Genomic DNA, 112,943 nt, shown 5'->3' on the forward strand with positions numbered 1-112,943 from the left:
ATCCTGGGTATACATCTGAAGGAATACGGGCATAACAGCGATGCTGATCACAGTCATCAGGATTCCATGGATCACAGACAGAAAAAATCCGTGGGTTGCGGCGGTGCCTGCCATTTTTTTGTCCCCTGCGCCAAGGTGATAGGAAACTCTGGCGTTGATTCCGATCCCGAAGCCGATGGCAACGGCGTTGATCATGTTCTGGACCGGATAGACAAGGGACAGGGCGGTCATGGCCTGTTCGCTGATCTGTGCCACGAAGAAGCTGTCCACAATGTTGTATAGTGAGTTTACAAGCATGGAAAAGACCATAGGCAGCGCCATGGACGCCAGCAGCGGGCCGACAGGCTTCTCCTTCATAAATGTGTCGTTCATGAAAAATCCTCCTTTATATCAGAATTCACAATGTAGATCATGGGAAAAAAGGTGTGCTTTTTGTGCATAATAAAAGCCACACAATCTGTCTTACTGGTGAAGGCAGATTGTGTGGCGAAAAAAGTCGGAACTGAAAAATCCACACGTTGTTTTAGCGTTTTCACCTTAACAAAAAACAGTGCTGATGTCAAGACTGCACGCAGGAGAAACACCATAAAAAGCTGCAAAAAGAAAGGCTTGATATAAACATCGGAGAGGATTGGCAACGTTAGGCAGGTGCGTGCGGATACGGGCAATATCAGCCTTGAAAAGGTCGTTCTGGCAATATGCACAAAACCTGTCGAACTATGGTGGATAAGTGAAAAACTTTCCAAAAAGTTTTCCACATGACAAAAATCCGCAAATCCGCTAATAATCAAGTTATGCACAAATTTATCCACATTATCCACAAGGATAACCATGTGGATGAGCTGATTTACATAAATAAATTTAAACATATGTTTTGTGTAAAATGATAAAATTGTAAAAAGTGGGAAAAAAGTTCTTAAAACTATTGACATTTTTAAATTCTAAATATCATAAAATTTATTGCAAAAAAGACATAATATAAAAGAATAAAAATAAATAATCAGATAATAGTGAGTAAATTCTTGAAAAACTAATCTATTTAAAAGGGGGATTATCGGATGTATGGAAATGAGGATAAAAAAGAACAGTGCCCAGTTAAAACGGTCACTGCAAGGTGTTGAAAAGTTATTTTCAGATGTGGATAAGTGTGGATAACCCAAAAATCCTCCGCAGAACCGGAAAGATCTGCGGAGGATTTTTTTAACTGTTTTGTTTCATACGCTTGATCACCTTCAGACGTGTAAACTCTTCGCGCTCTTTTTCCTCCAGAGCATTAGTGATATCTCTGGTGAGGGTTTCATATCTGGGGATGGTGATGTTTTTCAGCGCATTGGCACGCTTCTGGGTTTTCTTGATGTTGGTAGCAAGACGGATGGCGGCGTTTTCGATCATGGAGAGCTGGATGGACAGCTCCTTTACACGCTCGAAGGCTGCCTTGGCCTCGTCCAGGGACAGCTTGGTGCTGTAGTAGGCGTAGGTCGGCGTGTTGCTTGCTTTTTTGTCATATTCCACAAGAGGGATCTCGGTTCCCATAACGCTTCTGGTTTTGATTCGGATGGAATCTTCCACAGGAACGGTATGAGAGATCTGGTCTACGAAAGCGATTCCAATTTCCATATTTGCCTTCTGAAGCGCCGCGTAAGCGGTACGGAAGGTCTCATCGATCTGGGACTGAATGTCCTTTGCCTGATCAATCAGCTCCATCATTTCACGGATCAGGATATTACGCTTTTTGTCCATAAGCTCATAGCCCTGTTTGGAAAGAGCCAGAGAGTTTTTTGCAAGTATAAGATTTCCCTTGGTAGGAAAGGTATTCGGATCCATAAAATCACCTCACTAACGGACGGTTTCTCTGTAATACTGATCCAGAACTTTGGTATCGATACGGTCGAGCTCTTCTCTTGGAAGAAGACCAAGAAGCTCCCAGCCCTTATCCAGAGTTTCGATGATGCTTCGATTCTCTGTTTCTGACTGTCCTACAAACTCTGCCTCGAAGGCTTTTCCGAATACAAGGTATTGCTTATCCAGCGGAGAAAGCTCATCCTCACCGATAACGGATGCCAGAGCTCTTGCGTCGCCTACCTTTGCGTAGCAGGAGAAGAGCTGGTTGGCAACATCCTGATGATCGGCACGTGTGAAGCCTTCACCGATACCGTCCTTCATCAGACGGGACAGGGATGGCAGAACATTGATCGGCGGATAGATCGCCTGACCGTGAAGCTGGCGGTCCAGTACGATCTGGCCTTCTGTGATATATCCGGTAAGGTCTGGGATCGGGTGTGTGATGTCGTCGTTTGGCATGGTCAGGATCGGGATCTGGGTTACAGAACCGGTGCCGCCACGGACGATTCCCGCACGCTCGTAAAGAGTTGCAAGCTCACTGTACAGATATCCGGGATAACCTTTTCGGGAAGGAATTTCACCTTTGGAGGAGGAAACCTCTCGCATGGCCTCGCAGAAGGAGGTGATATCTGTAAGGATTACCAGGATGTGCATGCCTTTTTCAAAAGCAAGATACTCAGCGGCAGTGAGGGCGATCTTCGGTGTCAGAAGACGCTCTACAACCGGATCGTTTGCAAGGTTCAAAAACATCACAACGTGATCGGAGGCACCGCTTTCCTCAAAGGTTCTGCGGAAGAATTCGGCTACGTCATATTTGACGCCCATTGCCGCAAAAACAATGGCGAATTTTTCATCGGAATCTGCTCCCAGGGAAGCCTGCTGAACGATCTGTGCAGCCAGCTTATCATGTGGAAGACCGTTACCGGAAAAGATCGGCAGCTTCTGGCCGCGGATCAGTGTGGTCAGTCCGTCGATAGCGGAGATACCGGTGTTGATATAGTTTCGTGGATATTCACGGGTTACCGGATTCAGCGGAAGCCCGTTAATGTTCAGGCTGACTTCCGGTGTGATCTCGCCAAGCCCGTCAATGGGCTGGCCGATACCGTTAAAGGTACGTCCCAGGATCTCAGGGGAAAGCCCGATCTCCATAGGATGTCCGGTAAGACGTGTGTGTGTATTGCCGAGGGACATATTGTCAGTTCCCTCAAAAACCTGGATAACGGCCTTGTCCTCATAGATTTCCACGATACGGCCGATCTTCTGAGTGCCGTCCTCCATGTGGAATTCCACGATCTCCTCGTAAGATGCATTTTTTACACCCTCAAGGACAACAAGAGGGCCGTTTATTTCACTCAGGCCAAGATATTCGATTGCCATAAACTGATCCCTCCTTTAACCGTTTCTTTCCAGTACATTGTCGTAGAAGCGGTCGATATCTTTATGATATTCATCAAAACGCTCCGGCTCTTTATTTGGAACCTCGTATTTGATGGCGATGATACGTTCAAAGATCTTATCCTCCTTCAGCACGGAAACCGGCATGCCACGGTTTACAAGGGCACGGCATTTTTCGTAGAGATAGAGGATGGTTTCCATCATCAGGAACTGCTTTTCCATAGGAACACTGGTGTCCTCCTGGTGAAAAGCGTTCTGCTGCAGGAAGCCCAGACGGATAACCCTGGCGATCTCCAGCGTCAGCTTCTGATCATCCGGAAGAACATCGCTTCCGATCAGCTTGACGATCTCCATAAGAGAGCTTTCCTGGTTGAGGATAGCCATGATCTGGTTTCTGTCATAAACGAATTTCGGGGAGACATGCTCTCTGTACCAGGGAGTCAGGTCCTCCAGATATTCGCTGTAGCTGGTCAGCCATTGGATGGCAGGAAAGTGACGGGCATAGGCAAGAGCCTTGTCCAGTCCCCAGAAACAGCGGACAAAACGTTTAGTATTCTGTGTGACCGGCTCGGAGAAATCACCGCCCTGAGGGGAAACTGCACCGATAATGGATACGGAACCTTCTGTTCCGTTCAGGTTCTGCATCATTCCCGCGCGCTCATAGAAGGCGGAAAGCTTACTTGCCAGATACGCAGGGAAGCCTTCCTCTGCAGGCATCTCCTCCAGACGTCCGGAAAGCTCACGGAGAGCCTCGGCCCATCGGGATGTGGAGTCTGCCATGATTGCTACGTCATAACCCATATCACGGTAATATTCCGCAAGTGTAACACCTGTGTAGATGGAAGCCTCACGGGCTGCAACCGGCATGTTGGAAGTGTTGGCGATCAGTGTGGTACGGTCCATCATCAGGTTTCCGGATTTCGGGTCGATCAGCTTGCTGAAGTCCTCAAGAACCTGTGTCATTTCGTTTCCGCGCTCGCCACAGCCGATGTAGATGATGATATCTGCGTCAGACCACTTGGCGATCTGGTGCTGTGTCATGGTTTTTCCTGTTCCGAATCCGCCTGGAACTGCAGCAGTGCCTCCCTTGGCAATAGGGAAAAGAGTATCCAAGATTCGCTGGCCGGTAAGAAGCGGAACGCTTGCCGGGAAACGTTTGTAGGTCGGTCTCGGCACACGGATCGGCCATTTCTGGGCAAGTGCCAGTTCTTTTTCAGTTCCGTCATCAAGACGGACGGTAACGATGGGTTCCAGAACAGTATAAGCTCCGTCAGGAACGGCATGGATAACGGTTCCGTGTGTGATCGTCGGCGGAACCATGGATTTGTGAAGGATAGAAGCGGTTTCCTGTGTCTCGGCGATAACCGTACCTGCACCGATGACATCGCCTTCTTTTACAGTAATGTGTGTTTCCCATTTTTTCTCTGTGTCAAGAGAGTCAACGCTGACACCACGGGAAATATATTTTCCAGAGGCCTGGGCAATCTCTGCCAGAGGTCTCTGGATACCATCAAAAATATTGTGGATGATTCCCGGACCAAGGAGAACGGAAATGGCGTCTCCTGTTCCGATAACAGTTTCTCCGGGTTTCAGTCCCGTAGTTTCCTCAAAAACCTGTATGGTCGTCATATGTTTCTTGAGACCGATAACTTCTCCAACCAGTTTTTCGGGGCCTACATAGACCATCTCGGAGATCTTGAAGCCGGTGTCGCCCTTGAGGTAGATAACAGGACCGTTAACACCGTAGATAATACCTGTTTTACTCATGTGCTGGACCTCCGTCAAATTTGAATTCTCTGTAAGCTGCCTGATAGCCTTCCTCAAAGGAATTGTCGATGAGGATATTTTTTTCAGGGATTATCGCCTTGATCCCGCCGATAAAGGATTCATCGGAAAGCTTCAGCGGGAAACCGGTCTTTACAGTGAGAGACTTCAGACGGGGTTCATCTTCTTTTGAAAGATAGATCTGGATCTCATCGTGTTCCGCGAAGCAGACAGCTTCCTCGATCTTTGTACAAAGATATTCTTCATAGCGGGGAGATTCCATGAATTTCAGGATCTGTACCCGAACATCTGCAAAAAGTTTTTCTTTTAAGCGGCTCTGCCTGGCAGTCCAGTTTCGCCGGATGTGAAGCTGCTCTGCGGAAAGTGCCTTGTTGATCTCGCGCTTTGCGTTTGCGATCTCGGCTTTGCGGGAACTGGCAGCATTTCCCAGAGACATTTTTTTATGTTCCTCCAGTGCGGCATCCAGGGCTTCCTTGTGTTCCCGGACATCTTTTTCCGCCTGACGGCGGGCTTCTTCCACGGAGGTGTCATAGAAGTGTGTAAGCTTCTCTTCGATTGTCATAATATCACCTGCCTATAATTTTAATCCGATGGCCTCATTTACATAAGAAGTAATGAAATCAGGCCTGCGGCCGGTACCATGTCTGTCAGGAATTTCAATGATGAGAGGTGTTTTGTGATGAAGCTTGACATCATCAATGATCTCAGGAAACTCCCGGCCGAATTTTTCGGTCAGGAGTATGATTCCGATCTCTTTGTCTGCGATGGTGCGCTCTAGAGCTTCCTTCAGCTCGTCGTGCTCATGAACGATCACACCCTCTACACCGGCCAGTCTCATTCCTGTCAGAGTATCAATATTGTCACTGATCAGATACATTTTCATATCAAAGTTTACCCAGGATCATGAAAGAGATGATCAGTCCATAAAGAGCAACACCTTCGGCAAGACCTACGAAGATAAGAGATTTACCAAGGATGCTCTGATCTTCACTGATCGCTCCAAGTGCTGCGCTTGCCGCACTGGCAACGGCAATACCACCACCGATACAGGAAAGTCCGGTAACAAGTGCTGCTGCGATGTAACCCATACCTGTTGCAAGGCCTGCGTCAGCGCCTGTAGCAGCCTGTACGGAAGCTCCGCCTGCAAATGTTACTGCAATGGCAACAAGCATGATCCCGAAGAAGAAAAAGGCGTTGACACCAAGAGCTGTTTTGTAGCGGCCGCGGTTTTTTTCGCCGAGAAGATAATAACCAAATGGAAGAATGATGCTGAGTACAAGTGCAACTGCGATTGTGATCTGTGTAATGACTGTCATGATGATGACCTCCTTAATATTCGTTTAATTGAATGCCCGGATCAGAATGCGTTCCGACTCTGGCATTTTATTTGTTCTTGGAGCAGAACGGCTCGAATTTCCGTCCGCTGCCCTTGTAAAAACGGCTGAACATTTCGTAATATTCCAGACGGAGTACCTGGATACCTACGATCAGGCCCTCCATAGCGCATACAAACAGGTTTCCGAGAATGATGACGATCCAGTTCGGACTGCCGTTCTCTGCGCCTGCAAGCATAAGTACAACCTCCATCATAGCTGCGTGGCTGACTGCAAAAGCACCGATACGCACGAAGGAGAGTGTATTGGAAAAGTAGCTCAGGATAACCTCGAACAGTTCAAAGATACCCTGTACGATAAACATGCCTTTTTCTTTTGGCATAACCTCGGCTTTTTTTTCTACCAGGTTTGTAAGAGGCTCCTTGAAGAAAATAAGAAGCAGCGGTAAAACAAACATAATGGCAAGGACTGCACCACCCGGAACAGCATGCCCGGATACAAAAAGTCCGATGCAGAGAACTGCGGAGCCATAAAATACAAGTCCTGCCACAGCGTTGGTGTCAAACCAGGTTTTTTCAACGTCATGCATCTTAAAGGAATTGATGATGTTGAAAACCATACACAGGAGGATGATTCCCATGCCGAAGCCGATGGCAACAATAAATACGGTATTCAGTTTTCCGATAAAAGGTATGGTCGTCATACTGTTCACAGGCCGCAGCCACAGAGCAGGTATGACATCCTCAAATCCAAAGATGCTTCCGAACATCAGACCGAAAAATGTGGAAAAGACTCCGGCGCAGCTGATGATTCCGGCAAGATCGATATGCTTTAGTTTGTACAGGAGCAATCCTCCGATAAAAAGCAGGAGTCCCTGTCCTGCATCACCGAACATGGCTCCGAAAATAAAGGAGTAGGTGATGGCGACAAACCAGGTGGGGTCCATCTCACCATAGGCGGGAAGTCCGTACATTTTTACATACATTTCAAAGGGCTTGAAAAGCTTTGGGTTTTTCAGCTTGGTCGGTGGCTGATGGTTCTGGTCGTGCTCCGGCGTATTGGTATCTTCTCCGTCTACCAGGCAGAAGATTTTTTCGTCGGATGAGATTTCGGCTTGAAAGGCTCTGGTGTCGGCTTCTGTCATCCAGCCGCAGAGAATATAGAAATTTTCATGCTTTCCGGTGCAGGCAGCCGCTTTACGGACATCGAAATTTCTGGAAAACTGAAGAAGGGTGTTTCTGGCGGTAACGATGGCTTCTGCCTGATCCGCAAGAAATCTCTGGTATTTCTGTTTCTGTGCTTCCAGATGCTTCAGGGCATCCTCGTATTGTTTGCTTACGCTTGAAAATGCCTGCTGGGCAGTTCCGGTATAATTATCCGGCACAAAGATCTTCTCAAAGTGCATAGAAGAGTAGGCGGCATCGATTTTGTGCGCTTCATGCTTCGGTACGAAGTAAACGCCCCAGACGTATTGGTCATCTTCATCACATTTAAGGAAGATCGTGTTCAGATTGTCGTAAATATATTTCTTGAATTTCTCATAATACTGTTTCTCGATACGTCCGAAATGAAAATGGATATACTTCAGATGAAGTATGGATGAAATATCATAATCAATATTTCGGAAGGGACGTATGATCCGCAGTGACTCTTCCAGAGAGGAACATTTTTCTTCCAGTTCGGACTGTTCCTTCTGGAGCTGATCCGCCTGGGAGCGGATCTCCTTTACTGTGGAAAGTGCTGTTTCAATACCCGGGCTTCTGTTGGAAGTGGACGGAGGAGTTTTTAGCTCCTCATAAATGGTATTGATGGAATTTAAGGCATCTCTGTAAGGGTTGACATCCAGGAAAGGCGTCAGACTTTCTACTGTGGTCAGCTCTGAGAGAGCGTTTTCCAGATGGATCTCGTACTTGCACAGGTAGGTGTTTACAACCCGGTCGATATCTGCCTTGGGACCGGTGATGCTCAGAAAATTCATTTTTTCAATCACGTTGCTACCTCCTGGTTATTAACCGTTGCGTATATAACGCAGGGATTGTTCTGGGTCCACGCCATAGCGCACGCATTCAAGGGCAATGGTCAGACGGTTGACTTCATGTTCTTTGTGATATAAATAGGAATAGATGACTGCTACGGAATAGGGATCCTTGCGTGCTTCCTGTTCCAGTATGCTGCGAAGAATATAGTTATAAAATTCTTCCAGACTGGCGACGGTCAGCTGTTCGTATTTTTTACCATAATAAGTCCCATTGAAGATACGACGGAACTCTTCTGGTGTAGGGGCTTCCACAAGGGTGGTGATCTCCTCTTTGCGGAGCTTGTAGTTCATGGGGACCAGCAGTGCGTAAATAGCAGCCGGTTCCATCTGAAAGCAGCGTTTGGAGCGCTGGATGAACTGCAGGTTCAGCATATCGAATTTTTCACCGTAAGCCCTGGTGATCTGTTTCAGATCGTTACCTTTGAAAAGCTTCTTCCGCACATTCCAGATCTGTGAAAAATACGAAAGGTCAAGTGCCATGCCGAAGTCAAAAAGCGTGGCATTTCCACGTTCATTGACCTGAGACAGCGGAATAAAAAAATCATTTCCCTTCAGTGCCGCAATGAATTCATCCATATTGGTGCAGGCGGCAAGCCTGTCAATGTCCAGCTTGGAATGATGTCTGAAAAAATCGCGGTAGGGAGAAATATCCACGGGATCGGTGTCCCGGTGGTCAAAGAGATTCGTCATGATTTCTTTCAGGACGCGGATCTCATAACGCCTCGAGTAAAGCGACAGGAACGTTCGCTGTTCCTGATTTGCAAAGTGGTAAAGCCTTGAAAAATTCAGGAAGATGGATTTCTTCAGGAGTTTTTCTATCTGTCCGCGGTGAAGATCATTTTCATCGAGACCGGACCAGACATTCTGATATTCAGGAGTCCGTTTCAGGTAGGCTGTTACCTGGGGGACATTGGGAAGCTGAACGATTTCTTCCAGCTGCTCATCTGTCACAAGCCTGCTCTGCATGGCGCGGATCTTGGTGGAGAGTCCGCTGTATGAGAGGACAGAGCCCATTGAATCACTTCCTTTCCCTTCAGGTTTCGGTGATGCCTGTTATTTTCTGAAACAGCTCACTGCAAAGACTTTCGTGATGGGCTTCGTAATAGGCGTCCAGCCTGGAAAGCTGGTTTTCGGTTTCTGCACGAAGCTCATTGATCCGGGCGTCTTTCTCACGGGCCAGATCTTCACGGATCTTCTGGATCTCGTCGCTGGTTTCTTTTTCAAGTGAAGCGTCGAATTCCTTCGTCTGTTTTTCTGCTTCTTCCGAGAGAGCCTGTTTCTGTCGCGCAGCGTCCTGCATGATGGCATTGGCTGTAGCTTCGATTTCCGAAAGCTTATTTAGGATTTGTTCCATAGCGCCCTCCTTGTTTGTTTATAGTTTATAATTGATTTTTATATGATACACCTTTTTTATGGTAAAAACAACTAAAAAATTGTTAAATTTTTTGCAATTATTGAATAAATATGTTCAAAAAGAGACGAAAAAAAGAAATTTGTTTATTAGACGATGATTGAGTTTTGGGAAAAAATGAAAACCGCAAAGGGGCCGTAAAGCCACGGCCCCTCTGCACACCCCTCGGGCTTTTTTTAGGAGTTCTTGGTTGTGGCGGTGTGAGGTTGTTGACTTGTGTATGTATGCTGCGGTGTTGGATGTGTGAGGTTGAGCCGATGTATGTGGATGCGGATGGTGTTGGATGCGGACGGCGAGGCGCGTTGCTGTCGCCTGGTTGAGAGGGTTTGAGTGGATGCGGATGGTGTTGGATGCGGACGGCGAGGCGCGTTGCTGTCGCCTGGTTGAGAGGGTTTGAGTGGATGCGGATGGTGTTGGATGCGGATGGTGTTGGAAGTGGACGGCGAGGCGCGTTGCTGTCGCCTGGTTGGTTGGGTTTGAGAGGATGCGGTGGTGTTGGGGTGGACGGCGAGGCGTTTTTGTTGTTGCTTGGTTGAGGATTTTTTTTATTTTTTGCTTGCGGCGGGGTGGGGGTTACATGTATAGTTGAGTATTGGAATGTTGTTTGATAAGAATCATTGAGACATTATTATGGAAAGATTATTGGAGGTTATTTATGAGATTACGAAATATTCCGGGTGCTAAGGATGCTATTTTGGATTGTGAGTGGGTAGTTGATGAGCCGGAGAGGTTTAAAGGAAAGTGGGATGAGGTTTTTGGAGTGAAGAGACCGCTTTTTCTGGAAGTTGGTATGGGGAAGGGGCGTTTTCTGATGGATATGGCAAGACTTCATCCGGAGAGAAATTTTGTGGGAATTGAGATGTATGACAGTGTGCTTCTTCGGGCGCTGCAGAAGAGAGAGGAACTGGAATCGGCAGGAGAGGAGTTTTCCAATCTTGTTTTTATCCGGGTGGATGCAAGATTGCTGCCGGAGATTTTTGAGAAGGATGAGGTTAATGGGATCTATCTGAATTTTTCGGATCCGTGGCCGAAGGCGCGTCATGCAAAGAGAAGACTTACGTCCAGGGAATTTCTGGCAAGATATGAGAAGATTTTGAAAAAAGAAGGAACTGTAGAGTTTAAGACAGATAACCGTGGTCTGTTTGAGTTTTCCCTGGAAGAGGTTAGGGATTCCGATTGGAATCTGGAGGTGTGTACCTTTGATCTTCATCATGATGAGGAGCTGGTGAAGGGAAATGTCATGACGGAATATGAGGAGAAGTTTTCTTCTATGGGAAATCCGATCTGTAAAATGGTGATCAGACAGAAATAGAGGGAATAAGATGCAGGAAGAAATTTTTGAAAAGTATCCTATACCAAAGGCATATTTTAAGCTGGCACTTCCGGTTGTGTTCAGTATGGTTATCTCGCTTGTTTATAATATGGTAGATACGTATTTTATCGCAGGAACCGGCAATACGGATCTGGTGGCGGGGGTTGCCCTTGGATCACCGATCTTTACCCTGATGATCGCGCTGGGAGATATTTTCGGACTTGGCGGCAGTTCTTTTATTTCCAGGCTTTTTGGAGAAAAAAGATACGAGGACGCAAAGCGGATCAGCGTATTCAGCTTTTATGGCGCGATCGTCAGCGGTGTTGCAGTTGCGGCTGTACTGATGATCTTCAGAAGTCTGGTATTGGGACTTCTGGGTGCAAGCGAGGCCACTTGGGAGTATGCGTCACAGTATTATACCTGTATTGCACTGGGTGCGCCGTTTATCATTGTTGCGCTGACACCGTCCAATCAGTTACGAACAGAAGGATTTGCGACGGCTTCGATGGTTGGTTCTGTACTTGGCGCAGTTGTAAACATTATTCTGGATCCGATCATGATCTTTGTACTGGGCTGGGGTGCGGCCGGCGCAGCTACAGCGACCGTGATCGGAAATGTTTGTACCGATATTTTCTTTGTATGGTTTCTTATTAAAAAGAGCAAAAATCTTTCTGTGGATCCCAGGGGATTTCACATTTCCAGGTCGGAGATAGGAGCGGTTTTTGCCATTGGTATTCCGGCTTCTGTTACTAATCTGATGCAGAGCATCGGAATTGCGCTGACAAACCGCGCGTTGCTGGGATTTGGTGACGATAAGGTTGCAGCTATGGGAATCGTTATGAAAATTAATATGATCGCTGCGTTGGTCCTGGTTGGTTTTGCCTTTGGTGGACAGCCGCTGACCGGATACAATTACGGCGCGAGAAACCGCACAAGGTTGAAAGCAACTTTGAAGTTTGCATATCTTCTTGAGGGAGGAATGGCGCTTGTACTGATGGCGGTACTTGGATTTTTTGCCCCGCAGATGGTAAAGATCTTTATGAGCGATCCTTCCGTTGTGGAAAATGGCGCGCTGATGCTTCGGCTGCAGCTGGCGGGAATGTTGTGTATGGGAATCGTGCTGATCAGCACCTGTACGTTTCAGTCTGCAGGACAGGCTATGGGAGCTTTTCTGTTATCAGTGAGCAGACAGGGAGTGGTCTTTGCGGTTGTACTGATGATCGCTCTTAAGGTGGCAGGGTATCATGGCGTTCTGGCTTCTCAGGCAATCTCGGATTTCCTTACGGCAGTGCTGGCGGTGGTGCTGGTATGGCGCTGGTGGAAAAAAGTGGATTTCTAAGAGTCCGCTTTAAATACTTTGCGCAAATATCAGGAAACAGATCAGGATATTTTCATATAATAAAATATCCGTGATGTTGGAAAGGTATTTGCGCAAAGCAGGAGGCCATAAGTTTTGAAAAAAAGAAAATTCAGATCCTTGCAGCAGAATCTCCATACGGTAAGCCGCAGCATTAACAGCCAGGCTGCCCATATCAGAAATTCGTTGTCGGAAATGGAAAAAATGCTGGATAAAATTGCATCAAATGAAGATATAAAAAATAAAAAAGAAAAAAATAAAAAAAATTAAAAAAAGGTGTTGACTTTCTTCAAATCATAACGTATAATACAACATGTCTTGAGGAACGAACGAAACAAAAAACGAAAGACAAACAATTAAATAAGCGTCTTTAGCTCAGTTGGTAGAGCACCTGACTCTTAATCAGGGTGTCCAGGGTTCGAACCCCTGAAGACGCACTAAAAGCACTGTTTTTGCAGATATGGAGCTGCGGGGACGGTGTTTTTTCGTTGCGTTTATGTGGGGGTTAAGGTGGGATATCCGGGTGTTTGATTCAGATATTATAGATCAGATGTTTTTTTAGGAAAAGTACCTCAGATAAAAAGGAGGGCCGGGTCTTGGAAGGGACCCGGCAGAGTATGAAAAGAAAAATAAGTAATGATCTATAAGATGAAAAAGCTTTGTGCTTTATTTGATTAATAATATACCGTCAAAATGTGATGGAACTGTGAGAAGCGTTTTAAAAATTTGTGAGGAAAGTCTAAATATCTTATAAAGTCTGATAAACTGCGAAGAAGTTATTCGGTGTAGAGCCGCGTAGCGAAGCGGATTGCGAATATCCGCTTGACTCGAATCAAGTAAGTCCCCTGCGGGGGGCGAAAAGCAATAGCAGTCGGTGGGGCTTGTAAGAATAGAAAATTCTGAAATTTGTACAAAAATAGTGAAAATAAATAAGACTTTTTTAAGCCGATACGGTATAATAAACCATAGCATAAAAATCCGGAGGGGAAATGAACGAGTATGGATGTGGTACACATGTTATATGAACAGGTGCGGAAATTTTTCTGAGGGGTATAAATGAATATATCTATATTTTATATTCAGCGGAAAATGTGATATCCGGAAAGATGGTTCAATTCTGAGGTATTCAGATGAAAAGGGAGGAGATGGCTATGGAGAAAGTGTTTGAGGCGATCAATGGAGTGTTCAGCTTTATCGGTCCACTGTCTGATTTTCTGTGGGAGTTCCCCACGAATTTTGACTGGTACAGCAGTATCCCGATTCTGGGAAATATATCCTTTGCGATCATATTACTTCTTGGGTCCGGGATTTTTTTCAGTTTCAGGATCGGTTTTATGCAGGTGACTTACTTTAAAAAAGGAATCCGAACCATGACGGAGAAACGTGTTGTGGAAACAGGAATTTCGCCGCTTGCATCGTTTTTCCTGAGTTCAGCTATGCGTGTAGGACCGGGAAATATCCTGGGCGTAACAGGTGCTATTGCAGTGGGTGGACCGGGGGCCCTGTTCTGGATGTGGATATCTGCGTTTTTCGGGATGGCAGTTGCATACATGGAGGGTGTCCTTGCTCAGATTTTCAAGGAGAAGAAGGACGATGAGTTCGTAGGAGGTCTTCCTTTTTATGGGAGAAAGCTTCTTGGAAATAAGGTATGGATCGGTGTTTTTCTTTCGGTATTGTATATTCTGTATGCGCTTTGCTGTCTGCCGGCACAGGGCTTTAACGTTGTTTCATCAGTAGGACGCATGGCAGAGATCATAACCGGAAAAACCATTCCAAGCGGATCAGCCTTCTATTATATAGTAGGTACACTGATCGTAATCCTCACAGCAGCTATCGCATTTGGCGGAATCAAAAAAGTATCCAGATGGACAGATATGATGGTGCCGGTGATGGCAGTGCTCTATATGGTAGTAGTGTTACTTCTTATCATATTGAATTTTACCCGTATTCCGTATTTCTTCGGAAGTGTGTTTGCAGGAGCCTTTAAGCCGGATGCATTTTTTGGAGGTGTTTTTGGAACAGTTCTTGCACAGGGCGTAAAACGAGGCCTGATGTCCAATGAGGCTGGTCAGGGAACGATCACCATGTCAGCAGCAGCAGCTGACGCAAAGCATCCATGTGAGCAGGGTGTGATCGCTTCTCTGGGAGTTTTTCTTGATACCATTGTGATCTGTACACTTACCGGATTTGTGGTAGTTATGGCACATTGCTGGACGGGAGCAGATGCGGAAAGCTGGCAGGCTCTTGATAAACTTCCAAAATATACGGAGTCCATTGCTGTGCTGACTCCGGGAACTGCAATGAACGGGATCGTTACATTTCTTGTAACCTTATGTTTCTGCCTGTTTGCATTTACCTGTCTGCTTGGAATGATCAGTTTTTCGGAAATCGCAGCCAACCGTATCCGCAAGGATAAGATCTGTATTAATTTTGTACGCTGTATCGGTCTTTTTGTTGCCGCATTTGGTATCCTCTGTAATATCGCAGGACTGGAGCTTGGAAATCTCTGGGCATTTTCTGATCTTGGAAATATTCTGATCGTATTTTTCAACGTACCGATCGTTTATGTCGGTGCGAAATATGTTTTCCGGGCGACCAGACATTATAAGAAGAATGACGGTACTCCGTTTACATCGGAGATAATTGGAAGAAATGACTGCGCTTACTGGGATGAGCAGGCAAAAAAAACAGTGAAAAATTTTTCCGGAAAATAAAAAGTCCGGCGGGAGATAAAATTAGCATTGTAAAAGTGCATGTACTCATTTATAATGAGTAACAGATTCTAAAGATGTTATAAATAACAGGAGGAAAGCCTTGAAAAGAGAATTAGTTATTGTCATTGATTTTGGCGGTCAGTACAATCAGCTGGTTGCAAGACGTGTCAGAGAATGTAATGTATATTGCGAAATTTATTCTTACAAGACAGATCTTGAGAAGATTAAAGCGATGAATCCTAAGGGAATCATCCTTACCGGCGGACCAAACAGCTGCTATGAGGCAGATTCACCGACTTACCAGAAGGAATTATTTGAGCTTGGTATTCCGGTACTTGGACTTTGCTATGGAGCACAGCTCATGATGCATGTCCTTGGCGGAAAAGTTGAGAAGGCAGATGTCAGCGAATACGGTAAGACAGAGCTTCTCATCGATAAGAAAGATTCCAGGATCTTCAAAAATGTATCCGACAAAACAATCTGCTGGATGAGCCATACAGACTATATTTCCCAGACTGCACCGGGATTTGAGATCGCTGCACATACTGCAGACTGTCCGGTAGCAACTGCACAGAATGAAGAGAAGAAACTGTATGCGATCCAGTTCCACCCGGAAGTACTGCACACAGTAGAAGGAAAGACAATGCTGTCCAACTTCGTACTTGGTGTCTGCGAATGTGCCGGAGACTGGAAGATGGATGCCTTTGTTGAACACACGATCAAAGAGATCCGCGAGAAAGTTGGTGATGGAAAAGTTCTCCTTGCCCTGTCAGGTGGTGTAGATTCCTCCGTAGCAGCAGGACTTCTTTCCAGAGCGATCGGCAAGCAGCTTACCTGCGTATTTGTAGATCATGGTCTTCTTCGTAAGGATGAAGGTGATGAGGTTGAAGGTGTATTCGGACCGAATGGTCAGTTTGACCTGAACTTTATCCGCGTGAATGCACAGCAGAGATATTACGACAAGCTTGCCGGTGTTACAGAGCCTGAAGCGAAGCGTAAGATCATCGGTGAGGAATTTATCCGTATCTTCGAGGAGGAAGCCAAGAAGATCGGTGCTGTAGATTTCCTTGCACAGGGAACCATTTATCCGGACGTTGTAGAGAGCGGTCTCGGCGGAGAATCCGCAGTGATCAAATCCCACCACAACGTAGGAGGCCTTCCGGATTTCGTTGACTTCAAAGAAATCATTGAGCCACTTCGTGACCTGTTCAAAGATGAGGTCCGTAAAGCCGGCCTTGAGCTTGGAATTCCGGAAAGACTGGTATTCCGTCAGCCATTCCCGGGCCCGGGACTTGGAATCCGTATCATCGGTGAAGTTACCGAGGAAAAAGTACGCATCGTACAGGATGCAGACTACATCTACCGTGAAGAAGTCGACAATGCAGCCGCCGACTACAAAAAAGAACACGGAGAAGATCCGTCCTGGATGCCGAACCAGTACTTTGCAGCCCTTACAAATATGCGAAGCGTAGGTGTAATGGGAGACTTCAGAACATACGATTATGCAGTGGCGCTTCGCGCCGTTAAGACCATTGACTTCATGACTGCGGAGTCTGCTGAGATTCCTTATGCAGTACTTAATAAGGTGATGAACCGTATTATTAATGAAGTTAAGGGCGTAAACCGCGTATTCTATGATCTTACTAGTAAGCCGCCGGGAACGATTGAGTTCGAATAAATCGAGTTGCTTAAAAAAGCCAGTGTTTATGCGGGTTTCAGCGATTTCGATTAGTCTTTTGATAACAAATTGATAACAGTCATAGCAAGTGCCATTATTCTTGTTATCCAGTGGTTTATGGGTAACGGAACAATTAACAGGTGGCTTGCAGACTAAAGTTCGGAGCTTGGCTCTGAACAAATTCCATATTATAAACTAAGCCCTTAGCTGTGGTTAATAACCATAGTTAAGGGCTTTTTTGTCGTTGCCAAAGCATCTGTAGGGAGCTGCCAGTGGCAGGTCCTGTAGGTGCTTATTTATCTTTCAAGTGGTCTTTGAATGCTTCCACGAGAGCGTCACTTAATTCCTGTGATGGAACTTTTGCCCAACGCTGTGTGGTGTCGAACTCTGGATAATGGTAACGCCAGTTATCGTATTCTTCTCTGTTGATTTCTTCGGAAGATAGCTTGTCTGCCTGTTCTTTCCAAGCATACAGCATTTTGAGGAGTTCATATGCTTCTCTGCCTTTGTCCTTGTTGACCTTTAAGCATACCTCTCCGTCTGCTTCACTGACAGTAAGACCGTAAATATCTTCAAGGGTAAACAGAGTGTGCATAAGACCGATATAGCTGTCTATGTCAGGAACATCAAGAGCCTGTGGAGAAACATCAAGCACCTGTGCCAATGCATTTGTAAGGTCTGCTTTCGGTTTGCGTGTACCAGTTTCGTACTGTGCCAAACGCACATCAGCACTCTTTTCTGGAAAACCGATTGCTGTACCGAGATACTTTTGTGTCATACCACGCATTAGTCTGAAAAAATGTATTCTTTCGCTGATAGCCATAATGATACGCTCCTTTTATATTTAGTGAAATAAGTATAGCAGAAATGTTTAGTGGAAGTCAAGAAAAACCGAAACAAAAATGTTTAATATTTTCTTTGCAACCACTTGACAATAGCAAATATGTTTAGTAAAATAAATTACGAATTAAACAAATATGCTTAATGCGACAACTGAATGACCGTCCGAAAAGCCAAACCGCCAAGACCTCGTCGGAGCAAGTTCCGTATCGTTCGCTTGTGTGCAAGCACAAAAGCTCATTCGCTGCACTGCTCCTCCTCTTCCCCAAAAGTCTCCGACTTTTCGGGAACCCCTATACGAGCGAGCGCCTGATGTACTGCGGTGCATTGGGACAGCACAGCGCCTGCCGACAAGCAGGAGTGCCTGTTGGAACTTTAACACGGAGAAAGCGGCAAGCAAAAAATTATTTTAAGAAAGGAAGAAAAAGGATATGGAAAACAGATTTATCCGAGCCGAAGATGTGGCTCAGGAACTAAACGTATCAAAACCTTATGCATATAAACTCATCAGACAATTAAATGAGGAATTGAAAGCAAAGGGCTTTATTACGATTGCAGGGCGTGTAAATCGCCAGTATTTTTACGAAAGGCTCTACGGAGCAGGAAAGGGGGAAATGTAAATGCCGGTATTTAAGAATGAAGATAACGGTACTTGGTATGTGATGGCAAGGTATGTGAACTGGAAAGGGGAACGCAAGCAGAAATGCAAGCGTGGCTTTGCTACCAAACGAGAAGCACAGGAATGGGAAAGAATGTTCAAATTGCAGACTTCTTCAGACCTTGATATGAGTTTTGAAGCCTTTACGGAGCTTTATATCAATGATGTGAAGAACCGTTTGAAGGAAAACACGTGGCTTACCAAAGAGCATATCATACGCACAAAGATACTTCCGTATTTCGGGAAACTGAAAATCAGCGAGATTTCCACAAAGGAGATTATTACTTGGCAGAATGAAATGCTTGCCTATCGTGATGAGAAGAAAAAGCCTTATTCACAGACGTATCTGAAAACGCTGCACAATCAGTTGTCCGCCATTTTCAATCACGCTGTCCGCTACTATGAACTGCGTTCCAATCCTGCGGCAAAGGTGGGAAATATGGGACGTGAGGAACACAAGGAAATGCTGTTCTGGACAAAGGAAGAATACAAGAAATTCTCTTTTGAGATGATGGACAAGCCTGTTTCCTTTTATGCGTTTGAAATGCTTTACTGGTGCGGTATCCGAGAGGGCGAGCTGTTAGCTTTGACTCCGGCAGATTTCAACTTTGATAAGGAAACAGTCACAATCAATAAATCCTATCAGCGTTTGAAAGGGCAGGATGTGATTACTTCTCCGAAAACGAAAAAGAGCAACCGCACGATTAAAATGCCGAAGTTTCTGTGTGAGGAAATGAAAGAATATCTCGGTATGCTTTACGGATTGAAGAAGAAAGACCGTATCTTTACGGTGACGAAAAGCTATCTTCATCACGAGATGGACAGAGGGGCAAAGGCGGCAGGCGTGAAGCGTATCCGCATTCACGATCTCCGTCACAGCCACATTTCACTCTTGATTGATATGGGCTTTTCTGCGGTGGCGATTGCTGACCGAGTTGGTCACGAAAGTATTGATATTACTTATCAGTACGCACACCTCTTTCCGTCAAAGCAGATTGAGATGGCAGAAAAATTAGATGATTTAGGGAAAGGAGATTTTGAAAATGTCAGCTAAGAACAGAGATAACAAAAATCGTTGGAGGAATATCACAGTAGGGTTTCGAGTATCGCCCGAAGAAAACGAACTCATTAACAGAGCTGTAGCTCTATCAGGATTGCCAAAACAGGAGTATTGTTACCGCCGTTGCTTAAATCAGGATGTGGTGGTACAGGGCAATCCGAGAGTGTATAAGGCGTTGAAAACGGAATTTGCCACAGTCCTTGCGGAACTGAAAAGGATTGAAGCAGGAAAAGGTGTGGATGATGAACTGCTGAGTGTAATAGAACTGATTTCCATTATTCTCGGCGGTTTGAAAGGAGAGGATGCGAATGGAGAATAAAAAAGAAATGACTATTCCAAATGTATCTGCGGCAACAGATGCGGAACAGTCACTTTCCAAATGTACTGACAATAGTATAGTCAATCAGGATACGGATTTCAAGGGGTACGAGCAATCTTTTGAAGAAATGCAAAGGGAAATACTCAGACAGTTAGACCCTTCCTATCTGAAAACAGTATCAATGACAACGCTGTATGATACGGTGTTTGAGGTTCAGACACCACTTATCGACGGTCTGCTCCAAAGGGGAACTTACCTTTTCGTAGGTTCCCCGAAAGTGGGAAAGAGCTTTATGATGGCACAGCTTGCCTATCATATCAGCACAGGCACACCGCTTTGGGAGTATAAGGTGCGTAAGGCAACGGTGCTTTATTTTGCCCTTGAAGATGATTACCCACGTTTGCAGAAGCGATTGTTTCAGATGTTCGGTGCAAAGGAGACAGGCAATCTGTATTTCGCAACGGAATGTAAAACGGTCAATGGCGGACTGGAAGAACAGATAAGAGGGTTTATGAGGGAACACCCAGACACAGGCTTGATTATCATAGACACCTTAAAGCGTGTGCGTGAAGCAGGCGGAGCAGATTACAGCTACGCAAGTGATTATGATGTTGTGGCAAGGCTGAAAGCGTTGGCAGACAGTTACAAGGTTTCAATGCTTATTGTTCATCATACACGCAAACAAAAATCGGAAGATATATTCGATATGATTTCAGGCACGAATGGTCTGATGGGTGCGGCAGACGGTGCATTTGTTCTCAGTAAGGACAAGCGTACTTCCAACAATGCCACACTTGATGTTGCTGGCAGAGACCAGCAGGATATGAAAATCCATCTTGTAAGGGACAGCGAGCGATTGGTGTGGAACTTTGCAAAATCGGAAACGGAGATGTGGAAAGAACCGCCCGAACCTCTGCTTGAGAAGATAGCGGATACGCTCTTTTCGGAAAGTGACAGATGGGAAGGAACTGCTTCGGAACTTTGCGAAAGGCTTGCGGTGGATATAAAGCCGAATGTACTTTCTTTAAGGCTCAGTATCAACGCAAGCAGGCTGTTTCGTGATTACGGTATCCGTTATCAGAACAGCCGCACACACGACGGAAGAAAGGTTTCACTTTGGAAAGAAACCGAGCAGACGGCGTGACAAACGGTGTCAAAGGTGTCAATGTTTTTGAGAGCAGCACGCTGTGAAAAACATTGTCACCATCGTCACACTTTGACACCGGATAAAGTTTAGGGGAGTGTGCAGAGAGTGCCTTTTCAAAGGCGGCTCTTTGGTCTCGCCTGCTGGCTCGGTCGGTTCGCAGGCGTGTGTGCCACCGGCACACGCTCACCCCTCGGAGAGCCTTCGGAGAACGCAAAACCTGTTTACAGGTCGCATTTTTGATGGGTGTACCCGTCAAAAGTGCTTTTGCGTTACTTTTGACAAAAGTAACAAAACCTGAGAATGTTGAAATTTACAGATGGGAGATGAAAAAATGCAGAGAACGATAAGTGCAATGGTCGGTAAAGGCTCGGTCAATCACAATAGCCGAAAGTTCCGAGCAGAAAATGTAGACGGAACTCGTACTCATCTCAATATCGACTACTGCAATGAAAATATAAAGACAGTTTATCACGAATTGTTTGATGAAGCATTGGAAAGATACAATGCCAAGCAGATAAGGTCAGACCGAAAGATAAAAGATTATTATGAAAAAATCCGAAGTTCCAAGCAGGAAAAACCGTTCCACGAAATCATTTTACAGGTGGGCGGTAAGGGAAATATGAACGCCGATACGGAAAACGGAGAACTGGCAAAGCAGATTTTAGATGAATACTATCAGGGTTTTCAGGAGCGAAATCCACAGCTTCGGGTGTTCTCGGCTCATCTGCATATGGATGAAGCTACACCACATCTGCACATAGATTTTGTACCTTTTACCACAGGCAGCAAGCGTGGACTTGATACAAGAGTGTCACTAAAGCAGGCTCTTGCAACGCAAGGTTTTAAGGGCGGCAGTCGTGGCGATACGGAGTGGTCGCAATGGATACAGTCCGAAAAAGAACAGCTTGCGGCGGTGATGGAACGTTATGGGATTGAGTGGGAACATTTAGGCACACACGAAAAACATCTTTCTGTTTTGGATTATAAAAAGCAGGAAAGAGAAAAAGAAGTGGCGGCATTAGGTGCGAAAATCGAGCAGAAACAGATTGAATTTGATGTGTTGTCGGAACGAGTATTGAACTATGATAAGGCAAAAGACGAGCTGTCAAATCTTGAAATAGAGCTTGATACTGCACCGAAATATCAGTTGCCAGAACCAGAGAAATTTATGACTGCAAAGGCATATAAAACCAAAATGGCAGAGCCGGTTGTAAGGAAATTGAAGCAACTTGTCAAAACGGTGCTTGCCCGCTGCTTTGAGGGGTGGGACAACTATCATAGGCTGAATACAGCGAATGCACAGTTATACCGCACCAATCAGCGTTTGGAGAAAGTCAATGAAAGATTGACCGAAGAAAACAAAATCCTAAAAGCAGAAAATAAAGATTACAGCCTGCTCCGTAAGGTTTTTGGTCGCAAACAGATAGATGATTTGTTGGAGCAGGCAAGAACAGTTAAAGGTCGCAAGCGTGATAATACACGATCACGATAGACAAAAATCACAGGAGGAAAAGGAAAATGACAAAGACAATTTTTGAAGAAATGGGCGGAACTTATAGACAGGTGGGTGATTATTTATTGCCGAACATCACAGTACCAGCCGAAGAAGAAATAGAGCCGATTGGTTTATGGGGGAAACGACATGCAAGGCATTTAAAGGAACACTATAAAGTGTTATATATGAACCTGCTGACAAGCGGAAAGCTGCATAGTTATCTTGCAGAAGTCGATAAGCAAGCAGAGGATATGTTTCTTCGACTGGTAAAGGAATATGCCGACAGACAAGATGTGACGGAACAATTAAAGAAAGATAATCCCTACGAATGGATTGGAAGAATGAATAATATTCAGGCTTGTGTGAGGGAAGTTGTAGGAACGGAGTTGATTTACACATAAGCGTTTTACGGTATGGTGCTCCTGCGTTTGCTGGAGTGCTGTGGTTGTGGTTGTAAAGAGGTTGTGAAAGATTGAATTTCGTAATGGTTGGATGTATAATTAGGAAGTGAAAATTTTAATTTGCACTTCCATAAGGTGAAATGTATTGACACAAAAAATACAGTATGATAGTATTGCCATTAGAAGAAAGAAAGGCACATTTTGTGTAAGGTGAGGAAATGATTAATAGATAATTTGATTTAAGTAAGACACATATAGTTATTGAGCCTGTAGAGAATAGGTTTGTTTTGTGTACGCTTAAGTTGGATTATCGCAAGAGGCATTTCCTTTGTTTTCCTTTTGGAAAAGAAATAAGGGGCTATTTAGCGAGTCTATTTTTGCGTATGCAAAAAAGACTCGTTTTTGTGTGTTCAAAATAATAATTGGCTCAGACTTCGAAAAGGAGAAACTTTAATGTTGCAGATAAAAAAATTAAATTTAACACATAAAAAAGACCTGAGAATAATTCTTAATGATTTCAACCTTGTGCTAAATGATGGAGATAAGGCAGTTATTATTGGAGAAGAGGGAAATGGGAAATCGACATTAATGAAGTGGATATACAATCCGTCGCTTGTAGAAAACTATATAGAAGCAGATGGGGAAAGGATAATGGGACACGAACGTCTTGGTTATCTTCCGCAGGAGATGCTCGATGAAGATAAGGAAAAAACAATATACGAATATTTTTCTGAAGAGGAAATATTCTGGGAGAAAACGCCTAAAGAATTGTCTGTTATTGCGGGAAAATTTGGAATGAAAAATGATTTTTTCTACAGTAACCAGACAATGGGTAGTCTTTCAGGAGGCGAAAAAGTCAAGACACAACTTATGAGGCTTTTCATTCGCGATGTTTCTGTGCTGTTGTTGGACGAACCTTCCAATGACATCGACATTGCGACGCTTACATTACTGGAAAAAATCATAAATGACTGGAAGCACATTGTGCTTTTTATTTCACACGATGAAACGCTGATAGAGCGTACTGCCAACATGGTGATACATATCGAGCAGATTATACGAAAAACAAAGGCGAGATATACCGTGGCAAAGCTTCCCTATAGACGCTATGTGGAAGAACGGCTTCATAAATTTGAAATCCAAAAACAGCGGGCACTGAGTGACCGTAGGGAGAAAAAGATTCGCGATGAAAAATATCAAAGAGTTATGCAGAGTGTACAAGGTGCATTAAGAAGTTGTACCAGACAAGCACCGTCTGTTGCCAAAAACTTAAAGGACAAAATGCATACGGTTAAGGCAATGGAACGAAGATTTGAAAAAGAAGATGAAAATATGACTCAGATGCCGGAACAGGAAGAAGCAATCTTTGTCAAATTAGGGGATGAAAACTCACACATTCCCGCAGGAAAAACGGTCATAGAATATGAACTTTCAAAGCTTGTGACTCCGGATGGCAAAAGAATTTTAGCAGAAGGAATTCATTTAAAAATAAAAGGTTCAGAAAAAATCTGTATGATAGGAGCCAACGGGGCAGGAAAAACGACTCTTCTAAAAAAGATAGCGGAAGAACTCCTAAATCGGAATGACATTAAAGCAGAATATATGCCTCAAACTTATGAAGACCTGCTGGATTTGGATGTTACACCGGTTGATTACCTTGATAAAACAGGAGATAAAGAAGAGCGTACAAGAATTAGAACATACCTTGGTTCACTTAAATACACACCAGATGAAATGGAGCATCCGATTCGGGAGTTATCAGGCGGACAAAAGGCGAAAGTGCTTCTCTTGAGGATGAGCTTAAGTGGTGCAAATGTTCTTATTCTGGATGAACCGACAAGAAATTTTTCACCATTGTCCGGTCCGGTAATAAGAAAAATGCTCCGAGAATTTCCGGGGGCTGTCATTAGCATTTCTCACGATAGAAAGTATATTGAAGAGGTGTGCGATAAAATATATCAGCTAAATCCTAATGGATTACAGCTAATTGGTGATTGATAACAAAAAGGATGAAAGACTGACAAATTTCAGGCTTTTAGTGAGTTGGAAAGCATACAAAGATTTGAATTTGGAGGATAGATTATGGTACGTACAGAAGATGCATGTGAAATTATAAAATATGCTTTGCAAAACGAAATTAAAGTATATTTAGATGGCGGATGGGGTGTTGATGCACTTCTTAAAAGAGAATCAAGAATACACAATGATATTGATTTGTTTGTTGAACTGAAACATTATCATGATTATATTTATGTGATTAAGCAGCATGGATTTGAGGAAGTAAATACTGATTATACAACGGATGGTCATACTGTCTGGAAAGATGATAAACAAAGAATCATTGATTTACATTGTTTTGAATTTACAGATGACGGAATTGTTTATGAGGGAGATATATTTCCATCAAAAACTTTTTCCGGTATTGGAAAAGTTGGAGATATAACTGTTTCTTGTATTGAACCATTGAGTCAGGTAATGCTTCATTTGGGATATGAACACGATAAAAATGATGTGCATGATGTGATGCTGTTGTGTGAAACATTTCAAATAGCAATACCAGATGAATATAAGGAAAAGTAAAATTTCAGTTTTGTGTTGAATCTCTAAGCAAAATAGCTTATAATTTGACATGCTACATATAGTTATTATCCACAGTTATCGAGTAGGTGTTATCAATGCCGATAACAAAATGATAACATTAGCTCGTATAGGCAGGATAATATGGATATATCAAATAATCAAAAGAACGAGAAACATTACAGAGAATAATTCCTAAACAAAAAGCGTTAGTCTTTGTAGAGTTCGAATAATTAAAAATTTCTGGAAAGCCTTATAAACAGGGCGTTTCCGAGCAGATAAAGTTCTATTTGATAACAAAATAATAACACGAGAGATTTTGGCATTATTTATCCGGAATCTTGTGGTTATCAGGTAATATGTGTGAAACCAACAAAAAGGTCTTACTGAATTGAGTGAAATCAATTTGGTAAGGCCTTTTTTCGTTGGTTTTTATTTGCAGTTTTTTGGATAATTATACCGCCACTGGTCATATTCTTCCTGAGTGATTTCTCCGGATTTTAGCTTTTCAGCTTGTTCCTGCCATGCATGGAACATATCAAACATAGAAAGGTAGGTGGTTCCTTTGGATTTGTCCAGCCGGAGGCAGAGTTCTCCATCAATCTCACCAATATGAAGTCCGTAAAGGTCTTCTAATGCAAATAAAGTATGCATAAGTCCTACATAGCTGTCAATATCCGGGACAGCCAGTGCATGCGGAGAGACCTCAAAAATATCAGCCAGTGCATTCAGATAGTTTTCTTTTGGACTGCGGGCACCTTTTTCATACTGTGCAATACGGACATCAGCCTGTGATTCGCTGAATCCGAGTTGTTGCCCTAAATATTTCTGCGTGAATCCACGCAGAAGTCGAAAATGGTGGATTCTTTCTCCTATTGCCATAGTTTTACATCTCCTGTCTTTTTCTTGATAGGTTGAGTATAGCATATCTGTATAGTACAGACAAGAAAAAACCATACAAAAAAGTATAGAAGTTTACGCTGAAAACGCTTGACCAATACAAAAAAGTATAGTATCATACGAGCTATACAGAAATGTATAGTGACAAACAAAGGAGGGATTTACAATGAGTAAAATGTTTATGAATGTAAAAGAGGTCATGGAAGTCCTCGAAGTGTCAGAATCCTACGCTTATAAGCTGATGAAGCGACTCAACAGAGAATTACAGGCAATGGGATGTCAGACAATCGCTGGAAAAGTTGACCGCAAATATTTTTACGAACAGTTCTACGGAACCAGATCAAATGATGGGAGGAATTAGGAATGGCAATTTACAAGAACAACAATGGCACCTGGTATGTAATGATCCGCTATCAGGACTGGACAGGTGCAAGAAAGCAAAAATGTAAAAGAGGATTTGCTACAAGAAAAGAGGCGGCGGACTGGGAATTACAGTTTAAACTGCAGAAAAAAGCAAGTCTGGATATGACAATGGAAAGTTTCTGTGCTTTGTATGAAGAAGATGTAAGACCATCTCTGAAACAGAGTACCTGGCTTACTAAAGAAAATATTATCCAGAAAAAGATTCTGCCTTATCTGGGACAGCGGAAAGTGTCGGAAATCACAGCAAAAGATGTGATGGACTGGCATAACCAGATGAGAAAACTAAAAACAAAGACGGGGAAATATTTGTCTCCGACGTATCTGAAAACGATACATGGACAGTTAAGTACCATTTTTAATCATGCAGTGAAATATTATGACCTCAGTACTAACCCAGCGAGAAAAGCTGGAGCATTAGGAACAGAGGAAGGAAAGGAAATGCTGTTCTGGACAAAAGAAGAATATAAACTTTTTGCAGAAGAAATGATGGATAAGCCTCTTTCATACTATGCGTTTCAGCTACTCTACTGGTGCGGAATACGTTCGGGAGAACTTCTGGCTTTGACTCCGGCGGATTTTAATTTTAAAAAGAAAACGCTGCGAATCAATAAGTCCTATCAGCGGTTACAGGGAAAAGATGTAATTACGACACCGAAAACGAAAAACAGTATCAGGACAGTTGTGATGCCACAGTTTCTATGTGATGAAATGCAGGATTGCCTAAAATTATATTACAGTTTGAAACCTGATGACCGTATTTTTCCTGTGACAAAATATTACCTGAACCATGAGATGGAAAGGGGATGCAAAGCATGCGGTGTCAAGAAAATCCGTGTTCATGATCTTAGGCACAGTCATGTATCTTTACTGATCAATATGGGATATACAGCTCTGGCAATTGGAAAAAGAGTTGGTCATTCAGCAGAAAAGATCACTTACCGTTATGCACACCTGTTTCCATCGGTACAGTTGGATATGGCAGAGCAATTAGATGCGGAAAATATGAAGGAAGAACCGAATGAAATGGGAGGAGGACTTGCAAATGTCAGCTAAATGTCTGGATCAACAGGGACGTTGGAGAAATAAGGTTGTAGCGTTTCGAATGTCACCAGAGGAAGATGAACTTCTGGAAACAGCAGTCCGCTTATCAGGATTGACGAAACAAGAGTATATTATCCGGAGATTACAGGAAAAAGAGGTTGTAGTAACCGGGAATCCGAGAGTGTATAAGGCATTGAAAAATGAACTTGCAAAGGTATTGAATGAATTGAAGAGTATGAAAAAAGGAGAAAATGTGTCAGAAGATTTACTGGAAGTAATTCAGTTGATTACAGTAACGATGGATGGAATGAAAGATGAATAAAAATGCCTTTAAGTGTCGGCAAACACCTAAAGGCAGGGATTTGGTAGAATACTCTTCCAAAATGTTTCTATGAGTATTCTATCAAAATCCATTCTTTCTTTCAACGGGAAAATATGGAGGAACTGATGGAAAACAAAGTAACAGAAGCAAAGAAAACAGTACAGAAAAGAATGGAGCCGAAATTGAAGCTTATCAACATGGATAAGGTAGAAGTTGAACAGATTGAATGGCTGCTCTATCCATTTATCCCATATGGGAAAGTAACGATTATCCAAGGAGATCCGGGAGAAGGAAAGACTACAATGGTACTTCAGATCATTGCAAAACTGACCAGAGGAGAAGCAATTCTTCCGACAGTTTCATTAACTGATGATAAAGAAAATGCCGAAGTACCTGTAAATGTGATTTACCAGACAGCAGAGGATGGTTTGGGAGATACCATAAAACCCAGATTGCTTGCTGCAGGTGCAGACTGCTCCAAGGTGCTGGTTATTGATGATACAGACCAGCCATTGACAATGGCAGATATCCGGCTGGAGGAGGCAATTATACAGACAAAAGCAAGAATGGTTGTGCTTGATCCAATTCAGGGATTCTTGGGAGCTGAAGTTGATATGCACCGTGCAAATGAGATTCGTCCGCTGATGAAGCGCATTGCAGTGCTGGCAGAAAAATATCACTGTGCGATTATCTTAATCGGACATATGAACAAAAACAGTAACGGAAAATCTTCCTACCGTGGACTTGGATCCATTGACTTTCAAGCAGCAGCAAGAAGTGTCCTGATTGTTGGCAGAATCAAGGAAGAACCAGAAACGAGGGTGGTGTGCCATACGAAAAGTTCTTTAGCACCAGAAGGAAAATCTATTGCTTTTCGATTAGATAAGGATAATGGATTTGAGTGGATTGGAGAATATGATATCAGTGCAGACGAGTTGCTTAATGGAGATGGCAAGGGACAGAAAAGCCGGAAAGCGAAAGAATTTCTGCTTGAGATACTGGCAGATGGTGGTATGTCACAGAAGAAAATATTAGAAGAAGCTGCGAAGCGTGGAATCAAAGGAAAAACGCTGAGAAATGCGAAGTCAGAACTGGAAGTAGATTCGATAAAACGGGGAAATCAGTGGTACTGGGTGCTGCCTGAATAGAAAGGGAAGATGGCAAGGTGACCATATCTTAAGAAAAGGGCATCTTGCCACCTTGAAAGGAGATAGGATGAAAAACAGAAATGTGCAGATCCCATACGAGTTGTTCTTTCAACTTTTGCAATATTTTTTGATGGAAAACTATGAAAGCGAAGAAATAATTCGGCAGGGATTGGAAAGAAAGTTGGATACAATGGTCAACCGAGAATTATACAGCAAATATAAAACTGCACCGACAGAGGAAGAACGGGAAAAATCCCGGCAGGAATATCTGGACAGGCGGGGAATACCAGAGAACTTTCGATGGTAAAGATTTTCTCTGATTGCCTTATTGCAGGAGCGTGTCACGCACCTGTAGATAGCAGACAAAGGAGAGGGATGATAAGGCGCAGACGGAACGTTATGAATATATTGACAATTTGTTTGGAGCTGAAAAATTGTAAAGGGGGCCCTAAAACAGGGCGCCCTATGGAAAACGATAAATGAAGGGAGAATGTCACAATGAGAGAAGGAAGATTAGGATACAACAGTTATAACAAAAGATATGGATTATTATCATCAGACTTATGGATTGATACGGGATTTCACTGTGGAGAATGTCTGGAAGTGTTGCTTGATGATGAATGGGTTCAGACCAGGATGGAAATGAATCCTGCAAGAGAATGGTATCTTGTAGGAACACCATATTGTGGTGACCTAGAATATATCCGGGCAAGGATACCGGGATAAATCAGCCATACAAGTAACGCAGGAGTGAAACGACCAACGGGAGGAATAGCCCCCGGCAGGGCGCAAGGGTACTTTTGATGGACGGAACGGATGTCGAAAGTGCTTTTGCGTTACTTTTGACAAAAGTAACAAAACCGCCGTATCCGGCGAAGATTTCTTTTTATGCCATTGCTGGCAAATATACAAATTTATGTGCCATATCTGGCACTGGTTTTAGAAAGTGGGGTGAGGAAGATGACGATGAAACGAACAATCAGTGGTATGATCGGGACTGGTTCTCTGGCTCATAACAGACGAGATTTTATAGCAGAAAATGTTGATCCAGACAGAGTACAACTAAATATTTGTTACCAGAATGAGAATCTGAAAGATGTCTATGAAGGACTATTTGATGAAGCTGTAGAACGGTATAATGTCGGGAAGAGAAAAGATCGGCAGATCACGAATTATTATGAAAAGATTCGTCAGGGGAAACAGGAAAAGTTGTTCCATGAAGTGATTTTCCAGATTGGAAACCGAGAAGATACGGCTGTTGGAACAGAAGAGGGAGATTTGGCTGTAAAGGTACTGAATGAGTATGTGAAAGATTTCCAGAAACGAAATCCGACACTTCGGGTATTTAGTTGCTATCTGCATCAGGATGAAGCTACTCCACATTTGCATATCGATTTCATTCCTTATGTAACTGGCTGGAAAGGAAAAGGAATGGACACCAGGGTTTCACTGAAACAAGCATTAAAAAGTCTGGGATTTCAAGGCGGAAATAAGCACGATACGGAGATGAATCAGTGGATAAATCATGAAAAAGAAGTTCTGGCAGAAATTGCAAAGCAATATGGAATTGAATGGGAACAGAAAGGTACTCATGAAGAGCATTTGGACGTTTACAATTTCAAAAAGAAAGAACGGAAAAAGGAAGTACAGGCGCTAGAACAGGAAAAAGAATACTTGACAGCAGAGAACGAAGGATTGGCCTTACAAATCGCTGAATCAAGAGAAGATGTACAGCTTTTGAAGGAAAGTAAAGAACAGGCGGTCAGAGATAAAAAAGCAGCAGAAAAGCGTGCAGAAACAGCAGAAAAACAATTAAAAAGCTTGGAAGAACGCAGGGAACAGTTACAGCCGATTATGGATAATTTGAGTAAGGAAATAAAAGAATATGGAACAGTTAAAATGTTGTTACCGGAAGCTGGCACGTTGGAACGGGCAGCGACCTACCGGGACAAAAAAATCAAACCGCTGTTTCTTCAGATAAAAAATAAGGTTGGGGCAATGGCTGCGCAGGTTAAAGAACTTACAAAAGAGGTGGAAAATTGGAAGAGTAAATATCAAAAGCTGAAACAAAAATATAACGGTATTCAGAAGGCGTTAGATGATATGCGTAAAGAAAATCATAAATTAGCAGAAGAAAAGAATATAATGCAAGACGTTTCTGATAGGTATGACCGTGTTGTGCGTGTTCTGGGATTAGAAACTGTAGAGGCGGCAATACAGCAAGATATTCGCAACGAGAAAGCTCTGGAAGAAAAGCAACGGATGGAACAGATGCCGAAGGGAAGTATTCATAAAAGATTAGCCTGGGGAGTAAAAAAGAGTGAGATGGAGAATCAGCAGCGTAAGAAAAATAAATCAAAAAATAGAGAAATGGAGAGATAAAATCATGGAAAAACACATTTGTGATGAGAAGAACGGATTAAGCTATACTCTGTGTGGAGATTATTATTTGCCGGATCTGGTATTAAATGAAGAAGAACCGACATATGGAAAATATGGAATGTTATGGAAACAGTTTTTGAAAGAGCATAGACCAATACGGTATCAAAACTTGTTATTATCTGGCAAGTTGACAGCACATCTGAATCAGATTGACCAGGAAGTAACAGAGCAGGTAGAAGTGTTAATGAAACAGATGGCAGAAAAACAGGGCGTGAATGAAAACTTAAAGAGGCAGAATCCGATGAAGTGGATTAGATTGATGAATAATGTCAAAGCTAGTGCGGAAGAAATTGTGTTGAAAGAGAGGGTATATATGTGAGTAGAAAGGGTGATCGAAAGGCTGCTCTTTACAAAGATGAAAATAAAAATTGCTGAAAAGGCATGAGTGTTGTAGTGTAAAACTCTTTTGACATTGTGTTTTCCGTTAAGTAAAATATCTTTGATAGACAGATAATGAAAAAATGATTATTCTTGGCTCAGATCAAGAGAACAAATTACTTGCGAAGGGAGGAAATTATATGGAGCTGAGTATACAGATAAAAAAATACCGAACAGAGCTTCATCTATCACAGGAGGAATTGGCAGAAAAGGTATATGTAACAAGACAGACAATTTCTAATTGGGAAAACGAAAAGAGTTATCCTGATATTCATAGCTTGTTACTTCTTAGTTCATTGTTTAATGTATCTCTCGATCAATTAATTAAAGGAGATATAGAGAAAATGAAAGAAATTATTAGCGAGCAAGAAATTAAAAAGTTTAATTATTATGGTTCCATCTATACAGTTCATTTGGCCGTGTTGATTATATCGGCAGTACCTTTGTTTATGTGGCTCGGAAGGTATGCGTATATTCCGTTTGGGATTTTATTTATTATTACACAGTACTGGGCGTTAAAGGTTGAAAAACTAAAAAAGAAAAATGATATACAAACCTATAAGGAAATTGTTGCATTTACGGAGGGAAAAAAATTGGATGAGCTTCATAAGGCAGTTGAAGTGGGAAAACGTCCTTATCAAAATATATTAAAGGTTATTATCAGTGCGGGTGTTACAGCGATGATTTGCTTCTTAATTGGAGTACTGATGCACTTATTCTTGAATTAATTAAATTTAAGGATATTTTGATTTGTAGAACTATAAAATAGAGCATTTTTCTCGCGGATTTTAACCGGTAGTTAAGAAATCGAAGCCATAATTAAACGAAGGCTCAATTGTAAACACATATTAGAAATACTATAATGAGAATATAAACAGGAGGTAGGAACAATGCAAATTGGTGAGAAGATAAAAAACTATCGGAAAACTGCGGGATTAACACAAGAACAGGTGGCGGATTATTTGGACGTTTCTACTCCTGCGGTAAATAAATGGGAAAAAGGAAACACATATCCAGATATATCATTACTTCCGGCAATTGCTCGATTATTAAAAATTGATATGAATGAACTATTTTCATTTCGTGAAGAATTGACAGAAAAAGAGATTGGACAATTTGTGAATGAGCTTTCGGAAGTTTCATTGGATAGCTTTATAAAAGCTTTTGAGATGGGAAGAAATAAAATAAAGGAATATCCTCATTGTGATTCGTTGATTTATTCAATTGCTACTGTTTTAAATGCGGCGTTAACTTTATCCGATGTTGATGATGAGAAAAAGTTGGAATGCAATAATGTGATTGTTGAATGGCTGGAACGAACTGCTGAAAGTCCGAATGAAAAGGTAAGACTTTCTAGTATTTTTATGCTTGCGGCGAAATATATACAAATGGAAAAATATAAAGAAGCAAATATCTTTTTGGATAAAATTCCAGATACTGTGATAGATGCCACAATTATGAAAACGAATGTATTAGCACACCAGGAAGGGACAGATATTGCAGCGTTCTTTTTAGAGGGAAAATTGATGCAGACAGTTACGAATATACAAAACTATCTGTATAAGTTGATAGAAATGGAAGAAGAAACCGGAAATCATTGTAAAGCAGAGGAGATTGCCGAAATCACAGAACATATGGTATCGTTATTTGGTCTGTGGGATTACGGTAGAGTAGTACCATATCTATTGATTGCCGTGTATCGAAAGGATGTAGAAAAATGTATTCAGTTGATAAAAGAAGTGCTGATGGAGTCACAGAAGCCATGGAAGATGGTGGAATCACCTTTATATTACAGATATGCGGATACAGTGCAGGGAAAGTCTTTTTCAGGTGTTGGAAATAATTTTGTTCGTGCATTAGCTACAGAAATTGAAAATAAAGAAGAGTATGAATTTTTGAAAGGAAATAAAGAACTGGAGGCGATTTTTTCTCAATATTTGAAATAGATTGCGATAAAAATATATAGAAATGATAAAATAAAAGCTGTAAAAATCTACGTTGAATTTTACAGCTTTTTGTGTATAATAGAAGTAGCAGAAAGAATATGGCAAATATTTTATCAGTATCTGATTTGAGAAATATTTTCAGGCGTTTTGCAAAAGCTGAAAGAATGTTAAAGGGAGAAAAATAAATGTTATCACCACAGTTAAGAAAACTAAAAATACAATTAGAGGAGGGGAGGGAGCAAATTGATATTGATAAAGAACAACTATTGAAAGAACTGAATGAATTAGATGAAATCAAAGGTATTTTACTAGAAAGTTTGGCATTGTCAACAAAAGTATGCCCAACATGTGGAAAGAGGCTGTAAATATGGATTATAGAGAACTTAGAAAATTAAAAATGAAATTATTGCAAAAAAGCAACAAGACAGATTCAGAAGTTCAATTATTAGCGGAATTGCAATCATTAAGTGGGATAATCGATAGTCGATTAGAGCATTCATTGTCATTGTCGACAAAGGTATGCAAAGCGTGTGGGAGACCATTGTAAAAATGAAGGGATATTTTGTAGTATACGAAAACGAGGATGAGCAATTTGATATAAAGTGTGATCTTCGTCCTGATATTGATGATGAAGTGCCGGAAGCACAGAGCATATTATATTCGGAAGTAGAGAATACTTGCAATGTTCTAAAAGCGTTAGATAAAACATCAGATGACATTAAAAGAAAATATTTTAAGAAACTATTAAATCTTACTCAAGTGGGATTAGTGCCAGAAAATGGTGCACAGCCTAAAATGGCAATGGTTGCGTTGGAAAAATTGAAAGCTGAAATGCTACATATTGAAGGAAAACGTATAAAAAATCAATATATGAAAAGGTTAGGCATTACAGCTATAATTTTATCAGCGATAGTTGGTGGTACAATGTGTATATTATTCCATTTGTTAAAGAATAATGTCTTTTCAATGATGGGGTATACATGGCTTGGAGCGATGACGGGTGCGTGGATATCTTATGGTGCAAGAAAATTCCAGCTTGAATTTGAAGATATGTCACTTATAGAAAAAGATATGGTAGAACCAACCATTAGATTGATATATATTGGGGTTTGTTCTTTGATATTTGAACTTTTTTTATCATGCGGTGTTGCTACAATAACTGTAGGGAATATTACAACAGATAGCATTAAGAATTACGAAGAAATACAAATTTTAATAGGTGTTCTTTGCGGATTGGTGGAAAGTAAAATGGGAATAGATATTTATAAAAAGGCTAATTCAGTAGTAGATATGGGAGAAGAAAAAGAGTAATATTATCGGCAGTATGAAAAATTGTAAAATTCTGAATATACAAAGCTGTAAAAATCTACGTTGAATTTTACAGCTTTTTGTGTATAATAGAAGTAGCAGAAACAATTTGAAATCAAAGGAAGGAGCTGAAAGAATATGGCAAATATTTTACCAGTATCTGATTTGAGAAATTATAACGAAGTCCTGAAGAACTGTCACAAAGGAGAACCAGTATATCTGACCAAGAATGGCAGAGGACGTTTCGTTGTCATGGATATTGAAGATTATGAGCGTGACCGGGCAGAGAAAAAGCTTCTGATGAAGCTGCAGGAAGCCGAAGAAGCAGTGAAAGACGGAGAAGGCTGGCTGGATTTGGATGAATTAAAAGCACTTGTGGGGGAATAAGATGTTAAAACTGCGGATCAATCCGATTGTTGCAAAGGATTTGAAAAATATCCGAGATTACATTGCTGAGGATAATGAAGAATATGCTGCAAAGACGATAAAAGAGATTTATGGTAAATTTGAAAATCTTCAGATGTTTCCGGGAATGGGGTCGGATTTATCCAAACGGGTCAGCTTTCGGACAGATTATAAATATGCGATATGGGAAGATTATGTAATTATCTACAAGATTGGTAATGAATATGTAGAGATTTATCGTGTAGTTAACCGATATCAGGATATTACGAGAATCTTTGATTGATAACAGAGATGTGATAACAATTTGATAACACTGTTCAGTACAGCCTATGGATTTAGGACAGTTGAACACATATAAAACCAAATAGAACCATAATACCAATACTAAAAAGTATAGTGACAAGATTTTATTTGCGAGTTTGAATAAAAAGGTAAATCCCTACAAAGCTTGTATTTATGGGCTTTGTAGGGATTTTTTAGATGGTAATGGGTACGATTTGGGTACAAAATATTTATTTACGTTTAGATACAGTAGTTTTATTGCCTAATTTTGAAATCGCATTTGCACATATTTCTGTTAAAGGCTCTCCGATTGCTGCTTTATAGTTAAAACCTAATAATTGCATTGTTTTTAGTGTGTCAACACTAATTAATTCTTTGATTTGTTCATAACTTTCAACTTGAGATTTGACCTTCGCAATTTCATCTTCTCCCTTTGGAAGGGCATTTGCGATTTGTATAGATTTAATAATTTCAAGTATATTTGAAACGGTATTATGTAAGTGTTGAATATCTTCGTCACTAATAACAACTTTTTCAAGTTCTGACTTGTAAGACTGTGCAATACGTATTGCTTCGTCACGTTCCAAAAGTAGTTCGCTCACAATTTCGTCATAAGTATTACGAACTTTATCAGTATTCTTTTCATCTCTGATAGCTTTGATTTTTGTTGAGACTGCGGTGGCAGTTCCCTTTACTGCTAATTCTGCAAGAGATGCTCCTAAAGCGACTAATTCAGTAGTGTATATAGTATCCATATGTGTATCCTCCTTTTAATCATGTTTGTGCGCATTATATAAAAACATAAATTCATCTGCAAATTTTTTAACAAAATCTTTATCCAGTGCAGTAGCTAATGTTTCATTGTTACTCATTGCATTTCTACTCCAATTGTATGAGCCATGCATAACATATTCAAGATCAATAATACAGAATTTATCATGCATCCTGTTCCGGGAGTTTTCACCCCATTGAGGAATTTTTACTACTTCAAAATTATCACATAAGTTTTTTAGTAATCGACTGTTAGAAGGTTCATCGGAAGTAAGAATTCGTATTTGAATACCATTGTTCCTTTTTTGGAGTAATTCATTGTAAATATCATCGTCAGTAATCCAAGCAACTGCACACCAAATCAAATATTTTGCATTGCGGATTCCTTGTATAATGGTGTCTTTAATCTCTGAAAAAAATGCATCATGTTCCTTATAATTATCGATATCTAAATCAATAGGTTTAGGTTTTATATTTAATTGATTAAAATCATAATCATCTGTTTCGATATATACCATAGATGCAATATCTTGTAAGTTTTTTTGCAAATTCCTTGCTTCTTTTAAAAGGGGAATAGGAACTCTAAGATCGATATTCTCCCAGCATTGCCAAGATCTTGTGGCAAAGGAACTTGTTTTATCAAAGTATATAACGGAATTACGCAGAATAGTTAGCATCTCTTCCTTTTTTTCGTAATCATCATATTTAATGGTTTCAATCATCGTTTTTAAAAATTGGTCTTCGGTCATTGTCATAATCCTTTCTTTATGAATATTAAGGGTGAGTCAAGCATACATATTTTACCCATTATGATTCAATCCCATCTTATCCATAACCTCATCATGTGTCTTCTGAATCCTAAGTCGTTCCTGCCATGCCTCCGATTCCGGATAAATATCCATCCAAAGATTAAAGTCAGCCTCCGCTTTCAGCAGAGCTTCCCCACGTTTTTTCACATCTTTGATTTCATTACATTTCTCGACTTCATCCATATATTTTTCATAGCGTTCTAACCATGATCGCATCAGCGATAATGTTCCAAAGCTGATGCCTACCATATCATTTCCGTCTTTATCCTGATATTCAAATAATGAACCGTCATACTGGCGGAATATCTGAAAAAGTCGATGTATAGCTTTTATACCATCAAAGTCTGAATTTGCAAGGACTTCAGGGTTGACCGCAAGTGCCTCTGCTATTTTTTCAAGGGAAGATGGTTTGGGGTTTCTTCTGCCGCTTTCGTATGCACGAATGTAGGCTTCGCTTGCACCGACCATTTCTCCTAACTGTTTTTGAGTGAGATGTCGTTCTTGTCGGATGCGCCTTATATTTTCACCAACTGTCATTGTGATTTCCTCCTGCTTTAAAGCTATGGATGTTTCAACATCATGTATAGCATACCACACAAGATAAAAAATTAAAAGGAAAAAGATATTGACACGAAACAAATGTTACGATATTATAAAAACGAAACAAAATGATACTATGCAGAAGCAAAGAAAGGAAAAAAACGCTATGAACGAAAAAATATACTACAGTGCAGAAGATATTGCAAAGATGCTCGGTGTGAGCCTGGGAAAATCTTACAAGATTTTGCGAGAAATGAATAAGGAACTTGCTGGAAAAGGCTTCCTTACAATCGCAGGTAAAATTCCGGTGGAGTATTTTCGTGAGAAATGGTATGGCGGAGCCAAGGAGGTGAGTGCATGAGCTGCAGTGCAAAACGAGATCCAAACGGAACGTGGCATATCCAGTACCGGTGGACAGACTGGACGGGAACCAAGAAAAAATCACAGAAGCGAGGATTTAAGACAAAGAAAGAAGCTGAGGAATGGTATGCGCATTTCATATTGCAGTAAACGTCTGATCCAACCATGACTTTGAATGATTTTTGGGAGATCTATAAGGAAGACATGGAGAAACGATTACGGAAAACCACCATGAAGCAGAAAGAATATGTGATGAAAGACAAGGTGCTTCCGTATTTTGGAAATACACCTATCAATGCAATCACAGCTCCTATGATACGAAAGTGGCAAGGCGAAATGATTGATAAAGGATTTAAGCCTACCTATCTGAAAACAATCAATAATCAGCTTAGTTCCATTCTCAACTATGCGGTACGATTCTATGAATTACGTTCCAATCCATGCTACAAAGCAGGCAGTATGGGGAAAAGTAAAGCGGATGAACGTCCCTACTGGACGCTGGAAGAATTTCAGAAATTTTCAGACGCAATCATGGATAAAAGAGATTCATGGATGGCATTTCAGATATTGTTCTGGACAGGTATGCGTATCGGAGAATTACTTGCCTTGCAGGTGAAAGATGTAAATTTCGAGGATGGAACTATCCGGGTGGATGAATCACTTACAAGGCTTGATGGAGAAGATTTGATTACAGCTCCAAAGACAGAAAGTTCGGTGCGAGTGATAACTATTCATAAGGAATTGCAGGACGAGATTCGAGAATATATCAGCACATTGTATCGACCAAAAACAGGAACCAGATTATTTGCAGGAAGAACAAAGAGTTTCTTTGAGCATGAGATGGAACGCGGAATTAAGTTGTCTGGAGTTAAGAAAATCACAGTACATTGTACCAGACACAGTCATGCAAGTATGTTGGTGCAGATGGGGTTCAGTCCGATTGAGATTGCTAAGAGGCTGGGACATGGAAAGGTGACGACAACGATTGAAACCTATTGCCACCAGTCAAGGGATGCACAGGAGAAAATTGCAGACCGTCTTGGAAAAGTGGATCGAGGTGAGGAAGATGGCGTGTAAACGGGAGGATAGATTTCGGCATAACACAATCGCATTCTGGCTGAGTGATGAAGAAAAAGCAGAAGTTGAGGCAAAAATTATATTATCGGGAGTGCCGAAAGGTGAATATTATCGAAAGGCAGTTTTAGAGCAGAAAATTAAGGTAGTGTCAGGCAATTATATGTCATTTCGATTATCAAAGGTGTTAGAGCGGATATGTGAGGAATTGCACAATGGAAATTCAGAGAATGAGCAGCTTTTGCTGGCTTTGCTAAAAGAATTGATTGTATTACAGAAAAATGCCCCTGCTGGTAACAGGGACATGAAAGAATAAAAAGGATAAAGCCTTTCTATCTACGACAAATTTATTATAGCAAAGGCTTTCTCCGCAGGAAAGGAGAAATTTGTGATTTGAATATATTTTCAGAAGTGAAAGAGCATCTAATCACAAGACAGGTGGCAGAAAGTTATGGACTTCATATTCGCAGAAATGGAACAGCCTGCTGTCCATTCCATGATGACAGACATCCAAGCATGAAGGTGGATCAAAATTATCACTGTTTTGCATGTGGTGTGGGTGGAGATGTGATTGATTACACAGCAAGAATGTATGGATTATCCCAATACGATGCCGCAAAGAAATTGATTGAGGATTTTGGATTGCCAATCCATACAGAAGCTATGAGCAGGGAAGAAAAAGAAAGACTTCGCAGGGAAAAAGAGGATCGCATGCGCATTATTCAGATTAAGAAAAAATTTTCCAGATGGTGTGAGGAAACAATAGAACTGTTAAAAGATGCGATGATACAGATTGAATATAGTGGAGAGCTGCTTTATGGCAAGCCACCGGATGTAATATTTTCAGAGGATTACGCCATGATGCTTCATGCAGAACCAATCATCAATTATTGGCTGGATATTCTCTGTATGGGAAGTGAGCAGGAGAAAAAAGAATTATTTATGCAGGGCAGAAAAGAGGTGGAGCAGGTTGCAGGAAATGTCAGAAAGTGGAGCAGATGTATCATGGGACGATGTCAGGAAAGTGCTTGAGGAGGAAAAGAGCAGTGCAGAGGATATTCAGGCTGACCTTGTAAGAAATAATAAAGGGAATATCTGCCAAAGCATTGATAATTGTATGACTGTTTTTCAGCGAGATCCTTTGTTAAAAGGTGCCATCAGAAAAAATGAACTTTCCGGGAAAATAGATATTGTTGGTGATCTTGGATGGGAAAGAACATCTTCCAGTCTAACTGATACCGATGTGTACCAGCTTCATTGGTATCTGGAAAAGCAGTATGGACTGAAAAATGAGAGGAACATCAACAAAGCCATGAATATCGCAGCCAGCGAGAACCGATATCATCCGATTCGGGAGTATCTGGAGCAGCTTGTATGGGATGGAAAGTATCGAATTGGAAGATTGCTTCCTAAATATCTGGGAGCCGAGGAGGATGCCTATACCAGAGAAATGATGCAGCTTCTCATGCTGGCGGCGATACATAGGGTATATGAGCCGGGATGTAAGTATGAAATCATGGTGTGTTTGGTGGGTGGACAAGGCGCAGGAAAGTCTACATTTTTCCGGTTCCTTGCAATCAATGATGAATGGTTCTCGGACGATCTGAAGCGCATGGATGATGATAATGTATACCGGAAAATGCAGAGGCATTGGATTATCGAAATGTCAGAGATGATGGCTACGGTCAATGCCAAGAGTATTGAAGATATCAAATCATTTATCAGCAGACAGAAAGAAACTTATAAAATTCCTTATGAAACACATCCGGAGGACAGACCAAGACAATGCGTGTTTGTTGGCACATCAAACAGCATGGATTTTTTACCATTAGACAGAACCGGCAATCGCAGATTTGCACCGATACTGGTACATCCGGACAGAGTGGAGAAGCATATTCTGGAGGACGAGAAAGAGGCAAGGAATTATATCATTCAGGCATGGGCAGAGGCAATGGAGCTGTATCGAAGCGGTCAGCATGAATTGAAATTATCCAAAGATACAGAAAATTATCTGCGCCAGATGCAGAAAGAGTTTATGCCGGAGGATGCGAAAGTCGGAATTATCCAGTTGTGGCTAAATGAACTGTCACAGGATTATGTATGCAGCATCATGATTTACAAAGAAGCATTTGACCATGAATACGATATGCCGAAGGACTGGGAATTAAAGGAAATCAATAATGTCATGAACAACAGTATTTCCGGCTGGGAGAAAATATCGTCCCACCGATTTGCAGAATATGGAATACAAAGAGGATGGCGCAGGATAGTCGATAAAGAAGAATTTCATAAATTGCCGGAACATGCAGAAATACCATTTGATAAAAAATAAGTTTTTTAATACTTGTTTACAAATTCTGTTTACAGTCTGTGTATGCGAGATAGTAAACACTATGGTTTACGGAAAAATCCAGTAAATATGCAAGGTACAGCAGTTGTAAACAATGTAAACGGGAAAAACAGCAAAAGAGTATTGCAATAACAAATGTAAACAGCAGGAGGAAAAATAGATGCAGAAATTTAATTATCAGAAAAGTAATAAAGCAACAGGGAAAATTTATGTAGGTCTGGATCATGGTTATGGAAATATCAAGACAGCACACCGGGTATTTCAGACTGGGATAGAGTGTTATGACGAGGAGCCGATTGTCAGTACCAATTATGTAAAGTATAGGGATAAATATTACGTGATTGGTGAGAGCCATCTGGTATATCAGGGCAATAAAACGGAATTGGATGATTTCTATATTCTGACACTTGCAGGACTGGCAGAGGAAATGAAGTATAGAGGATTGCATGAGGCAGATGTGGTGCTTGCAGTGGGATTACCTCTAGCATGGGTAAAGACGCAGGCAGCGGAATGGAGAAACTATCTCATGCGTGAAAAGGATCTGGATTTTTCATTCCGTAAGGAACGATACAAAGTCCATTTATGTGGCTTGGAAATCTTTCCGCAGGGACTTGCAGCAGTACATAATCAAGGCTCTATGCCGGGGATGAATATGTTGGTTGATATAGGAAACGGAACCATGAGCATTTTGGAAATTCATGATGGCAGACCGATGGAAAACAGCATCAGCACAGAAGTGTTCGGGGTACATCAGCGTATGGAAAAGATACAAAAAGAAGTATCAAAGCACAGTGGAGTGGATGTGTCGGAGATGTTGATTGAGCCGCTTTTGAGGAATGGAATCGGGGACAGGACAGATGCAGTAGCTATGACTACCAAGCGGGTTGCGGAAAATTATACGGTAGAAATTATGAAGAAACTCATAGCGCATGGATATAGGGAAGAACTGGTGCACCTTTTTATCATTGGTGGTGGAGGCTGTCTTTTACAAAATTTCTCTGATCTGACAGCCAAACCGGAAGTATCCGTAATCACAGATATATGTGCTAATGCAAAAGGTTATGAGGCACTTGCCATAATGAAACAGAGAATGAGAGGATGATTCAGATGCGGAAGGAATACCGCTCAAGTAACGTGCGCTTCTGCATGGATGATGAAAATCAGCGTAGAACATGGGAATATTTGCAGAGTATTACAAGAAAAGAAGGTTCTTACGGGAAAATACTTTCAGATGAATTTGTTCAGATATTGGATGGAAACCATGCAATAGAACAAGAAGCATTGCAACAAAACCTTTCAGAGTGTGTAACGGAGCAGATACTTTCCATGCATCTATCAACATTAAAGAGAGAACTACTGGAGGAATTGGAAAGTCTATATGGAAATGCCCAACATGCTGCTTCACAGACAGGGGCTGACAGGACTGATATAGGGAAAGAAGCACCAGGAGTGCCAGAGTCGGATATGTCAGATGCAATGATGACGATGGCACTTGCAATGGGTGAGTGGGTACCGGAATAGACATATCCGGTACCGTCAGCCAGCGCGAACGATGGAAGGGGATTATCTGACGGAGTGAGAAATCTGCCATAGAATACATGGCAGATATGCCAGCCATAAGGCTGGCAAGAGCCTCGCAGAGCCCTCGGAGAGCGACTTATGTTTTGATGCCTGCGTCAAAACTAATAAGGAGTTACTTTTGACAAAAGTAACAAAACCGTAGTTAGCAGTTATATAAAAATGGAAAGAAGGTAAAAAGACTGGGAACAAAAACAATTTCTTTTCCAAAGGGAAAGGGACATCTGACGCATAATAACCGAGAGTTTATCAGTAATAATGTGGTACTCGAAAGGACAGCTTGGAACCGAATTTATATACAGGAATCTTTGGAACAGGCATATGAGAAATGCTTTGGGCAGGCACTTAGGGATTATAATGCAGCACAAAAGCGAAAGGATCGTAGAAAAGAAAATTATATGAAAGAAATAGAGAATTCCGGTAATAAGGAAAAGACATTCTACGAGAATATCGTTCAGATAGGCAAAAAGGATGACACTCCTGTGGTGGGTGCAGATGGAAAGCTTACTGAGGAGGCAAAGGCAGCCATTGAAATATTGGAGCAATATGCAAAAACATTTCAGGAACGTAATTCCAATTTGTATCTGTTTAATTGTGTTATGCATTTGGATGAAGCAACGCCACACTTGCACATTGATTATATTCCGGTTGCAAATGGCTATAAAACAGGCATGAAAACACGCAACAGTCTGACTAAGGCATTGCAGCAAATGGGATTTGCAAAGGCGGTCAGCAAAAAGGAAAATGAAACAGTTGCATGGCAACAGAGGGAGCGAGCTTATTTGACGGAACTTTGTCAGGAAAAAGGGATTGATGTCGAGGTGTTGGGCGTACAGAGAGATAACCTTACCCTACCGGAGTATAAAGCTGCGATGCAGAAAGTGGAAGCACTGGAACAACAGGCAGAGGAAATGGAGATACATAACAGGGAACTTGCTACACAAGCCGGGGAGTTGGCGAATCAGATTGATGAACTGGAGGCAAGGGATAAAAGCAATCAGGAATTACTTGCGAAGCATGATCTGAGAGCAACTACCCTAAAGAACATTTCAAAAGAAGTAGATGCAGAAACCAAGAAGATAAAAAGTGCAGCAATTCCGGTCAATCATCTGTTTGGCGGTGAGGAATATGTCAAGGTAAAGAAAAATGATTGGAATAAGATTATGGATGCTTTCAGCCGGGCAGTATCAAGGAATTATTTGCTGGAAAAATATGAAAAGAAAATATTTGCTTTGGAGAAGAAAATAGCAACCCTTACTGACCAGATTGAGAAGTTAAAACAGTTTGTGGCATCAAGGGGACTTGGAGAGGCGTTTGTGGAGTTTGTAAAATCACTGGCGCCAAAATCCTTCAAGCAAAAACTCGAAGAGAAAAAAGCGGATGTAGCGGAGCAGAATCGACAGAGAAAGATAACACAACAGGAAATGCTGGATAAGAAGAAAAAATTGCAGCAGGAAATGTAAATTTGAAGAAAGTGAGGAACGTACAATGAATTTAACTTACGAGAAGTGTGGAGATTATTTGATACCGAACATAATTCCTGATCCGGAGCCGGGAGAAGAACTGAGAAAGTTCGGATTGATGCGGAAAAATTATCTGAAAGAATATAAAAGTGGCATTTATCAGGGGATGGTTCTAAGTGGAAAACTAAAGGAACATCTGCTCATGGTGCAGGAACAGGCAGAGTTACAGTTTGATGTACTGGTGGAGCAGATGGCAGAACGTGAAGGAGTGACAGAGCAGTTGAAAGAGGAGAATCAGATGCTTTGGGCGCAGAAGATGAATAATATCCGGGCAAGAGCAGAAGAGATTGTGAGAGAGGAAATAATATATTGCAATGGCTAAGATAAGAGAAAAACAGGCAGAAAGTAATAATGCTTTGAAAGGGCAACCAGTTTGAACATAATGTAAACGCAGGTGCGGAAAATAGTTATATAATAAATTGCAGGAAGTAGAATTAAGTGAGCTATTGTGGGTGTTTGAGGATGAATGGCAAAAAAATATTAAAATATTAAAAAGCAAATTTATAGTGAACTTTTTTCGCTTTGTAATGGTTATATAAGAAGTAAGACATTTTATGATTGGAGAAAACGCTATGAAGGACAGCGAATTGATTCAAAAAGTACATAGCGGAAATAAAGAGGCAGTCGGTATTATTATTGAACGGTATTATTATTGAACGATATTATGCAGATATTTATCGCTTTTGTCTATATATGGTTCAAACAGAGGATGATGCCTACGACATTGCTCAGGAAACTTTTTTGAAATTTATGAAGTATGGAACTTCCTATAAACATCATAATCTCAAAGGTTATCTCCTGACTATTGCAAGAAATATATGTTTTAATTATTTCCGGGATAAGAAAGAAAAAGTAACAGCCATCGAATGGGAGGAGATTGATGAAATTCCAAATAATAAAGATATGCTGACCGAAGCGGAGGATGCCGTTTATTTGAGAAATTTATTAAAGGAACTTTCGCAGGATACGAGGGAAGTTATTATTCTGCGTATTTATGAAGAAATGAAATTTAAAGATATTGCAAAGATTATGGGGTGCAGTGTTTCTACTACAAAGTCAAGATTTCGATTAGGTGTAAATCAGTTAAAAAAGTTAATGGAGAATGATTATGAGAGATAGCGAAATAAAGACTCTTTTTGCAAAGGCAGATGAGCAAGTTCATGTTGATGAAATAAGAAAACAAAAGACTTATCATGCAATGATTGATGAAATGGAAAAGCAGAGAACGCCAATGATGTCTACAAAAAATATTTTGTTTCATCAATTTTGGTACATGGATAAATTGTTTTTTGCTGTTTATGGTGTCCTTATTTGTTTAGGAATTATTTTTATTACAGCATTGCAATATACCGGATTGAATCAAAATGAGATGATTACTGTATGTATGGTTGGAGCAGGTATTCTTAGCATAACGTCTATTAGTGTGATTGATAAATTGTTTTTTGGAAAAATGGCAGAGTTAGGAGAAAGCTGCTATTTTAATACAAAACAGTGTGTTGCTGCATGGCTGGTATTGTCGGGAATGATAAATGTTATGATATTGTTTTTGATAGCTGGCTATTTGAACTATCATTGGAGAGTTGGATTATTACAGGTGGGGCTGTATATTTTAACTCCATATCTAGTATCAAGCATAACTGCATTAGGGATTTTATCAATGGAAACAAGAGGAAAAAATTTATCTTTATTTGGCATGAGTGCCATCTTTTTATCAATAAGTTATGGAGTAATTGGTTCGATTCCGAGAGCACTTTTTGTAACAACTCTTTGGATATGGGCAGTAGCTCTTCTTGTGTCGGGACTTTTATTTGTAATGCAGATAAAAAAATTGCTTAGTAAAATGGAAAAAGGAGAAGTATTATGCACGAATTAAAGTTGATGGATGTACAAAAAAAATACAAGGATAAAGAAGCAGTCAGAAAATTTAATTATACATTTGCAAATGGTGTGTATGGACTGTTGGGAGAAAATGGTGCGGGAAAAACAACATTAATGAGATTGATTTGTGGTGTTTTGCAGCCAACGGAGGGAAGTATTTATTGCGATAATATTGAGACCGCCAGTATGGGAGCAGAGTATCGTAGGTTATTGGGATATTTACCACAAGATTTTGGATATTATGGTGATTTTACTGCGGAACGCTTCCTGCGATATATGGCGGCATTGAAAGCACTACCGGAAGACTATGCCAATAGTCGTATTGACGAACTTTTAGATATGGTAGAGCTGAAAAATGTGAAAAAGAAAAAGCTAAAGACTTTTTCAGGAGGTATGATACGAAGAATAGGAATTGCACAGGCACTTCTGAACAATCCTGAAATTTTGATTTTAGATGAACCTACAGCAGGACTTGATCCAAAGGAAAGAGTACGATTTCGTAATGTGATTAGTTCACTTGGAAAAAATAGGATGGTTTTACTGTCTACACATATCGTATCTGATATAGATTATATTGCAGACCGTATTTTGATTATGAAGAATGGAGAACTGATTCAAGAAGGAACGGAAAAAGAGCTCACTGACAAAGTGGAAGGATGTGTTTGGAAGTGTATTGTTTCTGAAAAAGAAGCAGAGCAGATAACCAGTAGCTTCATTGTAAGCAATATGAGAAGTAGTGGAGAAAATGTTGAACTAAGAATTGTTTCAGAAAGACAGCCGGTTGCAGGTGCAGAAAATGTGGAAAGTACACTGGAAGATGCATATCTTTATCATACACAAATAACAGGGGGAGAAAAAAATGCGACTTTATAAGATGGAGCTTTTTAAACTATTTCAAAATAAAATATTTAAAATAGGAATGTTGGCTGCGACAGGATTGCTGTTTCTGTATTTTGGGTTTGCAGAGGTCGGTGGAGAAATAGCGACAGTAGATGGGAAGTTTTATTCCGGTTATGAAGCAGTGCAGATGAATCGGAAGATTACGGAAGAATTTGAAGGTGATTTGACAGATGTAAAAGTGAATCAAATAATTGAAAAATATGGTTTACCTACAAAATTTGAGGAAAATATGCCAGGGTGGAGAGATGGAAACTTTTTAAATGATTTTGTTACAAGATATTTTACCAATGGTGCATGGGAAAATGGTGTACTTCCAACGGAAAGGTATTTTCTGTGGGAAACAGAATTGGGAAAAGCTTATGATGAAATTGGGAAAACACCTTATTTGGCATATACAACGGGATGGAAGGTATTCGTTGAAATGCTTCAGTTTGGATTGATTTTAGGAAGCATATTGATTATTTGCGGGGTGTCGACCATCTTCGCAGATGAAAGCCAGACGAAAATGCTGCCATTAATTTTTAGCACGGAAGAAGGAAGAAGAAAAGATGTTCATGCTAAAATTTTGGCTTCTTTTACATTCACTATTTTCATTTTTATGTGGTTTGTGTTAGTCAATTTAGTCTTATGCTGGATGATATATGGTTTGAAGGGATTTGAAAATATATCCTGGATGGTGCTTTCTCAACATATGCTTCAACCTGTATTATTTTTGAAATATCTTGGCATTTTATTAGGATTAGCTTTTCAGGCGCTTTTATCGTTATGCGCCATTACACTATGCGTTTCTGCATATCAGAATAGCTCTTTTGGCGCAGTAATTATTGTGGCTGTATGTTGGGGACTTCCTGTATTGATAAGGATGTTTTTCGGGGGAATCATATGGCTTATAGTAGATTCTATGCCGATTTTTCTTGTCATGACGGGAATTGTAAATGACATATATGAGATATGGTATATTGTACTGGGAATAAATATTTGTTTTGCCATAGGGTGTTTGGTAAAAGGATTGGTATCTTATAAGACAAAACAATTTGCATAAAAATAATTGGCTTGTACAGGATGTGAAATGGGGTGATCATTTGGGAAGATTTTAATTCTATCATTTGAGGATGGAGAAGAGCATATTATCAACCGTATTATATCGTGTGTGAGTGAAGATATAGAGGTTTTGAAACATAAAGCTGTCCATAAAGGGGAACTTTGTTTTGAGGGACTTTATATTGATAAGCGTAAGCGCATTGTAGTTCGTAAAAAAAATGAAATTGACTTGACATATACAGAATTTGAAATTTTATTGTTGTTGGCTCAAAATGCCGGAATAGTATTTAGTAAAGAGCAGATATATGATAGGGTTTGGAAAGAACCATATTATGGCGATTACAACATTGTTATGAGCCATATTCGCAATATACGGGAAAAGATAGAGGATAATCCAAGCAAGCCTGTTTACATACAGACAGTGTGGGGAGTTGGCTATCGATTTAATCAGGCACTGCAAATAAGGGAAACGCTGTAAAAACCTTCGTTGATTTTTACAGCGTCTTTGGCTATAATAAAAGATAGAATATAGTATTGATTTTGAAAGGATGGTAACTATGCCAAATATATTACCGGTATCTGATTTGAGAAATTACAATGAAGTGTTGAAGAACTGCCAGGTGGGAGAACCTGTTTTTCTTACGAAAAATGGCAGGGGAAGATTTGTGGTAATGGATATAGAAGATTATGAGCGAGATAAAGCAGAAAAGAAACTTTTAGAGAAGCTGCAAGAGGCTGAGGCGGCTGTCAAGGATGGAAAAGGTTGGTTGTCATTGGATGAACTAAAGACAATGGTGGGAGAATAGAACATGATGAAGTTATGGATCAATCCGTTAGTGGCAAAGGACTTGAAATCTATTAAGGATTATATTGCTGAGGATAATGCAGATAAAGCATTGGAAACAATATAGGAGATTTACAGCCAGTTTGAGAATATACAGCAGTTTCCTTACATTGGTGTAGACTTGTCTAAGCGTGTGAGTTTTAAGACGGATTATAAGTATGTGGTGTGGAAAGATTATGTCGTGCTGTATAAGGTTGGTAAAGAGGTAGTAGAGATTTATCGGGTGGTAAATCGTTATCGGGATATTACGAAGGTGTTTGGATAAAGTGGAGGGTAAAAATATGATAGATTTTACACAGTTGGGATTAAATACATTTCAAAAACAGATTAATCCAAGAGATATTTTCATGGGATTAACAAATAAAACGGAAAAATATCAGTATCCAAGAGATGTGCAAGGCGAAGTTTGGAAGCAATGGTTTGAGCAGAGAAATAATAGAGATACAATTATAAAAATGAATACGGGAAGTGGAAAGACCGTTGTGGCTTTAATGATTTTACAAAGTTGTTTGAATGAAGGTATAGGCCCGGCTATGTATGTTGTTCCTGATAAGTATTTGGTTGAACAGGTAATTAGTCAAGCAAAAGAATTAGGGATTAAGGTTATTGATTCAGAAACGGATTTGGATTATTCGCGTAAAAGAGCGATTTTAGTGACAACTATTCAAAAATTGGTTAATGGAAAGAGTGTGTTTGGACTTAGAGAAGAAAATAATTACAACATTGGAAGTGTCATTATTGATGATATGCATGCATGTATTGGAAATATTCAAGAACAATTTTCTATAATAGTTCCTAGGACAGATTCATTATATGAGCAAATTATTGCATTATTTTATGATGTGATGAATGTACAAGCCGAGGGGCGCTTTGCTGAAATTGTAGAAGATAGAAACATTTATGATAATATGTTAGTACCATTTTGGAGTTGGCAAGAGAAGAGTCATGAAATGTATCAATTGTTATGTGAAAATAGAGAAAAGGATTTTATCAAATTTAAGTTGGATCTTGTGAAAGATTCAATAAAATTATCTCATTGTTATATTTCTGCTAAAGGTATTAGTATTGTACCTAATTGTACACCTATACACAAAATTAAAAGTTTTGACGATGCAAAGCGAAGAATTTATATGAGTGCTACATTGCCAGATGATAGCCCATTTGCAACAGTAATGGGAGTAGATTTTAAGGAAGATATGAGAGTTATTACCCCTGAAAAAGCGAATGACATTGGAGAGCGATTAATAGTTGTACCTAAGTTAATTAATAAAGAGTTAACTGAAATGGAAATGAGAAATGCACTTATTGAAAAAGCTAAGGAATATAATGTTGTTGTACTTGTTCCTTCGTTTGCAATGTCAAAACATTGGGAGAGTAATGGGGGTGTAGTTTTATCGTCTGGAAATATTTCTGAAGGTGTTAGCCATATTAAAGAAAATAGTCATGGTTTATATGTAATTGTGAATAGATATGATGGGATTGATCTTCCTGATAATTCTTGTAGAATTTTAGTTATAGATGGACTCCCGAATATAAGCAATATGAATGATAAGTATGAACATGAAGTTGTTAGAAAAAGTGAAAGGATTCAACGTGAGCAAATACAAAGAATTGAACAGGGAATGGGAAGAGGAGTACGGTCGAGTAATGATTATTGCTTAATCTATTTATTAGGGAATCAGCTGACGAATGTTTTGTATGCTGATGATGGATATAATTATTTTAGCAGTGCGACGAGCGCACAATTTAAATTATCTGAGAAAATGTGTGAGCAAATTGAAGGACAATCAATAGATGAGATTATGGGTATAGGAGATTATATTCTTCATAGAGATCCTAGTTGGATTGAGATATGTAAGAATGCTACAGCTAGTGTAGAGTATGTTTATTCAGTTAATATTAGTAACATGGCAAAAATGACAAGGAAAGCATTTGACTATGGAATGTATGGTGATTATGTAAAAGCGGCAGAAAGTATTAATTGCTTAGTCAACGAAGAAAAAAATGCTAGAGTAAAAGGATACTATAAACAAATTTTAGCAGAATATACAAATTTTATAGATCAAAGTGAAGCACAACAAATACTGAAATCTGCTAAAAAAGATAATATGGATGTTTTGAATCCTATTGAGGGAATTCAGTTTTTGAAAGTATCGGGAAATTTACCAGAACAGTCAAGGAATATTATTGATAGAATTAATGCGTTAAATTTTGATGAAAATAAATTTATATTATATATGGATGCTATTATGGATGACCTAAAGTTCTTAGAAGGGACGTCAAAGAAATTTGAAAATGCAATAAAAGATGTATTTTCGATAATTGGATATGGAGCAAGACAACCAGAAAGAGAAGTGGGAAAAGGACCAGATGATTTTATTATTTTAGGTTCTGGCAATTATTTGGTTATAGAGTGTAAAAACGAAACGACAACGGATACAATTAGTAAACATGATTGTAATCAGTTGAATGGATCCTATGCGTGGTTTCAGAATTTGTATCAAGATGAACAAGTAAAATGTATTCCTGTGATGATTCATAATAGTAGGGTATTTGGTTTTGAATGTTCTCCAACTTCAGAAATTAGGATTATGACTCCTGAATTATTAGAAAAATTTAAAAAAAATGTAAGAGGTTTTGCTGTGGCAATGTGTCAGAAAAATAATTTTAAAAACGTGGAAAAAATCAATAATTTGATACGCACCTATAAACTAAACAGAGAAGTTATAATTGAAGAATATACAACAATTTTTTCTGTAAAAAGTAGGTAATAAACGTATATTAATTAATGAAGATAGGATAAGGGTTTTAAAGGTGAAAGTTGTTACGATATAATAAAATGCTTTCTAGATAAGGTTTTATGCCCTGAACAAAAGAGATTAATTATTACTTGCGATGTATTGATGATATGTTAAGTTCTGAAGACTTTATCAAAGATTGGGAGATATTTAATGTCGAAGGATAATAGAGATTTTTTAAAGAGAAAAAAGATTGGTCGGAGATTAAAGATACATTATTGGGAGCATATTTAAAACCATATTTTCAAAAAGTTTTGATGACAAAACGTCCAATTTTTTATGTGGATTGCTTTTCTGGAAAAGGTAGATTTGATGATGGAAAACCAGGTTCTCCGATTATTGCACTTGATATACGCAAGGATTGTATTGCGCAGACAAGATCAGAAAATGCTCAGATTGATATGTGTTTTATTGATTTAAATTACGCATCAGATCTTTAATTAAATTTGTCTAGTTATTCTAGTTGCTATTGGAAGCCTGCTATTTTTTCGGGTAAATATGAGGAAAAAATTATTGAAATTCTTAAAACCAAGAAAAATGTTAATGTATTTTTGTACATTGATCCATATGGTATTCAGACATTAGACTCTGAATTGTTTGATATATTTTCAACTTTTGAATTTGCATCATTTGAAATGCTAATAAATTTTAATTCCTTTGGCTTTTTTAGAGAGGCCTGCCGTGCATTAAAAGTTGATTATACAAAAGATCGTGCATTAACAGATCTTGAGGATTTGGTTGAGTACTCACCTATACAAGTGGAAGCAGATTAAAAATCTATCAATTTACTTAATAAGATTGCGGATGGAACTTATTGGCAGGAGATAGTTAGGGATTTTAATATGGGGAAATTTGATGGATATCAGGCAGAAGAATTACTATCCGCAGGTTATAAAAAACAATTACGAAAGAGATATTCATATGTTCTAGATATGCCAATACAGATTAAGAAAACAAATCATCCTAAATATCGAATGATACATGTATGTAACCATGAAGAAGGTTGCTTATTGATGGCACAGAATATGTTAAATCGTACAGATGAGTTAGTTTTAAATATACAAGGCGAAGGTCAGATGTCAATTTTTGATCTGATGTCAGATGTAAGCACTGATAGCTCAGGAAAACAAATCACTATTCAGGATGTTAAAGACAAAATGAAAGAGCATTTATTAAATTATAACACGGGAGTGCATTTGAGTAGGCTAACTGCAGAATTTTATGTAAAATATGGATTGATAGGTTACATTAGCATGGTTAATGATGCTCTTAAAGAATTAGAAAAAGATGGATATATACAGATTGTGAGACAACCTCAATTTTCGGAGAAGACAAACAAGCCATTAAAATTTATGGACGAAAAGGGGAATCACAATGTAATAATTAGGAGGTTGCAACCATGAAGCGAGTGGCTGGTTATATTCAGCGAAAGTCAATGCTCTATGAAACAGGTGTTGAATACGGCGATTATACAATGAATCATGTTTTGGGATGTGCTCACGGATGTAAATTTCCATGTTATGCTTTCTTGCAAAAAAAAGATTTGGACAAATACATACTTATGAACAATGGCTGCAACCATATTTGGTATCTAATACATTACAACTTCTTCAAAGTGAAATACCAAAGCTTCGAAATAGAATAGAATCAGTTCAACTGTGTTTTACCACAGATCCTTTTATGTATGAGTTTGATGAAATTGCTAAAATGAGTAAAGATGAGATTCGACTTCTAAATTTAAATGGGATAAAATGCACAGTTTTGACGAAGGGAATACTTCCGCTTGAATTGGGAGACAAAAAGAATTATTCAATGGATAATGAGTATGGCATTACATTAATTTCTTTAGATGAAAAATATCGGGAAAAAATGGAGCCGTATGCAGCGTCTTATCAGCAAAGAATAGATGCTTTAAAAGCGTTGCATGATTCTGGGTGTAAGACATGGATAAGTATGGAGCCATATCCTACACCTAATTTGATTGATCAGGATATAAATGAACTTTTAGAAGCTGTGTCATTTACTGATAAAATTATTTTTGGTAGAACGAATTATTGTAAAGAGGTTTCACTAGGATATCCGCAGCATAAACACTTTTATAATGAAAAGGCAAAGCAAGTGATTGATTTTTGTGAAAAAAATAAAATAGATTCTTATATTAAAGAAAAAACAATTACACCAGATATATAAATTTTTTGCTATAGATAAATGCATAAATTGAAAGCGAGATGTTTTGATTTATTGAAATAGGAGATAAAATCTGTATAAGTTGGCATTATGTACCAAGGAGCAGATATATTGTGATTGTTTGGTAAATAAAGATAATGAAAGATTATTTACGTCGATAATACGCATGGAAATAATAAAATTTATGAAGTGGAGAAAAGCATACAGCTGAGAAATTTACATAGAGATGGATGATATTAAGTATATAATAAGTTACATTGTTGAAAAATGTTTGCAATGGCTATATGCAACAAGAAAAAAGCAATTTGGACATAGAATTATTGTTGGGATAATCTTGCTTGTTTTGCTTGTTCTTGGTCTAGCATTGATATTGTATATATTAGAGGCATTTTTGCTATATAATTGCATAGGGAATAATGGCGCAGATTTTGCTAGAATTTTAAGTGTAGTGGTAAGTACGGTAATTTTGATTATATTGTTAAACTGGGGAACTGGACAAGATAATTATAGCGAAGTATTATTGAGTTATTATTATTTAATAAGCAAGAGAAAGAAGTACCAATATAATTGGATAAAAATTATAGTAATTTTATTTGTAATAGTATTTTTGATTTCAACATTGTGTCAAGAAATAGATATTATTGCACAGGCGTTAAAGTTTAATCTGCCAGAGACCCTAATCATAGGGTTTGTAATTATATCTTTGTTTATATACATTCCATTAACAGAATGTGTTATTGATGAAGTGAAATTTTATAGGGTGAAATCAATTGCATCAATAGTGCAATTTTTGATTTTATTAGTTATATATATTACTTCCATGATGGATATGTCATCTGATGACGTAGGAAACATATATGATATAATGATTTTCGCAATTGGGCAAATTGCTTTTGCGGAGAGCGCAATAAGTAATTATAAAAGTATGTACAAAAAATTGAAAGAAGAGAAAAAAGATGAAGTAGAGAAATATCTTGAAGGAGTTGACAAACAATATGAAAAAAATGAAGAAATGATTCGGTCGGATATAAAAGAAGCAAAAAATTTTGTGGGAGAAATAGTTGATTTATGGTCTAAAATGAATTGGAAACAACGGATAAAAGTTGTAGGTGTTTTGTTGGCATTTATAGGTTTCTATGTGCTTCTTATATGGATATCAACATTATTGAGCAATATATAAATATATATATATTTGTTTTTATGTAAATGGGTACAATTTGGGTACAGCAGCTTTGAAACCACATTAACAAAAAATAAAAACGCATCAAAATGATACGATTTTGATACATGATAACATCAGATTAACCAGTATTTATGCGAGTTTCAAACAAATTTGCTTAGTATCTGGAAACAAAATGGCAACATTTTGTGGTTATTCGGCGAATAAAAATTTTATTTCATAACGTATATAAAGAAACCTTACTGATTTTCAGAAGTAAAAAACTGAATATCGGTAAGGTTTTCTTTTTCCTTATTTTTCTTTTTTAGTCAATTCTTTTACGAGGTAATCACTCAATTCCTGAGATGGTATCTTGGCACGTTTCTGGTAAGTATCCAGTTCCGGATACTTATATCTCCATTCATCATATTCTTCCTTGCTGATTAGAAGAAGTTGCAGCGGAACTGGGAGTTTCCAAGTCTTATGCTTATAAGATTGTCAAACAGCTAAATGAAGAATTACAGAAGCTGGGTTATCTTACGGTAGTTGGCAGAGTAAACACTAATTATTTCCGCAAAAAAGTATGTTACAGCGAAATGTAAGAGAAAGAGAGGAGAATTTGTATGAGTATTTACAAAGATAATGTCACTGGGAAGTGGCGGGTGGTCTATCGTTATACTGATTGGACAGGAGAAACGCACCAGCCATCCAAAAGAGGATTTCCTGCAAAACGAGAAGCTTGAAACGCATACACTACGGATTAACAAGTACTATCAGAGACTGCACCGGGAAGATGTGATTACACCGCCAAAGACATTAAAAAGTAATCGAACCATTAAGATGCCGCAGTTTTTGTGTGATGAGATGCAGGATTACCTGAAAATGCTGTATGAGCCGAAAGAGGACGAACGGATTTTCACAATTTCCAAATCTTATCTGCATCATGAAATGAATAGAGGCTCAAAAATATCTGGGGTGAAGCGAATCCGTGTGTATGATTTGAGACATTCCCATGTATCGTTATTGATTAATATGGGATTTCCGGTATTAGCAATCGCAGACCGAATGGGACATGCATCAATCTGGCGGTGCTGATTCACGTCGATCACGATTTAGTATGGATATGCCATTGGTTAAATATATAAAATTTTTGTTGAGGTTTCAAAGAGATTTGATTGAATAAACGATATATCAATTATGAAGAGGTCATAAAAACTTTGTGGTATTTTAAAGTGAATCAAGAATAATAGATGAATGTATTTTTTATAAGATTATCTAATCGGGTTAAAAATAACGAAAAAGGTATTAGTAGTTGAATCATATAACCAATGACAAAGATGATCAATCGTTTTAGAATATAAATATCAAATGTGACTGTTCAGGCGCCGACGGTTAAGAAAATTTGAGTAAATAATTGTGATGCAAGATTAAAAAAAGTGGGATTATTTCTTATCATTACAACAGCAAGATTTCACTGGGCTTTATCAACCCGGACTATGCAAAAGAGGGAACAGAGCTGGGAATGATTTGGGATATTAGCGGAATAAGGAGGAAAGTGTAGTGAAGGATTATATTGGAGCGAGAGTAGATTATGAACCCAAGTATAAAGATGTTTTAACCTATTTTCAGAATATTGGGAATCTTTATACTTGGGAGGCTGATCCTTGGTATGAAACTTGTAAATCGTGGGCAGAAACATGTTATATTCATGCAGGGATTAGTGGGGCTGAAATTACATTCCAAGGAAAAGATGCACAGGCGTTTCTCTCAAAACTTTGTATGAATAACATTAGCAAATGGAAAAACGGAAAAAATAAACATTTGGTTATGCTTGATGAAGAAGGATTGATAGCAGCTCATTGTCTTAGTATGAAAGACGACGATAATACATATCGGATTACGGCTGCACTTCCATTTGCAGCAATGAAACTGTTGGAGACTGGTGCTTATGATGTGAAAATGACCATGCGTGATATCTTTGTCTTTCAATTTTCAGGACCAAAGTCATTAACAATTATAGAAAAACTTACGAATACGAATCTTCATGATCTAGCATTTTTGCAATTTCGTAAGGTAAGTATTCCGGGACTGAATATTGAAGTGGAAGTGAACAGGGTTGGGATGAGTGGAACACTTGCATATGAAATTCGTGGTTTAAAAGAAGATGGTCCCAATGTATATCATGCGGCTTATGAGATCGGAAAACCTATGGGATTAAAGAGGCTTGGATGGCGGAGTTATCCGGTGAATCATGCTTTTGGAGGATATCCGCAAGTTACGGTATCATTTGAGAGCGCTTCCTATAAAGATCCGAAGGTTGTAGAAATGTCACCTGCAAATATTTCATATACTGGAAGTGTTGAACCAGAGAATCTTCGTGCACGTTTCCGGACGCCGGTAGAGGTTGGCTGGCAATGGATGGCAAAATTGGATCATGACTTTATTGGAAGAAAAGCTCTTGAGAAAGAAATGTCAAATCCTCAAAAGATGATTGTATCTTTAATTTGGAATCCGGAAGATATTTTAGATGTACAGGCATCTTTGTATAGAGAGGGGGAGCCTTATAAGCAGATGGAGTATCCTTGTTGCGTTCCGGGCATGTGTGGAGGACATCAGGACTATGTTACCACAAGGGATGGCAAGGTTATTGGTTTATCCAGTAGTGCGGCATATAGTTCCCATTATCATAAAATGATTTCTGAATGTACCATAGATATGGAATATGCCAAAGAGTGCGAAGAAGTGATTGTAAAATGGGGCGATTATGGAAAGCGTATAAAGGATATCCGTGCAGTAATTGCAAAATTTCCATTAAATGATCTGGTTGAGAATAAAAATTATGATATTAGTTCTTGTCCGTATGGCTTTGAAGAATGAAGGGAGTTTCCATGAGTAAAAAAAATAGAAAATGGCTGGTATTTACGATTATGTGTCTTGCATATATGCCGGGAAGTTATGCACAATACCAGTTATCCGTGTATGCCTCGGAACTAATACAATCTTTTGGACTTACAACATCGCAGTTTTCATCTTTATTTACGGCGCCTATGATTGTAGCAATTTTCTTGAGTTTTGTAGGAGGAATGATTTCTGACAAGGTTGGTTCAAAGAAAGTCATTAATATTTCATTTGTTATAGCTGGAATTGGAATGATTGGGAGAGTTTTTGCAAATAGCTATATGCCATTTTTTCTTTGCATGGCATTAACCGGTTTCTCCAATATGTTTGTCAATATTAATGCATCCAAGATTACTGCAAGTTGGTTTGAGCAGGAAAAGCTAGGAATTTTGATGGGCATATTTGGATTTTGCGGACAACTTCCGGGAGCCTTTGCGACAGCAACGACGGCAGTTTTGTTTGATAGCAGGACATCTGCTTTTATTGTATCAGCAATATTCTGTATTAGTGTATTTGTTTTATGGTTGCTTTTTGTGAAAGATAAGCCAGAGGATACAATGGAAGAAAGGGAGAAGATAGATCAGGAAAATCAACCTTCCATTGGGGATTCTCTTAAGGTAGTACTTTCTAATAAAGGTGTATGGCTGGTTTCTATTTGCATTATGATGGCTCTTGGCAGTACGGTAACTTTATCCACTTTTATGCCGATGGCATTGCAGACCATGTATGGAATAGATATGAAAGTATGTGGTACGATTGCATCTATGTTGACATTGGGAAATTGTATTGGCTCTATTACAGGTCCCATTGTATTCTCTAAAATCAAAAATGTTAAAGTGTTTGTATCAGGAGCTGCCGTGTTGAGTTTTGCCGGAATTATTATGTGTTGGAGATTTCCGTCCATATTCGTTTTACACATACTGGTTCTTTATACTGGAATTATGCTTGGAGCGTCAATGCCTATTTTCCTTTCCGCACCGGTTTTGTTAGAAGGACTTGGAACTAAATATGCAGGAAGTGCGGCGGGTGTCATCTCTACATTACAGCTTCTTGGAGCTGTTTTGATTCCAACTTATATCTTAACACCGATTGCGGGAGAAAATTATAGTTTGTTGTTTATGCTTGCATCCATATGTATGGTAATTATGTTCCTCTGTGGGCTGTTACTCCCTCAGTTTGGAAACAATCAAAAGTAAGAATCACAAAATAAATGAAAATCTTCCTATGTTGCAATGAAATTGCTGTCGCAAGCCAAATTTCAAGCATAGGAGGATGTCCAAATTAAAGTGTTTCGCAGATGAGGCAGGATATTAATAAATAGAGAAGCATATTTTCATCCAGGTAATCCAGTGAAATATGGAGCAGGTCTTCGATTTTTCGTAGCCGGTAGATCAAGGTGTTTCTATGAAGATGAAGCGTCCGGGCAGTCTCCGCTATATTTCTTCCGTTGATAAGATAGCATTTTAAATTATGAATGAGTGTGAGATCCTGCTCCATATGGCTTTGCCACAGGGATAAAACAGCTGGGTGGCAGAAGCCCGGCAAGGAGTTTTTTTCCTTAAGGACACCATATAAAACATGCAGAAAGGCTTCATCAAACCTTTGAATATGTTTTTGAGGCTCCAAAGGGTAAGATTTCATAAGCCTGCATTGCCCATATGCCATGGAAAGCTCCGTGAATCTAAAAAAACGGGTGCTTATATAGACCTTAAGGGAAAGCCGTTTTAGCAAATCATCCAGTGCGGCGTATGATTTTTCATAATCAGGATCAAAATCCCGCCTGCGGCAAACCGCAACAATAGAATGTTCAAAATAGAGGACAACTCCATGAGGCAGAATGTTTTTTATCTGATGAATATAGGCAGACTGACGGGTATCCGAGACGTCAGATTCCGGAAGGGAAAATTGATAAAGATACCAAATATCCTCATTCGTATAATTTCTGGCTTGGAGATAATAAGAGGTAGAAAGCTCATCTGCCGGATATCCCTGTAAAAGCCGTATAACATAATAGTTTTCTTCATCCTGCAAAAGAAAAGCCTGAATCTGGTGCTTCATAGCAAGCTCTGTAAAATGAACGACTTCTAATAACAAAGCCTTTTGTGCTTCCGTAAAGGGACCGTTTATATCTGTCGTACCGAATGCTCCAAAGTTTTTTCCCTCAAAATAAAGCGGAGCGGTCAGAGAGTGATGGGATGGATCCTGACGAAAGACGCTGGAGATTAAGCGGTTTCCGCTGTGAATTTCCTGCATAACTCTCTGGTGTTCGTCAGGATATATGGATTCTGTCGGTGTAAAGCCGAAATTGATAACCTCGTCCCAGAGAGTTCCCACGATTTTTTCCTGAAATTTCCCGGTATAATGCAGCAGCTTTCCGGTTGGAGAAAAAAGGGCAATCGGGTTGCAAAGAAAGGTGGACGCATAATCAAGCAGATCTGAAACATCTTTGTTTTCGATAATTATATTTAGGCATTGCTCATACCAGGCATAGTACTTATCAAAAATATCCAGAAACTCACGGAATACCTTATGAAAAGGCTCGTCCGTATATAAGATGGCGGCATGCTCCATCCAGGAAGGGTTTATCTGTCCCTCCTTTGATCCGGTTTTGGTACAGAAAATCAGGAACCGGGGCTTACGTATATCCCATTCCCTATCAAGGAAAGAGCTCTCTTGTGTTAAATACAGAAAATCATTATCAATTATTTCCATGGAATCATCAAGCATGCGGGCATGCCGGAATAATTGATCTAAGCCCGTAGATTTATAAAAAATCCTGTATTTATCAGGAATCCAGTCAAGGATGACAGAAATACTCATAGATTTCATTGCAAAAAACTCCTTTGGTTATTTTTGACGAAAAAAGACAGTATAAATGAATTATATAACTGATGACGGGAGATGGCAACTGCTTTACTATAAATATATAGGAAACACTGTTCAGGCGCCGACAGTTAGAGAAGAGATAATATAATTCAGACAAAAGGAGGGAGGCAATAAAAAGAGCTGAGGGAGCATCCTATAAAGGGGTATCGATTTTTTAATATTATAACTATATAGTTGAAAGGATTATTTTTTATGAAAAAGATATTGTTAAATGGAGTAGACGGAAATTTTGGAAGCAGGTCAGCCCGTGTATTGCTGGAAAAATATCCTCATGAAGCTTTGATTTTTACGGCTCCAACAAAAAATGGTCTTGAAAAATACCAGGCAATGGGCATTGAAACCAGAATTGCCGATTTTAACAATGCGGAAAAACTGACGGAAGCATTTAAAGATGCGGATACAGTTATTCTGATCTCCATGCCATTCGTTGGACCGAAAAGAAGAGCGGCACATAAAATTGCAATTGATGCGGCTGTGGCGGCAGGTGTAAACAAACTGGTTTATACATCGATTGTAGGAGCCGGACATGAGGATATCAATGCTTACGAAGTAAACGATCATGTATGGACCGAAAGGTATATCAAAAAACAGCCCATCCATTATTTGATTCTTCGGGATTCCCAATATGCGGAAGCAATGGTCTCCACATTTGTGGAAGCAGTTGAAAATACAAACGGCATCATCCGCAATAACATGGGAGATGGGAAAATGGCATTTGTTTCGAGGGATGACTGTGCGCTTGCGGCGGCCTGTGCGGCAATGTCTGATTGGGAAGATCGAATTGTTGATATAAATGGAGCCGAGCTTCTGACAATTGCACAGTACATGGCAATCGCCTCGGAGGTTACGGGTAAAAAGACGGAATATCAATATATCAACGATGATGAGATGTATGAGTTCTTTGACTCCATCGGCGTTCCAAGGACAACGGAGGAAATGTGGGCGGACACGGCGAAGAACTTTCCATTTTGCTCAGATGGAATGGTGTCCTTTGGCAGGGCAATCCGTCTGAATCAAATGAGTACATTTACAGATGATTTTGAAAAGCTGACAGGGCAAAAGCCCATCACGGTAAGAGAAATGTTTGAAGATATGGAAAATCATTTAATCGGAACAAGAACATCTACAGATAATTAAAAACAGTAGGAGGACGAAAAATGGCAGAAATGATGAATCCGGCGCTGGAAGGCGCCACCTTATTGTTCCCACAGGGATCTTTTATTACGGCATATGCTTATACGGGCGTGGAGGATGAGATCAAGGCATATCAGACCAGCGCATGGATTGGAACGGCGCTTATGACATCCCCCATTTATGATGTATACGGACCGGATGCCGTTAAATTAATGGGACAGGTTTGTACAAATGATTTTACCACGCTGGGAATGAACGGCATACGCCATGCCGTAATGTGCAATGAGAAAGGTCAGATTCTGACAGACGGCGTTGTAATCCGTATCGGAGAAGATCGTTACAGAACCTACTGGCTTGATCCGGTGATCTCTTATTATGTCAATACATCAGATCTGGATGTGCATGGCGAAAACATGAGCGGAAAGGAATATTTTATCCAGATTGACGGTGAAAAGTCCTTAGAGATTCTGGAAAACGCATTCCAGGCCAATCTTCACGACATCAAATTCGGCAGACATAGAATCCAGGAGGTAAACGGAAAACAGGTACGCATCATCCGGCTTGGCATGTCCGGCAACCTTGCTTATGAAATTCACGGAGATATGGCGGATTATGCGGAGATCTATAATCTGGTATGGGCGGCAGGTGAAAAGCTGGGAGCAAGAAAGCTTGGGCTCCAGGCTTATAACATGTTTAACCATACGGAGGCCGGATTCCCGAATATCAATCTTCACTATCCGCTTCCGTGGCTGGAAACCAGCGAGAAAATGACAGAATATATGCGCACAGTGCCTCAGTTATCCATGTTCAATCTCAATCGAAGGCTTCTCGGAAGTGTGGGGGATGATCTTCAGGCTCGCTTTGTTACTCCCTATGATGTGGGATGGGATTTCCTGATTAAATACAATCATGACTTCATTGGAAAAGAAGCCCTCCTTGAAATGTCGAAAAAGCCCCAAAAAAAATGCGTAACCCTGGAGTGGAACGCCGAGGATGTGGCAGAAGTCTTTGCAACCATGCTCAGCCCTGGGGAGGAACCCTGCGAGGATATTACCAAACCATGCGCGCTTGAATACTATTTCTGTGTCAGAGAGTTTGGTTTTGAGTACCGGGCGGATAAGGTGCTGGCTGCAGATAAGGAGATCGGGATCACAAGCGGAAAAATCATCTCTTATACCTATAACAGCATGATTTCTCTGGCCTTCATTTCCGCAGAATATGCCAAAGAAGGGACGGAGCTTGAAATACTCTGGGGAACGCCGGGAACCCGCCAGATGAAGGTTCGCGCAAAGGTTGCCAGATTCCCGTATAATCAGGATTATATCCGTAATGAAAAGCGGGATGTTTCGGATATACCTGTTTTTGAAAGATGAAACCGGAGATGATTACATAGGGAAAATAAAATTTATGTGTTCCCCTGCAGAGTTTTCAAGCTTTGCAGGGGATCTGCTGTTTATGGGTTTATTCTTTTAACTTAATACATATACCTGTATTAATTATTGAACATAATATAGAATTTATTTCTCATGTAGCAGATTATCTTGTAGATGTAGGAAGAAATGCAGGAAATAAAGGTAATACCAAAGCATGAACCAATCAAGAAAGTATATGTAGAAATGGTAAAGCAGATTGTAGAAAGCGAGGCGAAGAATGATGAAGACGCTGAATGATTATATGGCAATGTCCTATCGTATGGAAATTGTGGAAGATAAAGATGAAGGCGGATTTGTAGTTTCTTATATCCATATGTTCCACGCGATATATATGAAAGTTTTTTTGAATGATTTTTGAAACATTTTTGAAAATTATTAAGAGAAACGGAGCAGCAACTCCGGGACATCTCAGAATTCCGGAGACCTATGAGATGGCGAGAGAACTTGCTGATTATATAGAGAATCTGGGAATTGAAGAATGGAAATAGCAAAAGAAATGATTTAATAAAAGGAAGAAAGCAATGGAGAAAGAAAATAGAAAGTATTCAGGGTTTTCAGAGGATTTTGTCTGGGGTGCAGCAACGAGTGCATATCAGATCGAAGGCGCAGTAAAAGAAGATGGCAAAAAGAACAGTCTGTTTTGATGGAATTAATTTCTGTTATGACAGACTGTTTTTTCTATGCCATTATCAATAGTTGATTTGCGGAAAAACATCGAAATATATGTGTCGTGAGGAGAAGTTTATGCTGTATATAATACTATTAGCTGAGTTATATGGGCATATGTCAAAAACATTATTGACATATGCCTTTTATAGAACTATTATATAAGAAAAGCAAGAAAGGAGCAGTTTATGCCGAGACCAGTAAAATGCAGAAAAGTTTGCCATTTCCCCAATGTTTTAGAATTCTTTCCGGCAGATGATACTGAGAAAAAAACACCTATTGTTCTGACGGTAGATGAGTATGAAACCATCCGTCTGTTGGACAAGAAAGGTTATAGTCAGGAGCAGTGCGCAGTATCTATGCAAGTAGCAAGAACAACTGTTCAGCGAATTTATGAGATTGCCAGGAAGAAAATAGCAGATGCACTCATTGATGGATATCCGCTTAAAATTGAAGGTGGAGATTTCAAAATCTGTGATGGTCAGAGCAGTAACTGTGGACTTGGAGGATGTTACAAGCAGGAGATTCATCAAAAATATGCAGCAGAAAAAGGAGAAGGTATCATGAGAATAGCAGTAACGTATGAAAACGGACAGATTTTTCAGCACTTCGGACACACAGAAACATTTAAGATTTATGATGTAGAGGAAGGAAAAGTAGTACATTCAGAAGTAGTAGATACGAATGGAAGCGGACATGGCGCATTGGCAGGAGTTCTTAAAGCATTGAATGCAGATGTTTTGATCTGTGGCGGAATCGGAGGCGGCGCACAGACAGCGTTAGCGGCAGCCGGCATTAAGCTTTTCGGAGGAGTTTCCGGAGATGCGGATGAAGCAGTAGAAGCGTTTATCAATGAAACACTCGATTATAATCCGGATGTTAAGTGTTCTCATCATGAGCACAGCCACGGGGAAGGACATACATGTGGCGAGCATGGATGTGGAAGCCATAGCTGTCATTAAGAAAAATAGCAAAAAATAATAATACAAAAGAATGTGTCAAGGTAATGGAGAAAGGCAACTGTTGACTTTTGCCTTTTAGCGTGTTAAAATCAAGAATGTAGAAAAACAAAGACGTTTTGCAGTCATTATTGCAAAGCGTCTTTTTATTTTATCAGCAGTGATAAAGAGTGTGCGGTAAACAGATAATACAGAAAAGGAAGAATGCTCTATGAAAGAATTGTTATTTTTGCTTGTATTGTTTGTTTCTAATGTTATTCAGGCTATCACAGGGTTTGCCGGCACGGTATTGGCGATGCCACCTTCCGTTTATTTGCTTGGGCTGGATCATGCAAAGGTGGTCCTGAATGTTATGGCCTGGCTGTCCGGACTGATGATCGCAGTGACCGGATATCGACATATAAACTGGAAAGAATTGCTTAAGATGTCTGCGGTCATGTTGGTTGGAATGTTTGCAGGGATACAGATCTGCCGGATCGTGAAATCTGAAAATATTCTTCTGACAATATATGGAATCATAATCGTCGTAGTTGCATTAAAGAATCTGTGCATCCATACAGAGAAAAAACTTCCGGATCTCATTTTGTGGATAGTTCTGATCCTGGCAGGGATAATTCATGGTATGTTTGTATCAGGAGGGGCTTTACTTGTGATCTATGCAACACAGGTACTGAAAGAAAAAGAAGAATTTCGTGCGACAGTGGCCCCTGTATGGGTGGTGCTGAATTTTTTTTTGATGGTTACCCAGTTCAGGAGCGGCCTGGTTGGAACGGCAGATATTCGACTGATCTGTATCAGTATCCTGCCATTACTTATAGCTACATGGTTAGGTAAAAAGCTGGTATGTAAAGTATCTCAGAAGGTATTTCTGAATCTGACTTATATACTGCTTCTGATATCTGGAGTATCTTTGATCGTCTGATGCAGTTGATCACAGGAAGCTGCGGTGGAGAAAGGTGTATAAATATGGCAGTAACATTGCGTGAGATCATAAAACAGGTACAGCATCTGGAGATGAAGCTGGTAGCAGGTGAGACAGGACTGGATCATGAAGTGTCATGGACGCATATGGTAGACAGCGACACGATTTCTGCATTTCTGCAGGGACAGGAGCTTACTTTTACAACTGGATTAGGATTGAATGAAAATCTGACTCTTCTTCGTCTGGTAAAGGAAGTATGGCGAAACAAAGCCAGTGGAATCGTGATCAATACAGGGCCTTATATCAGTGAGATCGGACAGGATGTTATTGATTTTGCAAATGAAAAGGGATTCCCGGTATTTGAAGTACCGTGGAGGGTTCGAATGGCTGAAATCATGCGGATCATATGTTTTGCAATAACAAAAGAGCAGCAGAACGCAATTGAGGTTGCGACGGCACTTAACAATGCCTTTTTATGTCCGTCTCAGGAAGAACTGTATGTTTCGGCACTGATGAGAAAAGGGTATTTTACAGACAGTGCATATACGGTTGTGAATGTGTGTGTTCTGGAAGACAATGATCGTGTAACAGGAACAAGGCTAGAGCAGATTTTATCTAAACTGAGCAGTCATATCCGCTGCAATTATAATGGGATTTTGTGTTGTGCCCAGGATAAGCAGATCCTTCTGGTTTTGTGTGATTATTCTGATGAAGCATGCAGAAAAACTACAGAGAGGATTTTTCAGATACTATGCAGGATGGTATGTCAGAAGGAACAGATTTTTGTAAGTGTAAGTAAGCAGATTTCCGGGATCAGGCAGATTTATAAGAGCTATCAGTTTGCGGAAAAAATGTCTGATTTATTATGTGTCTGTCAGGTTCCGGGCGAGCAAAGCACAGATGGCGGAAAGATTATTTTTTACAAAGATCTTGGGATTTACAGGGTACTGCTCACACTTACAGATAAGGAAGCAATAAAAGAATATCTGGCAGATACAGTAGCTCCATTGTATGAATATGATGAGATGAACCACTCAGATCTGGTCAGAGTACTTCAGTGCTACCTGGCTAACGACTGCAGTGTCAAAAGTGCGTCACAGGAATTGATCGTACATCGAAATACAATTAATTATAAGCTTGGAAAGGCCGCTGAGATACTTGGAAAAAATCTTTCTGATTTTGATGTGCGTTTTCAGCTGAGGCTGGGTTTCCTGTTATATCAGATGAATGAAATGTAAAAGGAAAATGCGGCAGCAGAATAATAACGATTGTGCTGCAGCACAAAAATAATTGGATAGATGTCTATTGCAGACAGTCAGTGTCGAGAGTAATATATGACTCAGATAAGACAAAGGCGTCTGGTTCACAAATGAATGTGGGCCGGGCGCTTTTCTTATTCTACAACAAATAATAAGTTTGTTTACCGCAAAAATGAACAATATTTAAAACTGAATTACAGATAAAGAGGAGGAAGTTATTATGAGTTTAACAGGAAAAGAAGTAGCACAGATGCATAAAGATTATGTGATGCAGTCATGGGCAAGATCAGGAGCAGATACTTTACCGGTAGAAAGAGCTGAGGGAATTTATTTTTACGATTATGATGGAAAAAAATATGCAGATATGGCTTCACTTCTGGTGTGTTCCAACCTCGGACATGAGCTGCCGGAGATCGTTGAAGCAATCAAGGAACAGGCTGATAAGATGTGCTTCATGGCACCGGCATATGCATCCGAGCCTAAGAGCATGCTGGCAAAAATGCTTGTAGAAGCAGCAGGAGCAGATACATACAAGAGAGTTTTCTTCACAAATGGTGGAGCAGAATCCAATGAGAATGCTATTAAAATGGCACGTATGGTAACCGGAAGAACCAAGATCTTTTCCTGTTACAGAAGCTATCATGGAGCTACACTTGGAGCATCCAATGCTTCTGGTGACTGGAGAAGATATGCAGCAGAGATCGGTGGTGCAAATGGATTCGTACACTTTATGAACCCTCAGATGTATCGTGACGGATATACAAAAGGAGTTGATGATGCAGAGGTAACGAAGAAATATCTGGATGCGCTGGATCTGCAGCTCAAATATGAAGGCCCCGGAAATGTGGCAGCGATCCTGATGGAGTCTATAGTAGGTGCAAACGGTGTCATTCTTCCTCCAGACGGATATATGGAAGGTGTTCGTGCACTTTGTGACAAATATGGAATCCTTCTGATCTGTGATGAGGTTATGGCAGGATTTTACCGTACAGGAAAAATGTTTGCATTTATGAATTTCGACATGAAACCGGATATCATTACATTTGCAAAAGGTGTTACCTGTGGTTATGTACAGCTGGGCGGATGTATTGTGAGTAAAAAGGTTGCGGAGTATTTTGAGGAAAATGTTCTTCAGTGCGGACTTACTTACAGTGGACATACACTTGCATGTGCGGCTGGTGTAGCAGCAATGAAATATTATAAAGAACACGACATCGAGGGACATGTAGCTGAGATGCACAAGATCGTTGCTCCGTTTATGGACGAGATGGTAAGAAAGCATAAATGTATTGGTGAAGCAAGATGTATCGGTTTGTTCGGCGCACTTGAAGTAGTCAAGAATAAAGAAACCAGAGAACCGATGCAGGAATACGGCGTACCCGGACCGGTAATGCCGTGGATATTTGCAGAATTAAAGAAACGTGGCTTTGCAACTTTCGGACGTGAGAACTTTATTGAAATCTGTCCGCCACTGATCATCACGAAAGAGGAGCTGGAAGAGTATCTCCCGATCCTTGATGAAGTGCTTACAATGGTCGATGAAAAATTTTGTGACTGATAAAGCAGGAGGTAGCCTATGAACTGGGATTATCTACAGCCGGTAAAAATTCATTTCGGCAAAGGTAGAGTAAAAGAAATCAAAGAAATAGCCAGAGAGCTTGGCTGCGAAAGAGGCCTTCTGGTGGCAGGACCGTTTTTCTTTAAAAGCGGTCTTGCCGAAAAGGTCATAAAAGAGTCAGAAGGAATGATCGTTGCTTCTTTTGGAGATGTTTCTCCAAACCCGGACGTTGCAGAGGTAGATGCCTGTGCGGAAGTGATCCGGCAGAAAAATATCGGATTTGTGGTAGCACTGGGTGGAGGCAGTCCCATGGATTGTGCCAAAGCAGCTGCCAGTGTAGCTTTGACTCCGGATTCCATCCGTAAGTATCATGAAACCGGAGTAGCAATGCCGGAGAAACATCTTCCACTGATCGCAGTTCCTACGACTGCAGGAACAGGAAGTGAAGTGACCTGTGTATCAGTTCTTTCGGATCATGCAAATGGAAAAAAAGCGCCGATCGTATCAGAGGGATTTTATCCGGCAGCAGCTATCATTGATCCGGAACTTACTTATACAATGCCACCGCAGGTTACGGCAGGAACAGGAATTGATGTTCTTTCCCATGCGATCGAAGGCTATTGGAGCAAAGGTCATCAGCCGATCTGTGATGTGCTTGCGATGCATGCAGCAGAACTGGTATTCAAATATGTTTACAGAGCATACAGGAAGCCAGATGATGAGGAAGCAAGGGAGAAAATGTGTGAAGCATCTTTGATTGCAGGATTGGCGTTTACTTTACCGAAAACTACTTCTTCCCATGCGTGTTCATTTCCATTGACCAATATTTATCACATCCCGCATGGCGAGGCGTGTGGCCTGACCCTGGATTATTTTATAAGAATCAATGCAAAAGGCGAAGGTGGTGAACGTGTAGAGGAATTTGCCAGAAGGATTGGATTCAAAGATGCAGAAGAGATGGCGGATGCAGTTCTTGAATTAAAGAAAAAAATGGGATTGCGGTGTGATCTGAAGGATCTGGAGCTTGACGATGATCAGATTGCGGAGCTGGTTCGCATCAGCAGACACCCGAACCTTTATAACAATCCGGTAGAGATCACAGATGCGATGCTGGATGAGATGTATCGATATCTGGCCGGAAAGTGAAAGATTTTGATTGAATGTTGAAAGAAATAATGATAATATAGAAAGAGACGATGGAGTCCGGATACTTTGGTATCTGGGCTCTTTTTGTATTTATGGATGGGAGATGAAAGATTATGAAACTGATCACAGCAATCGTAAGACCTGAGAAAGTAATGGATGTCATCAAAGCACTGGAACAGGAAGGATATTTTGCTTTTTCAAAATGGGCAATTTCAGGAAGAGGTAAGGAAAAAGGTATTCAGGTAGGTGATGTCCTTTATCAGGAAATGGCAAAAAACATGCTGTATATTACTGTTGGGGACAAAGAAAAAGATGAGGTTGTAGATATTATCATTAACAGTGCAAAGAGTGGGCAGTATGGACATTATGGTGATGGAAAAATTTTTGTTTCCGATATCAGTGAGGCATATACGATCAGTGAAGAAACCAGAGAAGATGATGATGAATGATATGCTTGATGAAGCAGGAGGATATATATGGGTGAAAGAAATAAAAGAACAAAATTAAAAAAATCCATGGGACCTGGTTCGATCTGGGCAGTTGCAGTCGGTTCCATCATTGGATGGGGATGTTTTATACAGGGTGGTCTCTGGACAGAACGTGCAGGTGGACCGCTCCCGCTGTTTCTGGGATTTCTGGCAGGCGGTCTTTTAATGATCGTGGTAGGCTACAGCTATTCTTATATGATCGCAAAATTTCCGGTAGCGGGTGGTGAATTTGCCTATGCATATAAAGGCTTTGGAAGAACTGCTTCGTACATATGCGGATGGATGCTGTCGCTTGGATATCTGTCTATTGTAGCTTTGAATGCAACGGCACTTCCGGTATTGGCATCCTATATTTTTCCTGGAGTCTTTAACAGAGGTTACCTGTATACAATTGCAGGATATGATGTATATATGGGTGAAGTCGGATTATCCCTGTTCTTTATCATACTTTTCGGGATCATGAATTACAAAGGTGCGAAATCTGTAGGAAATCTTCAGCTTGCGATGGTCCTTATCATGTGTGCAGCGGTTGTTGTATCAGTCATTGGCGTGATCGCAACAGGACATTTTGATGCTTCAAACTTGCAGCCGGCATACGGAGCCGAAGGCAAGTCTCTTGGAAGCGGTTTTGTATCTATCCTGGCATTGGCTCCGTTCCTTTATGTAGGATTTGACTGTATTCCACAGGCGGCAGAAGAATATGATTTTCCACCACAGAAGTGCAAAATGCTGATCATTTCAGCATTGATCGTAGGTGCTTTGATCTATGGTGCAATGGCACTGGTGACAGATTGTGTTGTTCCCTGGCAGCAGGTTCTGACTATGACAGATGCGGATGGAACTCTTGTAAAATGGCATACAGGTGCAGTTCTTGATCTTGCAATGGGAAAAGTTGGTGTGTGCTTTGTGGCACTGGCAGTGTGCATGGGGATTTTTACCGGTATGAACGGATTCTTTATGACATCCAGCCGTCTTTTATTTGGTATGGCAAGAGCAAAAATGCTTCCGTCAGCTTTTGAAAAGGTTCATCCGGAGCATAAAACTCCGTCCATATGTGTTGGGTTTACCATGATCATCTGCTGTATCTGCCCATTTTTCGGCAGAGAAGTGATCGGCTGGGTTGTAGATATGTGTTCCGTAGGTACTGCGTTCGGATATTTCTTTACCTGTGCAGGTGCTTATATTCTTCTGAAAAAATATGGCGATGATACAGATACAAATAAAATCCATCCGGCAGTAGCAATGGGCGGCTGCGTGATCTCTGTTGTAATATTGCTGCTCCTGATCGTGCCCGGTTCTCCAGCATTCATGGCTCCACAGTCCTTTGCAGCGCTGATCGTGTGGGTACTGATGGGAGTTACTTTCTATTTTGTTTCAAAGAAAAATTTTGCGAAAATCACTAAGAGAGAAATGGATTATCTGATTCTTGGAAATGTGCAGGTAGTTCGAGGACTGAGAAAAGGAAAAGATCAGGGAAGAGTTGTGCAGGGTAATATTGTGGCTGATCAGAGTAATAAATCTTAAAAGGTAATAAAACGGCTGCAGGCCTATAATACTTTCAGGGTAACAGAAAAACTTCCATTCAAAAAATGGGAGTTTTTCTGTTACCGGAGTATCATATTTGCAAGGTGTGATTTATAAAGTATCTTGACAGAGGTACCGATTCTGTTATACTATTAAAACTGATAAAGGGGAGTAACCTACGTTTGGAAATCTGCGTTTGCAGTGTCGTCAGTACGGTGGAAACATCCGGCGCTGCAGGGAAATGGTGAGACTTTTATTGCATTTTTTGTTGTGCAATAAGGGTTTCTTTTTTTATATCATTTTATCAAAAAAATCCTTTATTGCATAAAAAAATTACAGTCGGTGAATATTTGCAAAAAAGGAGGCAAAGGTAATGAAAGAAATTTATCAGCAGACAGCAGAAGAAGTTCTCGAGCGTGTGGAAAGCAGGGAATCAGGGCTTACCGATGAACAGGTCAGACGGTCCAGAGAGAAGTGCGGATGGAATGAGCTTGCAGAAGGAAAGAAAAAAAGTATTTTGCAGATCTTCTTTGAGCAGTATAAGGATTTTCTGGTGTTGATCCTGATCGCATCGGCAGTGATATCCGGTATGCTCGGAGATGTGGAAAGTGCAGCAGTTATCGTGATCGTTATTACGATCAATGCGATTTTGGGAACCGTGCAGACCGTAAAGGCTGAGCAGTCTCTGCAGAGTTTAAAGAAGCTTGCCGGTCCGGAGGCAAAGGTATTGCGTGATGGTGTGGCGGTACAGCTTCCGGCAAGAGAACTGGTTGTAGGAGATGTGATTCTTCTTGAAGCAGGTGATATGATCCCTGCGGATGGAAGATTGATTGAAAATGCAAGTCTTAAGGTCGATGAAAGTGCTCTTACCGGAGAAAGTCTTGCGGTTGAAAAGAGTATGGACATTATTTTGGAGGAAGCACCACTTGGTGATCGGACAAATATGCTGTTTTCCGGAAGCTTTGTCACATATGGGCGTGGCAGAGCGGTTGTAACGAATGTAGGAATGCAGACAGAGGTTGGAAAGATTGCGGGACTTCTGAAATCGACTTCGGAAAAACAGACGCCACTTCAGGCGAATCTGGATGATTTTGGAAAGAAGCTTTCCATTCTGATCCTGATATTTTGCGGAATTCTGTTTGCGATCAGTGTATTCCGCGGTGAGAAGATCAGCAGTGCATTTATGTTTGCAGTAGCACTTGCAGTCGCAGCGATTCCGGAAGCTTTAAGCTCCATCGTGACGATCGTCCTTTCTTTCGGAACACAGAAGATGGCAAAGGAGCACGCGATCATTCGTAAGCTCCAGGCTGTGGAAGGTCTTGGAAGCGTTTCTGTTATCTGCTCGGATAAGACCGGAACACTCACACAGAACAAAATGACAGTAGAAGATTATTATATTGATGGAAAAAGAATCACAGCAGATGCAATTGATGTAGCAGATCCGGCGCAGAGATGTCTTTTGGACTACAGCATTTTATGTAATGATTCAACAAATGAAAATGGAGTGGAGATCGGAGATCCGACGGAAACGGCATTGATCAATCTGGGCAGCCGGTACGGAATCGAGGCTGCAGGTGTAAGAAAGCTTTATCAAAGAGAAGGAGAGCTTCCCTTTGACAGTGACCGTAAGATGATGTCAACACTTCACAGAATTGATGGTGAGAACCGGATGATCGTAAAAGGTGCGGTTGACCGGCTTCTGGAGCTGACAGACAGAATCTGGACAAAGGACGGAGTTCGGGAAATCACAGAAGCAGATAAAGAAAAGATCCAGCGCCAGAATCAGGAATTTTCAACGGAAGGGTTACGGGTACTGGCATTTACCTATCGTGAAATTCCGGAGAAGCATGTATTGACGACAGAAGATGAGAACCATCTGGTATTTCTTGGTCTGATCGCCATGATGGATCCGCCGAGGGAAGAATCAAAGGCTGCAGTTGCAGAATGTATAAAAGCGGGGATTCGGCCGGTCATGATCACTGGAGATCATAAGATCACAGCAGCTGCAATTGCAAAGAGAATCGGAATTTTACACGATCTGTCGGAGGCCTGCGAGGGCGCTGATATTGAAAATATGAGTGATGAGCAGCTGAGGGAATTTGTCCCGAATATTTCTGTGTATGCAAGAGTGTCACCGGAGCACAAGATCCGTATTGTCCGTGCATGGCAGGAGAAGGGGATGATCGTGGCAATGACCGGAGATGGTGTGAATGATGCTCCGGCATTGAAGCAGGCAGATATTGGTGTTGCAATGGGAGTGACCGGAACAGAGGTCGCAAAGGATGCTGCAGCAATGGTGCTTACAGATGATAATTTTGCAACAATTGTAAAAGCAGTGGAAAATGGACGAAATTTATATCAGAATATCAAGTATGCGATCCAGTTTCTTCTGTCAGGAAACTTTGGTGCGATCCTGGCAGTTCTTTGTGCATCCCTGGCAGGACTTCCGGTTCCCTTTGCACCGGTACATCTGCTGTTTATCAATCTTTTGACAGACAGCCTTCCGGCGATCGCATTAGGCGTGGAGCCGCACAGCAGTGAGGTGATGAATGAGAAACCAAGATCAGCAGACGAGTCAATACTGACAAAGGATTTTCTTGGTAAAATCGGTCTGGAAGGCCTGGTGATCGGTATGATGACGATGATAGGATTTTTGACAGGATATAACCAGAATGGTGCACTGCTTGGCAGTACCTATGCCTTCGGAACACTTTGTCTGGCACGTTTGTTCCATGGATTCAACTGCAAATCGGATCATCCGGTTATCTTTACAAAACGTTTCTTTAATAATAAATGGCTTCAGGGAGCATTTGCACTTGGGGCAGTACTCATTACCGTTGTACTGACGGTTCCGGGATTTCATCTCCTGTTTAAAGTAGAGACGCTGGATCTGATGCAGCTTGGCTGTGTATATTTGTATGCGTTTGCAAGTCTTCCAATCATTCAGCTGCTTAAATGGATACGTATGAAATTGAAAAAAAGAGAGGAAAAATAGTGGATTTAAGCAAAATATCTATAAAAAAAATCAGGGAGCTTATTGTGTTTACGGCACTTCTTGTAGTTGCCCTATGGAAATTCGATGTGGTGCTCAGCGTGCTAAAAGCAATATGGGGGATTATATTTCCGTTTGTGCTTGGCGGGGCGATCGCTTTTATAACAAATGTGCCAATGAGCTTTTTGGAAAAGAAAATTTTCGGAAGAGTAAAAAAAGAAAATAAGACAGTTGGAAAACTGGCAAGACCGATAAGTCTGCTCCTTACGATCATATTGGCGGTTGGTGTAATCGTACTGGTAATGTTCGGGGTGATTCCGCAGCTTACGCGGACAATGGGAACTCTGATGATGAGTATCGCTGATTTCATTCCGCAGATGCAAGGCTGGATTCGGGAATTTTCCCATAATAACCAGGAAATCATGAAGCTGGTAAATCAGGTGCAGTTTAATCCGGATCAGGCGATCAAGTGGGGAATAAGTCTTCTTGGAAATGGTGCAGGAAATATGATGAATACCACAATGTCAGCAGTGGGTTCCATAGTCAGTGGATTGGCAACCTTTTTTATTGCATTTTCATTTGCCTGCTATGTTCTTTTTCAGAAGGAGAAGCTGCATGTGCAGATCCGAAAAGTATTTTTTGCCTTTCTTCCAAAGAAAAAGGCAGATGCTTTTCTTAAAATTTGTTCTCTGACTTATCGGACATTTGCGAATTTTCTTGCAGGTCAGTGTCTGGAAGCTGTGATCCTCGGCTGTATGTTTGTTGTGATACTGAGTATTTTGAGGATGCCATATGCACTTTTGATCGGAGTTTTGATTGCGTTTACTGCATTGATTCCGATTTTCGGGGCTTTTATCGGATGTGCGGTGGGAAGCTTTTTGATCTTTATGGTAAATCCGAAACAGGCAATTTTATTTATTATAGTATTTCTGGTGCTGCAGCAGATCGAGGGAAATCTGATCTATCCTCATGTTGTGGGTGAATCCGTAGGGCTTCCATCAATCTGGGTTCTTGCAGCAGTTACGATCGGTGGAAACCTTATGGGAATTGTGGGGATGCTTGTTTTTATTCCGCTGCTTTCCGTGTTCTATACTATTTTTCGGGAATTCGTATATCTGCGCCTGAAAAAAAAGCATATCAAACAGGTAACAAAGACAGAAATAGAGGAATATACGGCGGAGGAAATTGCTGCTATAGAAGAAACGTCAGGAAAAGAACAGAGACCTTCAAAAGTTCAAAAAAAATGTTGACAAGAGATGGCAAGGCAAAAGAAAAGTAAATTGTTCGAAAAATAGAGTTAAAAACAAAAAATCATATTTTTTGAATAGAATATCAAATGTTCATATCCATCCCAAAATGCTAAACTATCACACGGTAAAGAAATGTGTACAAAGAAAGGGCATAAAAGAGGAGATAGAGGAATGGATAATAACAATAAAAGCAGTGTGGTTTACCAGGGTAAGATTCCTGGAAGAGTAAAGTACTCGTTTGCTTTTGGAGCATTGGGTAAGGATTTGATCTATGGAATGATAGCAACTTTTTCCATGATCTATTTTACAGATATCATTAAAGTAGCGCCGGCGTTTATCGGAACCATGTTTTTCGTGGCAAAGATCTGGGATGCGTTTAATGATCTTTTCATGGGAATGGTTGTTGATAATACAAGAAGCCGTTTTGGCAAATTTGTACCGTGGCTGGTGATCGGAACGTTGATCAACGCATTTGTATTTGTAATTGTATTTACAGATTTTCATTTATCAGGCGTAAGCCTTTGTGTTTTTGCATCTGTTATTTATGTATTATGGGGAATGACCTATACAATTATGGACATTCCATACTGGTCAGTAATCCCGAATCTTACATCTGATCCACAGGAGCGTGAAAAAGTATCCGTACTGCCAAGAATTTTTGCAAGTATCGGACAGTCACTGATCATTGCCGGATTTGGAGTACAGATCATCAAAGGTCTTGGCGGTGATTATACAGGATATCATAGATTTGCTTTGATCATTGCAGCAACATTTATTTTTACAATGGCTGTATGTGTACTGAATCTGCCAAAGATCCAGCATGATGTTGAGAAAAAAGAAAAAATGAAATTTAAAGACATCTTCACAGTCATCAGAAAAAATGACCAGTTAAGATGGGCAGTATTGCTGATTCTTTTATATAATGTGGCAATTCAGGCAATCATGGGAGTTGCGACCTATTACTTCAGTTATGTATGCAACAATGCCGGAATGTTATCTGCATTTATGATCAGTGCATCTGTTGCAGAGGTTGTAGGACTTCTGATCTTCCCGAAGGTAACAAAGATCTTGTCCAGAAAGCAGGCGTTTTTGTTTGCGTGTGTGTTGCCACCGATCGGATTGATTCTTCTTCTGGTGGTAGGAATTGTGTGTCCGAATAATATTGTTTTGACAGCGATTGCTGGTATTATTGTTAAGACAGGAACCGGTCTGGAGCTTGGATGTGCAACGGTATTCCTTGCGGATGTTGTGGATTATGGAGAATATGTTCTCGGAAACAGAAACGAGGGTGTTGTATTCTCTCTGCAGACCCTGATCGTAAAACTGACAGCAGCATTTACAGCACTGGCTATTGGATTTGTACTGGAGCTTACAGGATATGTTCCGAACACAGTGCAGTCACTTGCAACACAGAATTCTATTCGTGTTCTGATGTGTGTAGTGCCGACTATCGGAGTTATTCTTGCATATGTTGTATTTAAGAGCAAATATAAATTAGATGATAAATTTATGAAAAAAGTCGTTGCGAAACTGAACGGCTCAGAAGAGAAATAAGAGCAGTCCCCTGTTTTAATTGTGAAAACAATAAACAGGGGATTTTTTGTATTTTATGTATATTGATAATATGCTATCATAAAATACAGTAAAACATCAGGGAGTATGGAGTGTGAGAATATTTAGTATTATTTTGGCAGATGACGAACCGAATATCCTATATGGAATGCAGAAGGGAATAGACTGGGAGAGCCTTGGATTCTCTGTAGTTGGAACAGCACAGAATGGAAAAGAAGTGCTTGATATGATGGATGAATTTCATCCGGATTTAGTGATCAGTGACATAAAAATGCCTTTCATGGATGGTCTGGAGCTGGCAAAGAATATCCATGAAAATTATATGAATACAAAGGTGATCCTGTTTTCCGGATGGGATGATTTTACATACGCACGTCTGGCTATCAGTTATGGAGTTTCGGAATATGTGATGAAACCCATTGATTACGAGGAGATGCAACGTCTGCTCATAAAAATGTATCAGGAACTGGAGAAAGAATATAATGAAAAAATAAACCGTGTCCGGCTGGAGAATGCATATACACAGAGCTTGCCGTTATTGCGTCAGCAGTTTTTTTCCAGGCTTATGACAGAGGTTATGGAGGAGAAGGAATGCAGGCGGCAGATAAAAAATCTGAAGCTGGATCTTTCGGATCAGGTGTATTCAGTTATAGCAGTAAAAGTGGGAAAAGAAGGGAAGAAGGACATTCTCAGCGAACTGTCAATGAAGGAAACGTTGAAGGAAGCACTGGAAAAAATTGCACACGTTCATGAATTTGGTATGGGCGATAAAGAAGTATTTCTCCTTGGTGGCAGCAAGAGACATGAGATTGGGAAGATTACACGAAGTATCCAGGAAACAGCAGTTATGATCCAGCGTATTTTCGGAGCGAGGATTTCCTGCGGGATCAGCAACAGCGGAGAGAATCTGAAAGATATGCCGGCGTTGTATGCTCAGGCAGCAGAAGCATTGGATTATAATCTTGTTTTGCCGGAGGAGAGCTATACTTACTATAACGATATCATGCCGCAGCAGGAGGAAGAGGACTGGAACTCTCAGGTGGAAATGATCGGAAAATCCATCACATATTGTACGGAAGAAGAATTGAAAAAACAGGTCGGTGATCTGATCGCATGGCTGCATAAGGGTCACTATAATTTGAATGAATATCAGATCGTTATTCTGGAAATCTCTTTTTCTGTTGCCAGATTTTATAAGAAATACCAGATTACATCAGATGCAGAATTTGCGGGATCCAAAAAGATGGCGGTGAAGATCCTTTCGTTGAGCACGGGGGAAGAATTAGATCATTGGCTTTTGAATTACTGCCTTCTGATACGATCACTGATCCAGAAAAAACAGATCGACAACAATGTGGTTCTGGCAGAAAATGCAATGAAGATCGTGGAAAAAAAATTCCGGAATCCGGAGCTGAGTGTGGAGTCGATATGTGGAGAGTTACATGTTAGTACCTCCTATTTTTCGAAAATATTCAAGCAGGAAACAGGAGGTACATTCATTAATTATCTGATCAGTCGACGTATGGAAGAAGCAAAAAAACTGCTTTTGCAGACTGATTATAAGAGTCAGACCATCGGAGCGATGGTAGGGTATCCGGAGCCAAATTATTTCAGCTACGTATTTAAAAAAAACTGTGGAATCTCACCTGTAAAATACAGAAAATCTGCACAGTCAGATACATAGATCGGCAATAATATACAAGGAGCTGAAAATGAAAAATAAAAAGATAAGTATCCGTATCATTTTTCCGGTGGTTATGTCTGCTTCCATTGCAGCCTGCATCATCAGCTGTATTCTTCTGTTTTCCTACTATTTTTCAACATATTTTCAGAAGGATGCCATAGAAAAAATAGGAAAGCAAAGGGATTTTCTGGCGCAGAGTCTGGAGACACAGATTGAAAATATCAATGTACTGATCAACAGGATCTACTATCAGAATATAAAGAAATATGATGTGGACAGTGCCAGGTTTGCGGAGGAAATGGAACAGCAGATATTTCTTGAAGAAAAGTGTCTGTATGGACTTGCCTTATACGATATAGACGGAGAAAGTATATGGCATTCAGGGACATTTGCAGAACAAGAGGATGCGAAAGAGATGGCCTGGTTTTTACAGGCAAAGGAGAATATTGAGACGATCAGTTACGGACGGCGGAGACTGGTACGTCCACAGGAGGATAGTTATGTATTTGAGATCAGCCGTTATGTAGAATATATCAAGGATGGAAATATGAGATCAGGAATTCTTCTGATGGAGTATTATACAGATTCTGTGGATGAGATACTGTCGCATTACAGAAATCAGAAATCAGCGTATTGCTATTTGCTGGATGATCAGAAGAATATGCTCTATCATCCTTTTGATAAAGAGATCGCATCCGGATTATATAAAGAAAAGACCGTAGAGTCTGCATTGTCCTGCAAAAATTATAGGATAGAAAAGGCGGATGGTCAGCAGTGGCTGATAGAGGGTCAGCAGATTGGTTACACAGGATGGAATATGGTGGTTGTAAATTCTATGGACAGTCTGGTATTGGAAAGCCATAATCTTCATTATCTTGTATGGTTTATACTCCTTCTGATCGGAGTGATCCTGATCTTTCTTGATACTCTTGTGTTTCACAATTTTACAAATCCGATTTACAGGCTGCTTCGGACAATGGAAAAATTCGGAAAAGGCGATTATAATGCCAGAGCACAGGAGGAAGGAATCGGCGAACTGAAAAATGTAAGTATACATTTTAATATTATGGCAGATAAGCTTCAGGAGCAAATGGAAGAGATACGCAGAAATGAGAGAGAAAAGCAGAAGATGGAGAAGAAGCTTCTGCAGTCGCAGATCAATCCTCATTTTTTGTATAATACGCTGGATTCCATTATCTGGATGATCCGAAGTGAAGAATATGATGGTGCCGGGGAGATGGTCTCTCTTCTGGCTAAATTTTTCCGGATCTCCTTAAGTCAGGGAAAAGATATGATCACTCTGGAAAAAGAACTGGAACATGCTTCCAGCTATCTGGCCATCCAGAATATTCGTTTCAAGGATAAATTTGAATTTCATGTGGACGCAGATCCGGAACTGCTGAAATATTTTTGCCCCAAGCTATCTATTCAGCCATTGCTGGAAAATGCTATTTATCATGGAATGGATGGAATGTATGAGGATGGAGAAATCGAGATCCGGATCTATGAAAAGAATGGAGATATCAAAATCGATGTGTCAGATAATGGACCCGGTATGACACAGGAAAAAATAGATTATATCATGCACAATAAAGTAGTATCCAGCAAACGTGGTTCCGGAATCGGAGTGTGCAATGTAAATGAGAGGATACAGCTGATCTATGGAAAAAATTATGGAATTACGATCAGTAGTGAACTGGATGAGGGAACCGTTGCCACGATCACGATCCCGAAAATGGAGGAAATGGATGAGCAGTAAGAAAAAACATATCATTCTGATTCTGGTTCTGATCGCACTTATATCCTTTCGGTATATGACAGTGCGAAATCATAGGGCAGAAAAAAGCAGAATTACCATCGTCCTGCCACAAAACACACAGGAAGATTTAAGCAGTGTCCAGGAGGGAATCCGGGATTATGCTTATGACCATCAGATAAAGCTGGATGTCTGGTACAAAAAGCAGATGTCCGAAAAAAGTTTTGCAGAGCTGGTGAAAGAGGAAAAGCAGAATCGAAGCATGGGAATTCTTCTGGTATATCCGGAATTTTATCTGAAAAAAAATCAGAATGGTTACAAATATAAGGAAGTACTGGCACTTACAGATACCATGAAGGAGTCATTTTTGCATTATGCGGCATTTGTGCGGAGGGAACAGGAAGAAGAAACATACAGGATGCCAATCAGTGAAACTGTTTTGGGACAGATCAAAAGTGGCCGTAAGAAAGAGGTTTATATGGAAAATACATACAGACTTGGCTATGAATGTATGCAGATGATAGAAGCTTACGGAAAGAAAAAAAAGATGGAGAGTATCTTTCTGCAGCCGTTAAAGCTTGATCGGGAAATTCTGGAAGCGGGCAGTCTGGATGCATTACTTGTAAGGTAGAGGGAGAAGATGAAGTGGAAAACTGAAAAATATAATTTTATACTGGCAGGTCTTTTTGTGCTGATGGCAGGTCTGATCGTGGCATGGAAGCTACCAAAGAGAGAAGACTGTTATATCCACATGGGAATTGCGGTATATGATCTGAATGATACCTTTATGGAGAAATATATGCGGACTTTGCAGGATATGATTGAAAAAACAGAAATTGCAGGAAGGAAAATATCCTACGAAATCTATAATGCAGATGGAAAAAATAAGAAACAGGAAAAACAGCTGCAGTATATGTATGCGCAGGAGTATGATATCATGTTGGTTAACCTGGTAGAGCCTGCATCTGCAGCCAGTGTGTTGAATGAAGCGGAGGAGAAGGAGATCCCCGTCATTTTGTATAACCGTGAAGTTGCCGAGAAGGATCTTCAGATCGTGAAGGATGTCTGGTATGTAGGAACAGACGGAAAAGCTGCCGGAGAGATACAGGGAAAGCTGCTGAAGGAGCTTTGGGATAAGCAGAAGCAGAGCGTGGATCGGAATCAAAACGGAAAGCTGGACTACATATTGATTGAGGGGGAAGAGTCTCATTATGATACGATTCGGAGAACTAACGGATTTTTGGAGTCAGGAAGAGAATTGCCGTTAAAGCAGCTGGGAAACCTGACTGCGGATTGGAAACGGGAGATTGCCCTGGAAAAATTTGCGAAGCTGGATGAAGAGACGATCCGGAATACGGAGGCAGTCGTATGCAACAATGATGACATGGCACTTGGGGTCTATGATTATTACAAAAAACATCAGATGAAACTTCCGGTTATTATTGGAATTAATAACAGTCAGGAAATGAATCAGAAGATCCGACTCGGGGAAATCTATGGAACTGTGGATAACAATATGGAGGATCAGGTTGCAAGAATTTATGAGATAATGAAATCTGTTTTAAATGGAGTTATAGATAAATATGATAAAATCTGGTACAGTATGCCTTATGAAATTGTTAATAGTGACATATCAGAAGAAAAATGATACGATGAATGCAGAATAAGTATTCCCCGCTTTAGGTGTATGGAGCACTAAGCGGCGGGCCAAGAAGGGGGTATACTATGTGGTTTGTGTTTGCCTTGCTGTCTGCTGTATTTGCAGCTCTGACCTCCATACTGGCAAAGGTAGGTATTACCGGTGTTAATTCGAATCTTGCAACAGCGATTCGAACGATGGTGGTGCTTGTCATGGCATGGGGAATGGTTTTCCTCACAAATACCCAGGGCGGGATCGCAGCGATCAGCAAAAAAAGCTGGCTGTTTCTGATACTTTCAGGTCTGGCAACAGGTGCCTCATGGTTATGTTATTATCGTGCTTTGCAGATAGGAGATGCATCTAAGGTTGTGCCGATAGACAAGCTGAGTGTTGTGATCACGCTGGTACTGGCATTTGTTTTTTTACACGAGAAATTTACAGCAAAATCGCTGATCGGATGTATTTTGATCGGTGCAGGAACATTATTGATGGTTTTGTAAAAAGGTATAAAAAAACTATACACAAAAGGAGAGGGCTATGAAAACACGAAAGAAAATTTCAGCAAGGCTTCTGGTAATCATGCTTGTTGCCACATTACTGCATCCCTTTACATGGAATGTTCCGGTGGAAGCAGCCGAGACAAAACAGATCGATGTTTTGTTCAGCCATGATACACATTCGCATTTGAACAGCTTTTCAACCATCGTAGATGGAGAACAAAAAGAGGTTGGCGGATTTGCAAGGATCAAAACTCTGATCGATGAAAAGAAGCAGGAAGATCCGGACACCCTGGTGTTGGATGGCGGTGATTTTTCCATGGGAACCCTGATCCAGACCGTATACGATACGGAGGCGGCAGAGCTTCGAATGCTGGGATATCTGGGGTATGATGTGACGACTTTGGGGAATCATGAATATGATTATCGTTCAAAGGGACTGGCAAATATGCTGGAGGCTGCGAAGGATTCCGGTGAGACAGTACCGGCATTGGTGGTATGCAATGTGGACTGGGACAGTATGGAGCAGGATGGACTAAATGATGGCCAGAAGCAGATCCGGTCGGCATTTGAAGCCTACGGTGTGAAGGATTATGTAGTAGTTCAAAAGGGAGATGTAAAGGCTGCAGTAGTCGGTGTGTTCGGTAAGGATGCCCTGGAATGTGCACCGACCTGTGAATTAAAGTTCAAGGATCCGGTTGAGGCCGTAAAACAGACGGTAGAAGAGATCAGAAAAAATGAAAAAGTGGATATGATCGCTTGTGTGTCCCATGGAGGAACCTGGGAGGATGAGAACAAATCGGAGGATGAGATCCTGGCAAAAGAGGTGCCGGATATTGATCTGATCATCAGCGGACATACACACTCAGAGCTGAAAGAGGCAATTCAGCATGGGAACACATATATCGTATCCTGCGGTGAATACGGAAGAAATCTGGGATCACTTTCCATGACACAGAAGCAGGACGGACGGTGGGAACTGACATCCTATGAGCTGATCCCTGTTTCTGAGGAGGTAAAACCGGACCAGGCGACACAGGAACAGATCGATGCCCTGATGGATGCGGTGGATAAGAATTATCTTGCCGATTTTGGCTATACAAGAGAAGAGGTTCTTGCTGAAAATGATGTTGAATTCAACAGTCTGGAAGAAATGGGCACGATGCACGAAGAGTTGAATCTTGGTGATATCATATCCGATGCATACATATATGCAGTGGAGAATTCCGAGTATTATGATGGTGATCCGGTTGATGTAGCCGTTGTTCCAAGCGGAACCGTGCGGGATACATACACAAAGGGTGATATCACAGTAGAGGATGTTTTTAATTCCTTTTCACTGGGGATCGGAAAGGACGGTGTTGCCGGATATCCGCTGATCAGTGCATACCTGACCGGAGAGGAGCTGAAGCTGGCAGCGGAGGTGGACGCTTCTGTATCGGATTTTATGACAACGGCAAGGTTATATTGCAGTGGGTTGAATTTTGCATACAATCCACATCGGATGATTCTGAATAAGGTGACAGATTGTTATCTCACCAGGGCAGACGGAGAGCGGATCGAGATCCAGGATGACAAACTGTATCATGTTGTGACAGACCTGTATACCGGCCAGATGCTTGGTTCTGTGACGAAAATGTCCTATGGAATGCTGTCTCTTGAACCGAAGGACAGGGATGGGAATCCCATTGAAAATCTGGAAGATCAGGCGATCATGGAGGGTGACAGGGAATTAAAGGCCTGGGATGCAATCGCAAGATATATGCAGTCCTTTGAGGATACAGACGGCGACGGAATTGCCAATGTGCCGGAATATTATGAGACGACACATGGACGTAAGGTTGTGGAGGACAGCAGAAATATCATTGATCTGGTGAAGCAGCCGAATAAGTTTTCGGCAATGATCGCAGGTATTTGTCTGATCCTTATAGTGATCATTGTGCTTGTGGTATTTCTGATCCGAAGGATGATCCGCAGGATCAAAGTCAGAAAAGGAAAGAAAAATTCAAAATAAATATACGGCTGAGAAGAAAGCTGTCGCTTTAGCGGTTAACAGATTGCAAAGCGACAGCTTTTATTTGAGATGAATTGCAATTTCTTTTGTAAAATTGTAGAATGAAAGAGCTTATGAAAAAGAGTCATGAAAGAGAGAATCGGGAAATGAATGATAAAATCGCAGTCTGTCTTGGAAAGGGCGGACAGAGAGATATGGCGGAAGCTTTTTGCAGGAAGACCGGAGCACAGCTCCAGGATAAGCCGGGAGATTTTCTGACGGTGCGGTTTGATTCCAGGGGCGTTTCGCTGTCCGGTTTTGGGCTGACCTATCAGGGGGATTTTGTGGAGACGATGCTTCACAGAGTTACCAGAGGCAGACTTCAGCATGAGATGCTGGTGAAGGCGGTGAAATCAGATAAGGAGGGAAGGAAGGCCATCGATGCTACGGCAGGAATGGGTGAGGATGCCTTTCTTTTGGCAGCCCAGGGCTATGAAGTGACGCTGTACGAGCAGAATCCGGTAATCGCAGTCCTTCTTAAAGATGCCATTCGCCGTGCCAGGAAAAATATGGATCTGAAAGATATTGCCGGTCGTATGAAGGTGATCGAGGGAAACAGTGTAGAAGGTATGTCAAAGCTTCTTGATCCTGTAGACGTGATCTATCTGGATCCCATGTTTCCGGCAAGACAGAAATCCAGTCTGATTAACAAGAAGCTTCAATTGATCCAGAAGCTGGAACCACCGTGTTCCGGGGAAAAGGATCTTTTCGATGCAGCTATCAGAGCAAATCCGGATAAGATCATCGTCAAGCGTCCGCTGAAAAGTGAATGTCTTGCCGGCCGGGAGCCGTCTTATACATTGAAGGGGAAGGCAATACGATATGACTGCTATGTATTATAAAGTCAGACACTATCAATACAAAAATCGAATCGGAAACCTTGAGGCTGAAGCTGTAGGCGTCGTAAGCGGGGAAAAACATTTCCCTATATTTCCGGGAAATATGATCTTCAAGCCACTGACGAAATCCAAACCATTTTCCACGCCACTGTATGCTTATGCAGAGGTATTCTGGTCAACGATCATTAATGAATATTTCATGCCTGCGCCCAGATATGAACTGGCCATTTGTGAAGGATATGAGGCAGCAAATGAAAAATATCTTGATTACGGAACGACAGTACCCATGGCATATAAAGAAGGGGAAAACCTTTTGAATCTTCTGGAATTTTTTCGAAAATATCCGGATGAAAAGGTGGACATAGATAATTATGTAAACTATTGCCAGATGTTTTATGATTATAGAGATATTTTTGAGGCTGATTTTTTTCAGGAGCATCAGGAAATGGCGGAACAGCTTGCCATGCAGGTACTGATCTCTGTCCTGAAGGGAGACCAGAATTATCACTATGAAAATGTAGCATTTCTCTGTGATAAAGATGGCGGGATCATAAGTCTTGCACCTATGATCGATCATGAATTTTCTACGTATTTTATGTTTCCGGACGATATTTCCCGTCATGTATACTGGCTGATGGAATTAAGCAAATCCATCCGCGGATGGGAAGTCCGGCCTGGGGAATATGATAATTTCAAAGATCCGGAAGAACGGAAACTAATGGAAAAAAGTGCTACCTGTATTCATAAAAATCTCCTCTATATAAAAGAACATTATCCGCAGACAACGGAAGAATTTCTGGATAAAGCAGAAAAACTGAAAACAGCATTGACGGAAGCTTCAGAGGATTTTCTGATCCGGGGAAATACGGAATATCCGGACTGTGCGGATTCCAGTGCCTGGCTGATCGGAAAAGCCCGATACAAGGATAAAGATGAAGAGAAAGCCAGCGCTTATGAGGCGGAATTATACGGAAAGGGGAAAAAGCTTGATTTCCGGGACGTAAGTATCAGTGCAATAAATGAAATAAAAGCTGTGATCAGTCAGATGGAAGAAGTTTTGAGAAAGAGAGAATAAACAAATGGAACAAACAAAAACAATATTAAAAAAAACCTGGGTGGTGGCAGCGCTTGCCTGCGTCTGCTGTCTCCTCTGGGGGAGTGCGATCCCGCTGATCAAGACAGGATACCGTCTGATGCAGATGGATTCTGCAGATACGGCAAGTCAGATCGTTTTTGCAGGTGTGCGTTTTGCACTGGCAGGAATCCTTGTACTGATCTTTGCATCTTTGCGTGAGCGCAAGGTTCTGCTTCCGGATCGAACTGTTCTGAAATATGCGGTGCCGGTATGTATGGCTCAGACGGTATGTCAGTATTTCTTCTTTTATATAGGTGTGGCACATACCTCTGGTGTAAAAGGCGCTATTATCACAGGTCTTGGGAATTTTATTGCGATTCTGCTGTCCTGCCTTGTTTTTCACAAGGAAAAAATGACCGGGCGAAAGATGCTTGGCTGTATCCTGGGTTTTGCAGGCGTGGTCGTGATCAATCTTATGGGAAATTCTCTGGATGCAGGTTTTAGGCTTACAGGAGAAGGATTTATTCTGATCGCGCAGTTTTCTTACGGAATGTCCACGGTGCTGATCAATATTTTTTCCAGAAAGATATCTCCGGTGGTACTCAGCGGAACGCAGTTTACCATGGGCGGGATCATTCTGTTCCTGATCGGAAAAGGGAAGGGAGGACATCTCGGAAGCGTAAATGCTGCCGGTATCGGGATTATCTTTTATCTGGCAATGGTGTCTGCGGTGGCCTATACACTGTGGTCAGTGCTGCTTGCCTGGAACGATGTATCCAGGGTAGCGATCTTTGGCTTTGTAAATCCTTTGTTCAGTGTGATCCTGTCTGCACTGGTTCTGGGAGAGGTACATCAGGCATTTAATATGGGAAGTCTCATCGCACTGTTTCTTGTCTGTGTGGGAATTTATGTGGTAAATCAAAAAAAATCTTCATAAGTGGTATTGCAGTTATTGTTCTCAGGCAATATTTTTTGAAGCGTGTTGCTGAGAACGGAGTGAACAGTAACGATGCCGGAGTTCTGAAAATTGATTTCAATACGGCATTGTGTTAAAATAGTTCCATAAAAAGTGTGAACATATAAATCCGTGCCGGAATAACTGCAGGATCCGGAAGCAAATCCTGCACCGGACAGATAAGGAGGAAAAATATGGAATTTCAGAAACTGATCGAAGAGAGAAGGACCATCCGTAAATACAGCCCGGAGAGCAGGATCACAAAAGAAGATCTTCTTGCAGTGATCCGGGCCGCTCAGGAAGCACCCAGCTGGAAAAATTCCCAGACCGGAAGATATTATTGTGTAATGTCCGAAGAGATGGTGGAGAAGGTCAGCAGAGAATGTCTTCCGGAAATGAACCAGGCAAAAGCAGAGAATGCCTCCCTGATCGTTACAACCTTTGTACATAACCATGCCGGATTTCAGAAAGACGGAACACCGGATAATGAGCTCGGAAACGGCTGGGGTTGCTATGATCTGGGACTTCAGAACGAGAATCTTATCCTGAAGGCAAAGGAGCTTGGATATGGAACCCTGATCATGGGACTTCGTGCCGGAGACAAACTCCGTGAGATCCTTTCCATTCCGGAAACAGAAACGGTAGTGGCAGTGATCGCTATCGGAAAAGCAGCCGAAGAGCCTGCAAGACCGAAACGTAAAGAAGTGGAAGATATTGTGAGATTTTATTAAATAATAGAAGAAATGCCCGGTACATATCAAAGTGTCCGGGCATTTTTTAACAGAAATCAAAGAGCAAAATGGTCTGAAAAGGATTGCCTGAAGGAATGAATTCTGTTATCCTGTAAGAAAACAGCTGTAACAACATGGAAGGATTTTGGAAAGCAGAGTTTGGGAGAAAAAAAGCAATACAGTAGGGAGGTTTTTAACCAATATGCAGATCATACATGAAAATGAATACGAAGAAACCATGAAAAATATCGTAACGCCATATCTTCTGTCACACAGAAGGGAACTTTATGTACCAGGTGCGGATTATCCGTTTCGTAACGAAAGCAAACGGATCACAGGTAAGATCCATATGCTGCAGTATCTGTCTGATATTGATATGCCTAAAGGTGTGGTAGTCATCAGCCACGGATTCACAGAATCAGCAGTGAAATATGATGAAGTGGCCTATTATTTTCTTAAGGAAGGCTATCATGTATATATTCCGGAGCATTGCGGTCATGGCCGCAGCTATCGTCTTACCGCAGACCCGTCTCTGGTCCACATCGATACATGGAGAAGATATATCCGCGATTTTCTGAAAGCATGCCGATACATAAAGAAAGCACATCCGGATCTGTCACTTAACTTGTATGCACATTCCATGGGTGGTGCCATCGGTGGTATTGCTGCAGCCTGGGAGCCGGACTGGTTTCACAAGGTGATCCTTTCTTCTCCGATGATCCGTCCTCTTACAGATAATGTTCCGTGGCCGGCAGCCACCGGCATAGCTCTGGAGAAATGCATTTTCGGAAAAGATGAGGAATATGTAGCTGGCCGAAAGCCTTACGATGGCAGAGGTTCTTTTGAGACAAGCTCCGCAACATCAAAACCAAGATACGAGCGATACAAAAATCTCCGTGCAGAACATAAGGAGCTCCAGACCTGGTCTCCATCCTACGGCTGGCTCTGGGCTTCTGCGGAAATGAGCTGGTATCTGCGTCTCTACGGATGGAAAAAATATACGGCACCAATGCTGCTCATCCAGGCCCAGGCGGAAGATCTGGTGTCTGTCCGTGCCCTGAAAAATTTTGCCGGAAAGATCAATCGCCAGGGAAAAACAAGCTGTGATTATATCCATATGATCGGAACAAAGCATGAGATCTATGGAAGCAGAGGTAAGATCCTGGAGAAATACTGGGGATATATATTTACATTCCTGGACGATACGGAAAATGATATTGATCACAGATAAGTATTTTTACTACAGGTATATCACATATTTAACAACAGGATTGGCAGCTTTTATTCACTTTCTTTCTTTATCATAGTAAAATTATAAAGCTTTTCTCTTATACATTCGACAAAAAATGTGATATAATCTAACGAATCGTCTTTTTGTACAGACAAACGTACAATCCAAAAAGACAAAATTAAATAAGGGAAGGATTATAGAATGTTATCTGTTATTGAATCAGTGAATGCTGCTGTAAACAATTTTATCTGGGGCGTTCCTGCGATGATCTGTATTATTGGTGTAGGTCTTTATTTAAGTATCCGCACGAATTTTCTCCAGATTCGGAAATTTCCCTATGCCATCAGGGTTACTATCGGACGTATGCTTCGGAAAAGAGAAGCTTCCGATGGAAGTCTGACACCGTTTCAGGCTGTTTGTACGGCGTTAGCTGCTACCGTGGGAACGGGAAATATTGCAGGTGTGGCAGGTGCTATTGCCATCGGAGGACCGGGAGCCGTATTCTGGATGTGGATTTCCGCACTTCTTGGAATGTGTACAAAGTTTTCAGAAGTAACACTTGCGGTACATTTCCGCGAAACCAATGCCAATGGAGATCTGGTTGGAGGACCAATGTATTACATTAAGAATGGTCTAAAAAAACACTGGCACTGGCTGGCATATCTGTTTTCCGCTTTTGGTGTGCTTACTGTTTTCGGAACCGGAAATGCAACCCAGGTTAATACCATTACAACAGCTATTGATTCTGCACTGATCAATTACAATGTGATCGCTGCAGACAATACTTCTACGGTAAACCTTGTTATGGGGATCATCCTTGCGATTCTTGTGGCAATGATCCTGCTTGGCGGAATCAAAAGGATCGGCCAGGTTACAGAAAAGCTGGTACCGTTTATGGCATTGTTTTATATTATTCTTGCCGTCGGTGTAATTATCATCAACTGGAAAAATGTTCCGGGTGTTTTCAGCGCTATCATCAGAGGCGCATTTAATCCGGCATCTGTGACAGGCGGTGTAGTAGGAAGCTTTTTCATGAGTATGAAAAAAGGTGTTTCCAGAGGTATTTTTTCCAATGAGGCAGGTCTTGGTACCGGTTCCATCGCACATGCCTGTGCAGACACCAGAAAACCTGTAAAACAGGGATTTTTCGGGATTTTTGAGGTATTCACGGACACGATCGTGATCTGTACGCTGACAGCACTTGTCATCCTCTGCAGCGAGGTGCCGATCGGTTATGGCGCAGCAGCAGGAGCGGAGCTTACCATCAGCGGTTTTACCAGTACATACGGAAACTGGGTTTCCATCTTTACAGCAGTTGCCATGTGCTGCTTCGCATTTTCCACTATCATTGGATGGGGACTTTACGGAGCCAGATGTGCGGAGTTTCTTTTTAAGGAAAAAGCTATCAGGCCTTTTATGGTACTGTACTCTCTGATAGCGATCATCGGTGCAACTGTTGATCTCGGACTTCTCTGGAGTATCGCAGAGACCTTCAACGGTCTGATGGCGATCCCTAACCTGATCGCAGTATTCCTGCTTTCCGGTGTGGTTGTAAAGCTTGTGAAGGAGTACTTCGCCGGAGAAGGAAAGAACGCCTGAAGGAGTTTTTGAAAAAAAAACTTGACTATCAAAACAAACAGAGTTAGAATTAGTTTAGCTCATTAAAGAGTTAACACATAACAGAAGCAAATTCCATGAAGGGAATCAGTAAAGACAGAGGAACCGTCTTCAGAGAGCTGTGACTGGTGTGATACAGCGTCGGAACTGCCTTGAATATCATCCCTGAGAAGGAAAGCCGAAAGTTTCAGACAAGTAAGTAGGTTTTCACGGGTGCTTCCCGTTACAGAAGTCGCGTATGCCGGTACGTTGCAGAATCGTGCTTGTTTCAATTGAGAAACAGGGTGGTTGCGGAATTTTATATCCGTCCCTGAAAGGGGACGGATTTTTTTTATTCAAAAACATTTTAAACCACGGGGTAAGGATCTGAAACCGGAAAAATATACAAAAGGGGAAAGAGTATGAAAGTGTACAAAAAACTCATGAACGCACTTGCAGCAGTAGAAAAAATCGTACTGGTCATTTCCACACTGCTGATCCTTGTGCTGACTGTGGGAAATGTATTTTCCCGTAAGGTCATCCATCGCTCATGGTCTTTTACAGAAGAGCTTGTTGTAGCGGTGTTTGTTCTCATCACACTTCTGGCAGCAGCACTTGCCTGCCGTGAAAAGGGAGGACTGGTAAGTCTGACACTGGTTACGGACCGTCTTCCGAAAAAACTGGAAAAACCATCTGTGATCCTGATCACGGTCCTGTGCATTGTTTTTTCCGCAATTTTATTTAAGTATGGAATGGACAAAGTTCTTACACAGCTGGCAAACGGCAAGAGAACTTTCGTACTGAACTGGCCGGAGTGGATATTCTGGTCCTTCGTGCCGATCGGAGCAGGCTGCATGATCCTTCATTTTATTGAGTACTGTCTGGACTTCTGCCTGAAAAAAGATGATGAAAAGGAGGACAAATAAATGATCAGTGCAATCTTATTTATCTCCTTCTTTGTTTTCCTGATCCTGGGACTTCCCATTGCGATCTGCTTAGGTCTGTCATCTGTATGTGCCATCCTTTATTCCGGCACATCTCTGACGATCGTAGCTACAAATATGTACTCCGGAATCAGTAAATTCCTGCTTCTTGCTATCCCGTTCTTTGTTCTGTCCGGAAACATTATGGCAAAAGCCGGTATTTCAAAACGACTGATCAACTTCGTAGATACCTGCGTAGGACATAAAAAGGGCGGTATCGCCATTGTATGTGTTATCGTAGCCTGCTTCTTCGGAGCAATCTCCGGTTCCGGTCCTGCAACTGTTGCGGCACTTGGAGCAGTTCTGATCCCGGCTATGGTTGAGCAGGGCGGTTTCTCCGCACCGTTTTCCACGGCATTGATGGCAACTTCCAGTTCCATCGCCATTGTCATACCGCCAAGTATCGCATTCGTTGTATATGCTTCCATCACAGGCGTATCTATTGCAGATATGTTTATGGCTGGTATCGTTCCGGGACTTCTGATGGGTGTTGCTCTTGTGATCATCGTTATGATCGAGGCAAAGAAACATAATATTCAGCCATCCCGTGAAAAAGCTTCCGCAAAAGAGCGCTGGGATACATTTAAAGATGCATTCTGGGGATTCCTGATGCCGGTTATCATCCTCGGAGGAATTTACGGTGGTATCTTTACACCAACTGAGGCTGCAGCCGTATCTGTTGTTTACGGTCTGTTTGTTGGTATGGTGATCTACCGTGAGGTTAAGCTCAAAGATTTGTTTGACATTCTTGTGGATTCTGCAAAGACAACCGGTGGAATCATGCTGATCGTAGCGAGTGCTTCTCTGTTCTCTTTTGTATGTACCAAGTTTGGTATTGCAAATGCGGCATCTGAGCTTCTTGCCGGCATTGCACATAATCAGTTTACCTTCCTTCTGATCGTAAACATCATTTTCCTGATTGCAGGATGCTTCATTGATGCAAACTCTGCGATGTACATTTTTGTACCGATCATGCTTCCGGTATGTAAGGCTCTGGGCTATGATGTGGTAGCATTTGGTGTTATGGCAACAGTTAACCTTGCGATCGGACAGGTAACACCTCCGGTAGGTGTAAACCTTTTTGTTGCCATCAGTATCAAGATCAAAAAAGGTCTGGAGGTTACTCTTCAGCAGATCTCCAGAGCAGTTATGCCGATGATCGCTGCATCCGTTGCAGTTCTTCTGATCATCACTTATATTCCGGCTGTTTCCACAGCTCTTCCGAAGGCTCTTGCAAAAGAGGGCTCCTATACAGGAGACCAGTCTTCTGACACAGAAAGCCAGAGCTCCAAGGATTCCGGGGACGGAAGTGATTCCTTTAATACCATCGCTGATTACAGTGATCTTGACTGGCCGGAGATGACATGGAACTTTGCATGCTCTACAACTGAAACAAGTACCTGGGCTGACGGAGGACGTAAGTTTGGTGAGCTTATGGAAAAAGCAACCGGCGGAAAAGTCAAGGTTAATATTTACGCAGCAGATCAGCTGACAAACGGAAATCAGTCCGAGGGAATCCAGGCACTGATGAACGGAGATCCGGTACAGATCTCCATGCATTCCAATCTGATCTACTCTGCATTTGACCCGAGATTCAATGTAGTATCCCTGCCGTTTATCTATGATTCCTACGATGACGCAGATGCAAAATTTGACGGTGAGGCCGGAGAAAAGCTGAAAGAGATCCTTGGTGAGTACGGACTTCATTGTATGGGAATCGCAGAGAACGGTTTCCGTGAGCTGACAAACAGCAAGCATGAAGTAAAAACAGTAGACGACATGAAGAACCTGAAGGTTCGTGTGGCCGGTTCCAATCTTCTCATGGAATGTTATAAGAGATGGGGGGCAGATGCCACAAACATGAACTGGTCCGAGACATACACAGCACTTCAGCAGAATACGGTAGAGGGTGAGGAGAACCCGTTGCCTGCGATCGACGCAGCCAGTGTACAGGAGGTACAGCCGTACTGCTCCATGTGGGATGCAATCTATGACTGTCTGTTCTTCTGTATCAACCAGGATATCTATGACAGCCTGACACCGGAACAGCAGCAGGTTGTTGATGAGGCAGGCCAGAAGGCTGTTGAGTATGAGCGTTATATCAACCGTTCCGGCGATGAGGAGATCATAAGCCGCTGGGAGAAGAGCAACGGTGTGACCTTTACAAAGAAAGAGGATATGGATATCGATTCCTTCAAGAAAGCAGTAGACGGAATCGACGACTGGTTTGTAAACGAGCTTAAGAGTGCAGGCTATGACGATGCACAGGATCTTGTAGATCTGTTTACAGAGGATTCGGTAGATACCGTGGAGGATTACAGTGATCTGAACTGGCCTGAGACAACCTGGAACTTTGCATGCTCCACAACAGAGACAAGTACCTGGGCTGATGGAGGACGTAAGTTCGGTGAACTCATGGAAAAGGCTACCGGAGGAAAGGTCAAGGTTAACATTTACGCAGCGGATCAGCTGACAAACGGAAATCAGTCCGAGGGAATCCAGGCATTGATGAACGGAGACCCGGTACAGATCTCCATGCATTCCAATCTGATCTATTCTGCATTTGATCCACGCTTCAATGTGGTATCCCTGCCGTTCATCTATGATTCCTATGATGATGCAGATGCGAAGTTTGACGGAGAGGCTGGAGATAAGCTGAAGGAGATCCTTAACGGCTACGGACTCCACTGCATGGGTATTGCAGAGAACGGATTCCGTGAATTGACAAACAGCAAGCATGAGGTAAAATCTGTAGATGATATGAAGAATCTGAAGGTTCGTGTAGCCGGCTCTAATCTTCTTATGGAGTGTTATAAGAGATGGGGGGCAGATGCCACAAATATGAATTGGTCCGAGACCTACACGGCACTTCAGCAGAATACGGTAGAGGGCGAGGAGAATCCGTTGCCCGCCATCGATGCAGCCAGTGTACAGGAGGTACAGCCATATTGCTCCATGTGGGATGCAATCTATGATTGCCTGTTCTTCTGCATCAACCAGGATATTTATGATGCGCTGACACCGGAGCAGCAGGCTGTTGTTGACGAGTGTGGTCAGAAGGCTGTTGAATATGAGCGTTACATCAACCGCTCCAGTGATGATGAGATCAAAGCACGCTGGGCAGACAAAAACGGTGTGACCTTCACAGAGAAAAAGGACATGGATATCGACTCCTTTAAGAAAGCAGTAGACGGTGTAGATGACTGGTTCGTTCAGGAATTGAAAAAACAGGGCTATGATGATGGTCAGGATCTGGTAGATCTGTTTACAAAGTAATCTTCATATATGTTTATAAAAAAATAAAATAGCCGGAAAGAGGCAGTTCTGAGAGAATTTTTCAGGACCGCCTCTTTTCTTTGCGGAAAAAAGATTATATACTGATAGCAGTCCGGCATTTGTCGGGCGGGAGATTGTTGAAACATGGCCGGAACATAAGTAAAGCATATATTCGCATTTATTTTACCGTATGCTCCGGAGAGTTGATAAAGTAAAGGAAGAAATATGATAAAGATCGATCTGATAACCGGGTTTCTCGGATCCGGAAAGACAACATTTATAAAAAAATATGCCTCCTATCTTCTGAAAAAAGGCATGAACATTGGAATCCTGGAAAATGATTTCGGGGCAGTGAATGTGGATATGATGCTGCTTCAGGATCTGATGGGTGACAACTGTGAGTTGGAGATGGTTTCCGGCGGTTGTGATGCGGACTGTCACAGACGGCGATTTAAGACGAAGCTGATCGCTATGGGAATGTGCGGTTACGACCGTGTCATCGTAGAACCATCCGGAATCTTTGATGTGGATGAGTTCTTTGACGCCCTCCATGAGGAACCGCTGGATAAATGGTATGAGATCGGAAATGTGATCGCCATTGTGGATGCGAAGCTGGCAGAGGATCTTTCTGCGGAAGCTGATTATCTGCTGGCTTCTGAGGTGGCAGATGCAGGCTGTGTATTACTGAGCAGGAGCCAGGAAGCCACGGTGGAAGAGATCAGCAGCACAAAAGAGCATCTCAACCGTGCACTTGGCCAGATCCAGTGCAGGCGCTGTCTGGACAGTGAGATCCTCACCGGAAACTGGAATGATCTCACGGACACAGACCTGGAAAAGATCCTGAATTGTGGGTATGTGTCAGAAGCTTATGTGAAGGAATCCTATGCGGAAGGCGGTGGATTTGATTCTCTGTTTTTTATGAACGTTCATAAAAGTGAGGAGAAACTCTATGAAACTGCAGAAAGGATCCTGAATGATCCATCCTGCGGAGATGTTTTTCGCGTAAAAGGTTTTCTCAGAAAAGAAGATGGACAGTGGCTGGAGCTGAATGCTACCCGCCATGAGATCTGCATCCGGCCAGCAAAGTTGGGACAGGAGATCATGATCGTTATTGGGGAAAAACTGAATAAAGAGGTAATTGATGGATACTGGAAATAATACTGCAGGAAAAACAGCACCGGAGAGATATGTCTCAGAGAAGGCATTTGAAGAGCTGCCAGATACATTTCAGAAGCTTGCAGAGCTGCTTGGAGAAGATCAGTTTGAACTGGTGGCAGTGAATGATGAGAAAGGCCCGCAGAATCAAAAAGCAGCTTCAGAGAGTGCTTTTTCGGAAGCAATTGCGGAAAAGTCCGATGACAATATATACAAAGTGGATTCTTATGTAAAAAACGGAGAAATCCGCCTTGTGTATCTTATGAATGATGCGGTAGAAAGCTTTCTTGTTTTTGGAAATGCCCGTATGACAGGTGTATACAAACCGGATTACGAGGGCGAGATCCTGGCAGATTTAAGCCGGCAGGGCATAGAATATATCCTTGTGGTTCACCAGGATGATTCGGTGGTGACTTTGTTTTTTGAAACCCTGTCTCTGGAAAAATATCTCTACGATTACAGCCGGATCGGTCATTTCTGGATAGAAGGGTATGAATATTTACGGCAGCTGGAATATCGCCTGGCAATCCTCCGCGACAAATATGATTATATAGGCGGGGACAGCTGCAACGCTCTGGAGGAGAAGCTTTCTGTACTGGTGGAATTTCCGCCATTGAATTACTGCTGTTATCCGTCTGTTCCGGAAAAGTATATTGTTCCCAGGGAAAATCCGTGGATTCCCTCGGAAAAGGCAATTGAGGTAATGGGAGAGATCGCAAGGCAGGCAGGAGACCGTACCTTTGTCAGGTGGCTTGAAATTTACCGGAAACTTCCGTTTAAATGGGTAGCACGGAAACTGGCAGGAATGCTTCACCGTACAAAACACATTCAGGTAACGATGTGCCTTTCCGAAAAGCTGAGGGAAGCGTCATCAGGATATGGGAATCGTTCTTTTGGAAAAGAAGCTGATGAAGAAATTAAAGTTCTTACGGAAAAAGCCAGTGCAAAGCAGGCAGAGCTGAAAAAGCAGGGTATCGGATCCGAAGTATTCAGAGAAGAACCGTTTACCATTGCCAGAGATTCTCTGGGATTTAAGGTTTATCTCATGAAATGGAACAAAGGAAGAAAAGACTGTACCGTTGAAATTGAAGAAATATGACGAAATATATATATATCCGCAGAGAATATCTGTGAAGTGTTTTTGCCCGGCAGGGATTGCTTTTTTAAAAACACTGGGGTATAATTTAATGGAAAGAGTTAAGAACAGCCCTTTGATAAGAAAGGAGATTTTTAAAATGAAAGTAACACATATTACAGATATCGATAAATTTTTTGAGGTAATTGACAGCTGCAAAGGCAGAGTAGAGCTTGTAACAGGAGAGGGAGACAGACTGAACCTGAAATCCAAGCTTTCCCAGTATGTATCTCTTGCAAACATCTTTTCCGCCGGGGAAATTCCGGAACTTGAGATCGTTGCAGCAGAGAAAGAGGATATCGACAAGCTTATGAACTTTATGATCAACGGCTGATAGGAAGAACGATTTTCAGGGATGTGAGCTTTTCACATCCCTCTATTAATCTGAATATAAAGCAGAATATGAATGTCTGTTTTGTAAAATGGATATAATGACAGCAGATACAGAAACAGATAGTTTTTCTCTGTCATCATGATCATAACAGGATACAACCAGGGGGTATAATACTTCCTGGTCAAACTACGTTAAAAGGAGTGTATACAAAATGGTTAAAATTGATATTATCTCCGGTTTCCTTGGTGCCGGAAAAACAACTCTGATCAAAAAGCTTCTGAAGGACGGATTTCAGGGTGAGCAGGTAGTTCTGATCGAGAACGAGTTCGGTGAGATCGGTATTGACGGCGGATTTCTGAAAGAGGCTGGGATCCAGATCCGTGAGATGAATTCCGGATGTATCTGCTGCTCTCTGGTAGGAGATTTCGGAACATCCCTGAAAGAGGTTGTTACCAAATACAATCCGGACAGGATCCTGATCGAGCCATCAGGAGTTGGTAAGCTTTCTGACGTTATCAAGGCTGTACAGGGTGTTCAGGACGAGGTTGACATTAAACTGAACAGCTATACAACTGTTGTTGATGCAAAAAAATGCAAAATGTATATGAAGAACTTCGGTGAGTTCTTTGATAACCAGATCCAGTATGCAGGTGCCATCATCATGAGCCGTACCGATATTGCAAGTGAGAAAAAGGTTCAGGAGTCTCTGGAGCTTCTCCGTAGCCTGAATAAGGATGCTGCTATCATCACGACTCCGATTGAGAATCTTGACGGTAAGAAACTGGTAGAGGTTATGGAGCATCCGGTATCCCTGGAGCAGGAGATGCTTGAGGAAGAGCATGAGCATCATCACCACCATGACGGAGAGTGCGGCTGCGGACATGATCATGAAGAGCATGAGCATCATCATCACCACGACGGAGAGTGTGGCTGCGGACATGATCATGAAGAGCATGAGCATCATCATCACCACGACGGAGAGTGCGGCTGCGGACATGATCATGAAGAGCATGAGCATCACCATTACCACGACGGAGAGTGCGGCTGCGGACATGACCACCACCATCATCATGCAGATGAGGTCTTCACAAGCTGGGGCCGTGAGACTATTAAAAAATATACACGTGAGGGACTTGAGAAGATCCTTGAGGCACTTTCCGAGTCTGATAAATATGGTATCATTCTCCGTGCAAAAGGAATGCTTCCGGCAGAGGACGGAACATGGATCTATTTTGATATGGTTCCGGAAGAAACCGAGATCCGTGAGGGCGCACCAGAATATACAGGCCGTCTGTGCGTGATCGGTTCTAAGCTTGACGAGCATGCACTGGAGGAGCTTTTCGGGATCGCATAAAGCATATGATAAAATAAATGTCCGTTTTGATGCAAAGCCAAAGCGGAATACAGATATAGATTGTTACAGAAAGGAAACAGATACTGTACATTAAATCGTACAGTATCTGACAGGATGGATTTATGGAAGAGACCAGAGTACCCGTTTATCTGATCACAGGTTTTCTGGAAAGCGGCAAGACCTCTTTCCTGAGCTTTACCCTGCAGCAGGATTACTTTCAGATCGATGGAAAAACACTTCTGATCCTTTGCGAAGAAGGTGAGGAAGAATATGATGAGGAAGCACTGAAACAGTGCAATACCGTTGTGGAGATCATTGACAGCGAGGAAGAGCTTACACCGGAACGACTTGCGGCAATGGAAATCCTGCATCAGCCGGAGCGGGTGATCATTGAGTACAATGGCATGTGGCTGGTAAGTAAATTTGAAGAGATGGAAAAACCGGAAGGCTGGGGCGTGGAGCAGCATATCACCTGTGTGGATGCAAGCACATTCCAGGTTTATATGGCGAATATGAAGTCCCTTTTTATGGACATGGTCCGCAATGCTGATATGGTTATCTTTAACCGCTGCCAGGAGAATGATCCGCTTCCTTCTTACAGAAGAAGCATCAAGGTGGTGAATCAGCGTGCGGAGATTATTTTTGAGGATGAAGAAGGCGAGCTTGGTGATCTTTTTGAGGATGAGATGCCATTTGATATTGATGCGCCGGTGATTGATATCCTTCCAGAGGATTATGGTATCTGGTTTGTGGATTCCATGGATCATCCGGACCGCTATGTCGGAAAAACCGTTCACTTTAAAGCACGTGCCCTGAAGCCGCGTGGAATGGGAAGCAAATTCTTTGTTCCCGGAAGAACAGCCATGACATGCTGTGCAGATGATACCACATTCCTTGGTTATATCTGCAAGAGCGCTTTTGCCCCGAAGATCGCAGAAGGCCAGTGGGTGGATGTTACCGCGAAGGTTGCGTTTGAGAAGAGAATGGAATATCAGGGAGAGGGAATCGTACTTTACGCAGAGCATGTGGAAGTTTGCGAGCCACTTGCTGATGAGATGGTATATTTCAACTGATACGATCAGAGCATTTGTATGCCTTAAGGCATAAGAAGGCCTGGCATTGAAACAGGTAAATTACAGCTGAGGAGTTTTTATGTATTTAATTGCAGGTTTGGGAAATCCGGGAAAGCAGTATGAGGCTACACGCCACAACATGGGCTTTGACACCGTTGACTGTCTTGTGGAGAAGAATAATATCCCGCAGGGTGGCGTAAAATTTAATGCCATGTATGGAAAAGGTATCATCGGCGGTGAAAAAGCTATTCTGATGAAACCGCTTTCCTATATGAATTTAAGCGGTGGTCCGATCCAGGAGATGTCCGGCTATTTCAAGATCGATCCGGAGACAGAGCTGATCGTGATCTACGATGATATCGATCTGGAGCCTGGACAGCTTCGTATTCGCAAAAAAGGCAGTGCGGGCGGACATAACGGGATAAAGGATATCATCCGCCGTCTTGGAACTGAAAAATTTATCCGTATCCGTGTTGGTGTCGGTGCGAAACCGAAAGACTGGGATCTGGCAGATTTTGTGCTGGGGCATTTTTCGGACAGTGACCGCAAGCTTGTGGATGAAGGGATCAATGATGCGGCAGAGGCTGTGGAGATGATCCTGTCCGAGGGCGTAGATGCGGCGATGAATAAGTATAACAGGAAAAAGCCTAAGAATTGAGGTTTGTATGGAAGCATTTTTGCAGCCTCTGCAGGGTCTTGCAGAGTTTGGGGAAATAAAAAAGCGTTGTGGCGCAAATTGCGGAATTCTTAACGTTTCCGGATGCATGGAGTCCCAGAAGGTCCATCTGATGTATGGACTTTCCGGGCTTTTTCCATATCATCTGATCCTTGCGGATGATGAGCGTAATGCAAAGGAAATCTATGAGGATTACCGCTTCTATGACAAAAATGTATATTTTTATCCGGCAAAGGATCTTCTGTTTTTTCAGGCAGATATTCACGGAAATCTTCTGATCCGGCAGCGGATGCGTGTGATCCGGGCACTTCTGGAACAGGAAGAAGTGACCGTTGTTACCAGTATTGACGGATGTATGGATTTCCTGATGCCGCTGGAAAAGATCAGAAGCAGGCTTCTTCATTTTAAAAGTGACAGTGTGATCGATTTGGATCAGCTGAAGGAAGAGCTGGTAGAGCTGGGATATGAACGCACCGGTCAGGTAGAGCTTCCGGGGCAGTTTTCTGTGCGTGGAGGAATCATTGATATCTATCCGCTGACAGAGGATAATCCCTGGCGTATCGAATTGTGGGATGATGAGGTGGATTCTATCCGGAGCTTTGATGCGGAAAGCCAGAGATCCCTGGAAAATGTAGATGAAATTACGATCTATCCGGCCGCGGAAAAGATGGACGGAGAGGATATGGTATCCTTTCTGGATTATTTTCCGGAAGAAAAAACACTGGTGTTTCTGGATGAACTGAACCACCTGGCAGAAAACGGCGAGGGTGTGGAGGAAGAGTACCGTCAGAGTCGTATGCACAGAGAGGAAAAAGGCGAGGCAAATCTTCCGGAGCAGTGGCTATGTGGCTTTCAGGAACTGCAGAAGAAGCTAAACAGACGGAATTGTGTGGCTGTATCCGCACTTTCTCCCAGACGTTCCGGATGGAAGATCAATGAGGAATTTGATCTTACGGTGAAGTCTGTAGATTCTTATAACAGCAGCTTTGAACTTCTGGTAAAGGATCTCCTTCAGTATAAGAGTCAGGGATACCGGATCGCACTGCTCTCCGGTTCCAGGACCAGGGCGGAGCGTCTGGCAAAGGATCTTTCAGAGGAAGGACTGAATGCTTTTTACAGCCAGGACATGGATCGTATCATCAGTCCCGGGGAGATCATGGTGGTCTATGGTCACGCAAGACGTGGCTTCCAGTATCCGCTGATCAAATTTGCAGTGATGACGGAAACCGATATTTTCGGCAAAGAGCAGAAAAAGCGCAAAAAAAAGAAAAAGTACAGCGGAAACAGGATCCAGGATTTTGCAGAGCTTTCCATTGGTGATCTTGTTGTTCATGAAAAGCACGGACTGGGTATTTACCGTGGAATCGAAAAGGTAGAGGTTGACCGTGTTGTGAAGGATTACATCAAGATCGAATACCGGGGCGGCAGTAATCTCTATATCCTGGCAACCCAGCTGGATGCTTTGCAGAAATATTCCGGATCCTCCGAAAATGCAAAAACGCCCAAGCTGAACAAGCTTGGCGGTCAGGAGTGGAATAAGACCAAGAGCCGTGTTAAGGGTGCGGTAAAAAATATCGCAAAAGAGCTGGTAGAGCTTTATGCAGTACGCCAGGAGAAAGAGGGGTATGTCTGCGGACCGGATACCGTATGGCAGAAGGAATTTGAGGAGATGTTTCCCTATGAGGAGACAGAGGATCAGCTGGCAGCCATTGAGGATACCAAGAGAGATATGGAAAGCACCAGGATCATGGATCGTCTTGTGTGTGGTGACGTTGGTTACGGAAAGACGGAGGTGGCTTTAAGAGCTGCGTTTAAGGCAGTACAGGAAAGCCGGCAGGTGGTTTATCTGGTCCCTACCACCATTCTTGCCCAGCAGCATTACAATACCTTTGTACAGCGTATGAAAGAATTTCCGGTGAAGGTGGAGCTTCTCTGCCGTTTCCGGACATCTGCCCAGCAGAAAAAGACCATCGAAGGGATCAAAAAGGGGCAGGTAGATATTGTGATCGGCACCCACAGAGTTCTTTCAAAAGATGTGGAATTTAAAAATCTTGGACTTCTGATCATTGATGAGGAGCAGCGCTTCGGTGTTACTCACAAGGAGAAGATCAAGCAGATGAAAAAAGATGTGGATGTACTGACGCTGACGGCAACGCCGATTCCGAGAACTCTTCATATGAGTCTCATCGGTATCCGTGATATGAGCGTTCTGGAAGAGCCGCCGATGGATCGTGTGCCAATCCAGACATACGTTATGGAGTACGATGAGGAGACTGTCCGGGAAGCCATCCGCAGGGAGCTTCGCCGGGGTGGACAGGTGTATTACGTATATAATCGAGTCAATGACATTGCCGAAGTAGCCCTTCGGATATCCAGACTTGTGCCAGAGGCCAGAGTGGATTTTGCACATGGACAGATGAGTCAGAGGGAACTGGAGCAGGTAATGTATGATTTTATCAACGGAGATGTGGATGTGCTGGTTTCTACCACCATCATTGAAACAGGACTGGATATTTCCAACGTAAACACTATGATCATCCATGATTCGGACAGATATGGCCTTTCCCAGCTTTATCAGCTACGTGGGCGTGTAGGACGTTCCAACAGGACTGCTTATGCATTCCTGATGTATACCAAAAACAAGATGCTCCAGGAGACCGCGGAGAAACGGCTCAGCGCCATGCGGGAGTATTCAGACCTTGGAAGCGGTTTTAAGATAGCTATGAAGGATCTGGAGCTTCGTGGAGCAGGAAATCTGCTTGGTGCTCAGCAGCACGGGCATATGAATGCAGTTGGTTATGACCTTTACTGCAAGATGCTCAGTGAGGCTGTCAAGGAGGCAAAGGGAATCCGGACTATGGATGATTTTGAGACGACCATTGATCTTAACATTGATGCGTTTATTCCGGATTCCTATATCAGCAACGAGTTCCAGAAGCTGGATATTTATAAGCGTATTGCCGGTATTGAAAGCCAGCAGGAGTATGACGATATGCTGGAGGAGCTGATCGACCGTTTTGGCGAGCCGACAAAAGCTGTGCTGAACCTTCTCGCCATTGCAAGGCTGAAGGCTCTTGCTCATCAGGGATATGTGACGGAGATCAAGCAGCTTGGAAAAGATGTCCGGATCACGCTCTATGAAAAGGCCAAGCTGGATCCTGCAGGTATCCCGGCTATTATGGCGCAGTACAGGAGAGGTTTGCAGTTTAAGGCTGATCATGAGCCGAAATTTATCCTGACACCACAGGGAAGGCTGATCGAAGAGCTGATGAAGTTTGCGGGGGAGCTGGCAAAACTGGCAGAGCCACTGGAGTAAAGGGAAGAATCAGGCAGGCTCGGGGTTATCCACGGGAAAAAACATCCGGTTTGTGGATACCGGATATTTCCCCGGAAAGACTTGTGGATAATTTGTGAAATGTCGTGTAAGTTCGTGAAATTCCTTGCTCTTAAAGGTGAAAACGTTTATAATCAAGTATTATGGAATAAGAGCCGGACCGTGATTCTTATGGACGGATAGATGGAGGATGAAATGAGAAATTCAGTAAAGAAAGCGGCAGTTACTGCTCTTGTCTGCGTTACAGCAGCAGGAATGATGGCAGGCTGCGGAAATAAAAAACTCGATGGTACAAAGATTGCATTGACAGTCAATAAGCAGGAGATCCCGCTTGGCGTTGTAAGTCTGGCAGCACGTATGCAGCAGGCACAGGCTGAGGCAATGTACAAGATGTATCTTGGCGGCGGAAACGATATGTCTATCTGGAGTACCAAAATGGATGATGATTCCGAGGAGACTTACGGTGAAAATGCGGTAACAACATCTGTTGAGACTGTTGAGAAGATGTGTCTGGAGAAAGAACACGCTTCCGAGTATGATGTTGAAATTACAGATGATGAGCAGAAGGCTCTTGAGGAAGCTGCCAAGAACTTTATGGCTGCCAATTCCGATGAGACAATTGCAGAGCTTGCGGTTGATGAAGATATGGTGAAGACTTTCCTCGAGCTTGAGACATACGATGTGAAGATGAAGGATGCCATTGAAGCCAAAGCGGACGTGAAGCTGGATGAGAAAGAATATCAGCAGATGTCCTTCAGCTATGCAAGTGCAAAAGTCAGCGGAGATGATCTTTCCGATGATGATATCAAGAAGAATAAAGAGAATCTTCAGAAGTTCTATGACAAGGTAAAAGAGGATCCGGCTGCAGATTTCAATACTCTTGGAGATGAGATTTCCGAGGATATGACTGCAACAACCGGAACATGCCCTGCCTATGAGGAAGGTGATGGCAGTGCTGCCAACGGAACTACTTATCCGGATGAGGTCCGTACCGCTTTAAGAAAGCTGGATGAGGGTGCACTGAACGAAGAAATCATCAAGACAGATTCCGTATGGTATGTTGTGAGACTGGATTCCAAGAATGATGAAACTGCAACTGAGAGTAAGAAAGAGTCTCTGACAAACACCAAGAAGGATGATTTCTATAATGATACAACAGATGGATGGAAGAAGAAAGCAGATATCAAAGAAGAGAAAAAACTGATCAAGAAGATCAAGATCACAGATAATCACAGCTTTACGATCCAGACTCCAACTCCGACACCGGACCCGGATGTAACTGAGACACCGACAGCAGATTCTGCAGAGGCTGAGGCAACCGAGACACCGGCAGCTGAGGAGCAGACCGATGTGACCGAGACACCGGAGACAGAGGGAGATTCTGCAAAGGCTGATGAGGAGACTGCAGACAGTACAGAAGATGAGGCAGCTGCTACACCGGAAGCTGAGAAATAAGATACAATGTTTGCAATGGAATGATAAGAGAAAAGACAACGAGCCGTGTACGAGTTTATCGTACACGGCTCGTTTTTTGTAATGCTCATGCCTGCTTTACGGATCATCAGATCAGATTCAGATGCTCCAATGCGTGAAGAATCCCATCCCTGTCCACTGCGCTTGTCTGGTATGTGCAGTGCTTTTCGATGCCTCCGTAAGCATTTCCCATAGCAACGCTGACTCCGGCAGCTTTCAGCATGGGAAGGTCGTTGGGACTGTCTCCGAATGCGTAGCAGTTTTCCTTGGGGATGGAAAGGCGGTCCAGGAGAAATTCCATGCCTGTGGCTTTGCTGGTACCCTTTTGTGTGACTTCCCAGATTCCGTCTCCGTGATCAAAATAGGTGTAATGATCATTACAAAAGCTGCGGAATTTTTCGACATTGGAATCCGGAAGCATATGTACCAGGAATTTGTCATAGGAGTAAGTGCAGGCATCCTCCCGATTGAATTTCGTGATGTCGACCATTGGAATTTCTTTTCGCATTTTGACTCCGAATTCGGACTGGGCCGGAGATGCGCCATCATACAGGATCTCAGTGTTGGATTCAAAAAGTGCCTCGATTTTACATTTGCGGAGAAGATCTACGGTTTCCTTGCACAGAAGATTTGGGACTGTGCGGAAAAAAAGCAATTTGTTATCCATGTAAATGTGGGTTCCACAGCCATATATATAGCCATCGAAATGAAGCTCTGAGAGTGCAGAGGGCATCATTACTTTGGTGCGGCCGGTGTTGATGAAAAGAAGATGACCGTTTTCATGGGCTTTTGTGAGGGCTCGGCTGGTGCTCTCCGGAACCTTGAATGGGTGAGACGTAAGCAGTGTGCCGTCTATGTCGAAGAACAGGATTTTTTTATCGTTCATAAGGTCTCCTTTAAAATGGGATTTCTTCTTCGGTGTTATTGTTATTAATGTCAGTAATATCATTAACAGGAAGCGGTTCTGCGGATGTATCTTCAACAGAGTTCAGTGCGCTGACACGGATGCCATTGAGCTCTATTTCACTTTCCATGGGGATCACCAGGCATTTGCGGCCGTCGATGATCCGAGTTTCTACCAGCTCTGCCCGGTCCGGTGCCACGTGGATCACCACATCCGGGGTTTTGATCTCGAATTTTCTGGTGTTGGTGATGTTGGATGCTACCAGAGCAGATTTTTCTCCTGCAGCAAGCTCATATTGTTCATCGAAGTTCTGAAGCTTTTCGTCTTCTACGCCGCATTCTTCGAAGAGACGTTTGACTTCGGATTTGGTGAGGACAACAGGTTCCGGTTCGTCCTTCTGGGATTCAATGAGGTCGTTAAGCTTTTCGTGGATCTCAAGGACTGTGTCGTAGGCACAGTCATCACCAAGTGTTTCTTCCACCAGAGCATTGAAGGAGTCGCGCTGGGTTCCGGCAGATAGCGGTGTGGTGCAGCCGAAGACTTCTTCCATCATGGTGGAGCGGAGATTTTCGGCGTTTTTGGTGTAGTAGAGAAGTCCGTGGATATCGGTACTGCGGTCGTTGAACTGTGGGAAGAGGAAGCCCCAGTCAGGCATTTCTACCAGCCAGTCCCGGATACGGTCTTCGATGTTGTTTGTCTCTGTGTTGTAATGCAGGCCTGCCTTGGAGAGTTTGACCGGGCAGATGCTGCAGAGGATGTGGTCGTAGATCTCATCGGAGGCATCGAACATTTCGGCGCCGTCGGAGGATTTGCCGGGGATGTCGTAGACTGCATGGATGAGGATGATGTAGTAGTTTTCACCGTAGTCGTAGTTTTCTATGATTCTGTCGTAGAAGGCTTCGGTGAGGGTGTCGTCGGTGAGTTTGCTTTTGCGGAGTTTCATGAGGAAGTTTTGGGTTCCGCCTTCGTCTTCCTGATCCAAGGGAAATTCCATGTTGATGAGGTTTTTTCCAATGGTGCCGGTGAGGGTTTTTCGGAAGATGTCGAAGTATTTGAAGGTTTCTTCCTCTGATAAGGATAAGAAGGCTTCTTTGAGTTCGGTTTTTTTGTTTTTTTCACCGTCTACGTAGCAGCCGCAGATGCGGGTGATGGAGCAGCGGTCAGGGGTGAATTGTTTTTTTATTTCTGCGATTTCTTTTTTGTTCATGTGTGGTTTACCTCGGTTTTTTGATTAATTTGATTATAGCACAGGTGTTTGGTGGGGGCAAGATGACACGGACGGACGTGTGAGATTTGCAGCAGAAGTCCGGGTGCCGTCGTTTCGCCTGGTCATACTAAGCGTCTGAGGTGTCTCACGGAGCGGCCGGCCCATAACTCGCCATGTACGCTGATGCGTACCTGGCTCAGACAGATGGGCCTTACCCTGCGGCTTGTGGCCGCCGGGTACCTCTCCGTGAACCACCTCAGACGCTAAGTATGGACCAAGGCTCACTCCAAAGCACCCGGACTTCTGCTGCAAACCTCACACTGTGCGGTCATGGTGGGAGGGCTAGAGTGGTCTGACGGGAGTTGGATGAGCCATCAGCGCTGCGCTGGATGGCTGGGAGGAAAGGCTGAGATTCCCTGTGGTTTGAAGGGAGGTTGTGAGCGTCGGCGCGTTGCTGGACGCTTGTAGTTTGGAAGAGTGAGATTCCCTGTGGCTTGGAGGGAGATTGTGAGGGTCGGCGCGTTGCTGGACGTTGGATGGTGGTGTCGAAATTTGGAGATGGTTTTTTGTGGTGTTGTGGTGGGATGTGTGATATGATTTGTGTATCTTATAAGATCTAGCCATTTATTTGGTTTCTTTTTGCTTCAATGTCTGAAGCGTTTTTTCGAAAAATATTTATAAAAACTGTATACAGGGTTTCTGAAGTGTTTGATTGATGGTATAATTGTATATACCAGAAGGAGTATTGTTTGAGAGATAATACGATTTTTGATGATGTTTTTCGTACTATGATGGAGAAAATGACGTTTCTGGTCGTGCCTTTGATCAATGATGTTTTTCATACATCATATCCGGCTGATGTGGAGATTGTGCAGTTGCGTAATGAGTATCAGCGGGTGGATGGTGAGATTATTATGGATTCGCGGCTGTTGATCGGAAACCGGATTTATCATATAGAATGTCAGAGTACGGATGACAGGACAATGGCTGTACGGATGATAGAGTATGATTTTGCAACTGCTGTTGAGTTTGCCAGAAAGCAGGGACGGAGGTATCGGATGGAGTTTCCGCGTTCTTGTGTGTTGTATCTTAGAAACAGTAGGAATACGCCGGATTTTCTGGAAGTGGATGTGGTTTTTCCAGATGGAGGATGTCATTTGTACAGAGTGCCTGCCATTAAAGTAGAGAATTATACAAAAGATAAGATATTTGAAAAGAGTCTTCTTATGCTGCTTCCTTTTTATATCATGCGATATGAAAAAAGAGGGCATGAGATGAGTGAGGATCCACAACTTTTTCAGGAATTACTGAATGAATATGAAGTGATCCGGAGTAAACTGGAAGCAGAGATCACTGAATCTGGAAGGTCCGAACTGTTCAGTGATCTGATTGGACTGATAACTCGGATATCTGATCATATTTTCAGAAATGAGGAGAAAGTCCGGAAAGGAATAGGTGAGATTATGGGTGGACATGTTCTGGAACTGGAATCTGAGAAAAGGGCAAGGCTGATGGCGGAAGCTAAAGAACAGGCTGAAGCACTGGGGCGAGAACAGGGAATGGCCCAGGGAATGGCTCAGGGGGAGGAGCGACTTAGAGTTTTGATCAACAGGCTTATACTTGATGGTCGTGGCAATGAGATCCAGAAGGTTGTTACAGATAAAGAAATGCGTGAAGCCATGTACAGAGAATATCAGTTATAATTGGAAAGGATAAAGAGAATCCCCCACTGGTTTTGCTATCCATGGGGGATTCGTTGACTGATCTGAATTTTATAATACAGAATATCCGTAGCTGCTGACAATAGCATCGATCTTCTGGCGGTTTTTGCACAGTGGGCAGTTGTCAGAGCGGTAGGAGTGATAGTCCGGGATGTCTCTGGCCTGGAAGATAGAGTGTACAGGGAGTGTGGCTACACTGTCTACACTGCTGTAGATGGCTGCCACGCCGCGGATCTTACCGCCATAGTACAGAACGCTTTCGATAGCCCGGTTCAATGTGGATCCGGTGGTGATGGAACCATTTAGGATGAGAATGTTTTTTCCATTGATCATTGGTTCATAGTTGTCGCGGAAGATTATCTGTCCGGTGCTGTTGAACTCAGGGGTGATGACGTAGATGGTCTGGTGTGCATTCATGGAAAGAACGCCGGCCTTGGTCAGTTCTTCGGCGAGATAAGCACCAATCACTTCAAGTCCGTCCATGCAGACGATGGTGTCTACCGGAATGGATGCTTCGTAATTTGCTGCGAGAGCGGATGCAATACGCTGTGCTTCAGCGCATCTGGATTTCATGGTGGTGAGATCCAGGTAGTGTGTGATATGGGACTGGGATGTTACGAAGTGTCCCGGAATCATTTTAAGCTGTATGCGGTTGTCATTGCGCGCGTAAATTTTTATGATGTTGTCCTGATCCATAATAAAAACCTCCTGTCGTGATCGTGTTTTACGTGGTTGTTCAGGAGAATTATCCTGAAGGATTACGAAACAGATTTAATTAACCAAATGCGGATCGCAAATATCCGATTAGCTGTGCATATTATACCATTGATTTCAAAAAAATAAAACAATATAATGCAAAATATATAAAAAATATTCGAAAAATCAAGTATATTTGTTAAAAAATATCCAATATCATGAAAGCTTTGACAATAGGATCATTACTATAGAGTAAAAGTACTTGTGAGCATGCAGTAAATTGGAAAGAGAGTGCCATATGTATTATTGTGTATAAAAAAGAGGAGGAGAATCTCTATGGATTCTCCTCCTGTGAGAGTGAGTCAATGTCAGCCTTCAATAGATACATATTTATCAGCTTCGATCTCTTCAGCTGCTTTTTTCGGAATAGAAAGTCTCAGAACACCGTTCTCAAATTTTGCATGGACATCTTCGTTTTTTACACCATTACCAACATAGAAACTCCTGCTTGTGCTGCCAGCATAACGTTCACGGCGGATATAATTGCCTTTCTTGTCTTCCTCATCTTTGTCAAGACCCTTGGCAGCGGAGATGGTAAGATAACCATCCTTCAGCTGTACCTGTACTTCATCTTTCTTAAATCCTGGAAGATCTACATCCAGCTCATAGCCTTTATCTGTTTCACGTACATCAGTTTTCATGATATTTTTTGCATGTTTGCCATAAAGAGGATTCTTTCCGCTAAAGAAATTATCTCTGAATCCAAAATCATCCATCCAGTCATCAAATAAGTTTTCTCCAAATACACTCGGGAACATCATAAGTCATTTCTCCTTTCAAATTGAAAAGCCGTTCCGGTGGATCAAGAAATCCAACTGTTGCCGGTATATAGTTACCACTTCGGGTCATTCCGCAGTGGTGATCGTTTGGTTTTACTCTGAACATCAGGAAGTTCTTTTTTTATCTCCTCCCTTGTTCTATATGTAATATAACACTTATTACTAGCGAAGTCAAGAGGCGAGTGCTAATTTCACACTTTCTTCACATTTTCCTAAAATGAAAAACTAATTTCCACTCTCAGCCCTTTATGTTCTTTTGCTGAAATTAGG

The 112,943-nt window shown here is 41.6% G+C and carries 112 protein-coding genes, 1 tRNA gene, 1 pseudogene and 1 other annotated feature (1 of these 115 only partly in view); of the genes and pseudogenes, 93 read left to right on the forward strand and 21 right to left on the reverse strand.

From position 1 onward, the window contains the following. The 11 genes from DWX61_RS10425 to DWX61_RS10475 all read right to left on the reverse strand — a co-directional run. Window positions 1-372, reverse strand: the 5' end (the start) of a protein-coding gene (locus DWX61_RS10425) for an MATE family efflux transporter (RefSeq protein WP_118625172.1). Its footprint begins 960 nt before the window's first position; only the first 372 of its 1,332 coding nucleotides appear in the window; its start codon is at window positions 370-372; its stop codon lies off the left edge, out of view. Continuing rightward, on the reverse strand, window positions 369-932 hold the full coding sequence (locus DWX61_RS10430) for a hypothetical protein (protein WP_118625174.1): 564 nt from the start codon (window positions 930-932) through the stop codon (window positions 369-371). The genes DWX61_RS10425 and DWX61_RS10430 overlap by 4 nt, the downstream gene beginning before the upstream one ends. A gap of 268 nt (window positions 933-1,200) precedes the next feature. Beyond that, a complete protein-coding gene (locus DWX61_RS10435) occupies window positions 1,201-1,824 on the reverse strand; it encodes a V-type ATP synthase subunit D (protein ID WP_118625176.1) in 624 nt (207 codons plus the stop codon). Between the two features lie 12 nt (window positions 1,825-1,836). After that, on the reverse strand, window positions 1,837-3,219 hold the full coding sequence (locus DWX61_RS10440; RefSeq protein ID WP_015525388.1) for a V-type ATP synthase subunit B: 1,383 nt from the start codon (window positions 3,217-3,219) through the stop codon (window positions 1,837-1,839). A 15-nt stretch (window positions 3,220-3,234) separates the two neighbouring features. Then, window positions 3,235-5,004 (reverse strand): V-type ATP synthase subunit A, encoded by a 1,770-nt coding sequence (locus DWX61_RS10445; protein ID WP_118625178.1) that lies wholly within the window; start codon window positions 5,002-5,004, stop codon window positions 3,235-3,237. Further along, on the reverse strand, window positions 4,997-5,584 hold the full coding sequence (locus DWX61_RS10450) for a V-type ATP synthase subunit E (protein WP_110103702.1): 588 nt from the start codon (window positions 5,582-5,584) through the stop codon (window positions 4,997-4,999). Before DWX61_RS10450 ends, DWX61_RS10445 begins: the two co-directional genes overlap by 8 nt. Window positions 5,585-5,596: 12 nt before the next feature. Beyond that, complete coding sequence (locus DWX61_RS10455) at window positions 5,597-5,905, reverse strand: V-type ATP synthase subunit F (protein WP_021653137.1); 309 nt, start codon at window positions 5,903-5,905, stop codon at window positions 5,597-5,599. A 1-nt stretch (window position 5,906) separates the two neighbouring features. Further along, window positions 5,907-6,338: an ATP synthase subunit C gene (locus DWX61_RS10460; RefSeq protein WP_118515353.1), complete on the reverse strand. Its 432-nt coding sequence runs from the start codon at window positions 6,336-6,338 to the stop codon at window positions 5,907-5,909. A gap of 67 nt (window positions 6,339-6,405) precedes the next feature. After that, a complete protein-coding gene (locus DWX61_RS10465; protein ID WP_118625180.1) occupies window positions 6,406-8,346 on the reverse strand; it encodes a V-type ATP synthase subunit I in 1,941 nt (646 codons plus the stop codon). 18 nt (window positions 8,347-8,364) lie between these two features. After that, on the reverse strand, window positions 8,365-9,408 hold the full coding sequence (locus tag DWX61_RS10470; RefSeq protein ID WP_118625182.1) for a V0D/AC39 family V-type ATPase subunit: 1,044 nt from the start codon (window positions 9,406-9,408) through the stop codon (window positions 8,365-8,367). A gap of 19 nt (window positions 9,409-9,427) precedes the next feature. Next, window positions 9,428-9,748, reverse strand: coding sequence for a hypothetical protein (locus tag DWX61_RS10475; protein ID WP_110103699.1), 321 nt, complete (start codon window positions 9,746-9,748; stop codon window positions 9,428-9,430). 712 nt (window positions 9,749-10,460) lie between these two features. On the opposite strand from DWX61_RS10475, the gene trmB reads away from it, so the two are divergent. The 6 genes from trmB (at window position 10,461) to guaA (ending at window position 16,866) form a co-directional block, all read left to right on the forward strand. Then, window positions 10,461-11,117 carry a tRNA (guanosine(46)-N7)-methyltransferase TrmB gene (gene trmB, locus DWX61_RS10485; RefSeq protein ID WP_118515347.1) on the forward strand — a complete coding sequence of 219 codons (657 nt, stop codon included), beginning with the start codon at window positions 10,461-10,463 and terminating at the stop codon, window positions 11,115-11,117. A 10-nt stretch (window positions 11,118-11,127) separates the two neighbouring features. Next, window positions 11,128-12,456: an MATE family efflux transporter gene (locus DWX61_RS10490; protein ID WP_118625186.1), complete on the forward strand. Its 1,329-nt coding sequence runs from the start codon at window positions 11,128-11,130 to the stop codon at window positions 12,454-12,456. Window positions 12,457-12,570: 114 nt separating this feature from the next. After that, the gene (locus DWX61_RS18955) at window positions 12,571-12,744 is read left to right on the forward strand and encodes a hypothetical protein (RefSeq protein ID WP_158293305.1); all 174 of its coding nucleotides are present in this window, start codon (window positions 12,571-12,573) and stop codon (window positions 12,742-12,744) included. A gap of 94 nt (window positions 12,745-12,838) precedes the next feature. Then, window positions 12,839-12,911: transfer RNA gene (locus tag DWX61_RS10495), tRNA-Lys, on the forward strand. 714 nt (window positions 12,912-13,625) lie between these two features. Then, window positions 13,626-15,188: an alanine/glycine:cation symporter family protein gene (locus DWX61_RS10500; protein WP_118625188.1), complete on the forward strand. Its 1,563-nt coding sequence runs from the start codon at window positions 13,626-13,628 to the stop codon at window positions 15,186-15,188. A gap of 100 nt (window positions 15,189-15,288) precedes the next feature. Beyond that, window positions 15,289-16,866 (forward strand): glutamine-hydrolyzing GMP synthase, encoded by a 1,578-nt coding sequence (guaA, locus tag DWX61_RS10505; RefSeq protein WP_021652384.1) that lies wholly within the window; start codon window positions 15,289-15,291, stop codon window positions 16,864-16,866. 292 nt (window positions 16,867-17,158) lie between these two features. Here guaA and DWX61_RS10510 read toward each other — a convergent pair whose 3' ends face one another. Beyond that, window positions 17,159-17,689, reverse strand: coding sequence for a helix-turn-helix domain-containing protein (locus DWX61_RS10510; protein ID WP_009247529.1), 531 nt, complete (start codon window positions 17,687-17,689; stop codon window positions 17,159-17,161). 448 nt (window positions 17,690-18,137) lie between these two features. Here DWX61_RS10510 and DWX61_RS10515 point away from each other — a divergent pair, with 448 nt between their 5' ends. The 8 genes from DWX61_RS10515 (at window position 18,138) to DWX61_RS10550 (ending at window position 25,366) form a co-directional block, all read left to right on the forward strand. Then, window positions 18,138-18,326 carry a helix-turn-helix domain-containing protein gene (locus DWX61_RS10515; RefSeq protein ID WP_009247528.1) on the forward strand — a complete coding sequence of 63 codons (189 nt, stop codon included), beginning with the start codon at window positions 18,138-18,140 and terminating at the stop codon, window positions 18,324-18,326. Continuing rightward, a complete protein-coding gene (locus DWX61_RS10520; protein WP_009247527.1) occupies window positions 18,327-19,418 on the forward strand; it encodes a site-specific integrase in 1,092 nt (363 codons plus the stop codon). Further along, entirely contained in the window at window positions 19,408-19,743 is a 336-nt protein-coding gene (locus DWX61_RS10525; RefSeq protein WP_009247526.1) for a plasmid mobilization protein, read from the forward strand. Before DWX61_RS10520 ends, DWX61_RS10525 begins: the two co-directional genes overlap by 11 nt. Next, window positions 19,733-20,887 carry an AAA family ATPase gene (locus DWX61_RS10530; protein WP_009247525.1) on the forward strand — a complete coding sequence of 385 codons (1,155 nt, stop codon included), beginning with the start codon at window positions 19,733-19,735 and terminating at the stop codon, window positions 20,885-20,887. The genes DWX61_RS10525 and DWX61_RS10530 overlap by 11 nt, the downstream gene beginning before the upstream one ends. Window positions 20,888-21,221: 334 nt before the next feature. Further along, entirely contained in the window at window positions 21,222-22,382 is a 1,161-nt protein-coding gene (locus DWX61_RS10535) for a plasmid recombination protein (RefSeq protein ID WP_009247524.1), read from the forward strand. A 26-nt stretch (window positions 22,383-22,408) separates the two neighbouring features. Beyond that, window positions 22,409-22,786 carry a TnpV protein gene (locus DWX61_RS10540; RefSeq protein WP_009247523.1) on the forward strand — a complete coding sequence of 126 codons (378 nt, stop codon included), beginning with the start codon at window positions 22,409-22,411 and terminating at the stop codon, window positions 22,784-22,786. A 453-nt stretch (window positions 22,787-23,239) separates the two neighbouring features. Beyond that, entirely contained in the window at window positions 23,240-24,784 is a 1,545-nt protein-coding gene (locus DWX61_RS10545) for an ATP-binding cassette domain-containing protein (RefSeq protein ID WP_009247522.1), read from the forward strand. An 84-nt stretch (window positions 24,785-24,868) separates the two neighbouring features. Continuing rightward, complete coding sequence (locus tag DWX61_RS10550; protein ID WP_009247521.1) at window positions 24,869-25,366, forward strand: nucleotidyltransferase domain-containing protein; 498 nt, start codon at window positions 24,869-24,871, stop codon at window positions 25,364-25,366. 429 nt (window positions 25,367-25,795) lie between these two features. Here the strand turns inward: DWX61_RS10550 and DWX61_RS10555 are convergent, their stop codons facing one another. Then, window positions 25,796-26,245, reverse strand: a complete 450-nt coding sequence (locus DWX61_RS10555; protein WP_118625190.1) for a helix-turn-helix domain-containing protein — start codon at window positions 26,243-26,245, stop codon at window positions 25,796-25,798. Window positions 26,246-26,429: 184 nt separating this feature from the next. On the opposite strand from DWX61_RS10555, the gene DWX61_RS10560 reads away from it, so the two are divergent. From DWX61_RS10560 to DWX61_RS10635, 15 genes are all read left to right on the forward strand, one after another. After that, window positions 26,430-26,624: a hypothetical protein gene (locus tag DWX61_RS10560; RefSeq protein WP_005611072.1), complete on the forward strand. Its 195-nt coding sequence runs from the start codon at window positions 26,430-26,432 to the stop codon at window positions 26,622-26,624. Between the two features lie 2 nt (window positions 26,625-26,626). Next, the gene (locus tag DWX61_RS10565; protein WP_118625192.1) at window positions 26,627-27,739 is read left to right on the forward strand and encodes a site-specific integrase; all 1,113 of its coding nucleotides are present in this window, start codon (window positions 26,627-26,629) and stop codon (window positions 27,737-27,739) included. Continuing rightward, on the forward strand, window positions 27,729-28,049 hold the full coding sequence (locus DWX61_RS10570) for a plasmid mobilization protein (RefSeq protein ID WP_118411515.1): 321 nt from the start codon (window positions 27,729-27,731) through the stop codon (window positions 28,047-28,049). The genes DWX61_RS10565 and DWX61_RS10570 overlap by 11 nt, the downstream gene beginning before the upstream one ends. 125 nt (window positions 28,050-28,174) lie before the next feature. Then, entirely contained in the window at window positions 28,175-29,197 is a 1,023-nt protein-coding gene (locus tag DWX61_RS10575) for an AAA family ATPase (protein WP_237949107.1), read from the forward strand. A 67-nt stretch (window positions 29,198-29,264) separates the two neighbouring features. Further along, window positions 29,265-29,504 carry a hypothetical protein gene (locus tag DWX61_RS10580; RefSeq protein ID WP_055060781.1) on the forward strand — a complete coding sequence of 80 codons (240 nt, stop codon included), beginning with the start codon at window positions 29,265-29,267 and terminating at the stop codon, window positions 29,502-29,504. A 191-nt stretch (window positions 29,505-29,695) separates the two neighbouring features. Next, window positions 29,696-29,923, forward strand: coding sequence for a DUF5348 domain-containing protein (locus DWX61_RS10585; protein WP_055258605.1), 228 nt, complete (start codon window positions 29,696-29,698; stop codon window positions 29,921-29,923). Between the two features lie 77 nt (window positions 29,924-30,000). Further along, on the forward strand, window positions 30,001-30,213 hold the full coding sequence (locus DWX61_RS10590) for a hypothetical protein (RefSeq protein WP_118625194.1): 213 nt from the start codon (window positions 30,001-30,003) through the stop codon (window positions 30,211-30,213). Then, a complete protein-coding gene (locus DWX61_RS10595; RefSeq protein ID WP_286188076.1) occupies window positions 30,185-31,579 on the forward strand; it encodes a plasmid recombination protein in 1,395 nt (464 codons plus the stop codon). Before DWX61_RS10590 ends, DWX61_RS10595 begins: the two co-directional genes overlap by 29 nt. Before the next feature lie 4 nt (window positions 31,580-31,583). After that, complete coding sequence (locus tag DWX61_RS10600) at window positions 31,584-31,958, forward strand: TnpV protein (protein WP_118625198.1); 375 nt, start codon at window positions 31,584-31,586, stop codon at window positions 31,956-31,958. Between the two features lie 199 nt (window positions 31,959-32,157). Beyond that, window positions 32,158-32,745 (forward strand): helix-turn-helix transcriptional regulator, encoded by a 588-nt coding sequence (locus tag DWX61_RS10605; protein WP_118199748.1) that lies wholly within the window; start codon window positions 32,158-32,160, stop codon window positions 32,743-32,745. Between the two features lie 162 nt (window positions 32,746-32,907). Beyond that, on the forward strand, window positions 32,908-33,963 hold the full coding sequence (locus DWX61_RS10610) for a helix-turn-helix domain-containing protein (protein ID WP_118625200.1): 1,056 nt from the start codon (window positions 32,908-32,910) through the stop codon (window positions 33,961-33,963). Between the two features lie 185 nt (window positions 33,964-34,148). Next, window positions 34,149-34,328 (forward strand): hypothetical protein, encoded by a 180-nt coding sequence (locus DWX61_RS10615; protein WP_118625202.1) that lies wholly within the window; start codon window positions 34,149-34,151, stop codon window positions 34,326-34,328. A 184-nt stretch (window positions 34,329-34,512) separates the two neighbouring features. Continuing rightward, on the forward strand, window positions 34,513-35,274 hold the full coding sequence (locus DWX61_RS10625) for a hypothetical protein (RefSeq protein ID WP_118625204.1): 762 nt from the start codon (window positions 34,513-34,515) through the stop codon (window positions 35,272-35,274). 135 nt (window positions 35,275-35,409) lie between these two features. After that, window positions 35,410-35,658, forward strand: a complete 249-nt coding sequence (locus DWX61_RS10630; RefSeq protein WP_005333597.1) for a type II toxin-antitoxin system prevent-host-death family antitoxin — start codon at window positions 35,410-35,412, stop codon at window positions 35,656-35,658. A 1-nt stretch (window position 35,659) separates the two neighbouring features. Continuing rightward, a complete protein-coding gene (locus DWX61_RS10635; protein ID WP_055306317.1) occupies window positions 35,660-35,959 on the forward strand; it encodes a type II toxin-antitoxin system RelE/ParE family toxin in 300 nt (99 codons plus the stop codon). 229 nt (window positions 35,960-36,188) lie between these two features. On the opposite strand, the gene DWX61_RS10640 is transcribed toward DWX61_RS10635, so the two are convergent. From DWX61_RS10640 to DWX61_RS10650, 3 genes are read right to left on the reverse strand one after another with little or no spacing between them, the layout of a single operon-like run. After that, window positions 36,189-36,713, reverse strand: coding sequence for a hypothetical protein (locus DWX61_RS10640; RefSeq protein WP_118625206.1), 525 nt, complete (start codon window positions 36,711-36,713; stop codon window positions 36,189-36,191). A gap of 15 nt (window positions 36,714-36,728) precedes the next feature. Beyond that, complete coding sequence (locus DWX61_RS10645) at window positions 36,729-37,484, reverse strand: phospholipase D-like domain-containing protein (RefSeq protein ID WP_243164914.1); 756 nt, start codon at window positions 37,482-37,484, stop codon at window positions 36,729-36,731. A 45-nt stretch (window positions 37,485-37,529) separates the two neighbouring features. After that, entirely contained in the window at window positions 37,530-38,075 is a 546-nt protein-coding gene (locus DWX61_RS10650) for a helix-turn-helix domain-containing protein (protein WP_118625216.1), read from the reverse strand. Between the two features lie 169 nt (window positions 38,076-38,244). On the opposite strand from DWX61_RS10650, the gene DWX61_RS10655 reads away from it, so the two are divergent. The 26 genes and pseudogenes from DWX61_RS10655 (at window position 38,245) to DWX61_RS10780 (ending at window position 59,864) form a co-directional block, all read left to right on the forward strand. Beyond that, a complete protein-coding gene (locus DWX61_RS10655; protein ID WP_118625218.1) occupies window positions 38,245-38,439 on the forward strand; it encodes an ICEBs1 excisionase in 195 nt (64 codons plus the stop codon). Further along, a complete protein-coding gene (locus DWX61_RS19295) occupies window positions 38,436-38,588 on the forward strand; it encodes an Arm DNA-binding domain-containing protein (RefSeq protein WP_243164915.1) in 153 nt (50 codons plus the stop codon). The genes DWX61_RS10655 and DWX61_RS19295 overlap by 4 nt, the downstream gene beginning before the upstream one ends. Window positions 38,589-38,603: 15 nt before the next feature. Then, window positions 38,604-39,515, forward strand: coding sequence for a tyrosine-type recombinase/integrase (locus DWX61_RS10660; RefSeq protein WP_270427422.1), 912 nt, complete (start codon window positions 38,604-38,606; stop codon window positions 39,513-39,515). After that, window positions 39,505-39,828, forward strand: coding sequence for a plasmid mobilization protein (locus tag DWX61_RS10665; RefSeq protein ID WP_118625220.1), 324 nt, complete (start codon window positions 39,505-39,507; stop codon window positions 39,826-39,828). The genes DWX61_RS10660 and DWX61_RS10665 overlap by 11 nt, the downstream gene beginning before the upstream one ends. A gap of 77 nt (window positions 39,829-39,905) precedes the next feature. Beyond that, complete coding sequence (locus DWX61_RS10670) at window positions 39,906-40,544, forward strand: CHC2 zinc finger domain-containing protein (RefSeq protein WP_182433983.1); 639 nt, start codon at window positions 39,906-39,908, stop codon at window positions 40,542-40,544. A gap of 85 nt (window positions 40,545-40,629) precedes the next feature. Continuing rightward, on the forward strand, window positions 40,630-41,844 hold the full coding sequence (locus DWX61_RS10675; protein WP_353652872.1) for a virulence-associated E family protein: 1,215 nt from the start codon (window positions 40,630-40,632) through the stop codon (window positions 41,842-41,844). A 178-nt stretch (window positions 41,845-42,022) separates the two neighbouring features. Continuing rightward, window positions 42,023-42,964, forward strand: coding sequence for a ParM/StbA family protein (locus tag DWX61_RS10680; protein WP_118625226.1), 942 nt, complete (start codon window positions 42,023-42,025; stop codon window positions 42,962-42,964). Window positions 42,965-43,008: 44 nt separating this feature from the next. Beyond that, window positions 43,009-43,383: a hypothetical protein gene (locus DWX61_RS10685; RefSeq protein WP_147419622.1), complete on the forward strand. Its 375-nt coding sequence runs from the start codon at window positions 43,009-43,011 to the stop codon at window positions 43,381-43,383. A 317-nt stretch (window positions 43,384-43,700) separates the two neighbouring features. After that, the gene (locus DWX61_RS10690; RefSeq protein WP_244791028.1) at window positions 43,701-44,903 is read left to right on the forward strand and encodes a plasmid recombination protein; all 1,203 of its coding nucleotides are present in this window, start codon (window positions 43,701-43,703) and stop codon (window positions 44,901-44,903) included. Between the two features lie 25 nt (window positions 44,904-44,928). After that, on the forward strand, window positions 44,929-45,285 hold the full coding sequence (locus tag DWX61_RS10695; RefSeq protein WP_118625232.1) for a TnpV protein: 357 nt from the start codon (window positions 44,929-44,931) through the stop codon (window positions 45,283-45,285). 314 nt (window positions 45,286-45,599) lie between these two features. Next, the gene (locus DWX61_RS10700) at window positions 45,600-46,082 is read left to right on the forward strand and encodes an RNA polymerase sigma factor (RefSeq protein ID WP_330607411.1); all 483 of its coding nucleotides are present in this window, start codon (window positions 45,600-45,602) and stop codon (window positions 46,080-46,082) included. Beyond that, window positions 46,072-46,836 carry a hypothetical protein gene (locus DWX61_RS10705; RefSeq protein ID WP_243164918.1) on the forward strand — a complete coding sequence of 255 codons (765 nt, stop codon included), beginning with the start codon at window positions 46,072-46,074 and terminating at the stop codon, window positions 46,834-46,836. The genes DWX61_RS10700 and DWX61_RS10705 overlap by 11 nt, the downstream gene beginning before the upstream one ends. After that, on the forward strand, window positions 46,824-47,714 hold the full coding sequence (locus DWX61_RS10710) for an ABC transporter ATP-binding protein (protein WP_118625236.1): 891 nt from the start codon (window positions 46,824-46,826) through the stop codon (window positions 47,712-47,714). The genes DWX61_RS10705 and DWX61_RS10710 overlap by 13 nt, the downstream gene beginning before the upstream one ends. Further along, complete coding sequence (locus DWX61_RS10715) at window positions 47,701-48,783, forward strand: ABC transporter permease (RefSeq protein WP_118625238.1); 1,083 nt, start codon at window positions 47,701-47,703, stop codon at window positions 48,781-48,783. The genes DWX61_RS10710 and DWX61_RS10715 overlap by 14 nt, the downstream gene beginning before the upstream one ends. Before the next feature lie 129 nt (window positions 48,784-48,912). Continuing rightward, the gene (locus DWX61_RS10720; RefSeq protein ID WP_207724829.1) at window positions 48,913-49,260 is read left to right on the forward strand and encodes a winged helix-turn-helix domain-containing protein; all 348 of its coding nucleotides are present in this window, start codon (window positions 48,913-48,915) and stop codon (window positions 49,258-49,260) included. A gap of 79 nt (window positions 49,261-49,339) precedes the next feature. Next, on the forward strand, window positions 49,340-49,588 hold the full coding sequence (locus DWX61_RS10725) for a type II toxin-antitoxin system prevent-host-death family antitoxin (RefSeq protein ID WP_055067691.1): 249 nt from the start codon (window positions 49,340-49,342) through the stop codon (window positions 49,586-49,588). 319 nt (window positions 49,589-49,907) lie between these two features. Further along, window positions 49,908-52,397 (forward strand): DEAD/DEAH box helicase family protein, encoded by a 2,490-nt coding sequence (locus DWX61_RS10735; protein ID WP_118625242.1) that lies wholly within the window; start codon window positions 49,908-49,910, stop codon window positions 52,395-52,397. A 245-nt stretch (window positions 52,398-52,642) separates the two neighbouring features. Beyond that, the gene (locus DWX61_RS10740; protein ID WP_147419623.1) at window positions 52,643-52,864 is read left to right on the forward strand and encodes a class I SAM-dependent methyltransferase; all 222 of its coding nucleotides are present in this window, start codon (window positions 52,643-52,645) and stop codon (window positions 52,862-52,864) included. Between the two features lie 6 nt (window positions 52,865-52,870). Continuing rightward, complete coding sequence (locus tag DWX61_RS10745; protein ID WP_118625246.1) at window positions 52,871-53,197, forward strand: class I SAM-dependent methyltransferase; 327 nt, start codon at window positions 52,871-52,873, stop codon at window positions 53,195-53,197. A 69-nt stretch (window positions 53,198-53,266) separates the two neighbouring features. Then, window positions 53,267-53,827, forward strand: coding sequence for a hypothetical protein (locus DWX61_RS10750; RefSeq protein ID WP_118625248.1), 561 nt, complete (start codon window positions 53,267-53,269; stop codon window positions 53,825-53,827). 112 nt (window positions 53,828-53,939) lie between these two features. Beyond that, window positions 53,940-54,614, forward strand: a complete 675-nt coding sequence (locus DWX61_RS10755) for a radical SAM protein (RefSeq protein WP_243164919.1) — start codon at window positions 53,940-53,942, stop codon at window positions 54,612-54,614. 223 nt (window positions 54,615-54,837) lie between these two features. Further along, window positions 54,838-55,791, forward strand: a complete 954-nt coding sequence (locus tag DWX61_RS10760) for a hypothetical protein (protein WP_118625250.1) — start codon at window positions 54,838-54,840, stop codon at window positions 55,789-55,791. Window positions 55,792-56,393: 602 nt separating this feature from the next. Continuing rightward, window positions 56,394-56,513: an Arm DNA-binding domain-containing protein gene (locus DWX61_RS19310; RefSeq protein WP_243164920.1), complete on the forward strand. Its 120-nt coding sequence runs from the start codon at window positions 56,394-56,396 to the stop codon at window positions 56,511-56,513. A 7-nt stretch (window positions 56,514-56,520) separates the two neighbouring features. Then, window positions 56,521-56,853, forward strand: a pseudogene (locus DWX61_RS10770) (tyrosine-type recombinase/integrase); the annotation flags it as partial. Window positions 56,854-57,330: 477 nt separating this feature from the next. After that, entirely contained in the window at window positions 57,331-58,647 is a 1,317-nt protein-coding gene (locus DWX61_RS10775; RefSeq protein WP_118625252.1) for an aminomethyltransferase family protein, read from the forward strand. 11 nt (window positions 58,648-58,658) lie between these two features. After that, the gene (locus tag DWX61_RS10780) at window positions 58,659-59,864 is read left to right on the forward strand and encodes an MFS transporter (RefSeq protein ID WP_173715791.1); all 1,206 of its coding nucleotides are present in this window, start codon (window positions 58,659-58,661) and stop codon (window positions 59,862-59,864) included. 85 nt (window positions 59,865-59,949) lie between these two features. Here the strand turns inward: DWX61_RS10780 and DWX61_RS10785 are convergent, their stop codons facing one another. Continuing rightward, window positions 59,950-61,497 carry a PucR family transcriptional regulator gene (locus tag DWX61_RS10785; RefSeq protein WP_118625254.1) on the reverse strand — a complete coding sequence of 516 codons (1,548 nt, stop codon included), beginning with the start codon at window positions 61,495-61,497 and terminating at the stop codon, window positions 59,950-59,952. A 249-nt stretch (window positions 61,498-61,746) separates the two neighbouring features. Here DWX61_RS10785 and DWX61_RS10790 point away from each other — a divergent pair, with 249 nt between their 5' ends. The 37 genes from DWX61_RS10790 to DWX61_RS10975 all read left to right on the forward strand — a co-directional run bounded on the left by DWX61_RS10790 (window position 61,747) and on the right by DWX61_RS10975 (window position 107,288). Then, window positions 61,747-62,691 carry an NmrA family NAD(P)-binding protein gene (locus tag DWX61_RS10790; RefSeq protein ID WP_118514200.1) on the forward strand — a complete coding sequence of 315 codons (945 nt, stop codon included), beginning with the start codon at window positions 61,747-61,749 and terminating at the stop codon, window positions 62,689-62,691. Window positions 62,692-62,711: 20 nt separating this feature from the next. Beyond that, on the forward strand, window positions 62,712-64,061 hold the full coding sequence (locus tag DWX61_RS10795; RefSeq protein ID WP_118368515.1) for an aminomethyltransferase family protein: 1,350 nt from the start codon (window positions 62,712-62,714) through the stop codon (window positions 64,059-64,061). A 277-nt stretch (window positions 64,062-64,338) separates the two neighbouring features. Next, window positions 64,339-64,479, forward strand: a complete 141-nt coding sequence (locus DWX61_RS19690; protein WP_330607414.1) for a hypothetical protein — start codon at window positions 64,339-64,341, stop codon at window positions 64,477-64,479. Between the two features lie 7 nt (window positions 64,480-64,486). Next, the gene (locus DWX61_RS19320) at window positions 64,487-64,609 is read left to right on the forward strand and encodes a hypothetical protein (protein WP_270427846.1); all 123 of its coding nucleotides are present in this window, start codon (window positions 64,487-64,489) and stop codon (window positions 64,607-64,609) included. A 33-nt stretch (window positions 64,610-64,642) separates the two neighbouring features. Next, complete coding sequence (locus DWX61_RS10815; protein ID WP_330607416.1) at window positions 64,643-64,765, forward strand: family 1 glycosylhydrolase; 123 nt, start codon at window positions 64,643-64,645, stop codon at window positions 64,763-64,765. A 210-nt stretch (window positions 64,766-64,975) separates the two neighbouring features. After that, window positions 64,976-65,749, forward strand: a complete 774-nt coding sequence (locus tag DWX61_RS10820; RefSeq protein WP_118625256.1) for a NifB/NifX family molybdenum-iron cluster-binding protein — start codon at window positions 64,976-64,978, stop codon at window positions 65,747-65,749. Window positions 65,750-65,957: 208 nt separating this feature from the next. Continuing rightward, window positions 65,958-66,668, forward strand: a complete 711-nt coding sequence (locus DWX61_RS10825; protein ID WP_021652660.1) for a sulfite exporter TauE/SafE family protein — start codon at window positions 65,958-65,960, stop codon at window positions 66,666-66,668. Window positions 66,669-66,712: 44 nt separating this feature from the next. Further along, complete coding sequence (locus DWX61_RS10830; RefSeq protein ID WP_182433985.1) at window positions 66,713-67,906, forward strand: PucR family transcriptional regulator; 1,194 nt, start codon at window positions 66,713-66,715, stop codon at window positions 67,904-67,906. Window positions 67,907-68,147: 241 nt separating this feature from the next. Beyond that, window positions 68,148-69,485: an aminotransferase class III-fold pyridoxal phosphate-dependent enzyme gene (locus tag DWX61_RS10835; protein ID WP_118625258.1), complete on the forward strand. Its 1,338-nt coding sequence runs from the start codon at window positions 68,148-68,150 to the stop codon at window positions 69,483-69,485. An 18-nt stretch (window positions 69,486-69,503) separates the two neighbouring features. After that, window positions 69,504-70,631, forward strand: a complete 1,128-nt coding sequence (locus DWX61_RS10840) for an iron-containing alcohol dehydrogenase family protein (RefSeq protein WP_118625260.1) — start codon at window positions 69,504-69,506, stop codon at window positions 70,629-70,631. A gap of 113 nt (window positions 70,632-70,744) precedes the next feature. Next, complete coding sequence (locus tag DWX61_RS10845) at window positions 70,745-71,080, forward strand: P-II family nitrogen regulator (RefSeq protein ID WP_015525489.1); 336 nt, start codon at window positions 70,745-70,747, stop codon at window positions 71,078-71,080. A gap of 27 nt (window positions 71,081-71,107) precedes the next feature. Next, window positions 71,108-72,643: an APC family permease gene (locus DWX61_RS10850; protein WP_118625262.1), complete on the forward strand. Its 1,536-nt coding sequence runs from the start codon at window positions 71,108-71,110 to the stop codon at window positions 72,641-72,643. A 373-nt stretch (window positions 72,644-73,016) separates the two neighbouring features. Further along, window positions 73,017-75,638, forward strand: coding sequence for a cation-translocating P-type ATPase (locus DWX61_RS10855; RefSeq protein WP_118625264.1), 2,622 nt, complete (start codon window positions 73,017-73,019; stop codon window positions 75,636-75,638). A 44-nt stretch (window positions 75,639-75,682) separates the two neighbouring features. Then, window positions 75,683-76,885 carry an AI-2E family transporter gene (locus DWX61_RS10860; RefSeq protein ID WP_330575554.1) on the forward strand — a complete coding sequence of 401 codons (1,203 nt, stop codon included), beginning with the start codon at window positions 75,683-75,685 and terminating at the stop codon, window positions 76,883-76,885. Window positions 76,886-77,056: 171 nt separating this feature from the next. Further along, entirely contained in the window at window positions 77,057-78,439 is a 1,383-nt protein-coding gene (gene melB, locus DWX61_RS10865; RefSeq protein ID WP_118514188.1) for a melibiose:sodium transporter MelB, read from the forward strand. Window positions 78,440-78,551: 112 nt separating this feature from the next. Then, on the forward strand, window positions 78,552-80,141 hold the full coding sequence (locus DWX61_RS10870) for a response regulator (protein WP_118625266.1): 1,590 nt from the start codon (window positions 78,552-78,554) through the stop codon (window positions 80,139-80,141). Window positions 80,142-80,169: 28 nt separating this feature from the next. Further along, the gene (locus tag DWX61_RS10875) at window positions 80,170-81,900 is read left to right on the forward strand and encodes a sensor histidine kinase (protein ID WP_118625268.1); all 1,731 of its coding nucleotides are present in this window, start codon (window positions 80,170-80,172) and stop codon (window positions 81,898-81,900) included. Next, entirely contained in the window at window positions 81,890-82,528 is a 639-nt protein-coding gene (locus DWX61_RS10880) for a hypothetical protein (RefSeq protein WP_118514182.1), read from the forward strand. The genes DWX61_RS10875 and DWX61_RS10880 overlap by 11 nt, the downstream gene beginning before the upstream one ends. A gap of 9 nt (window positions 82,529-82,537) precedes the next feature. Beyond that, window positions 82,538-83,545: a substrate-binding domain-containing protein gene (locus DWX61_RS10885; protein WP_118625270.1), complete on the forward strand. Its 1,008-nt coding sequence runs from the start codon at window positions 82,538-82,540 to the stop codon at window positions 83,543-83,545. 77 nt (window positions 83,546-83,622) lie between these two features. Next, entirely contained in the window at window positions 83,623-84,036 is a 414-nt protein-coding gene (locus tag DWX61_RS10890; RefSeq protein WP_118625272.1) for an EamA family transporter, read from the forward strand. 37 nt (window positions 84,037-84,073) lie between these two features. Continuing rightward, on the forward strand, window positions 84,074-86,047 hold the full coding sequence (locus DWX61_RS10895; protein ID WP_118625274.1) for a bifunctional metallophosphatase/5'-nucleotidase: 1,974 nt from the start codon (window positions 84,074-84,076) through the stop codon (window positions 86,045-86,047). 146 nt (window positions 86,048-86,193) lie between these two features. Beyond that, window positions 86,194-86,928, forward strand: coding sequence for a class I SAM-dependent methyltransferase (locus DWX61_RS10900; RefSeq protein WP_118625318.1), 735 nt, complete (start codon window positions 86,194-86,196; stop codon window positions 86,926-86,928). Beyond that, complete coding sequence (locus tag DWX61_RS19325) at window positions 86,909-88,000, forward strand: hypothetical protein (RefSeq protein ID WP_286188075.1); 1,092 nt, start codon at window positions 86,909-86,911, stop codon at window positions 87,998-88,000. Before DWX61_RS10900 ends, DWX61_RS19325 begins: the two co-directional genes overlap by 20 nt. 4 nt (window positions 88,001-88,004) lie before the next feature. Further along, window positions 88,005-88,937 (forward strand): DMT family transporter, encoded by a 933-nt coding sequence (locus DWX61_RS10910; RefSeq protein WP_118625276.1) that lies wholly within the window; start codon window positions 88,005-88,007, stop codon window positions 88,935-88,937. A gap of 212 nt (window positions 88,938-89,149) precedes the next feature. After that, a complete protein-coding gene (locus DWX61_RS10915; protein ID WP_118625278.1) occupies window positions 89,150-89,686 on the forward strand; it encodes a nitroreductase family protein in 537 nt (178 codons plus the stop codon). Window positions 89,687-89,888: 202 nt separating this feature from the next. Beyond that, window positions 89,889-90,917, forward strand: coding sequence for an alpha/beta fold hydrolase (locus DWX61_RS10920; RefSeq protein WP_118625280.1), 1,029 nt, complete (start codon window positions 89,889-89,891; stop codon window positions 90,915-90,917). A gap of 201 nt (window positions 90,918-91,118) precedes the next feature. Then, window positions 91,119-92,516, forward strand: coding sequence for an alanine/glycine:cation symporter family protein (locus DWX61_RS10925; protein ID WP_118625282.1), 1,398 nt, complete (start codon window positions 91,119-91,121; stop codon window positions 92,514-92,516). An 86-nt stretch (window positions 92,517-92,602) separates the two neighbouring features. Then, window positions 92,603-92,849, forward strand: a binding site (T-box leader). Window positions 92,850-92,935: 86 nt separating this feature from the next. Continuing rightward, complete coding sequence (locus DWX61_RS10930) at window positions 92,936-93,439, forward strand: TRAP transporter small permease (protein ID WP_118514171.1); 504 nt, start codon at window positions 92,936-92,938, stop codon at window positions 93,437-93,439. Next, entirely contained in the window at window positions 93,440-96,772 is a 3,333-nt protein-coding gene (locus DWX61_RS10935; RefSeq protein WP_118625284.1) for a TRAP transporter large permease subunit, read from the forward strand. 225 nt (window positions 96,773-96,997) lie between these two features. Continuing rightward, on the forward strand, window positions 96,998-97,930 hold the full coding sequence (locus DWX61_RS10940; protein WP_118625286.1) for a GTP-binding protein: 933 nt from the start codon (window positions 96,998-97,000) through the stop codon (window positions 97,928-97,930). Continuing rightward, window positions 97,914-99,026: a DUF3878 family protein gene (locus tag DWX61_RS10945; protein ID WP_118625288.1), complete on the forward strand. Its 1,113-nt coding sequence runs from the start codon at window positions 97,914-97,916 to the stop codon at window positions 99,024-99,026. Before DWX61_RS10940 ends, DWX61_RS10945 begins: the two co-directional genes overlap by 17 nt. Before the next feature lie 136 nt (window positions 99,027-99,162). Next, a complete protein-coding gene (locus DWX61_RS10950) occupies window positions 99,163-99,396 on the forward strand; it encodes a hypothetical protein (RefSeq protein ID WP_015525508.1) in 234 nt (77 codons plus the stop codon). 211 nt (window positions 99,397-99,607) lie between these two features. Then, a complete protein-coding gene (locus tag DWX61_RS10955; RefSeq protein WP_118625290.1) occupies window positions 99,608-100,750 on the forward strand; it encodes a CobW family GTP-binding protein in 1,143 nt (380 codons plus the stop codon). A 122-nt stretch (window positions 100,751-100,872) separates the two neighbouring features. Continuing rightward, window positions 100,873-101,823, forward strand: a complete 951-nt coding sequence (locus DWX61_RS10960) for a TIGR03943 family putative permease subunit (RefSeq protein WP_118607885.1) — start codon at window positions 100,873-100,875, stop codon at window positions 101,821-101,823. Window positions 101,824-101,902: 79 nt separating this feature from the next. Further along, on the forward strand, window positions 101,903-102,481 hold the full coding sequence (gene pth / locus DWX61_RS10965) for an aminoacyl-tRNA hydrolase (RefSeq protein WP_118514159.1): 579 nt from the start codon (window positions 101,903-101,905) through the stop codon (window positions 102,479-102,481). A gap of 7 nt (window positions 102,482-102,488) precedes the next feature. Further along, a complete protein-coding gene (gene mfd / locus DWX61_RS10970; protein WP_118625292.1) occupies window positions 102,489-105,815 on the forward strand; it encodes a transcription-repair coupling factor in 3,327 nt (1,108 codons plus the stop codon). A 213-nt stretch (window positions 105,816-106,028) separates the two neighbouring features. Next, window positions 106,029-107,288: an FKBP-type peptidylprolyl isomerase gene (locus tag DWX61_RS10975; protein WP_118625294.1), complete on the forward strand. Its 1,260-nt coding sequence runs from the start codon at window positions 106,029-106,031 to the stop codon at window positions 107,286-107,288. Between the two features lie 106 nt (window positions 107,289-107,394). Here DWX61_RS10975 and DWX61_RS10980 read toward each other — a convergent pair whose 3' ends face one another. Both DWX61_RS10980 and DWX61_RS10985 read right to left on the reverse strand, forming a co-directional pair. Further along, window positions 107,395-108,192, reverse strand: coding sequence for an HAD family hydrolase (locus DWX61_RS10980; protein WP_158293303.1), 798 nt, complete (start codon window positions 108,190-108,192; stop codon window positions 107,395-107,397). A 10-nt stretch (window positions 108,193-108,202) separates the two neighbouring features. Then, window positions 108,203-109,417 (reverse strand): DUF4317 domain-containing protein, encoded by a 1,215-nt coding sequence (locus DWX61_RS10985; protein WP_118607881.1) that lies wholly within the window; start codon window positions 109,415-109,417, stop codon window positions 108,203-108,205. A gap of 749 nt (window positions 109,418-110,166) precedes the next feature. On the opposite strand from DWX61_RS10985, the gene DWX61_RS10990 reads away from it, so the two are divergent. Beyond that, a complete protein-coding gene (locus DWX61_RS10990) occupies window positions 110,167-111,120 on the forward strand; it encodes an RpnC/YadD family protein (RefSeq protein ID WP_118625298.1) in 954 nt (317 codons plus the stop codon). A gap of 69 nt (window positions 111,121-111,189) precedes the next feature. Here the strand turns inward: DWX61_RS10990 and DWX61_RS10995 are convergent, their stop codons facing one another. After that, window positions 111,190-111,834: a type I phosphoribosyltransferase gene (locus DWX61_RS10995; RefSeq protein ID WP_118514147.1), complete on the reverse strand. Its 645-nt coding sequence runs from the start codon at window positions 111,832-111,834 to the stop codon at window positions 111,190-111,192. Window positions 111,835-112,202: 368 nt separating this feature from the next. Beyond that, window positions 112,203-112,655, reverse strand: coding sequence for an Hsp20/alpha crystallin family protein (locus DWX61_RS11000; RefSeq protein WP_015525518.1), 453 nt, complete (start codon window positions 112,653-112,655; stop codon window positions 112,203-112,205). Window positions 112,656-112,943: the final 288 nt, after the last annotated feature.

Origin of the sequence: Ruminococcus sp. AF20-12LB, assembly GCF_003478985.1 — a bacterium.
Taxonomy (GTDB): domain Bacteria; phylum Bacillota; class Clostridia; order Lachnospirales; family Lachnospiraceae; genus Blautia_A.

Coding starts and splice junctions, on each gene's coding strand:
- DWX61_RS10885 (WP_118625270.1), top strand. CDS start 82,538: ATGAAGTGGAAAACTGAAAAATATAATTTTATACTGGCAGGTCTTTTT.
- DWX61_RS19310 (WP_243164920.1), top strand. CDS start 56,394: ATGAGTATTTACAAAGATAATGTCACTGGGAAGTGGCGGGTGGTCTAT.
- DWX61_RS10760 (WP_118625250.1), top strand. CDS start 54,838: ATGGATGATATTAAGTATATAATAAGTTACATTGTTGAAAAATGTTTG.
- DWX61_RS10695 (WP_118625232.1), top strand. CDS start 44,929: ATGAATTTAACTTACGAGAAGTGTGGAGATTATTTGATACCGAACATA.
- pth (WP_118514159.1), top strand. CDS start 101,903: ATGTATTTAATTGCAGGTTTGGGAAATCCGGGAAAGCAGTATGAGGCT.
- DWX61_RS10945 (WP_118625288.1), top strand. CDS start 97,914: ATGGATACTGGAAATAATACTGCAGGAAAAACAGCACCGGAGAGATAT.
- DWX61_RS10845 (WP_015525489.1), top strand. CDS start 70,745: ATGAAACTGATCACAGCAATCGTAAGACCTGAGAAAGTAATGGATGTC.
- DWX61_RS10735 (WP_118625242.1), top strand. CDS start 49,908: ATGATAGATTTTACACAGTTGGGATTAAATACATTTCAAAAACAGATT.
- DWX61_RS10445 (WP_118625178.1), bottom strand. CDS start 5,004: ATGAGTAAAACAGGTATTATCTACGGTGTTAACGGTCCTGTTATCTAC.
- DWX61_RS10655 (WP_118625218.1), top strand. CDS start 38,245: ATGAACGAAAAAATATACTACAGTGCAGAAGATATTGCAAAGATGCTC.
- DWX61_RS10790 (WP_118514200.1), top strand. CDS start 61,747: ATGAAAAAGATATTGTTAAATGGAGTAGACGGAAATTTTGGAAGCAGG.
- DWX61_RS10600 (WP_118625198.1), top strand. CDS start 31,584: ATGGAAAAACACATTTGTGATGAGAAGAACGGATTAAGCTATACTCTG.
- DWX61_RS10595 (WP_286188076.1), top strand. CDS start 30,185: ATGATCGGGACTGGTTCTCTGGCTCATAACAGACGAGATTTTATAGCA.
- DWX61_RS10895 (WP_118625274.1), top strand. CDS start 84,074: ATGAAAACACGAAAGAAAATTTCAGCAAGGCTTCTGGTAATCATGCTT.
- DWX61_RS10460 (WP_118515353.1), bottom strand. CDS start 6,338: ATGACAGTCATTACACAGATCACAATCGCAGTTGCACTTGTACTCAGC.
- DWX61_RS10840 (WP_118625260.1), top strand. CDS start 69,504: ATGAACTGGGATTATCTACAGCCGGTAAAAATTCATTTCGGCAAAGGT.
- DWX61_RS10450 (WP_110103702.1), bottom strand. CDS start 5,584: ATGACAATCGAAGAGAAGCTTACACACTTCTATGACACCTCCGTGGAA.
- DWX61_RS10850 (WP_118625262.1), top strand. CDS start 71,108: ATGGGTGAAAGAAATAAAAGAACAAAATTAAAAAAATCCATGGGACCT.
- mfd (WP_118625292.1), top strand. CDS start 102,489: ATGGAAGCATTTTTGCAGCCTCTGCAGGGTCTTGCAGAGTTTGGGGAA.
- DWX61_RS10545 (WP_009247522.1), top strand. CDS start 23,240: ATGTTGCAGATAAAAAAATTAAATTTAACACATAAAAAAGACCTGAGA.
- DWX61_RS10940 (WP_118625286.1), top strand. CDS start 96,998: ATGATAAAGATCGATCTGATAACCGGGTTTCTCGGATCCGGAAAGACA.
- trmB (WP_118515347.1), top strand. CDS start 10,461: ATGAGATTACGAAATATTCCGGGTGCTAAGGATGCTATTTTGGATTGT.
- DWX61_RS10785 (WP_118625254.1), bottom strand. CDS start 61,497: ATGAAATCTATGAGTATTTCTGTCATCCTTGACTGGATTCCTGATAAA.
- DWX61_RS10565 (WP_118625192.1), top strand. CDS start 26,627: ATGGCAATTTACAAGAACAACAATGGCACCTGGTATGTAATGATCCGC.
- DWX61_RS10635 (WP_055306317.1), top strand. CDS start 35,660: ATGTTAAAACTGCGGATCAATCCGATTGTTGCAAAGGATTTGAAAAAT.
- DWX61_RS10550 (WP_009247521.1), top strand. CDS start 24,869: ATGGTACGTACAGAAGATGCATGTGAAATTATAAAATATGCTTTGCAA.
- DWX61_RS10955 (WP_118625290.1), top strand. CDS start 99,608: ATGGTTAAAATTGATATTATCTCCGGTTTCCTTGGTGCCGGAAAAACA.
- DWX61_RS10925 (WP_118625282.1), top strand. CDS start 91,119: ATGTTATCTGTTATTGAATCAGTGAATGCTGCTGTAAACAATTTTATC.
- DWX61_RS10725 (WP_055067691.1), top strand. CDS start 49,340: ATGCCAAATATATTACCGGTATCTGATTTGAGAAATTACAATGAAGTG.
- DWX61_RS19325 (WP_286188075.1), top strand. CDS start 86,909: ATGACTGCTATGTATTATAAAGTCAGACACTATCAATACAAAAATCGA.
- melB (WP_118514188.1), top strand. CDS start 77,057: ATGGATAATAACAATAAAAGCAGTGTGGTTTACCAGGGTAAGATTCCT.
- DWX61_RS10900 (WP_118625318.1), top strand. CDS start 86,194: ATGAATGATAAAATCGCAGTCTGTCTTGGAAAGGGCGGACAGAGAGAT.
- DWX61_RS10950 (WP_015525508.1), top strand. CDS start 99,163: ATGAAAGTAACACATATTACAGATATCGATAAATTTTTTGAGGTAATT.
- DWX61_RS10975 (WP_118625294.1), top strand. CDS start 106,029: ATGAGAAATTCAGTAAAGAAAGCGGCAGTTACTGCTCTTGTCTGCGTT.
- DWX61_RS10615 (WP_118625202.1), top strand. CDS start 34,149: ATGTTATCACCACAGTTAAGAAAACTAAAAATACAATTAGAGGAGGGG.
- DWX61_RS10660 (WP_270427422.1), top strand. CDS start 38,604: ATGACTTTGAATGATTTTTGGGAGATCTATAAGGAAGACATGGAGAAA.
- DWX61_RS10680 (WP_118625226.1), top strand. CDS start 42,023: ATGCAGAAATTTAATTATCAGAAAAGTAATAAAGCAACAGGGAAAATT.
- DWX61_RS10995 (WP_118514147.1), bottom strand. CDS start 111,834: ATGGATCAGGACAACATCATAAAAATTTACGCGCGCAATGACAACCGC.
- DWX61_RS10640 (WP_118625206.1), bottom strand. CDS start 36,713: ATGGATACTATATACACTACTGAATTAGTCGCTTTAGGAGCATCTCTT.
- DWX61_RS10960 (WP_118607885.1), top strand. CDS start 100,873: ATGGAAGAGACCAGAGTACCCGTTTATCTGATCACAGGTTTTCTGGAA.
- DWX61_RS10915 (WP_118625278.1), top strand. CDS start 89,150: ATGGAATTTCAGAAACTGATCGAAGAGAGAAGGACCATCCGTAAATAC.
- DWX61_RS10560 (WP_005611072.1), top strand. CDS start 26,430: ATGAGTAAAATGTTTATGAATGTAAAAGAGGTCATGGAAGTCCTCGAA.
- DWX61_RS10510 (WP_009247529.1), bottom strand. CDS start 17,689: ATGGCTATCAGCGAAAGAATACATTTTTTCAGACTAATGCGTGGTATG.
- DWX61_RS10875 (WP_118625268.1), top strand. CDS start 80,170: ATGAAAAATAAAAAGATAAGTATCCGTATCATTTTTCCGGTGGTTATG.
- DWX61_RS10675 (WP_353652872.1), top strand. CDS start 40,630: ATGACTGTTTTTCAGCGAGATCCTTTGTTAAAAGGTGCCATCAGAAAA.
- DWX61_RS10750 (WP_118625248.1), top strand. CDS start 53,267: ATGGGGAAATTTGATGGATATCAGGCAGAAGAATTACTATCCGCAGGT.
- DWX61_RS10645 (WP_243164914.1), bottom strand. CDS start 37,484: ATGACAATGACCGAAGACCAATTTTTAAAAACGATGATTGAAACCATT.
- DWX61_RS10535 (WP_009247524.1), top strand. CDS start 21,222: ATGCAGAGAACGATAAGTGCAATGGTCGGTAAAGGCTCGGTCAATCAC.
- DWX61_RS10705 (WP_243164918.1), top strand. CDS start 46,072: ATGAGAGATAGCGAAATAAAGACTCTTTTTGCAAAGGCAGATGAGCAA.
- DWX61_RS10570 (WP_118411515.1), top strand. CDS start 27,729: ATGTCAGCTAAATGTCTGGATCAACAGGGACGTTGGAGAAATAAGGTT.
- DWX61_RS10820 (WP_118625256.1), top strand. CDS start 64,976: ATGCCGAGACCAGTAAAATGCAGAAAAGTTTGCCATTTCCCCAATGTT.
- DWX61_RS10430 (WP_118625174.1), bottom strand. CDS start 932: ATGTCAATAGTTTTAAGAACTTTTTTCCCACTTTTTACAATTTTATCA.
- DWX61_RS10625 (WP_118625204.1), top strand. CDS start 34,513: ATGAAGGGATATTTTGTAGTATACGAAAACGAGGATGAGCAATTTGAT.
- DWX61_RS10710 (WP_118625236.1), top strand. CDS start 46,824: ATGCACGAATTAAAGTTGATGGATGTACAAAAAAAATACAAGGATAAA.
- DWX61_RS10515 (WP_009247528.1), top strand. CDS start 18,138: ATGGAAAACAGATTTATCCGAGCCGAAGATGTGGCTCAGGAACTAAAC.
- DWX61_RS10825 (WP_021652660.1), top strand. CDS start 65,958: ATGAAAGAATTGTTATTTTTGCTTGTATTGTTTGTTTCTAATGTTATT.
- DWX61_RS10555 (WP_118625190.1), bottom strand. CDS start 26,245: ATGGCAATAGGAGAAAGAATCCACCATTTTCGACTTCTGCGTGGATTC.
- DWX61_RS10815 (WP_330607416.1), top strand. CDS start 64,643: ATGGAGAAAGAAAATAGAAAGTATTCAGGGTTTTCAGAGGATTTTGTC.
- DWX61_RS10610 (WP_118625200.1), top strand. CDS start 32,908: ATGCAAATTGGTGAGAAGATAAAAAACTATCGGAAAACTGCGGGATTA.
- DWX61_RS10755 (WP_243164919.1), top strand. CDS start 53,940: ATGTTATGCTTTCTTGCAAAAAAAAGATTTGGACAAATACATACTTAT.
- DWX61_RS10455 (WP_021653137.1), bottom strand. CDS start 5,905: ATGAAAATGTATCTGATCAGTGACAATATTGATACTCTGACAGGAATG.
- DWX61_RS10470 (WP_118625182.1), bottom strand. CDS start 9,408: ATGGGCTCTGTCCTCTCATACAGCGGACTCTCCACCAAGATCCGCGCC.
- DWX61_RS10935 (WP_118625284.1), top strand. CDS start 93,440: ATGATCAGTGCAATCTTATTTATCTCCTTCTTTGTTTTCCTGATCCTG.
- DWX61_RS10435 (WP_118625176.1), bottom strand. CDS start 1,824: ATGGATCCGAATACCTTTCCTACCAAGGGAAATCTTATACTTGCAAAA.
- DWX61_RS10525 (WP_009247526.1), top strand. CDS start 19,408: ATGTCAGCTAAGAACAGAGATAACAAAAATCGTTGGAGGAATATCACA.
- DWX61_RS10440 (WP_015525388.1), bottom strand. CDS start 3,219: ATGGCAATCGAATATCTTGGCCTGAGTGAAATAAACGGCCCTCTTGTT.
- DWX61_RS11000 (WP_015525518.1), bottom strand. CDS start 112,655: ATGATGTTCCCGAGTGTATTTGGAGAAAACTTATTTGATGACTGGATG.
- DWX61_RS10530 (WP_009247525.1), top strand. CDS start 19,733: ATGGAGAATAAAAAAGAAATGACTATTCCAAATGTATCTGCGGCAACA.
- DWX61_RS10910 (WP_118625276.1), top strand. CDS start 88,005: ATGGAACAAACAAAAACAATATTAAAAAAAACCTGGGTGGTGGCAGCG.
- DWX61_RS10665 (WP_118625220.1), top strand. CDS start 39,505: ATGGCGTGTAAACGGGAGGATAGATTTCGGCATAACACAATCGCATTC.
- DWX61_RS10580 (WP_055060781.1), top strand. CDS start 29,265: ATGAAAAACAGAAATGTGCAGATCCCATACGAGTTGTTCTTTCAACTT.
- DWX61_RS10890 (WP_118625272.1), top strand. CDS start 83,623: ATGTGGTTTGTGTTTGCCTTGCTGTCTGCTGTATTTGCAGCTCTGACC.
- DWX61_RS10930 (WP_118514171.1), top strand. CDS start 92,936: ATGAAAGTGTACAAAAAACTCATGAACGCACTTGCAGCAGTAGAAAAA.
- DWX61_RS10630 (WP_005333597.1), top strand. CDS start 35,410: ATGGCAAATATTTTACCAGTATCTGATTTGAGAAATTATAACGAAGTC.
- DWX61_RS10520 (WP_009247527.1), top strand. CDS start 18,327: ATGCCGGTATTTAAGAATGAAGATAACGGTACTTGGTATGTGATGGCA.
- DWX61_RS10590 (WP_118625194.1), top strand. CDS start 30,001: ATGGACGGAACGGATGTCGAAAGTGCTTTTGCGTTACTTTTGACAAAA.
- DWX61_RS10575 (WP_237949107.1), top strand. CDS start 28,175: ATGGAAAACAAAGTAACAGAAGCAAAGAAAACAGTACAGAAAAGAATG.
- DWX61_RS19690 (WP_330607414.1), top strand. CDS start 64,339: ATGATGAAGACGCTGAATGATTATATGGCAATGTCCTATCGTATGGAA.
- DWX61_RS10475 (WP_110103699.1), bottom strand. CDS start 9,748: ATGGAACAAATCCTAAATAAGCTTTCGGAAATCGAAGCTACAGCCAAT.
- DWX61_RS10920 (WP_118625280.1), top strand. CDS start 89,889: ATGCAGATCATACATGAAAATGAATACGAAGAAACCATGAAAAATATC.
- DWX61_RS10980 (WP_158293303.1), bottom strand. CDS start 108,192: ATGAACGATAAAAAAATCCTGTTCTTCGACATAGACGGCACACTGCTT.
- DWX61_RS10780 (WP_173715791.1), top strand. CDS start 58,659: ATGAGTAAAAAAAATAGAAAATGGCTGGTATTTACGATTATGTGTCTT.
- DWX61_RS19295 (WP_243164915.1), top strand. CDS start 38,436: ATGAGCTGCAGTGCAAAACGAGATCCAAACGGAACGTGGCATATCCAG.
- DWX61_RS10685 (WP_147419622.1), top strand. CDS start 43,009: ATGGATGATGAAAATCAGCGTAGAACATGGGAATATTTGCAGAGTATT.
- DWX61_RS10585 (WP_055258605.1), top strand. CDS start 29,696: ATGAGAGAAGGAAGATTAGGATACAACAGTTATAACAAAAGATATGGA.
- DWX61_RS10540 (WP_009247523.1), top strand. CDS start 22,409: ATGACAAAGACAATTTTTGAAGAAATGGGCGGAACTTATAGACAGGTG.
- DWX61_RS10855 (WP_118625264.1), top strand. CDS start 73,017: ATGAAAGAAATTTATCAGCAGACAGCAGAAGAAGTTCTCGAGCGTGTG.
- DWX61_RS10605 (WP_118199748.1), top strand. CDS start 32,158: ATGGAGCTGAGTATACAGATAAAAAAATACCGAACAGAGCTTCATCTA.
- DWX61_RS10830 (WP_182433985.1), top strand. CDS start 66,713: ATGGCAGTAACATTGCGTGAGATCATAAAACAGGTACAGCATCTGGAG.
- DWX61_RS10795 (WP_118368515.1), top strand. CDS start 62,712: ATGGCAGAAATGATGAATCCGGCGCTGGAAGGCGCCACCTTATTGTTC.
- DWX61_RS10715 (WP_118625238.1), top strand. CDS start 47,701: ATGCGACTTTATAAGATGGAGCTTTTTAAACTATTTCAAAATAAAATA.
- DWX61_RS10880 (WP_118514182.1), top strand. CDS start 81,890: ATGAGCAGTAAGAAAAAACATATCATTCTGATTCTGGTTCTGATCGCA.
- DWX61_RS10650 (WP_118625216.1), bottom strand. CDS start 38,075: ATGACAGTTGGTGAAAATATAAGGCGCATCCGACAAGAACGACATCTC.
- DWX61_RS10835 (WP_118625258.1), top strand. CDS start 68,148: ATGAGTTTAACAGGAAAAGAAGTAGCACAGATGCATAAAGATTATGTG.
- DWX61_RS10490 (WP_118625186.1), top strand. CDS start 11,128: ATGCAGGAAGAAATTTTTGAAAAGTATCCTATACCAAAGGCATATTTT.
- DWX61_RS10985 (WP_118607881.1), bottom strand. CDS start 109,417: ATGAACAAAAAAGAAATCGCAGAAATAAAAAAACAATTCACCCCTGAC.
- DWX61_RS10500 (WP_118625188.1), top strand. CDS start 13,626: ATGGAGAAAGTGTTTGAGGCGATCAATGGAGTGTTCAGCTTTATCGGT.